Origin of the sequence: Oceanisphaera sediminis (assembly GCF_039539745.1) — a bacterium.
Classification (GTDB): Bacteria; Pseudomonadota; Gammaproteobacteria; order Enterobacterales; family Aeromonadaceae; genus Oceanimonas; species Oceanimonas sediminis.
The window spans coordinates 1-114680 of record NZ_BAABDS010000002.1 but is presented as its reverse complement, the minus strand read 5'-3'; the positions used below and the strand labels follow the sequence as shown (position 1 = coordinate 114680).

106 protein-coding genes (1 of these 106 running past the window's edge) are annotated in these 114680 nt (G+C 58.7%); 57 read left to right on the top strand and 49 right to left on the bottom strand.

All coding sequences use genetic code 11. The features are described 5' to 3' along the window. The 4 genes from ABD827_RS01095 to ABD827_RS01080 all read right to left on the bottom strand — a co-directional run. On the bottom strand, positions 1–43 hold the start of the coding sequence (locus ABD827_RS01095) for an AzlD family protein (RefSeq protein ID WP_344961559.1). 275 nt of this gene lie to the left of the window's left edge; 43 of the gene's 318 nt are visible here — the first part of the coding sequence; it begins with the start codon at positions 41–43; its stop codon lies beyond the left edge, outside the window. Then, complete coding sequence (locus ABD827_RS01090) at positions 40–750, bottom strand: AzlC family ABC transporter permease (RefSeq protein ID WP_344961557.1); 711 nt, start codon at positions 748–750, stop codon at positions 40–42. The genes ABD827_RS01095 and ABD827_RS01090 overlap by 4 nt, the downstream gene beginning before the upstream one ends. A gap of 92 nt (positions 751–842) precedes the next feature. Next, positions 843–1202 carry a lysozyme inhibitor LprI family protein gene (locus tag ABD827_RS01085; protein ID WP_344961555.1) on the bottom strand — a complete coding sequence of 120 codons (360 nt, stop codon included), beginning with the start codon at positions 1200–1202 and terminating at the stop codon, positions 843–845. Positions 1203–1312: 110 nt separating this feature from the next. After that, on the bottom strand, positions 1313–1753 hold the full coding sequence (locus ABD827_RS01080; protein WP_344961553.1) for a globin: 441 nt from the start codon (positions 1751–1753) through the stop codon (positions 1313–1315). Positions 1754–1809: 56 nt separating this feature from the next. On the opposite strand from ABD827_RS01080, the gene ABD827_RS01075 reads away from it, so the two are divergent. Further along, a complete protein-coding gene (locus ABD827_RS01075) occupies positions 1810–1980 on the top strand; it encodes a hypothetical protein (RefSeq protein ID WP_344961551.1) in 171 nt (56 codons plus the stop codon). 6 nt (positions 1981–1986) lie between these two features. On the opposite strand, the gene ettA is transcribed toward ABD827_RS01075, so the two are convergent. Beyond that, complete coding sequence (gene ettA, locus ABD827_RS01070; RefSeq protein ID WP_298715734.1) at positions 1987–3654, bottom strand: energy-dependent translational throttle protein EttA; 1668 nt, start codon at positions 3652–3654, stop codon at positions 1987–1989. 498 nt (positions 3655–4152) lie between these two features. Next, positions 4153–5208 (bottom strand): BMP family protein, encoded by a 1056-nt coding sequence (locus tag ABD827_RS01065; protein WP_344961548.1) that lies wholly within the window; start codon positions 5206–5208, stop codon positions 4153–4155. Between the two features lie 652 nt (positions 5209–5860). Between ABD827_RS01065 and ABD827_RS01060 the strand changes: the two genes are divergently transcribed. Next, positions 5861–7492, top strand: coding sequence for a methyl-accepting chemotaxis protein (locus ABD827_RS01060; protein ID WP_344961546.1), 1632 nt, complete (start codon positions 5861–5863; stop codon positions 7490–7492). A 113-nt stretch (positions 7493–7605) separates the two neighbouring features. On the opposite strand, the gene ABD827_RS01055 is transcribed toward ABD827_RS01060, so the two are convergent. Genes ABD827_RS01055 through ABD827_RS01045 form a run of 3 tightly spaced genes read right to left on the bottom strand, consistent with a single transcriptional unit; the run spans position 7606 to position 9362 of the window. Beyond that, positions 7606–8031: an ExbD/TolR family protein gene (locus ABD827_RS01055; protein ID WP_344961544.1), complete on the bottom strand. Its 426-nt coding sequence runs from the start codon at positions 8029–8031 to the stop codon at positions 7606–7608. Continuing rightward, complete coding sequence (locus ABD827_RS01050; RefSeq protein ID WP_344961542.1) at positions 8028–8651, bottom strand: MotA/TolQ/ExbB proton channel family protein; 624 nt, start codon at positions 8649–8651, stop codon at positions 8028–8030. Before ABD827_RS01050 ends, ABD827_RS01055 begins: the two co-directional genes overlap by 4 nt. Before the next feature lie 3 nt (positions 8652–8654). Continuing rightward, positions 8655–9362 (bottom strand): energy transducer TonB, encoded by a 708-nt coding sequence (locus ABD827_RS01045; RefSeq protein ID WP_344961540.1) that lies wholly within the window; start codon positions 9360–9362, stop codon positions 8655–8657. 302 nt (positions 9363–9664) lie between these two features. Between ABD827_RS01045 and hutZ the strand changes: the two genes are divergently transcribed. Both hutZ and ABD827_RS01035 read left to right on the top strand, forming a co-directional pair. Next, entirely contained in the window at positions 9665–10192 is a 528-nt protein-coding gene (gene hutZ, locus ABD827_RS01040) for a heme utilization protein HutZ (protein ID WP_344961538.1), read from the top strand. A gap of 146 nt (positions 10193–10338) precedes the next feature. Continuing rightward, positions 10339–10776 (top strand): CBS domain-containing protein, encoded by a 438-nt coding sequence (locus ABD827_RS01035; RefSeq protein ID WP_344961536.1) that lies wholly within the window; start codon positions 10339–10341, stop codon positions 10774–10776. 265 nt (positions 10777–11041) lie between these two features. Here the strand turns inward: ABD827_RS01035 and ABD827_RS01030 are convergent, their stop codons facing one another. Continuing rightward, positions 11042–11605: a helix-turn-helix domain-containing protein gene (locus tag ABD827_RS01030; RefSeq protein WP_344961533.1), complete on the bottom strand. Its 564-nt coding sequence runs from the start codon at positions 11603–11605 to the stop codon at positions 11042–11044. A gap of 108 nt (positions 11606–11713) precedes the next feature. On the opposite strand from ABD827_RS01030, the gene ABD827_RS01025 reads away from it, so the two are divergent. Beyond that, positions 11714–12874 (top strand): benzoate/H(+) symporter BenE family transporter, encoded by a 1161-nt coding sequence (locus tag ABD827_RS01025; RefSeq protein ID WP_344961531.1) that lies wholly within the window; start codon positions 11714–11716, stop codon positions 12872–12874. Between the two features lie 54 nt (positions 12875–12928). On the opposite strand, the gene ABD827_RS01020 is transcribed toward ABD827_RS01025, so the two are convergent. The 5 genes from ABD827_RS01020 to ABD827_RS01000 form a co-directional block, all read right to left on the bottom strand. Beyond that, on the bottom strand, positions 12929–13429 hold the full coding sequence (locus tag ABD827_RS01020) for a fasciclin domain-containing protein (protein WP_344961529.1): 501 nt from the start codon (positions 13427–13429) through the stop codon (positions 12929–12931). A 192-nt stretch (positions 13430–13621) separates the two neighbouring features. Next, positions 13622–14938: a DEAD/DEAH box helicase gene (locus tag ABD827_RS01015; protein WP_344961527.1), complete on the bottom strand. Its 1317-nt coding sequence runs from the start codon at positions 14936–14938 to the stop codon at positions 13622–13624. A 140-nt stretch (positions 14939–15078) separates the two neighbouring features. Further along, positions 15079–15810 carry a glycerophosphoryl diester phosphodiesterase gene (locus ABD827_RS01010; RefSeq protein WP_344961525.1) on the bottom strand — a complete coding sequence of 244 codons (732 nt, stop codon included), beginning with the start codon at positions 15808–15810 and terminating at the stop codon, positions 15079–15081. A gap of 31 nt (positions 15811–15841) precedes the next feature. Then, on the bottom strand, positions 15842–16174 hold the full coding sequence (locus ABD827_RS01005) for an SMR family transporter (RefSeq protein ID WP_344961523.1): 333 nt from the start codon (positions 16172–16174) through the stop codon (positions 15842–15844). A gap of 113 nt (positions 16175–16287) precedes the next feature. Further along, positions 16288–17187 carry a ChaN family lipoprotein gene (locus ABD827_RS01000; RefSeq protein WP_344961521.1) on the bottom strand — a complete coding sequence of 300 codons (900 nt, stop codon included), beginning with the start codon at positions 17185–17187 and terminating at the stop codon, positions 16288–16290. An 86-nt stretch (positions 17188–17273) separates the two neighbouring features. Here ABD827_RS01000 and ABD827_RS00995 point away from each other — a divergent pair, with 86 nt between their 5' ends. Then, positions 17274–18419: a 3-phenylpropionate MFS transporter gene (locus tag ABD827_RS00995; RefSeq protein ID WP_344961519.1), complete on the top strand. Its 1146-nt coding sequence runs from the start codon at positions 17274–17276 to the stop codon at positions 18417–18419. Next, positions 18416–21910 carry a NahK/ErcS family hybrid sensor histidine kinase/response regulator gene (locus ABD827_RS00990; protein WP_344961565.1) on the top strand — a complete coding sequence of 1165 codons (3495 nt, stop codon included), beginning with the start codon at positions 18416–18418 and terminating at the stop codon, positions 21908–21910. Before ABD827_RS00995 ends, ABD827_RS00990 begins: the two co-directional genes overlap by 4 nt. A gap of 41 nt (positions 21911–21951) precedes the next feature. Here the strand turns inward: ABD827_RS00990 and ABD827_RS00985 are convergent, their stop codons facing one another. After that, on the bottom strand, positions 21952–22590 hold the full coding sequence (locus ABD827_RS00985; RefSeq protein ID WP_344961517.1) for a response regulator: 639 nt from the start codon (positions 22588–22590) through the stop codon (positions 21952–21954). A 270-nt stretch (positions 22591–22860) separates the two neighbouring features. Between ABD827_RS00985 and ABD827_RS00980 the strand changes: the two genes are divergently transcribed. Next, entirely contained in the window at positions 22861–23589 is a 729-nt protein-coding gene (locus tag ABD827_RS00980) for a DUF3108 domain-containing protein (RefSeq protein WP_344961516.1), read from the top strand. Position 23590: 1 nt separating this feature from the next. Here the strand turns inward: ABD827_RS00980 and ABD827_RS00975 are convergent, their stop codons facing one another. The 6 genes from ABD827_RS00975 to ABD827_RS00950 all read right to left on the bottom strand — a co-directional run bounded on the left by ABD827_RS00975 (position 23591) and on the right by ABD827_RS00950 (position 31804). Next, the gene (locus ABD827_RS00975; protein ID WP_344961514.1) at positions 23591–25111 is read right to left on the bottom strand and encodes a GGDEF domain-containing protein; all 1521 of its coding nucleotides are present in this window, start codon (positions 25109–25111) and stop codon (positions 23591–23593) included. A 151-nt stretch (positions 25112–25262) separates the two neighbouring features. Next, a complete protein-coding gene (locus ABD827_RS00970) occupies positions 25263–26582 on the bottom strand; it encodes a sigma-54-dependent transcriptional regulator (protein ID WP_344961513.1) in 1320 nt (439 codons plus the stop codon). Continuing rightward, a complete protein-coding gene (locus ABD827_RS00965; RefSeq protein ID WP_344961511.1) occupies positions 26575–28272 on the bottom strand; it encodes an ATP-binding protein in 1698 nt (565 codons plus the stop codon). Before ABD827_RS00965 ends, ABD827_RS00970 begins: the two co-directional genes overlap by 8 nt. A gap of 59 nt (positions 28273–28331) precedes the next feature. Next, positions 28332–28706: a DUF1850 domain-containing protein gene (locus ABD827_RS00960; RefSeq protein ID WP_344961509.1), complete on the bottom strand. Its 375-nt coding sequence runs from the start codon at positions 28704–28706 to the stop codon at positions 28332–28334. Between the two features lies 1 nt (position 28707). Next, entirely contained in the window at positions 28708–30720 is a 2013-nt protein-coding gene (locus ABD827_RS00955; RefSeq protein ID WP_344961507.1) for a TRAP transporter permease, read from the bottom strand. A gap of 136 nt (positions 30721–30856) precedes the next feature. Further along, the gene (locus tag ABD827_RS00950) at positions 30857–31804 is read right to left on the bottom strand and encodes a TAXI family TRAP transporter solute-binding subunit (RefSeq protein WP_344961505.1); all 948 of its coding nucleotides are present in this window, start codon (positions 31802–31804) and stop codon (positions 30857–30859) included. 277 nt (positions 31805–32081) lie between these two features. On the opposite strand from ABD827_RS00950, the gene ABD827_RS00945 reads away from it, so the two are divergent. Both ABD827_RS00945 and ABD827_RS00940 read left to right on the top strand, forming a co-directional pair. Next, positions 32082–32705: an energy-coupling factor ABC transporter permease gene (locus ABD827_RS00945; protein ID WP_344961503.1), complete on the top strand. Its 624-nt coding sequence runs from the start codon at positions 32082–32084 to the stop codon at positions 32703–32705. Positions 32706–32771: 66 nt separating this feature from the next. Next, positions 32772–33506 carry a DsbA family protein gene (locus tag ABD827_RS00940; protein ID WP_344961501.1) on the top strand — a complete coding sequence of 245 codons (735 nt, stop codon included), beginning with the start codon at positions 32772–32774 and terminating at the stop codon, positions 33504–33506. Positions 33507–33581: 75 nt separating this feature from the next. Here the strand turns inward: ABD827_RS00940 and ycaO are convergent, their stop codons facing one another. The 3 genes from ycaO to ABD827_RS00925 all read right to left on the bottom strand — a co-directional run bounded on the left by ycaO (position 33582) and on the right by ABD827_RS00925 (position 38299). After that, positions 33582–35339 (bottom strand): 30S ribosomal protein S12 methylthiotransferase accessory factor YcaO, encoded by a 1758-nt coding sequence (ycaO, locus tag ABD827_RS00935; protein WP_344961499.1) that lies wholly within the window; start codon positions 35337–35339, stop codon positions 33582–33584. A gap of 578 nt (positions 35340–35917) precedes the next feature. Further along, positions 35918–37021, bottom strand: a complete 1104-nt coding sequence (gene asd, locus ABD827_RS00930; protein ID WP_344961563.1) for an aspartate-semialdehyde dehydrogenase — start codon at positions 37019–37021, stop codon at positions 35918–35920. A 369-nt stretch (positions 37022–37390) separates the two neighbouring features. After that, the gene (locus tag ABD827_RS00925; RefSeq protein WP_344961497.1) at positions 37391–38299 is read right to left on the bottom strand and encodes a LysO family transporter; all 909 of its coding nucleotides are present in this window, start codon (positions 38297–38299) and stop codon (positions 37391–37393) included. 397 nt (positions 38300–38696) lie between these two features. Here ABD827_RS00925 and ABD827_RS00920 point away from each other — a divergent pair, with 397 nt between their 5' ends. The 4 genes from ABD827_RS00920 to ABD827_RS00905 are packed head-to-tail and all read left to right on the top strand — an operon-like array spanning position 38697 to position 41779. Then, complete coding sequence (locus tag ABD827_RS00920; protein ID WP_344961496.1) at positions 38697–39464, top strand: ABC transporter ATP-binding protein; 768 nt, start codon at positions 38697–38699, stop codon at positions 39462–39464. Between the two features lie 53 nt (positions 39465–39517). Next, positions 39518–40294: an ABC transporter substrate-binding protein gene (locus ABD827_RS00915; RefSeq protein ID WP_298715659.1), complete on the top strand. Its 777-nt coding sequence runs from the start codon at positions 39518–39520 to the stop codon at positions 40292–40294. 48 nt (positions 40295–40342) lie between these two features. Beyond that, on the top strand, positions 40343–41083 hold the full coding sequence (locus ABD827_RS00910) for an ABC transporter permease (protein WP_344961493.1): 741 nt from the start codon (positions 40343–40345) through the stop codon (positions 41081–41083). Between the two features lie 3 nt (positions 41084–41086). Beyond that, positions 41087–41779, top strand: a complete 693-nt coding sequence (locus tag ABD827_RS00905) for an ABC transporter permease (protein ID WP_298715655.1) — start codon at positions 41087–41089, stop codon at positions 41777–41779. A 577-nt stretch (positions 41780–42356) separates the two neighbouring features. Here ABD827_RS00905 and ABD827_RS00900 read toward each other — a convergent pair. Both ABD827_RS00900 and arsC read right to left on the bottom strand, forming a co-directional pair. Then, on the bottom strand, positions 42357–42734 hold the full coding sequence (locus ABD827_RS00900) for a DUF2069 domain-containing protein (RefSeq protein WP_344961491.1): 378 nt from the start codon (positions 42732–42734) through the stop codon (positions 42357–42359). Beyond that, positions 42734–43081, bottom strand: coding sequence for an arsenate reductase (glutaredoxin) (arsC, locus tag ABD827_RS00895; RefSeq protein ID WP_344961489.1), 348 nt, complete (start codon positions 43079–43081; stop codon positions 42734–42736). The genes ABD827_RS00900 and arsC overlap by 1 nt, the downstream gene beginning before the upstream one ends. A 96-nt stretch (positions 43082–43177) precedes the next feature. Between arsC and ABD827_RS00890 the strand changes: the two genes are divergently transcribed. Further along, complete coding sequence (locus ABD827_RS00890) at positions 43178–43666, top strand: TlpA family protein disulfide reductase (protein ID WP_344961487.1); 489 nt, start codon at positions 43178–43180, stop codon at positions 43664–43666. Positions 43667–43722: 56 nt separating this feature from the next. Here ABD827_RS00890 and bepA read toward each other — a convergent pair whose 3' ends face one another. Beyond that, on the bottom strand, positions 43723–45165 hold the full coding sequence (gene bepA, locus ABD827_RS00885; RefSeq protein ID WP_344961485.1) for a beta-barrel assembly-enhancing protease: 1443 nt from the start codon (positions 45163–45165) through the stop codon (positions 43723–43725). 119 nt (positions 45166–45284) lie between these two features. Between bepA and ABD827_RS00880 the strand changes: the two genes are divergently transcribed. The 3 genes from ABD827_RS00880 to ABD827_RS00870 are packed head-to-tail and all read left to right on the top strand — an operon-like array spanning position 45285 to position 47954. Beyond that, positions 45285–45506, top strand: a complete 222-nt coding sequence (locus ABD827_RS00880) for a sulfurtransferase TusA family protein (RefSeq protein ID WP_298715645.1) — start codon at positions 45285–45287, stop codon at positions 45504–45506. Between the two features lie 12 nt (positions 45507–45518). Continuing rightward, on the top strand, positions 45519–46592 hold the full coding sequence (locus tag ABD827_RS00875) for an AI-2E family transporter (RefSeq protein ID WP_344961482.1): 1074 nt from the start codon (positions 45519–45521) through the stop codon (positions 46590–46592). A 24-nt stretch (positions 46593–46616) separates the two neighbouring features. Further along, positions 46617–47954, top strand: coding sequence for a sodium-dependent transporter (locus ABD827_RS00870; RefSeq protein WP_344961481.1), 1338 nt, complete (start codon positions 46617–46619; stop codon positions 47952–47954). Between the two features lie 255 nt (positions 47955–48209). Here the strand turns inward: ABD827_RS00870 and ABD827_RS00865 are convergent, their stop codons facing one another. Next, positions 48210–49046, bottom strand: coding sequence for a tetratricopeptide repeat protein (locus ABD827_RS00865; RefSeq protein ID WP_344961479.1), 837 nt, complete (start codon positions 49044–49046; stop codon positions 48210–48212). Between the two features lie 14 nt (positions 49047–49060). Continuing rightward, on the bottom strand, positions 49061–49816 hold the full coding sequence (locus ABD827_RS00860) for a 4'-phosphopantetheinyl transferase family protein (RefSeq protein ID WP_344961477.1): 756 nt from the start codon (positions 49814–49816) through the stop codon (positions 49061–49063). Positions 49817–50021: 205 nt separating this feature from the next. Here ABD827_RS00860 and ABD827_RS00855 point away from each other — a divergent pair, with 205 nt between their 5' ends. Continuing rightward, on the top strand, positions 50022–50408 hold the full coding sequence (locus ABD827_RS00855) for an NlpC/P60 family protein (protein WP_344961476.1): 387 nt from the start codon (positions 50022–50024) through the stop codon (positions 50406–50408). Positions 50409–50484: 76 nt separating this feature from the next. Here the strand turns inward: ABD827_RS00855 and ABD827_RS00850 are convergent, their stop codons facing one another. After that, positions 50485–52341: a DUF3413 domain-containing protein gene (locus tag ABD827_RS00850; protein WP_344961475.1), complete on the bottom strand. Its 1857-nt coding sequence runs from the start codon at positions 52339–52341 to the stop codon at positions 50485–50487. A 31-nt stretch (positions 52342–52372) separates the two neighbouring features. Then, positions 52373–52600, bottom strand: a complete 228-nt coding sequence (locus ABD827_RS00845; protein WP_298715631.1) for a YejL family protein — start codon at positions 52598–52600, stop codon at positions 52373–52375. Between the two features lie 77 nt (positions 52601–52677). Here ABD827_RS00845 and yejK point away from each other — a divergent pair, with 77 nt between their 5' ends. Further along, positions 52678–53673, top strand: coding sequence for a nucleoid-associated protein YejK (yejK, locus tag ABD827_RS00840; RefSeq protein ID WP_344961472.1), 996 nt, complete (start codon positions 52678–52680; stop codon positions 53671–53673). 81 nt (positions 53674–53754) lie between these two features. On the opposite strand, the gene ahpF is transcribed toward yejK, so the two are convergent. The 3 genes from ahpF to ABD827_RS00825 form a co-directional block, all read right to left on the bottom strand. Further along, the gene (ahpF, locus tag ABD827_RS00835; protein WP_344961470.1) at positions 53755–55296 is read right to left on the bottom strand and encodes an alkyl hydroperoxide reductase subunit F; all 1542 of its coding nucleotides are present in this window, start codon (positions 55294–55296) and stop codon (positions 53755–53757) included. 78 nt (positions 55297–55374) lie between these two features. Continuing rightward, positions 55375–55941, bottom strand: coding sequence for an alkyl hydroperoxide reductase subunit C (gene ahpC, locus ABD827_RS00830; protein WP_298715625.1), 567 nt, complete (start codon positions 55939–55941; stop codon positions 55375–55377). Between the two features lie 88 nt (positions 55942–56029). After that, complete coding sequence (locus ABD827_RS00825) at positions 56030–56242, bottom strand: hypothetical protein (protein ID WP_344961467.1); 213 nt, start codon at positions 56240–56242, stop codon at positions 56030–56032. Between the two features lie 518 nt (positions 56243–56760). On the opposite strand from ABD827_RS00825, the gene ABD827_RS00820 reads away from it, so the two are divergent. From ABD827_RS00820 to ABD827_RS00800, 5 genes are all read left to right on the top strand, one after another. Further along, positions 56761–58359, top strand: a complete 1599-nt coding sequence (locus tag ABD827_RS00820; protein WP_344961465.1) for an isocitrate lyase — start codon at positions 56761–56763, stop codon at positions 58357–58359. Positions 58360–58573: 214 nt separating this feature from the next. Beyond that, on the top strand, positions 58574–59758 hold the full coding sequence (locus tag ABD827_RS00815; RefSeq protein WP_344961463.1) for a thiamine pyrophosphate-dependent dehydrogenase E1 component subunit alpha: 1185 nt from the start codon (positions 58574–58576) through the stop codon (positions 59756–59758). After that, complete coding sequence (locus ABD827_RS00810; RefSeq protein ID WP_344961461.1) at positions 59758–60735, top strand: alpha-ketoacid dehydrogenase subunit beta; 978 nt, start codon at positions 59758–59760, stop codon at positions 60733–60735. Before ABD827_RS00815 ends, ABD827_RS00810 begins: the two co-directional genes overlap by 1 nt. A 9-nt stretch (positions 60736–60744) precedes the next feature. Continuing rightward, positions 60745–62058 carry a 2-oxo acid dehydrogenase subunit E2 gene (locus ABD827_RS00805; protein WP_344961459.1) on the top strand — a complete coding sequence of 438 codons (1314 nt, stop codon included), beginning with the start codon at positions 60745–60747 and terminating at the stop codon, positions 62056–62058. Between the two features lie 36 nt (positions 62059–62094). Next, positions 62095–63927 (top strand): protein kinase domain-containing protein, encoded by a 1833-nt coding sequence (locus ABD827_RS00800; protein ID WP_344961457.1) that lies wholly within the window; start codon positions 62095–62097, stop codon positions 63925–63927. Here ABD827_RS00800 and ABD827_RS00795 read toward each other — a convergent pair. Next, positions 63888–64490: an acyl carrier protein phosphodiesterase gene (locus tag ABD827_RS00795; RefSeq protein WP_344961455.1), complete on the bottom strand. Its 603-nt coding sequence runs from the start codon at positions 64488–64490 to the stop codon at positions 63888–63890. The genes ABD827_RS00800 and ABD827_RS00795 overlap by 40 nt on opposite strands. Then, positions 64487–64996, bottom strand: coding sequence for a CBS domain-containing protein (locus ABD827_RS00790; protein ID WP_344961453.1), 510 nt, complete (start codon positions 64994–64996; stop codon positions 64487–64489). The genes ABD827_RS00795 and ABD827_RS00790 overlap by 4 nt, the downstream gene beginning before the upstream one ends. Positions 64997–65172: 176 nt before the next feature. Here ABD827_RS00790 and queA point away from each other — a divergent pair, with 176 nt between their 5' ends. The 6 genes from queA to nlpI all read left to right on the top strand — a co-directional run bounded on the left by queA (position 65173) and on the right by nlpI (position 71787). Continuing rightward, positions 65173–66234 (top strand): tRNA preQ1(34) S-adenosylmethionine ribosyltransferase-isomerase QueA, encoded by a 1062-nt coding sequence (queA, locus tag ABD827_RS00785; protein ID WP_344961451.1) that lies wholly within the window; start codon positions 65173–65175, stop codon positions 66232–66234. An 86-nt stretch (positions 66235–66320) separates the two neighbouring features. Beyond that, positions 66321–67466: a tRNA guanosine(34) transglycosylase Tgt gene (gene tgt / locus ABD827_RS00780; RefSeq protein ID WP_344961449.1), complete on the top strand. Its 1146-nt coding sequence runs from the start codon at positions 66321–66323 to the stop codon at positions 67464–67466. A 169-nt stretch (positions 67467–67635) separates the two neighbouring features. After that, positions 67636–67962 (top strand): preprotein translocase subunit YajC, encoded by a 327-nt coding sequence (gene yajC, locus ABD827_RS00775; RefSeq protein WP_298715603.1) that lies wholly within the window; start codon positions 67636–67638, stop codon positions 67960–67962. Between the two features lie 21 nt (positions 67963–67983). After that, complete coding sequence (gene secD / locus ABD827_RS00770) at positions 67984–69837, top strand: protein translocase subunit SecD (protein ID WP_344961447.1); 1854 nt, start codon at positions 67984–67986, stop codon at positions 69835–69837. A gap of 11 nt (positions 69838–69848) precedes the next feature. Then, positions 69849–70793, top strand: coding sequence for a protein translocase subunit SecF (secF, locus tag ABD827_RS00765; RefSeq protein WP_298715599.1), 945 nt, complete (start codon positions 69849–69851; stop codon positions 70791–70793). A gap of 118 nt (positions 70794–70911) precedes the next feature. After that, positions 70912–71787: a lipoprotein NlpI gene (nlpI, locus tag ABD827_RS00760; protein WP_344961445.1), complete on the top strand. Its 876-nt coding sequence runs from the start codon at positions 70912–70914 to the stop codon at positions 71785–71787. A 386-nt stretch (positions 71788–72173) separates the two neighbouring features. Here the strand turns inward: nlpI and ABD827_RS00755 are convergent, their stop codons facing one another. Continuing rightward, positions 72174–73073, bottom strand: a complete 900-nt coding sequence (locus ABD827_RS00755; RefSeq protein ID WP_344961443.1) for a U32 family peptidase — start codon at positions 73071–73073, stop codon at positions 72174–72176. 8 nt (positions 73074–73081) lie between these two features. After that, positions 73082–74077: a ubiquinone anaerobic biosynthesis protein UbiU gene (gene ubiU / locus ABD827_RS00750; protein ID WP_344961441.1), complete on the bottom strand. Its 996-nt coding sequence runs from the start codon at positions 74075–74077 to the stop codon at positions 73082–73084. 148 nt (positions 74078–74225) lie between these two features. Here ubiU and ubiT point away from each other — a divergent pair, with 148 nt between their 5' ends. From ubiT to ABD827_RS00640, 22 genes are all read left to right on the top strand, one after another. Beyond that, positions 74226–74747, top strand: a complete 522-nt coding sequence (gene ubiT / locus ABD827_RS00745; protein WP_344961439.1) for a ubiquinone anaerobic biosynthesis accessory factor UbiT — start codon at positions 74226–74228, stop codon at positions 74745–74747. A gap of 58 nt (positions 74748–74805) precedes the next feature. Then, positions 74806–75543, top strand: coding sequence for a tRNA (cytosine(32)/uridine(32)-2'-O)-methyltransferase TrmJ (gene trmJ / locus ABD827_RS00740; protein ID WP_298715587.1), 738 nt, complete (start codon positions 74806–74808; stop codon positions 75541–75543). Between the two features lie 97 nt (positions 75544–75640). Then, a complete protein-coding gene (gene iscR, locus ABD827_RS00735; protein ID WP_298715585.1) occupies positions 75641–76099 on the top strand; it encodes a Fe-S cluster assembly transcriptional regulator IscR in 459 nt (152 codons plus the stop codon). A gap of 89 nt (positions 76100–76188) precedes the next feature. Then, positions 76189–77403 carry an IscS subfamily cysteine desulfurase gene (locus tag ABD827_RS00730; RefSeq protein WP_298715583.1) on the top strand — a complete coding sequence of 405 codons (1215 nt, stop codon included), beginning with the start codon at positions 76189–76191 and terminating at the stop codon, positions 77401–77403. 39 nt (positions 77404–77442) lie between these two features. Next, the gene (gene iscU, locus ABD827_RS00725; protein ID WP_298715581.1) at positions 77443–77829 is read left to right on the top strand and encodes a Fe-S cluster assembly scaffold IscU; all 387 of its coding nucleotides are present in this window, start codon (positions 77443–77445) and stop codon (positions 77827–77829) included. A gap of 12 nt (positions 77830–77841) precedes the next feature. Next, positions 77842–78165, top strand: coding sequence for an iron-sulfur cluster assembly protein IscA (iscA, locus tag ABD827_RS00720; RefSeq protein WP_104485303.1), 324 nt, complete (start codon positions 77842–77844; stop codon positions 78163–78165). 10 nt (positions 78166–78175) lie between these two features. Then, entirely contained in the window at positions 78176–78694 is a 519-nt protein-coding gene (hscB, locus tag ABD827_RS00715; protein WP_298715577.1) for a co-chaperone HscB, read from the top strand. Positions 78695–78699: 5 nt separating this feature from the next. Next, positions 78700–80544, top strand: coding sequence for a Fe-S protein assembly chaperone HscA (hscA, locus tag ABD827_RS00710; protein ID WP_344961435.1), 1845 nt, complete (start codon positions 78700–78702; stop codon positions 80542–80544). A 2-nt stretch (positions 80545–80546) separates the two neighbouring features. Then, complete coding sequence (gene fdx / locus ABD827_RS00705; protein ID WP_104485300.1) at positions 80547–80885, top strand: ISC system 2Fe-2S type ferredoxin; 339 nt, start codon at positions 80547–80549, stop codon at positions 80883–80885. Positions 80886–80898: 13 nt separating this feature from the next. Beyond that, positions 80899–81099, top strand: a complete 201-nt coding sequence (gene iscX, locus ABD827_RS00700) for a Fe-S cluster assembly protein IscX (protein WP_071471226.1) — start codon at positions 80899–80901, stop codon at positions 81097–81099. A 168-nt stretch (positions 81100–81267) separates the two neighbouring features. Further along, positions 81268–82572: an aminopeptidase PepB gene (pepB, locus tag ABD827_RS00695; protein ID WP_344961428.1), complete on the top strand. Its 1305-nt coding sequence runs from the start codon at positions 81268–81270 to the stop codon at positions 82570–82572. Between the two features lie 470 nt (positions 82573–83042). After that, positions 83043–83474: a nucleoside-diphosphate kinase gene (gene ndk, locus ABD827_RS00690; protein ID WP_298715563.1), complete on the top strand. Its 432-nt coding sequence runs from the start codon at positions 83043–83045 to the stop codon at positions 83472–83474. 185 nt (positions 83475–83659) lie between these two features. Further along, complete coding sequence (locus tag ABD827_RS00685; protein ID WP_344961427.1) at positions 83660–85180, top strand: nucleobase:cation symporter-2 family protein; 1521 nt, start codon at positions 83660–83662, stop codon at positions 85178–85180. Positions 85181–85383: 203 nt separating this feature from the next. After that, positions 85384–86502: a dual-specificity RNA methyltransferase RlmN gene (rlmN, locus tag ABD827_RS00680; protein ID WP_298715560.1), complete on the top strand. Its 1119-nt coding sequence runs from the start codon at positions 85384–85386 to the stop codon at positions 86500–86502. A gap of 25 nt (positions 86503–86527) precedes the next feature. Then, positions 86528–87307 (top strand): type IV pilus biogenesis/stability protein PilW, encoded by a 780-nt coding sequence (gene pilW / locus ABD827_RS00675; RefSeq protein ID WP_344961425.1) that lies wholly within the window; start codon positions 86528–86530, stop codon positions 87305–87307. Further along, positions 87297–88244 (top strand): RodZ domain-containing protein, encoded by a 948-nt coding sequence (locus tag ABD827_RS00670; RefSeq protein ID WP_344961423.1) that lies wholly within the window; start codon positions 87297–87299, stop codon positions 88242–88244. Before pilW ends, ABD827_RS00670 begins: the two co-directional genes overlap by 11 nt. An 18-nt stretch (positions 88245–88262) precedes the next feature. Continuing rightward, positions 88263–89381 carry a flavodoxin-dependent (E)-4-hydroxy-3-methylbut-2-enyl-diphosphate synthase gene (gene ispG / locus ABD827_RS00665; RefSeq protein ID WP_344961561.1) on the top strand — a complete coding sequence of 373 codons (1119 nt, stop codon included), beginning with the start codon at positions 88263–88265 and terminating at the stop codon, positions 89379–89381. A gap of 225 nt (positions 89382–89606) precedes the next feature. Next, entirely contained in the window at positions 89607–90881 is a 1275-nt protein-coding gene (gene hisS / locus ABD827_RS00660; protein ID WP_344961422.1) for a histidine--tRNA ligase, read from the top strand. Then, complete coding sequence (locus ABD827_RS00655) at positions 90882–91526, top strand: YfgM family protein (RefSeq protein WP_344961420.1); 645 nt, start codon at positions 90882–90884, stop codon at positions 91524–91526. A gap of 2 nt (positions 91527–91528) precedes the next feature. Next, complete coding sequence (bamB, locus tag ABD827_RS00650; protein ID WP_344961419.1) at positions 91529–92701, top strand: outer membrane protein assembly factor BamB; 1173 nt, start codon at positions 91529–91531, stop codon at positions 92699–92701. Positions 92702–92773: 72 nt separating this feature from the next. After that, positions 92774–94315, top strand: a complete 1542-nt coding sequence (gene der, locus ABD827_RS00645) for a ribosome biogenesis GTPase Der (protein WP_344961417.1) — start codon at positions 92774–92776, stop codon at positions 94313–94315. Between the two features lie 643 nt (positions 94316–94958). Further along, positions 94959–95399, top strand: a complete 441-nt coding sequence (locus ABD827_RS00640; RefSeq protein WP_344961416.1) for a universal stress protein — start codon at positions 94959–94961, stop codon at positions 95397–95399. A 65-nt stretch (positions 95400–95464) separates the two neighbouring features. Here ABD827_RS00640 and ABD827_RS00635 read toward each other — a convergent pair whose 3' ends face one another. Then, a complete protein-coding gene (locus tag ABD827_RS00635; RefSeq protein ID WP_298715543.1) occupies positions 95465–95617 on the bottom strand; it encodes a hypothetical protein in 153 nt (50 codons plus the stop codon). 124 nt (positions 95618–95741) lie between these two features. Next, on the bottom strand, positions 95742–97154 hold the full coding sequence (gene mltF / locus ABD827_RS00630; RefSeq protein WP_344961413.1) for a membrane-bound lytic murein transglycosylase MltF: 1413 nt from the start codon (positions 97152–97154) through the stop codon (positions 95742–95744). Between the two features lie 190 nt (positions 97155–97344). On the opposite strand from mltF, the gene purL reads away from it, so the two are divergent. Both purL and ABD827_RS00620 read left to right on the top strand, forming a co-directional pair. Next, a complete protein-coding gene (purL, locus tag ABD827_RS00625) occupies positions 97345–101235 on the top strand; it encodes a phosphoribosylformylglycinamidine synthase (RefSeq protein ID WP_344961412.1) in 3891 nt (1296 codons plus the stop codon). 181 nt (positions 101236–101416) lie between these two features. Then, positions 101417–103198, top strand: coding sequence for a putative bifunctional diguanylate cyclase/phosphodiesterase (locus ABD827_RS00620; RefSeq protein WP_344961410.1), 1782 nt, complete (start codon positions 101417–101419; stop codon positions 103196–103198). Here ABD827_RS00620 and ABD827_RS00615 read toward each other — a convergent pair. Beyond that, complete coding sequence (locus ABD827_RS00615; RefSeq protein ID WP_344961409.1) at positions 103171–103716, bottom strand: YceB family lipoprotein; 546 nt, start codon at positions 103714–103716, stop codon at positions 103171–103173. The genes ABD827_RS00620 and ABD827_RS00615 overlap by 28 nt on opposite strands. 85 nt (positions 103717–103801) lie before the next feature. Here ABD827_RS00615 and cls point away from each other — a divergent pair, with 85 nt between their 5' ends. After that, entirely contained in the window at positions 103802–105259 is a 1458-nt protein-coding gene (gene cls / locus ABD827_RS00610; RefSeq protein WP_344961408.1) for a cardiolipin synthase, read from the top strand. A gap of 87 nt (positions 105260–105346) precedes the next feature. Here the strand turns inward: cls and ABD827_RS00605 are convergent, their stop codons facing one another. The 4 genes from ABD827_RS00605 to radD all read right to left on the bottom strand — a co-directional run bounded on the left by ABD827_RS00605 (position 105347) and on the right by radD (position 110535). Further along, entirely contained in the window at positions 105347–106561 is a 1215-nt protein-coding gene (locus tag ABD827_RS00605) for a pyridoxal phosphate-dependent aminotransferase (protein WP_344961407.1), read from the bottom strand. A gap of 401 nt (positions 106562–106962) precedes the next feature. Further along, complete coding sequence (locus ABD827_RS00600) at positions 106963–107226, bottom strand: GrxA family glutaredoxin (protein WP_344961405.1); 264 nt, start codon at positions 107224–107226, stop codon at positions 106963–106965. A 79-nt stretch (positions 107227–107305) separates the two neighbouring features. Then, a complete protein-coding gene (dacB, locus tag ABD827_RS00595; protein WP_344961403.1) occupies positions 107306–108748 on the bottom strand; it encodes a D-alanyl-D-alanine carboxypeptidase/D-alanyl-D-alanine endopeptidase in 1443 nt (480 codons plus the stop codon). A gap of 41 nt (positions 108749–108789) precedes the next feature. Then, positions 108790–110535 (bottom strand): DNA repair helicase RadD, encoded by a 1746-nt coding sequence (radD, locus tag ABD827_RS00590; RefSeq protein WP_344961401.1) that lies wholly within the window; start codon positions 110533–110535, stop codon positions 108790–108792. Between the two features lie 573 nt (positions 110536–111108). Here radD and fabV point away from each other — a divergent pair. Next, positions 111109–112308 (top strand): enoyl-ACP reductase FabV, encoded by a 1200-nt coding sequence (fabV, locus tag ABD827_RS00585; protein WP_344961399.1) that lies wholly within the window; start codon positions 111109–111111, stop codon positions 112306–112308. Between the two features lie 131 nt (positions 112309–112439). On the opposite strand, the gene ABD827_RS00580 is transcribed toward fabV, so the two are convergent. The 3 genes from ABD827_RS00580 to ABD827_RS00570 form a co-directional block, all read right to left on the bottom strand. Continuing rightward, positions 112440–113393 carry a GGDEF domain-containing protein gene (locus ABD827_RS00580; RefSeq protein WP_344961397.1) on the bottom strand — a complete coding sequence of 318 codons (954 nt, stop codon included), beginning with the start codon at positions 113391–113393 and terminating at the stop codon, positions 112440–112442. A gap of 3 nt (positions 113394–113396) precedes the next feature. Then, positions 113397–114401 carry a response regulator gene (locus ABD827_RS00575; RefSeq protein ID WP_344961395.1) on the bottom strand — a complete coding sequence of 335 codons (1005 nt, stop codon included), beginning with the start codon at positions 114399–114401 and terminating at the stop codon, positions 113397–113399. After that, a partial coding sequence (locus ABD827_RS00570; RefSeq protein WP_344961393.1) for a hypothetical protein occupies positions 114376–114680 on the bottom strand: 305 nt, incomplete at its 5' end. The genes ABD827_RS00570 and ABD827_RS00575, both read right to left, overlap by 26 nt.

Here is a 114680-nt window from a genome sequence, read left to right as displayed (position 1 = left end):
CGATAATCAGCAGGGTGCCTGAACCGGCGGTTTCCAGTGTCATTTTGGTTTTTTCTCCATCCACAGGGCGCCGAGCAAACCACCCGACAGGGCACCCACCACCACATGACTGTTGGCGGGCAGCCACCAGTAGGCCATCATCGCCGACGCGCCCGCCACGACCCAGATAATGAAGGTACGCAGATCCTTGCGTCCGCCCAGGGTCATGGCCAGCAGAAAGCAGCCCAGCACCATGTCCAGCCCGATGCTGAACGGGTCTTCGATGGCGCTGCCGAAATAGAGGCCGAGCCAGGTACCGATCATCCAGAACGACCAGATGGCCAGGCCGCCGCCAAACAGAATGCCCAATGCCCGCTCGCCCTTGTGAAAGCCCTGCATCGCCATGGCCCAGTTGGCATCGGAGGCAAACAGCATGATGCCGTAGCGCTTGGGTAAAGACAGATGGCGTAGCCAGGGGTAGAGACTGGCGCCCATCAGCAGATGACGGGCGTTGATGGCAAAGGTGGTGATGATCAGCGGCACCAGCGGCACCTGGGTGCCCCAGATGTCCAGCGCGGCAAACTGGGAGGTACCGGCAAACACCAGCGCGCTCATCAACACTATGCTGCCTTCGCTCAAGCCTTCCTGCGCTGCGGCTAGGCCAAAGGCCAGCCCGAAGGCGGCCACAAAAAAGGAGAGTGGTAACAGCTGCTTGAAGCCAAACCAGGCATCGGCTGGCTCCAGTCGCGCCTGTTCGGCGTAAGTGTCCATAACGGTCTCGGGGCTCATGCGTTACAAAGCCGACAAGAATACCATCATGCAGGGTGAGGGGCGAGGCGGCAGGCTCACAGTTCGGTGCCGATTCAGAGGCTTTCGTCCTGCAGTTGTTGTTCCAGCTCCTTGGTTCTGTTTTCGGTCAGGCGTTTGAGCTCCTCGCTGTGGGATAGCGGTTGTATGGAGCCGCCTTCATACGCCGATGACACCAGCTCGGCCTGGGCATCGCGAAACTTGAGCCAGGCGCGCTGGGCGGTTTTGAGTTTTTGCTTGCGTGCGGGGTCCAGCTTGTTCATTAACCGGCCGTAGGCCTGGTTCAGCGCCTGGTCGGCGGTTTGATAGTGTTGCCGGGATTGCTCGTTTAGTTCCACCTGAGTTGCATTCTGGCCATACCCCGGTGGCATGAACCAAAAGCATGTTAGCGTGAACAGGATAAGGATGGTTTTCATGTCGGCCTCCAGAGCGATGGGGTGCGGTTACTCAGTTGTTCGCATTGATTCAACCGTGCGAACGGAAAATGGCGCCGACCTTGGCGGCAGGCCGGAATACGAGCTGCAGTTTACCGTTCCCCGGACGGCGTCGGGCATGGCTTGTCGTATTTGAATTTCATATAGGTAATGCCGGGAGCCATCACCAGACGCCAGGCTAATTCCACGTCTTCCGAAAACTCATCGTCAAACCGCTTTACGCTACTGATCAAACATTCAAGCCAGCGATCATAAAATTCTGGATGAATGTCCAGATGATCACGGTTATGCCTTTCTGCGATGCGGCGAATCGCATCGTCAGCCTGGCCACTGGCATAAAAAGCAAACAGGCTGTAGAAGGACTTTTTCAACATGCTTTGCTGAACCGCCATGTCGGTATTTGCAAAACGTTGGGCGATTCTTTCGTCATCATGCAGAAATCGATGATAGAAGGCGCCGAAAAAATCGGTTCCATCCTTGCGGGTGCGTAAAACGCGTTCGTAACTGTCATCAAAGATTTGTTCAAAACTCATATCACGCCCTTGTCACTCTACCCTATGTTTTACCTTGCCTGAAAAAGGCGCGAAATATGACCCAAACAAATGGAGTCTTGCTCGGTGGCAAGCATGCGGGCGCGCCGTTGCCGAATCTCCAGCTGGATTTGAACATTATTATAGCTGGTTCGATGGCCCTCGATACAGTTGGTATCACTCAACAAAAAGCCCGCATCATGCGGGCTTTGGTATTGTTCATCGGGTAAAAAGTCTTACTTGGTGACTTTCTTGTACTTGATGCGCTTGGGCTGCACCGACTCGGCGCCGTAGGTTTTCTTCTTCCAGTCTTCGTATTCGGTGAAGTTGCCTTCGAAGAATTCCACCTTGCCCTCGTCCTGGTAATCCAGGATGTGGGTGGCGATGCGGTCGAGGAACCAGCGATCGTGCGAAATCACCATGGCGCAACCGGGGAATTCCAGCAGGGCGTTTTCCAGCGCGCGCAGGGTTTCGATGTCCAGATCGTTGGTCGGTTCATCCAGCAGCAGCACGTTGCCGCCGGTCTGCAGCAGCTTGGCCATGTGCAGACGACCGCGTTCACCACCGGACAGCTCGCCGACCCGCTTCTGCTGGTCGATGCCCTTGAAGTTGAACCGGCCCAGGTAGGCACGACTGGGGATTTCCAGGTTGCCGATGCGCAGCATGTCCTGGCCGTTGGCCACTTCTTCCCACACGGTTTTGCTGTCGTCCATGCTGTCACGGAACTGCTCGACCGAGGCCAGCTGTACCGACTCACCCAGGGTGATGCTGCCGGAATCCGGCTGCTCGGCGCCGGTCATCATGCGGAACAGGGTCGATTTACCGGCGCCGTTGGGGCCGATAATGCCGACGATGGCACCCTTGGGAATGCTGAACGACAGATCGTCGATCAGCACCCGGTCGCCGTAGGACTTGGTCAGATGCTCGACTTCGATCACCTGATCGCCCAGGCGCGGACCGGGCGGAATGAACAGCTCGTTGGTTTCGTTACGCTTCTGGAAGTCCTGATTCTGCAGTTCTTCAAAGCGGGCCATACGGGCCTTGGACTTGGCCTGACGACCTTTGGGGTTCTGACGAACCCACTCCAGTTCTTTCTGGATCGACTTCTGGCGGGCGGCCTCTGAAGACTGCTCCTGGGACAGACGCGCGTCTTTCTGCTCCAGCCAGGAAGAATAGTTACCTTCCCACGGAATACCCTCGCCGCGGTCCAGCTCCAGGATCCAGCCGGCGACGTTGTCGAGGAAATAACGGTCGTGGGTAATGGCCACGACGGTGCCTTCGTAGTCGTGCAGGAAGCGTTCCAGCCAGGCCACGGACTCGGCGTCCAGGTGGTTGGTGGGTTCGTCGAGCAGCAGCATGTCCGGTTTTTCCAGCAGCAGCTGACACATGGCGACCCGGCGGCGTTCACCACCGGACAGCTTGTCGATGGTGGCTTCCCAGGGCGGCAGGCGCAGGGCGTCGGCGGCGCGTTCCAGCTGGTTGTCCAGGTTGTGGCCGTCGTGGGCCTGAATGATGGCTTCCAGCTGGCCCTGACGCTTGGCCAGCTTGTCGAAGTCGGCGTCCGGATCGGCGTAGGCGGTGTAGACCTCGTCCAGCTCTTTCAGCGCGCCGGCCACTTCGGACACCGCTTCTTCAATGGCTTCGCGTACCGTCTGCTCCGGCTTGAGTTTGGGCTCCTGGGGCAGGTAACCGATATTGATGCCGGGCTGGGGGCGGGCTTCGCCTTCGATTTCGGTATCCAGGCCGGCCATGATGCGCAGCAGCGTGGATTTACCGGCGCCGTTCAGACCCAGTACGCCGATCTTGGCGCCGGGGAAAAACGACAGGGAGATATTCTTCAGAATATGACGCTTGGGCGGAACTACCTTGCCCACGCGATTCATGCTGTAAACAAATTGAGCCATTTATGATTGTCCTGATAAATCAGTGAGTTGACAGGCCGTCTTGACAGGTGATGGTGGCAGGCTGTGCCAGGTATGCCAAACCTGCGGCCAACGCAGGGCCATGGCGCTATATGGTACTTGGCTGGGCGGGGAATGCCAGTGTCCGAAAGCGGAGAAGCGGGAATTTCACGAGGGTGCGGTACTTTGAATGTTCATGCAAGTCGGGCAAAGGGCCAGCTCCGCCGACTCGCCGTAATAGAAGGTCGGCAGAGCAGATCCCTTTGCTCCTCTTATCGGCTCCGATGCAGCCGGCAGACGACTCGGGAATCAAGAAGAGGCAACAGGGATAGCCTCAGCCGACCGTCATATGACAGGGCCGAAAAATGCTCCTGCTATTTCGGCATTTCCGCCGTCCCTGGCGGTCAGATGTCATGTGCCGAGCGTCACAGGGATGTGCCCGAAGCGTGTCGGGAGAGGCAACCCTGCTGCCTCTTAATGCAGCAAGCTAATTTGTGGCTATCAGGACTTGGTCTTCAGGGTTTCCTTGAACGACTGATCCACAAACTCGCCGCTGGCCGGATTGAACTCCTGGCCATCAAAGGTGGTTTTCATGGTGATCTCGCCGTTGATCAGTTGTTGCGCCAGCGCATCCAGCTTCGCTTTCACCTCGGGTGATACATCGTCGGCCAGGGTCAGCTTGACTACATCACCCTGGCCCAGGCCGATTTCGGTGATCTGGTTGGGCTGCCATTCGCCGGTGGTGTAGTCGCGGGCGGCATTGAGAATGGCCACGCTGGCATCGGCCACCGCCGAGCCGACAAAGCTCGGGTCAACCCGGGTCCAGTCGGACACGTTGCCGATGTGGCGCACCTTGCCGTCATGCGACTTGATCTCGTCAATCACCCCCTGGCGACCGGCGTTGAGCATGGTGTAGATGACGTCGGCACCCTTGGCGATTTCGGCGGCGGCGGCCTCACCGTTGATGCTGGTGTTATCCAGATCACCGGTAAACCAGGTCAGGAACCGGGCATCGGGATTGACGTGCTTCACGCCGTCATAAAAGGCGGCGCGGCCGATCAGACCCGGCGTGGGCCAGGCACCGGAAATATGGCCCACCACGTCGGACTCGGTCGTCAGGCCGGCCAGGGCACCGGCCAGCCAGGCGGAGTCTTCCTGGCGCACCACATAGCTGGACAGGTTGGGGCCCTGCACATGGCCCTGAATGACCACAAACTTGATGTCGGGAAACTCCTGGCTCACGGTTTGGGCCGGGCCGTTGCACTGGCCGCCGTGGGCGATGATCATGTCGGGGTCTTCCTGGGCCAGTTTGCGCATGGCATCGGTCAGCAGTACCGGATCCGAAGTGGCGGAGATATTGGATACATAACTGGCGTTAACATCCAGCTCGGCCTGGATCTTCTCATAGCCCCGATAGGCGGCCTGCATAAAGCCGTTGTCGTTGTGTTTACCGGGGATCAGCACGGCGATGTCGGCCTTGTCGGCGGCCATGGCCTGAGCCAGGGGAGCCAGGGTCAGACCGGCGGCGATCAGCAGAGTACTTCCAAATTTGTACATGATGTTGTCCTTCATTTGTCTCGGCGTGTGTGCGTTTTGTGAGTTTTTTTTGTATGCATTTACCTCAGGTCGTGAAGTTACCTAATGGTTTCGCATTTGTTAACGATAATGGTGTTCAATTGCGAGTGCGGTCACAGAAAAGGGGAGTAACGGGGAGGGCTGAAATAAACGAAGAGAAAAAAGAGGGTAGAAAGCGGCAAGATCGCGTCCCTGCGATCGGGTTATTCGTCGTCGCGTTTACTGCTCCAGCGGGTGAGGCTGGCGGAGATAACGGTATTGCCGAAGAAGCCCCAGTCCATCCAGAAGGGTTTGTCGGCATGCCTGCCGTCTTCACTCCACTGTGTTTACCGCTGCTCCGTACACGAGGACCTTGCAGGCCGTGTCATTGCACTTTGTTAGGCTGAGGCTTGCGTCTTTCAGGGTGGCCGGCATTTTCAAAAAGAATGTTGTACAAGTAAATGTTGTTTGTATAAGATTTCCCTCTGGTTGTACAAGCTTTGGTTTTTTGTATAAGAATCTCCTCGGTTTGATTATTTCCTGCCCATTCTTTTTTACAGCATTTTGAAAGTAAGGTTTTTTACTGTGCTTGCTGTGTGACGGCGTCGCCGTGTCGAATGGTGGCCTTCCAACCTGATGCCCCTAATGGAGCCTGATGATGATGATGTTGCGTAAGTGGTCGATTAAAACACGTTTGCTGGTTCTGACAGGGTTATTGCTGCTGGGCTGTCTGTTGATGGCACTCAGCGGACTGACGGCGCTGCAGCGCAGCGTGGCGGGTCTTGATACCGTGTATCAGGACAGGGTGGTGCCGCTGCAGGATCTCAAGGTGATTGCCGATATGTATGCGGTCAATATTGTGGGCAGCAGCCAGAAGGTGCGCAGTGGCGATCAGTCCCATGCTCAGGCGCTGAACGAACTGAAGGAAGCGGGTCGCCAGATAGATGAACACTGGCGTCTTTACAGTGCTACCCGGATGATACCGGAAGAGGCGCGGCTGGTGGAGGAGCTGGCGCCGCTGATGAAGGCGGCCGAAGCGCCCTTGTCCCGCCTTGCCGACATACTTCGCCGGCAGGATGAGGTCAGCCTTAACCGGTTTATTCGGCAGGAGCTGTATCAGCTGATCGATCCTCTGAGCGAACGCTTCAACCGGCTGATGGAAATTCAGCTGGAGCAGTCCCGGCAGGAGTACAACCATGCCCACACCGCCTTTGAACAAACCCGCAATGGTGTGATTGGCCGGCTGCTGGTGATGCTGGTGCTGGGGGGCGGTCTGGCGCTGTGGTTGATCCGCAGCATCACTCAGCCACTGGACACGCTTAAAGCGGCGGCGGCTCAGGTGGCAGAGGGCGATCTGCGCCATGCCGTGGAGTGCAGCGGTAATGATGAAATTGCTCAGGTGCAGCAGTCGGTGCGGGATATGCAGCTGGCCCTGAATAGCACCCTGCGGGAAATTCAGGGCTCGTCCACCCAATTGGCGGCGGCGGCGGAAGAGCTGCATGTGGTGACCGGGGAAACCACCAGAGGCATTAATCAGCAAAATGAAGAGGTGCAGATGGCCGCCACGGCGGTCACCGAAATGTCGGCGGCGGTGGAAGAAGTGGCCGGTAACGCCAATCGCACTTCATCGGCTTCGAGTGAAACATCACGGGTGGCAGAAGAAGGACGGCAACAGGTCACGGCGACCCGTGGCGTGATCGATCAACTGGCGGATCAGCTGGACAGCACCTCCGGCACCGTGGAACGACTGGCCACCGAAGCGACCAATATCGGTCAGATACTGGATGTGATTCAGGCCATTGCCGAGCAGACCAACCTGCTGGCGCTGAACGCGGCCATTGAAGCGGCCCGGGCCGGTGAAGCGGGTCGCGGTTTTGCGGTGGTGGCCGATGAGGTGCGCAATCTGGCCCAGCGCACCCAGAGTTCCACCGCCGAAATTGAACGCATTATTTCCACCATTCAGCGGGCCACCGGCGAATCGGTGAGTGAAATGCAGCAAAGTGCGGATTATGCTGGACGCAGCAGAGCCATGGCCGGTGACGCGGAGCAGGCGCTGAATCGCATCGCCGAGCGGGTGGGAGAGATTAACGACATGAATCTGGTGATTGCCAGCGCGGCGGAAGAGCAGGCCCAGGTGGCCCGGGAGATAGATCGCAATCTGGTCACCATCAGCAGCATTGCCGAGCAAAGCGCCACCGGTGTGACCCAGACCTCGTCGGCCAGCGACGAGCTGGCGCAACTGGCAGGACAGATGAGTCAGCTGGTGGGGCGTTTTCGCCTGTCGTAATTCCGGTCGGTGCTACACCGGCACGGGATGACTGCCGGTGCTGCGCAGGCGGGGAGTCTCGGCCGATGCTGCCGCGCAGACCAGCAGTAACAAGGTCATCGTTCAGCGCGTCGTTATTGCCCTTCCTCCATCAGGATCTGGGTGGCCTGAATCTGGTGTTCCTGTAAAAAGGCCAGCAGCTTCAGCATGTTGTCGACGGTGACTTCCTTGTCGGAGGCCAGCACCAGCTCGGCGTCCTTCAGCGTCTCTATCTGGCCAAGCAGCACGGGCCTGAACTGTTCCCAGTCTGGGTATTGTTCTCCCTGCAGCGCCCAGGCGGGACTGCCGGCCAGCAAATTGATGGTAACCGTTTTGTTGTCCTGCACACGGCTCAGCGCTTCGCTGTCGGTTTTGGGCAGATCGACGTCCAGTGTTTGCAGCGGAATATTGGCGGTGAGCAGCAGAAATACCAGCACGATAAAGATGATATCGAGTAACGGGGTTATATCCGGTGTCAGCGCACGCCAGCCGGCGTGGGCGGGTTCGGGGCGACCGATCATGTAGCGCGGCCTCCGAGTCTTACTCCTTCCAGATACAGGTTGCACTGGTTCAGCTCATCGGTCAGCTTGTCGAGCAGACGATCGGCCCACAGCCCGAACAGCTGGGCGCCGGCAATGGCGGGCAGGGCAATCAGCAGACCGGCGGCGGTGGTGCTCATGGCCAGACCCAGGCCATCGGCCAGCAGTGCCGGGGTGACGGGATCGCCATTTTCCCCGATGCTCCTGAACATTTCGATCAGCCCCAGTACGGTACCAAGCAACCCCAGCAGCGGGCTGATAACCCCCACCAGGGTCAGTACCCGCAAACCGCCATGCAGGCGTCGGCGCTGTTGTTGCAGCCAGACCGAGGCCAGGTCTTCCCGCGTGGTTTTGTCACAGTCCCGGTGGCGCACCAGCAGGCTGCACCCTTGCAGGATCTGCGATTTTGGGGCGGCAATGTCTGCCTCCGGGTAGGCGTTGCCATGCAGCCGCAGGCGACGTTTTTCCTGTTCGCCGCTAAGGCTGATCCACAGCAGAGACAGGCTCCGCTCCAGCCAGAGCGCCAGCGTAAGCACAGAGCACAGGATTAACGGCCAGCTCATCAGGCCCAGTTGTTGATGCAGTTGATTCAAAAATGACATGAGTTAGTCCAGTTTAAAGCGAATGGGAATATGAACGCGGTGAGCGATGCTTCTGCCGTTTTCGACGTAGGCGGAAAAACGCCATTTGGCGATGGCTTTCAGCGCGGTTTTATCGAGCGAATGCACGCCGGAAGAGCGGGCCAGTATCCGTTTGGTTTGTTTACCGTTTTCATCCAGCCACACCTCGATCAACACGGTGCCTTCCTGGCCTCGACGGCGCGCCCGGGACGGATAGGGAATCGGTGCCGGCCGGGTTTTGAAGCTGGGCTTTTCGATACGTCTGGGTGTACTGTCTTTGGCGGAGACAGGCTGTGGCTTGGGCTCCACGCGGGTTGCCGGTGCTGCAGGCGGTGGTGACTCGGCCGCGGGCTGAACCGCTGGCGGAGGCTTTGGCGTTGGCTGCGGCTTGGGTTGTGGTGTGGGTTTCGGCGCAGGCCTGGGCTTTGGCTTGGGTTTTGGCACCGGTGCCGGTTTGGGCTCAGGTTTGGGCGTCGGTTTGACCATCGGTTCGGGGGTTACCACGGGCTCGGGCTTTACCACAGGCTCGGGCTTTTTTTGCATCACGGTTGGCAGCATTTGCACGCTGATTGGACCTGGGGCGGTGTCGGATGACATGGAGATGGTCTGATCTTCCTGCTCCATGGCCTGAACCAGCAGTCCATGCAGCAAAAGAGAGGCCAGTACAAACAGCGTGTAGCGTCGAACGTTCAAGCTCAAACCCCGGATATAAAAAGAGAATAATTAGGTTTTGTCGCCACAGGATACGGATTTTAAATACGATGTCTATTGCAAATGGTAATGAGTTGTATTTGTCTGTGGTGAGATTCAGAAGTAAAAGTGTGCCGCTATTCGCCACGATCGTTGCCGACGCCCACGTAGCCGGGTCTGCGTTATCCTGAAGAGTCGCGTGAAGGTCGCATTTGGCCGGGTTATCGGGTTAATGCCGGTTAGCGAGTGGCCGATAACCCGACCTGGCGTTACTATTCGCGCAAACGCACTGAAGGAATAACCACATGGTTGATAAAGCAGAAAAGCAGGCACGCCTGCAGGGCCGGCTGGAACCTGAAATTCGCGAGTTTCGCGATCGAATGCGTACCCTGGTGCTGGCCACCGTGGATGACGAGGGCACACCGAATGTCAGCTATGCGCCCTTCGCCCTGCGTGAAGACGGCTATTACATTCTGATCAGCGAGCTGGCCCGGCATACCCGTAACCTGCTGGCCAACCCGAAAATATCGCTGATGATGGTGGAAGACGAGCAGGGCTGCCACCAGCTGTTTGCCCGCAAGCGGCTGACCTTTGATGCTCGCCCGGAACGGGTGACCCGCGACACGCCCGAATGGCAGGCCGGCATAGCGGCGCTGACCGCGCGCCTGGGTGACACCGTGTCCGGACTGGGCGATTTTCATCTGTTTCGGCTGGTGCCGCTCAAGGGGCTGTTCGTCAAGGGCTTCGGTCAGGCCTTCGCCGTCAGTGGCGACGATCTGGTGGATGTACTGCACCTGACCGACGGGCACAAGCCGGTTGCAACCGCCGAGTAATGACATGGAATAATACCCATCAAAAGCCCGTGAGTGCCTGAATTCACCGGGCTTTTTCTTTTTTGTTTGCAACCGAATCGGCTCTGTGCCACAACATGACGCATACTGTTAAATGATTGAACCGAACAAACAAGGAAGGACGACCCATGGCTGCAAACTCTGTTGGCGATATCATGGCCCGCGATTTACTGACTCTGGATCAGAGTGCCACCCTCAAGGATGCCCATGATTTGATGCGGGAAAAAAGCATTCGTCATATTCCGGTGGTCGACAGGCTCACCGGCAAACTGCTGGGAGTGCTGACGCAGAAACGCATGATTGCCACCGTCATGAGCCTGCTGTCCGATTATGGCGTCAGTGCGCTGGAGCGGCGCGAACGCCAGTGCCGGGTGGTAGAGATTATCGATCCCGACGTTGAAAGTGTCGACGTCAAGGCGCCCCTGAGCGAAGTGGTGCCGTTTTTTCTCAGCAACAAGCATGGCTGCCTGACGGTGGTGGATGACGAACAGCGTCTGACCGGCATTGTGACCTCTTCCGACTTCGTGCGGTTGTGCGCCGAGCTTCTCAAGGAACGCAAGGCTTAGCCATGTCCCATGACTGATGTGGATTCTGGGCTTGGTTACTTTTGTCGTCACCCTCGCGAAGGAACGTCATCCTCGCGAAGGCGGGGACGGGGGGCCAGTGTTTTTCAGGTGACTCGCAGTCTGAACGTTCTGTGTTACAAGCCCTGGATTCCCGTCTTCACGGGAATGACAAGATAGGACTCGTGGTCATGTCGACAGAGCCCATCTGCTATTCAGTAATCAGAACCAAGTCTGTTATGCCCCCATGCTTAGCGACCAGCCGAGCTTATGGAGCGGGGTAATGGATCAGGTTGTAAAACACCGCCGGCGCCTTGCCCGGGTTGCGATAACCGTGGGGCCGGTCGGCGTTAAAGCGCACCGCCGTGCCCGGCGCCAGCGGCTGCCAGTGTCCTTCCAGTAACAGCTCCAGTTCGCCTTTTTGCACGATGACGTGTTCGATTACGCCGCTTTCGTGCGGCTCCGACCGGCGTTCATAGCCGGGTAGCAGCGTCAGCTCCAGCATCTCGAAACCAAACCTGGCTTCAAAGGGAAACAGCGGCGCCACCAGCATGCCGTCACCGGCCGGTTGCCGGCGCAGAGTGTCCGGCTGCCGGTAGAGCGGGCCGGTATCTGGCTCGGGCGTCGGCTCCAGAAAGGTCGACAACGAGGTGTTGAACCCGCCGGCGATCTTCCACAGGGTGGCAACGGTCGGGCTGGACTCGCCCCGTTCAATCTGACCCAGCATGGCCTTGCTGACGCCGGTTTCGGCGGCGCAGCGGTCCAGGCTCCAGCCCCGTTGTTGACGCTGTGCTCGCAGGCTGATGGCAAGATATTGATTGGGCTCCAGCATGAGACGCTTCCTGACTGAATTTGGTGGTTGTGCGTTATAGCATACCTTTGCTAGCATGAATTTTCTGTGCGTTATAACGTACAAACTCATCAACTCAGGGTACTCCACATGCGTGCGGCCATCAGTCTTTCTCATTTTTCCGCCGGTTTTATCGCCGTGCTGGTGGGCTATAGCAGCTCGGCGGCCATTATTTTTCAGGCAGCGGCGTCAGCCGGGGCCAGCCAGGCCGAAATCAGTTCCTGGATGTGGGCGCTGGGGCTGGGGGCGGGGGTGACCAGTATCTGGTTTTCTCTGCGCTACCGGGAGCCGATACTCACCGCCTGGTCGACGCCGGGGGCGGCACTGCTGGTCACCGCCCTGGCCGGGGTGCCGATGAGCGAGGCCATCGGCGCCTTTCTGTTCAGCTCGGGCCTGATCCTGCTGTGCGGCGTGACCGGCTGGTTCGATAAAATCATGCGACTGATGCCGGCGGGGCTGGCGGCGGCCATGCTGGGTGGCGTCTTGTTGAACTTTGGCTTGGACTTGTTTGCCTCGGCCGAGACCCAGCCCTGGCTGGTGGGGACCATGCTGGTGACCTATCTGGCGCTGCGCCGGCGTTGGCCGCGCTATGTGATTCCGCTCAGCCTGCTGGTCGGGCTGGCGGTGGCCGGCGGCGCCGGTTTGCTGCGCTTCGACGATTTCGAGTGGCAGCTGGCTCAACCGGTGCTGATGCTGCCGAGCTTCTCCCTTGCCACACTGCTCGGTGTCGGCATTCCGCTGTTTATGGTGACCATGGCTTCGCAAAACGTGCCGGGGGTGGCGGTGCTGCGTGCCCACGGCTATCACACCCCGGCATCACCGCTAATCGGCTGGACCGGCGTTACCGGCCTGTTGCTGGCGCCCTTCGGCGGCTTCGCCCTTAATCTGGCGGCCATCAGTGCGGCAATTTGCATGGGCAAGGAAGTGGATGCCAGTCCGGGCCAGCGCTACAAGGCGGCGGTGTGGGCCGGGATCTTTTACCTGTTGATGGGCTTGTTTGGTGCCACCGTGGTGGGGCTGTTTGCCGCCCTGCCGACGGAGCTGGTGATGGCCATCGCCGGCCTGGCCTTGCTTGGCACCATCGGCAACAGCCTGACGGTCGCCATGGCCAACGAGCAGGAGCGGGATGCGGCGCTGCTGACCTTCATGATCACCGCCTCGGGCCTGGCGCTGTTTGGTATTGGCAGTGCCTTCTGGGGGCTGGTGATCGGTGGCGGCGTGCACTGGCTGAACCGGCGGCATCGGCATTAAAAAGCCGCCTCGAAAGGCGGCCAAGGATGTTGGCTTGCGTGGAGATACCGCCAATCAGGGCATGATAACGGTATCAATCACGTGAATCACCCCGTTGCTGGCTTCAATATCGTCCTGAGTCACGGTGGCGTCATCCACCATCACCTTGCCGTCCATGGTTTTGATGGTGATGTCGCCGCCCTGTACCGTGGTGGCGCTATCTGCCTTCATGGCGTCGGCGGCCATGACCTTGCCGGGAACCACATGATAGGTCAGTACCGCAGTCAGCTTGTCCTTGTTCTCGGGCTTGAGCAGATCCTCAACGGTACCGGCCGGCAGTTTGGCAAAGGCATCATCGGTGGGGGCAAAGACGGTAAAGGGGCCTTCTCCCTTGAGGGTGTCCACCAAATCCGCCGCTTTTACCGCGGTGACCAGGGTAGAAAAGCTGCCCGCCTCGACGGCGGTATCGACGATGTCTTTCTTTTCTTCATGGTGGGCGGCGAGGGCGACGCCTGCACTCAGCAGCAGGGCCAGGGCGGTCAGGGTTTTACTCATGCGAATTGCCAGCGTATTCATACTTCCTCCAGACAAATGTCGTTGATTCAGGGTGACGCTTAACAAACGATTGACCATCGTGACACGCAAGTATGGCGCATATTGCTCACGACGGAGCAGTAAACCCGGGGGAGGGAAAAGAACTTTCGCAAGTGAGGGTAAAAATGAGACCCAGCCAGAAAAAATAACCCCGGCGAGTGCCGGGATTGTTGTTTAGTCGTCGTGGCGACCGTGACGCTGGGGCTGGTTGGGCCGGTTATTGCGTGGTGCCTTGTTATTGGCGCCGCGCGGGTTCTGGCCGCGGCCACCACCGTTGCCGCGACCGCCATTGCCCCGGCCACGGTTGTTGGCGGCGGGCTTGGCAGGAGGCGGCTGCTGGCTGTCGGGCAGCGGCTCGTAACCGGGCATGATTTCCAGCTCGACCGTCTGCTTGGTCAGCCGTTCGATGGCCTTGAGCAACGGCTTTTCTTCAAAGCAGATCAGCGACATGGCTTCGCCCTGGCTGCCGGCACGACCGGTACGGCCGATGCGGTGCACATAGTCTTCCGCTACATGGGGCAGCTCGTAGTTGACCACGTGGGGCAACTCGCTGATGTCGATGCCGCGAGCGGCGATATCGGTCGCCACCAGCACGCGCAGCTTGCCTTCCTTGAACTGGCTCAGGGCGCGGGTACGGGCACCCTGGCTCTTGTCGCCATGAATGGCCATGGCCGGCAGGCCGTCTTTGTCGAGCTGCATCGCCAGGCGGTTGGCGCCGTGCTTGGTGCGGGTAAACACCAGTACCTGACGCCAGTTGTTGTGGCCAATCAGGTAGCTGAGCAGGGCGCGCTTTTTATTTTTGTCCACGCCGTAAAAACGCTGGGCAATGGTATCGGCGGTGGCATTGCGGGTGGCCACTTCGATATGTTCCGGCTCGTTGAGCAGGTCTTCGGCCAGTTGCTTGATCTCGTTGGAGAAGGTGGCAGAGAACAGCAGGTTCTGCCGTTTTACCGGCATCTTGGCAATAATACGACGAATATCGCGAATAAAGCCCATGTCGAGCATGCGGTCCGCTTCGTCCAGTACCAGCATTTCCACCTGAGACAGGTCGATGGAGCGCTGGGAAACGTGATCCAGCAGGCGACCCGGAGTGGCGACCACGATATCGACCTTGCGGCCCAGAGCCTTCATCTGCGGGTTGATGCTGACGCCGCCAAACATGGCCAGAGTACGCAGGTCGCTGTGTTTGGCGTAGGCACGCAGGTTTTCTTCCACCTGGGCGGCCAACTCACGAGTGGGGGTCAGCACCAGAGCACGAACCGGCGCGCGGCCATTGGCCAGCGGCTTGGCCTTGGTTTCACTCAGGCGTTGCAGCATGGGCAGACCGAAGCCGGCGGTTTTACCGGTGCCGGTCTGGGCGCCGGCCAGCAGATCGCCGCCTTTGAGCACCAGCGGAATGGCCTGGCGCTGGATAGGGGTCGGCTCTGTGTAACCACATTCATTGATGGCTTGAACGAGCTGGGCGTTCAGGCCGAGGGAAGCAAAAGACATGAGACTCCGAACAAATAAGGTCCTGGCGGACGATTGAGAGGCATTGCCGGTGGGCAAACTGCCACCATGATAACAGAAAAGCGCGGCAGGCTATAACAAAGGCGTATGCAGGCGAGGGGCTTGATTCATCGGCCTGTCACTCAGCGCGGCCGCCACCCTGCTGCCAGGTAATGCTGTGGCGTGTCGGTGAAGATCATGTCCACGCCCCAGTCGGCAAGGGTGGTGGCCTTGTCCAGGTGGTTGACGGTATAGCAATTCAGCCGGTAACCGGCCGCCTTTATCTCCCGGGCGCGAGTGCGGGTCAGGTGGCGATGGTGGCAGTGCAGGGCGGTGCCGTTCAGCCGTTGCAGCCGAGTTTGCCAGTCGCCGGGAATGCGCTCCACCAGCAGGGCGCGGGCAATATCGGGCGCTAATGCCTGCATATGATGCAGGCAATCGGGCTCGAAGCTGGAAAACAGCAGGCTGCCGGGATCGAAAGCATGCTGTCTTATTACCTCGCTGACCCGACGGCACAGCCGTGCCGCATCATCCTGCGGGTAGAGCTTGAGTTCGACATTGACCTGAATACCAAGTTTGGCGGCGAGGGCGAGATAATCCTGCAACTGCGGAATGTGCTCGCCGGCGAAGGCGGGCGAGAACCAGCTGCCCGCATCGAGCCGGGCGAGTTCATGCCAGTCGTACTGGCGCAGCCAGCCGGTGCCGTCGGTGCAGCGCCTGAGCTTTTCGTCGTGAAACACCACCACCTGGCCGTCTTTGCTCAGCTGAGCATCGATCTCCACCCACTCAAGGCCCAGCTGATGCGCCGCCTGCAATCCGGCCAGGGTATTTTCCGGGGCCAGGCTGGCCACGCCTCTGTGTCCGCACAAGATCATGACGCTCTCCTCTCCTTTTCTTTATTCCCTTTTAATGGCCGCCGCTGCGGGACCATAGCTGGATGACCGCCACCCCGGCGATAATCAGCCCCATGCCGAGCAGGGCGGGCAGATCCGGAATCTGCCGATAAAACAGCACCGCCAGCAGGGTCACCAGCACGATACCGGCACCGGACCAGATGGCGTAGGCAATGCCCACCGGCACCGTATTCATTACCAGCCCCAGCAGCCAGAAGGCGGTGCCATAGCCGGTAATCACCAGCAGGCTTGGCCCAAGCCTGCTGAAGCCGTGTGATGCCTTGAGGGCGGTGGTGGCGATGACCTCGGCGATGATGGCCAGGGTCAGTAACAGATAGGCGTTCAATGGTGGCTCCCTTGCAGATACGGCAGGCAATGTGCCCGATTCAGGCCGGGAGATCAAAGCAAGATCACCAGAGCCTCCTTTGCTGTGGCTAAAGTGTTGCTAACCTCCCTCATTCAGCAACCGGGATCGCCGAGACGGAAGGGCGGCAAGGGCTCATCATTCAGCCGGGCGATGGGCAGGGCGCCGACCTTCAGCGACCAGAGCGGCGCGGCGGCGGGCGCTTCATTCGGAGTGACCGGATAAATAAGCGCAATCTTGAGTTGGGGCGCCCGTAGTTGCAGCCGCTGGGCGGTGCCCAGGCCGTCACCGATATGAAAACGGCCCACGGTCAGCATCACCCGGTGGCCGGGGTGGGCCTGCAGGTAGCGGTCTATGCTCTCGGCCATGGTGTCATCCCAACTGGTCTGGGCGGCAAACTGAAACTCGCTGGGGGCCTGACCGTGATGGCGGGCCGCCATGAATCGGGCCTTGTAGCTGTCATCGGTCAGCGTCAGGCGTTCGGCCACCCAGGCGCGGTGGTCGGCGGGAAGCCTGTTCAGGTAATCGGGGCCCTTGCGTCCGATGCAGCGCACAATATGGCGCGGCGCATTGGCGGCCAGCACCTCGATGCCCGCCTGGCGAGCCAGCTCAATCAGTGGCCGGTAGTCGCTGCGATAACCGGGCCAGGCCTTGCTCTGTTCGATAAAGGCATCTTCACCCAGTTTTCCCGCCAGATAGACGTTCAGCGTGGCTTGTTTATCCCGGCTGAACTGCTCCATGGCCAGGGCCATCGGCCGGGGCTGGTTCAGTAAGCGGGCCAGCAACTCGGCCTGAAAACGATGCACGGCCTGGTGACCGTGCAGTTCGCCCACCATCACCACGTCGGCGCCGGCGAGCCGGCGGGCGGCCTGGTCGAGCGGCAAGGGTTGCCCTTGCGGGTCGTGCAGCTGATAGTCGAACAGGGTGGCCGGAGGGCGTGCTTCGGCCTGACAGCCGGCCAGCAGAAAAAGGGTAAACAGCATGAGCAGACGCATGAAACCACCTTGTGTCATTAGAGAACAGCAATTAAGTCATAAAGTTATTATCATAGGGCGCATTATTCTATAACTCCGTATCTGACATGGCGCCTGCATTCTGGCTTTCATCCTTTTTTGCCATCTATTACTTCGGTTACGGCATCTTTCTGCCCTATTGGTCATTGTGGCTCGATCACGTTGGTGCCGAGGCCGGTTTTATCGGCGTGCTGCTGGGTGTTGGTATGGCCGCGCGTTGCGTGGGAAACCTGGTGGTCATGAGTCGGGTTCGCGCCGCCGCTCACCTGTTGCCGGCGGTGCGCTGGCTCGGTTTGTTGAGTCTGCTGTGCTTTGCCGGCTTTTATGGCAGTCAGTCCAGTGTGGCATTGTTGCTGCTGATGGTGCTGGTGAATCTGATCTACCCGGCCATCATGCCGGTAGGCGAGGCCATTGCCAGCCGGTTGATTGTGCAGGTGCACCTGGATTACGGCAAATCCCGGTTGTGGGGGGCGGTGGCCTTTATCGTCGCCAATATCGTGGTGGGGGCACTAAGCGGTAATCTGGGGCCGCAGTGGGTGCTGCACAGCATGGTGCTGGCGCTGGTGTTGCTGCAGTTACTCAGCCTGGTGCCGATGAATCCGGGCCCGGTTGACAGCCATATCGGCCGGCCGGGCGACTCCATTTTGCAGGTGTGGCGACGTCCCGGCGTGCCGCGCTTTCTGTTGATCGTGGGACTGTTGCAGGGCAGCCATGCCTTTTACTATGGTTTCAGCGCCCTGTACTGGCAGCAGCAGGGGTACAGCACCACCATGATCGGTTATCTGTGGGGGCTGGGCGTGGTGGCCGAAATTGTGGTGCTGGCGATGAACAAACGGTGGTTCGAGCGCTTCAATGCCCGTCAGTTGTTGCTGGCCGGAGCCGCTTGTGCCCTGTTACGCTGGGGGCTGCTGGGCAGTACCACCACGCTTGGCTGGCTGATGTTTGCCCAGCTGCTGCACGCCGGCAGCTTTTGTTTGAGCCACCTGGGGGCGATGCGTTATATCAGCCGGGATCTGGACGGCGAGGCGGTCTTCGGTGCCCAGGCCTTGTATGCGGCGCTGGCGATGGGGCTGACCGTGGCCCTGTTGCTGGTGCTGTGTGGCCAGTTGTACCCGTTGATCGGTGGGCGAACGTTCTGGTTGATGGCGTTGGCGGTGCTGCCGGCATTCTGGGCGCTGCGACGTTCTCTGATACCCCATTCACAGGAGGCCTGATGCAGGGCTGGACCGTCATTAATATTGCGCTGGCTTATCTGGCGCTGCTGTTTCTGTGTGCCTGGCTGGGCGACAAGTTGCGGATGGGCGGGGGCGTCAAGCGCCTGCGCCCGCTGCTGTACAGCTTTTCACTGGCGGTGTATTGCTCTTCCTGGAGCTTCTTCGGCACCGTTGGCCAGGCCAGCACCGATACCTGGTCTTACTTCTCGATTTATCTCGGCCCCATTCTGATGTTTACCCTGGCCGGCCCGCTGATTGCGCGGCTGATCGAGGTGGCCAAACGCGAGCACATTACCTCCATCGCCGACTTTATCGCGGCCCGTTACGGCAAATCCCAGCGCCTGGCGGTGTACGTGACCCTGATTGCCATTGTAGGGGTATTGCCCTACATAGCGCTGCAGCTCAAGGCCATCGTGATGGCGCTGAACCTGATGGCGCCGGATGTGGTGGGCGGTAAAGGCAATGATGCCAGTGAAGTGGCCCTGATGGTCACCTTGCTGTTTGCCCTGTTCATTCTGCTGTTTGGCACCCGTCATATCGACGCCACCGAGCATCAGCGCGGCGTCATGATGGCGATTGCGGTCGAGTCGCTGGTCAAACTGGTGGCCTTTATCGTGGTCGGCGGCTTCGCCCTCTGGTTGATTCTGGTTTACCCCAATCAGCAACGGATGATGATCGCCGAGGATTTCATCGGTAACTTCACCAATGTTACCGGCGCCAATCTGCTCGACATGGGGGTATACACCCTGCTGTCGATGAGTGCGGTAATCTGCTTGCCGCGCCAGTTTCATGTCACCGTGGTGGAACATCACGACCCGGCGGATTTACGCTGGGCCCGGCGGCTGTTCCCGGTTTATCTGCTGCTGATGGGACTGTTTGTGTTGCCGCTGGCGCTGGCCGGTCAGCAGTGGCTGGCGGCCGACACTTCGCCCGATACCTATGTTATCAGTCTGCCGCTGGCATTGGATCATCCGGGGCTGGCGGTGCTGGCCTTTATCGGCGGCGCCTCGGCCGCCACCGGCATGATGATTATCTCGACCATAGCGCTGGCAATCATGGTCAGCAACGATCTGGTGTTGCCGATGATATTGCGTCGTCGTCAGTTTCAGGGCGCCGGTTTCGAGGATTTTTCCCAACTGCTGCTGAACGTGCGCCGTACCGCCATCATCGTGATCATGGCCACCGCCTGGCTGGTGTTTCTGTGGCTGGGAGATATCAGCAGCCTGTCGCGCATCGGCTATCTTAGCTTCGCCGCCATCGCCCAGTTTATGCCGGCGCTGGTGCTGGGCTTGCTATGGCGTGGCGGCAACCGACGCGGTGCCTACTGGGGCCTGAGCCTGGGTATGGTGATGTGGCTGCTGAACCTGATGGCCGAAACCGGCCTGTTTGCCGGTGATGCCGACAGCAACGTGCTGCTGTGGGTGCTGACGCCACCGGCGTGGGGCATGGTCGGCGGAATGAACTCGGTCACCTGGGGCATTCTGCTCAGCCTGCTGTTCAATCTGGCCGGTTACCTGCTGGGGTCCTGGCTGTCGGTGCCCTCGGTCAGCGAGCGCTTTCAGGCGGCGGCCTTTGTCGGCCGGCAGAGTCGGGATGACGGTGATGTATACCGGGCCAAGGTGTCGGTGCAGGAGCTGGAACAACTGGCCTCCCGCTTCGTGGGCGAGGCGAGAGTCGTTCGGGCCTTTTCTCGCTATGCCGGTGAGCAGGGCACCCTGGAAGGCAGCATGCAGGCACCGGCCAGTTTAATCCGTCATACCGAGCGGGTGTTGGCCGGGGTGTTTGGCGCCTCTTCGGCCCGGTTGGTGCTGTCATCGGCGTTGCAGGGCCGTTCCATGGAGCTGGAAGAGCTGGCGGCCATTGTCGATGAAGCCGGCGATGTGTTTCGCTTTAACCGCGGCTTGCTGCAGGGGGCCATCGAGCACATAGGCCAGGGCATCTCGGTGGTGGACAAGGAGCTGAACCTGGTGGCCTGGAATCGACGCTACATCGAGCTGTTTGCCTATCCGCCCGGCTTGATTCGGGCGGGACGGCCGATCGCCGACATCATTCGTTACAACGCGGAAAAAGGGCTGTGCGGCCCCGGCCCGGTGGCCGAGCACGTGGCCCGGCGGGTGAATCACATGAAAGCCGGCAGCGCCCATGTGTCGGCCCGAACCCGGCCCGATGGCCGGGTTATCGAAATGCAGGGCAACCCCATGCCTGGCGGCGGTTTCGTGATGACCTTCAACGACATCACCACCTTTCGTCAGGCGGAGCAATTGCTCAAAGACGCCAACGTGGTGCTGGAGGCCCGGGTGGCAGAGCGTACCCGTGAGCTGTCGACGGTTAACGAGCAGTTGCTGGCGGCGACCCACAAGGCCGAACGGCTCAGTGCCTCCAAGAGCCGTTTTCTGGCGGCGGTGAGCCATGATCTGATGCAGCCGTTGAATGCGGCCAAGCTGTTTACCTCGTCCTGGCTGGAAACCTCGGGCGACGATGAAAGCCGTCGGCTGGCCGGCCACATCGACCGCTCGCTGGCGGCGGCCGAAGACCTGATTGGCGATCTGCTCGATATGTCGCGGCTGGAGTCGGGCAAGCTGACGGCCAAGCCCGGAGACTTTGCGCTCAATAACCTGTTCGATACCCTCAAGGCGGAGTTTGGCGTGCTGGCCGAGCAGGATGGCGGCCGCTTCGATGTGGTGGCGACTAATCTTGGCGTGCACAGCGATGCGCGGCTGTTGCGCCGTATTCTGCAGAACTTTCTTACCAATGCGCTGCGCTATAACCCGGGTGGGCGTATTGTTCTGGGCCTGCGCCGCTGCCATGACGCAGAAAAAGGCGACGCGCTGCGCATTGAAGTGTGGGACAACGGTCCGGGTATCGCCCCCGATAAACAGGAAGTGATATTTGACGAATTCATGCGCCTGGAACATGGTCAGCGCCATCATCAGCAGGGACTGGGGCTGGGGCTGGCCATCGCCCAGGGGCTGGCGGTGATGCTGGGCCACCGGCTGGCGGTACGCTCAACGGAAGGCAAGGGCTCGGTGTTCAGCGTAACCGTGCCACGGGCGATACCCGGAGCCGAGCAGGAAAATCCGCTGCCTGCGCCGCTACCGGCCAGCAGCAACAGTCAGCTGGCGGGGCTACGGGTGTTGTGTATCGACAACGACACCGACATTCTCACCGCCATGTCGGGCCTGTTGACCCGCTGGGGCTGCCAGGTGCAACTGGCATTGAATGGCGTAGAGGCACTCCGGCACTGCCATAACGGTTTTGAACCGCAGGTAATACTGTCGGATTATCATCTGGATGAAGGAGAAACCGGGGTGGCGCTGATAGAGATGCTGCGCCGGGAATTCGACCCCGTGCCCACCGTGATGATCAGCGCCGACCGCCAGCCGGAGTTGCAGGCCCGGTGTCGGGAGCTGGGGCTGAGTTACCTCAGCAAACCGGTGAAGCCACTGAAACTGCGGGCGCTGCTGCAGCATCTGGCGAAGAGCGGGGATTAGGGATTAGGGATCCATTCCCCATTCCCCATTCCCGGCTGTTATTAAAATTCGCTCCCTTCCTGCTGAGACAGCGCGATCACCGCCTGGGTGCGATTCTTGACATTCAGCTTGCGGAAAATGGCGGTCACGTGGGCCTTGATGGTGGCCTCCGATACCGCCAGTTCGTAGGCGATCTGCTTGTTGAGCATGCCTTCGGACAGCATGGTCAGTACCTTGAATTGCTGCGGCGTCAGGCTGGCCAGGCGCTCGGCAATATCGTTTTCGGGGGCATTGTCGAGGCTGATTCCCTCGGGAAACCAGGGCTCGCCTTCGAGAATGGTGTTGAGGGCGCTGACCAGGGTGCGCATGGGGGCGGATTTGGGAATAAAACCCATCGCACCGAAGCGCATGGCCTGCTGCACCACCGCCGGCTCTTCGCTGGCCGAGACCACCACCACCGGCAGATCCGGATACTGGTTGCGCAGCAGCGCCAGGCCGGAAAAACCGCTGGCGCCGGGCATCTTGAGATCCAGCAACAGCAGATCGACGTCGTCGACGTCGCCCAGCAGCCGCATCAGGTTATCGATACTGTCGACTTCCAGCAGTTCGGCTCCGGTAATGGCCAGTTCAACGGCCTGGTGCAGGGCGTTGCGAAACAGGGGGTGATCATCGGCAATAATTATGCGGTAGTCCGTTTCCATGTCGTATCCAAATCCTGTGTCTGTGAGTAGGTAATGGAAACCGATTCCATCGTTTTCCCTGTTATGATAGGGCTTCGGCTTTGGTCTGAGAACTGCCTATGCTTATTTTCGTGATGCGGAAGGTAAACGAAGCCGGAAGTGGCGCTTGCGGCCGGCTGGGTAATCCGGGCTGGCGATGATGTTGGTGTTTTCTCTGCCGGGCTTGATTGGTGTATGGTTGGCGCAGATATTGCCGCCTGTTCAGGCAGAACATTGTATGAGGAAAGCCAAATGCTTAAAAAAGTCCTACTGAGTCTGTTTGGTCTGATGGTAACCGGGGCGGCTGCGGCCAAGGATATTGACCATCTGAAGGCCGAGTTTTCCGTGTTGCTGAACGGCGATCCGACCCGGGGGGTAAATACCCTGACCATAGATCGCAACAAGGATCGCTACCATGTGCATTTTTCACTGGCGCACTGGCTGCTGGATGTGGAGCAGAAGGCCAGTTTCAACTGGCAGGACTGCTCTGCCCGCCCGGATACCTTCAGCTATAAGGCCAAGGCGCTGGGGATTCGGCGTGAAGAGCGACTGGTGTTCGATCCTCAGACCAGCATGGTGCTCTATCAGGGCAGGGAAGGCGACAAGCTGCTGTCGACCGACGGCGGTGCCTTTGACTCGGTCAGCTTTTTCTTCGAGGCACGTTGCGATCTGATGGCCGGCAAAACGACCCTGAGCTACCCGGTGGTGCGGGACGGCGAAATCAAGCAGACCGCCTTCAAGGTAGTGGGCAGGGAAGCGGTCAAAACCGGTGTGGGCACCTTCGACAGCCTGATCGTCGAGCGGGACAGAGGCAACAGCAAACGCAAGACCCGGTTCTGGGTAGCACCGGAGCTGGATTATCAGCTGGTGCAGATCAGCCACGAAGAAAACCGCCAGCTGGCGGTGACGGTCACGCTGGACAAGCTCAGTTATACCCTGCGAGACACGCCTGCAACGCTTGCCGAACACCAGGGCCAGTGACTCAGCCGGCGGCGGCCGAGGTGACCGCGAGTGCCGTATCGCAGCAAATTCGGCAGCGACCGGTTTCCTTGGCCTGATACAGGCATTGGTCGGCGCGGATCAGCAGCTGGCTGATGTCGTCTTCGGGGGTGGCTTCGGTCAGGCCGCCGCTGAAGGTAAAGCCGATGGTTCTGTCGGTAAGGTAAAGTGGTGTTTGTGCAATGCTGTCCAGCAGTCGCTGGGCCAGTTGCATACCCTGTTGATGTTGGGTTTGTGGCAGTATCAGTAAAAACTCCTCGCCGCCGATACGGGCCAGTATGTCTGTATCTCGTATGGCTTTTCGGCCGGTAACGGCAAAATGACGCAGCACCTTGTCGCCAATGTCATGACCATGCTGGTCGTTGACGTGCTTGAAGTGATCGATATCGATCATCACGATGCAGAAGGGATGATGATAACGCTGCAGATTGGCCAGCTCATAGCGCATCAGTGCCTCGGCGGCCCGCCGGTTCGGACATTGGGTCAGGGCATCGGTGGTGGCCTGTTGTTTTAACTGCTGGTTAAGACGCAATAATTCATCATTGGCCCGGCTCATGGCCAGGCCGTGCCGCCGGTTGCGCTTCAGCGTCAGTATGGTCAGTAACCCGCCCCAAAAAGAGCCGGTGCCCGCCAGGGTGATGATGGCCGCCAGGTTGTCTTTGTCCCGGGTTTGACGGTAAATGGACTCGGCATCGGCGAGAGCGTGTACCTGATAGTATTCATCTTCGCTGGCGTAGCTGACCAGCAGTACCGGTTGACGTTCGGAGCCGAGCAGCAGCACTTCGGAGTGCAGCGGGCTGATGCGAGTCGGCAGGGGGCTGGGAGGCGGCTCCGACTCTGTCGTAACCATCGGCTCCTTGCCGAGGGAGTGGCGCAGCCAGTCGGGGTTATTCGCCAGTACAATAATGCCGTTGGCATCGGTCACCAGCAGCTCGAGGCGATACGCGCTGAGACTGACCGGTGTGGCGTTGGCACAGATCAACAGTGTTACCGAGCCATTTTTGGTGACCGGTGTGGCGTGATAAATCCTGGCCTGTTGCTGTTCGGGATCGAAAATCAGACGAGACAAAGGACGGTTGCCATCGGTATAGCGATTGAAATCCGGTGGTGACGGGCTGGCGGTACTCTGTGCCAGTACTTTGCCCCGCCGGTCGAGCAGCCAGATACCGGCGAGATCGAAAGTGGTGCCGAACTGGTTCATATCTGCCAGCAGGGCCGCGCTGTTGCGGGAGTTTTTCAGAAACAGCCGCAAACTGGATAACGATGACAGAGATTGGGCAATCTCCCCGGTCTGCCTGCGATCCTGTTGCAGGCGCTCGAGGGTGCTGGCGGCAACCTGGGTGCTCTGCAGCTTCAGTTCCTGTAACTGGTTTTGAATGCGCAGCTCAATCCAGTGTCGGCTGATAAACCAGCTCGACAGCGCCAGTGCCACCAGCAGCAAGCTAGTGGCCACAAACGAATAGTGATCCTGTGGTAGCCAACGAGATAGTCGGGGCAGTTTCATCCATGTTCCTGCATTGTCTCTGGGGCTGATGGGTATTGTCATTCTAGTCAAGAAAGCCCGGGAGCCGGCGGTTTTTACTGAATTGTTACCGGCATTACATTATCCGAAACAGGTCACCAGTAAAAAGACGCGGAAGGGGGGAGACAACCTGCTAGTCCATGCCATTGCCGTGTTTGTATCTGGCCAGTTTGTCGTACAGCGTTTTACGGGGGATACCGAGGCGTTCGGCGGCCAGTGCGACACTGTTATCGGCTTGCTTCATGGCGGTCAGGATTAACTGCTGTTCCAGCCTGGATAGTTGCTGTGGCAGGGTCAGATCGGGCTCGGCCGTGGCGTCCGGCAGTACTCCCAGCACATATTGTTCTGCATGATGACGTAACTCGCGCACATTGCCGGGCCAGTCCCGGTTGAGCAACTGCTGCATCAGGGAGGCGGCTGGCGGTGGCACGTCACGGTTGTAATGTTCTCTGGCCTGCTCGACAAAATGCAGGAACAACAGGGGAATGTCTTCGCGCCGTTCTCGCAGGGGCGGCAGAGACAGAGTGACCACATTGAGGCGAAAGTAGAGATCGGCCCTGAACAATCCGGCATCGCTGGCGGTTTTCAGGTCTATCTTGGTGGCGGCGACCAGCCGGGCATCCACCGGGATCAGTTTATTGCCTCCCAGCCGTTCCAGCACCGACTCCTGCAAGACCCGTAGCATCTTGGCCTGCAGATTGAGGGGCATGCCTTCTATTTCGTCGAGAAACAGGGTACCGCCGTCGGCGTGTTCTACCTTGCCGATGCGGCGTTTGTTCACACCGGTGTAGGCGCCGGGTTCGGCCCCGAACATCTCGCTTTCAAAAATGGACTCGGGCAGGGCGGTACAGTTGACTGCGACCAGATTACCCTTGCGCCCGCTGCCCTGATGCAGGCTGCGGGCCACCATTTCCTTGCCGGTGCCGGTTTCACCCAGGATCAGCACCGAGGCCGAAGTATCGGCGATGTTGTCTATCTGGCGGCGAAGCAGTTCTATCTGCGGAGCCTGCCCCAGCAGCAGAGGCTGTCCTGTGCCTTCTGCCAGCTGGCGGCGCAGCCGGCGGTTTTCCAGTACCAGGGCGCGTTTGTCGATAGCCCGGCGCAGGCTGTGCAGCAGTTGCTCCGGCTCGAAGGGTTTCTCGAAAAAATCCTGGGCTCCCTGATGTATTGCGGCCACCGCCATGGGGATGTCGCCATGACCTGTTAGCAGCAGAACCGGCAGCTCGGCGTCCCGCCGTTGCAGTTGCTGCAGCAGCGCAATGCCATCCATGCCCGGCATGCGCACGTCGGACAGCACCACCACCGGGGCTTCCTGAGGCAGGGCTTGTAGTGCCTGTTCGGCACGGGCAAAGCCGCGCGCGGTCAGGTCCGAGAGTTGCAGGGTTTGCAGCAGGCTCTGGCGAACATCGTCGTCGTCTTCGACCAGCCAGACTTCAATGCCAGTGTTATTCATTTTGGCTCCAGTTAAGGGTAAAACGGGCACCGCCCGACGTTGAGCCGGTGATTTCCAGCCGTCCGTCGCTGGCTTCCACCAGATCCCGGACGATGGCGAGCCCTAATCCGAGTCCCTGGCCCGCCTCTTTGGTTGAAAAAAACGGCTCTGTCACCTTGTCCAGCAGTGATGGGGCAATACCGGGACCATTGTCCCACAGACAAAGAAAGTCATCGCCTGCTTCCAGGGTGATACGAGCCTCTTCCCGGCCGGCCAGGGCATCCAGGCTGTTACCGAGCAGGTTGGCCAGTACCTGTTCCAGGGCGTGCAGCTCCATGGGCAGCACTTGATCTGTCGCCGGTGTTCTTACCAGCCGGATCTGCTGCTCGTGTAGCCGGGGTGACAGCCAGCTCAGTACATTGTCCAGCGCCTCGTCGAGCCGGCAGAGGCCGCGGGTCTTGCGCCGGGTGGCGGCAAACAACTTGAGTTGTGAGGTCAGCCGGGCGATACGGTCGACCAGTCGAACCATAGTACTCAGGCTTTCTTCCACCTGAGGGTACATGCCCCTTTGAGCCAGCATCAGGGTATTGGCCGATTGATTTTTCAGGGCGGTGAGTGGCTGATTCACCTCGTGGGCCACGCTGGCGGCCATTTGTCCCAGCGCCGCCAGTCGGTTGATGTGGATTAGTTCATGCTGCATGGATCTGAGCCGGGCTTCGGCCTGAAAGCGTTCTTCCACCTGACGTTCCAACTGCCGGTTGGAGACGGCCAGGGCCGAGGTGCGTTCCATGACCTTGTACTCCAGCTCGTTTTTGGCCTTGAGCTGAACCTGTATGTAGCGTCGCCGCTGGCGCCAGTAGAGCAGCAACAGGGTCATGGCGACAATACTGAACCCCGCTACTGCCGTCACCAGGGTGGCATTCACCATCAGCGGCCGGCTTGGCCACCACAGTTGCAATCGCCATTGCCGCCGGGGTAGCTCAAGCTGGCTTACCCGATACTGTTTGCCCTGCCAGGTTGGATGACCGTTCCTGCTGTCGACCGCCAGAGCTGTCAGCGGCATGGGCGCATACTGGCGGGTGCGGTCCAGGCGTTGCCGGGCCTGGGGGCTGAGTGGCGTCAGGGTTTTGAACTTGAGTTCGGTACGGGAGGCAAGGGCGATGACCTGATCCGGATCCACCACCATCACCAGATCCCTGGTTGGTTGCCAGCTTGTTTCCAGTTCCAGCAGGGTAATCTTGGCGGCCAGTACCCCTTGGTCACTGCCTTCATGATTCAGTTGCAGGCCGAAAAAATAACCGGGAACACGGGTGGTGGCACCGACCCCGTAAAATTCGCCGAAGCTGCCCTGCAGGGCATCGTGAAAATAGGGCCGGAAGCGGTAATTCTGGCCGATAAAAGAATGAGACTGGCGCCAGTTGCTGGCCGCCAGCACAGTGCCCTGAGCGTTCATCAGGTAAAGCGCTTCCACTCCGGTGTCGTTGGCCAGCTGTTCCAGCAACCGGTTGGCCCGGGTGATAACGTCGGTATTATCGGGATTCACCAGCACCTGAGTCAGTACCGGATGGGATTGCAGGGCGCGGGGTATGTTTTCGAAGCGGGCTATTTCCGACACGAGTGTGGCCCGGTACACCTGCAGTTGCTGCTGGGCCCGGAGTTCCTGTTCGGCAATCTGCCGCTGCCAGCTGCCAAGCCAGATCCAGATCAGCAACAGGCTGAACAGCAGGAGGCCGAACAGCCATAGCAGCCGTTTCTTGATCGATGGAAACTTCAGTGGACCTCCGGTGCATCACAGGGAGTGAGGGTAACGCTGTGCCCGGGCGGCAGCCAGTGTTGAAGCGGTCGGCACTGGCCCGAGTCCAGGCACAGGGTATAATCTCCGGTAAACTCGGAGCTGGCAAGGGTGAGCTGTTCCAGCCACAGATCCGGTTGCCAACGCCATGCGCCCCGTTCCAGTCGTGCACCGGGGGGCGGCTCCATGCCGGCCCCCGAGCCTTGCACGCTGGCGGCCACCAGGTGCAACTGGTTGTTGGTTACCTGGTACTGTTCCTGCCAGCGCGTTTTTTCCACCGAGTGGTCCCAGCTCAGGGTAATGCTGCCGGTCAGCAGCATTACTGTGGTGGTGGCGGACGCCAGACACAGCATATCAGGCTACCGCCAGCTGCCGCTGGCGCCGGAACTGCAGCCAGTGGCGGCCAAGCAGCAGGGCGGCAAGAGCCAGACCGATTTCATCGGTAAAGGGCAGCGAGAACACCAGCAGCGCGGCGGCGGCGATGGCAAGCAGACGTTCCGTCCAGCCGAAGGGTCGCAGCCAGAAGCCGATAGCACCCATTCCCCATAGCGACACCGCCAGCAGTGCCTTGAACACCACGAAGACGGTCGCCACCAGGCCCGCATCGCCCTGCAACATCAATTCGGGGGCATAAACCGCCATGTAGGGCACCACGAAGCCGGCGATGGCGATTTGCAGTGAGCGCATGCCGATCCGCAGGCCCGAGGCCTTGGCGATGGGGGAAGCGGCGAAGGCGGCCAGCGCCACCGGCGGTGTCAGATCGGCCATGATGCCGAAATAGAACACGAACATGTGCGACACGATCAAGGGCACACCGAGTTCCAGCAAGGCGGGGGCGGCGATGGAGCTGGTGATGATGTAGTTGGGAATGGTGGGGATGCCCATGCCCAGCACCAGACAGGTGAACATGGTCAGCACCAGCGACAGCAGCAGGCTGTGCTCGCCCAGCTGAATAATGAAACCGGCGACTATGGTGGCGGCACCGGTCAGCGAGATAACCCCTATGATGACCCCGACCAGGGCACAGGCCACACCGACCGGCAGGGCATGCAGGGCACCCTGATAGAGGGCGTTGACCACGGTACTGAGAATGGTCTGTTCACGCTTGACCAGCAGCAGCACTGTCAGGATGGCGACGATCACGAAAATGGCGATGATGCCGAAATGGTTGAAGCTGGCACAGGCCAGGCCCAGCCCCACCCAGAAGGCGTAGCGCAGGCCTCTGGCGCCCAGGTGTCTGGCGATGCCGTTACCCATGATTAACACCACCGTCAGGGCCAGTCCCATCATGCCTGCAAACAGCGGGGTAAAACCGGAGAACAGCATGACCACCAGCGCCACCAGCGGCAGCAGCAGATACCAGCGTTGTTTGAGGGCGGCCAGCGGATTGGGGCATTCGGCCTTGGGCAGGCCGTTGAGGCCGGCCCGACCCGCTTCCAGATGCACCATCAGGAACACGGTAAAGAAATAGAGCACGGCGGGGATCAAGGCGGCCTTGGTGATGTCCACATAGGGTACGTTGATGGTTTCAGCCATGATGAAGGCGACGGCACCCATTACCGGCGGCATGATCTGGCCGCCCATGGAGCTGGTGGCTTCCACCGCACCGGCGAAGTCGGACTTGTAGCCGAATTTCTTCATCAGTGGGATGGTGAACTGACCGGTGCTGACCACGTTGGCCACACCGGATCCGTTGATGGTGCCCATCATGCCTGAAGACAATACCGACACCTTGGCCGGACCACCACGGGTATGGCCAACAGAGCCGATGGCCACGTCGTTGAACAGTTTGAGCATGCCGGCCTGTTCGAGAAAGGCGCCGAACAGGATAAACAGGAAGATGTAGCTGGACGAAACATAGGTCGGAGTGCCGTAGATGCCCTCGGTACTGAAGGCCAGTTGCGACACCACTTGATCCAGACCGTAGCCTCGGTGCATCAGTACATCGGGTAGATGCTGGCCGAGCAGGGCATAGGCGACGAAGCTCAGACAAATCATGGGCAACGCCCAGCCCATCAGTCGGCGGGCGGCGTCGAACACCATCAACAGGGTGACGCTGCCTATGATCCAGTCGGTCTGGTTCATGTCTCCGGCGCGATAAATGAGGTCCGCCTCGAACCACCAGTGGTAGAAGGCGAACAGCAGGGCTGTAGCTCCCAGCAGCAGGCTCCAGACCGAGGGGCGAGACAGACGCTGGCCGCGAGCACCGTAAAGCTGGTAAACCAGAAACAGCAGAAAGCCGACATGCACGGCCCGTACCACAGTGGTGGACAGGGGGCTGAAGGCGGCGGTGACAATTTGGAAAATTGAAAAAGCCAGGGCACCATAAAACACAAGCGCCTGAGGTCGGGTTTGGGGTTCGCTCATTATCACTCCTCAGCCCGTCCGCCGATATTCGGTCGGGCTGTAGTTTATACGATTGCCGTCGATAACGGACTCGATATAGGTTCTGGTTACTCGTGATGGGGGCCACAGTCCGAAAATAACCGATGGCCCCGATCTGTCAGTTCAACAGACCTTTTTCCTTGTAGTAACGTTCTGCGCCCGGGTGCAGCGGCAGGGGGAGGCCCTGCACGGCGCCTTCTGCGGTAATGCCTTCGGCTGCACTATGGGCATTGCGCAGAGCAGACAGGTTCTCATAGACCTGTTTGGCCATTTCATAGGCGGTGTCGTCGGATACTTTTTCATGAGTGATCAGCAGGTTGCTGATAGCCACGGTAGGCACATCGCTGTTCTGGCCGGTATAGGTACCTGCGGGAATCATGCTGGGACGATAGGCATCGTTGCCGATATTGGTGACCAGCTCGGCGGGAATGGACACGAATACCACGGGAGCATGGGAAGCCAGATCGCGAAAGGCAGCCATACCGAGACCGGCAGATTGCAGGGTGGCGTCCAGCTGGCGGTTTTTCATCAGCTCGACCGATTCACCGAAGGGCAGGTATTCGGTGCGGGAAAAGTCGTCGTAGCTCATGCCGGCGGCCTTGAAGATGGCGCGGGCATTCAGCTCGGTGCCGGAGCGCGGCGCGCCGACCGAAATGCGCTTGCCCTTCAGATCTTCCAGACTGGTGATGCCACTGTCGGCCCGCGCCACGATCTGGATGTAGTTGGAATAGGTGGCGCCCACGGCACGCAGTTTTGACAGTGGCGCCTTGAAACCGGCTTCTTCTACGCCGTTCCAGGCATCACCCACGCTGTCGGCCAGGGCAAAGCCGATTTCACCGCGGCCACGTTCGAGCAGGGTCAGGTTTTCTACCGAGGCGCGGGTGGCTTGCACCTGTACCTTGGCATCGGGAATCTGCTTGCCGTACAACTGGGAAATGGCGACGCCCAGCGGGTAATAGACGCCGCTGGTCCCGCCGGTAAGCACGTTGATGAATTCGGTGGCCTGGGTGGCGGTAATCGATAACGCCAGGGTGGCGCCGAGCACACAGTGTTTGATGACCTTCATTGGTTGGCTTCCTTGTTGGTTATGATATTGCAGCAATAATGTTGCAGTTTTGATGCCATTTTTCAGAAGCTGATTTTGTTTTTAAGTGTTTGATTTTTATGGGTTAATTAAATGGCTATTCTGTATTCTCAGAATGTCATGTCTAAAGTGTTCTGATTCTTCGGAAACTCATGGACTCTATGGGGCGAGGGCATCACGATGCAGTTTGGGGCGGGCATGTAGTATTATTGGATGCAGTTCTGTCTCTGAGATACCCGGATCCGGAAAGGAGTCTTCTTTGATTTTACCGAGCATGCTGGCGCTGTTACTGGCCGCCTGGAACCTTGACTGGCGAGCCTGGCTGGCGGACAAGACCCGTCAGCATTTGAGTTTTGGCGCGGCCATCGCCCTGGTGCCGCTGTGGATGCTGCAGGCCGGCGTCAAGGACGGGCTGGAGGTGCACTTTCTCGGCCTGACCACCATGGTGCTGATGCTGGGCTGGCGAATGGGCATCTTGATGGGCAGCCTGAGCCTGCTGCTGATCACCCTGTTCGGTTTTGAACCCTGGCCGGATTTTGGCGCCAATTGGCTGCTGGGAGTGATAGTGCCGCTGTCGTTCAGCTATTTCGTGTTTCTGCTGACCTATAGCTATCTGTATCGGCACCTGTTCGTCTACATCTTCGTTGCCGGCTTCTTCAATGCGGCCCTGACCATAGCGCTCAAGATGCTGACCTTTGCCGGTTATATGGTGTGGTCCGGACAATACAGCGGGCAGGTGGTGATGGATAACTATGTCGGCATTATGCCGCTGCTGCTGTTTCCCGAAGCCCTGCTCAACGGCATGGCCATTACCCTGCTGGTGGTGTTCAAACCCCGATGGATGAATACTTTTTTCGATCGCGACTATCTGATTAACAAGTAGGGCTCTTCTGATGGCGGTGTCTGTCTGGTAGTCTGCTCCGATAACTCAATCTGAAGTGAGAAACTGATGACCCCTCGAGTATTGAAACCACTTGCCTCCATACTGGCGCTGGGCCTGCTGGCCGCCACCCCGGCCCAGGCGGACATGAGCCGTGAAGAGTTCCAGAAACTGGTGCGCGAAACCTTGCTGGAGCAGCCGGAAATCCTGCGCGAAGCCATTATCAAGCTGGAAGAAAAAGACAAGATGGCCCAGCAGCAGGAGTTTGCCAAGCAACTGAAGCAGCAGTCGGCCCAGCTGTTTGCCAATCGCACCGACGGCATCATGGGCAACCCCAGGGGCAAGATAGAAATGGTGTACTTCACCGACTATAACTGCCCCTATTGCCGCCGCATGAACAAGAGCCTGAACGAAGTGATTGCCGACGAGCCGGAGCTGAAGGTGATCGTCAAGGATATCGGTATTCTGGGGCCCGACTCGGTACAGGCGGCACGACTGGCACTGGCCGCCGCCCAGGAGGCGCCTCGTCAGTATGAAGAGCTGCATCAGGCGTTGATGAGCCAGCAACGCGTGCAGACCGCCGCCCTGGCCACCATTGCCGACAAGGCCGGGCTGGATGCCAAGACACTGCAGCAGACCGCCGACAGCAAGGACATTGCCGACAAGCTGAGCCAGAACCTGAGCCTGTTCCGCAGCCTGGGCCTGAACGGCACGCCGGCACTGGTGTTCCCCGACGGCACCCTTATCCCGGGCGCCATCGATGCCGCCGCCCTGAAGGACCTGCTGAAAGATAAGAAATCGTAGGGATTAGGGATTAGGGATTGGGGAGTACAATTCCCCAGTCCCCATTCCCCATTCCCCATTCCCCAGTTCCGGCTCTTACTTCCAGCTGGCTTTACGCTTGGCGTTTTGCAGCTTCTCGTAGGTGGCCAGCAGTGCCTGATGGGCGGCAAAGTCCTGCAGGCTTTCGTCGGCCAGGGTCAGACCGTGGAAACGGGCGCTGCCATCGATTTGCTGCCATACCTGTTCCACGGTGTCGGCACCGAACATGCTTTCGAAAGCCGAACGGTATTGGGCCGGTTCGCGCTCTTCCGACAGGTGCAGTTCCAGTGCCGCTTTCAGGCAGCGGTAGTAGCGGTGGCGCTCGTCGGTAAAGACAGATGCGTTGAAGCTTAGGGTCCAGTCGGCGTATTCCAGTGCGGTTTCCTGCTCACCGGCGGCCAGTGCCAGCATGCACTTGAGCTCGCCTACCCGCAGGGTATGCCAGGCGGTGCCCTTGTTCGGTGCTATGCCGATCAGCTCGCGCACCCGGGTAAAGTCGTCCAGCCCTTCTTCTTCCAGCAGTTCGTACAGGCCCATCAGTTGCTCGGCGTCCGCATCGCTGGCGGGCAGGCTGAGCAGGGTGGCGCGCAGGCCGGCGCCCATGCTGTTGTTGGCCAGTTGCAAATCTTCTACCGGGTAGATATCGGACATGCCGGGCACCAGAATACGACAGGCATACACGCCCAGATGCTCGTAATCGGCGATGTACACCGGCTGCTCCAGCTGGTTGAAGATGGCCATCAGGTGATTGAATTCCTGCTCCGAGCTGCCGCTGAAATCCCAGTCGGCAAATTCATAGTCGGCCTCATCCTTGAACATGTCCCAGCTGATCAAGCCGGAAGAGTCGATGAAGTGGGTTTCCAGGTTGTGATGATCCGCAATTTCGTCATCTTCGAAAGACGGCGGTACGAACACGTCCAGATCCTTCAGGCTGCGGCCCTGCAGCAGCTCGGTCACGGTACGCTCCAGCGCCACTTCGAAGCGCGGGTGAGCGCCGAAGGAAGCAAAGCAGGTGCTGTTGCTCGGGTTGAACAGCACCACGCAGATCACCGGATAGGCGCCGCCCAGCGAGGCGTCAAAGGCGTGAATGGGAAAGCCTTCCGCCTCCAGTGCCGCGATGGGCTCCTGAATATGCGGGTAGCGGGCCATTACCTCGGCCGGAATGGTCGGCAGGCTGATACGCTCGGCAATGATGCGGTTTTTGATATGGCGCTCGAACACCTCGGACAACCCTTGAGTGCGGGCTTCGGTGCGGGTGTTGCCGGCGCTCATGCCGTTGGAGACATAGAGGTTGCCGACGATGTTCATCGGAATATACACGGTCTGGTTGTCGCCCTGGCGCTCGAAGGGCAGGGCGCAGATGCCACGTTCTTCGTTGCCGGACTGCAGATCGATCAGCATATCGGCGGTCAGCTCGCCGTCGGGGTCGTAGAAACCACGGGTATAGTCGTCGAGCACACCTGCGGGCAGGCCGTTGTCGGCCGGCAGTGCAAACCACTTTTCGTTGGGGTAGTGCACGAAGTCGCCGTTGGCGATGTCCTGGCCGAGGTAGAAATCGGCAAAGAAGTAGTTGGTAGCCAGACGCTCGAAGTATTCACCCAGTGCCGAGGCCAGCGCCGCTTTTTTGCTGGCGCCCTTGCCGTTGGTAAAGCACAGCGGGCAGTCTTTGTCGCGAATATGTACCGACCACACATTGGGTACCGGGTTAAGCCAGGAGGCTTCCTCGATATCAAAGCCCAGGGTACTTAGCTGCTGCTGAAAATAGCTGATGGAATCCTCTAGCGCGGCGTCTTTGCTGGGGATAAAGGTTTTCATGGGGGAGTCCTTGGGTGTGATCGGCAAAAATGGGGGCAGATCCTAACCCGCGCGCAGAAATTGAACAAGCGAGATCATCAATGGCCGTTGGGCCAGCAAATACCGGACAAAGGGCCCGCTCCGCCGACTCGCTATGAATACCTCCGTGTACGCTCTCTGTTTCATCCCTGAAACAGAAGGTCGGCGGAGCAGATCCCTTTGTCCTCCTTGATGCACCTGAGCTGTCGGTGGGTGCTGTCGGCAGATAACTCGATGTTCAAGAAGAGGCAACAGAGATCGACTACCACGACCGTGAAATGCCATGGACGGCATTTCCGAGCCCTCAGGGGGCAGCTTGCTGCCTGCATCAAGTTTGGTGATGGACTAAACATCCAGTGAATGTTTGCAGCCATCGCCAAACGCAGATGTCCTTAGCCCATGGCGTGTCGTGGGAGTCGGCTGTGTTGCCTATGAGCACAGGTTTAAAAATATCAGGTCTTTATTCAAGCCGGGTATTCATCACGTTTTTGATATTGGCCAATCACCATGAAAAAGCCCGCCGGGTGGCGGGCTTTTGAACACCAAAACCAAGACGTCGCTTACGGCAGCAGGTGCAGCATGCGGCGCAGGGGCTCGGCGGCACCCCACAGCAGCTGGTCGCCAACCGAGAAGGCAGACAGGTATTGCGGGCCCATGTTCAGCTTGCGCAGACGGCCAACCGGTACACTCAGGGTACCGGTCACGGCGGCGGGGGTCAGTTCTTCCATCGACAGCTGACGGTCGTTGGGAATCACCTTGACCCAGTCGTTGTGGCTGGCCAGCAGCTTCTCGACTTCGGCAATGGAGATGTCTTCTTTCAGCTTGATGGTAAACGACTGGCTGTGGCAGCGAAGGGCGCCGACGCGCACGCACAGGCCGTCAACCGGAATGGCCTGCTCGATACCGAGGATCTTGTTGGTTTCGGCCTGACCTTTCCATTCTTCGCGGCTCTGACCGTTTTCCAGTTGGGAGTCGATCCAGGGGATCAGGCTGCCGGCCAGTGGCACACCGAAGTTGTCGACCGGCAAATCGCCGCTGCGGGTCTTCTCGGTGACTTTGCGTTCCAGCTCGAGAATGGCAGAGGCGGGATCGGCCAGCTCGTCGGCCACTTCGTCACGCAGCATGCCCATCTGGGTGATCAGCTCGCGCATGTGACGGGCACCGCCGCCGGAGGCCGCCTGATAGGTGGAGACTGCCACCCATTCGACCAGATCTTTTTCGAACAGGCCGCCCAGCGCCATCAGCATCAGGCTGACGGTGCAGTTGCCGCCGACGAAGGTTTTGGCGCCATTGTCCAGTGCTTGTTGAATCTGCTTGCCGTTGACCGGATCCAGCACGATCAGCGCTTCATCGTCCATGCGCAGGGCAGAGGCGGCGTCAATCCAGTAGCCGTTCCAGCCGGCGGCACGCAGCTTGGGGTAGACTTCCTTGGTGTAATCGCCGCCCTGGCAGGTCAGTACCACATCCAGCGCCTTGAGGGCCTCGATGTCGTAGGCGTTCTGCAGGGTACCGGCATCGGTGCCGAAGTCGGGGGCAGGCTGACCCGCCTGAGAGGTGGTGAAAAAAACCGGTTTAATACGCGAAAAATCACCTTCTTCCACCATACGGCTCATCAATACCGAGCCCACCATACCGCGCCAACCGACCAGACCTACCGTTTTCATCATCAAATGTCCTTCCCTTGGAAGTGAATAAACCAAAATACCCTAGGGTCTGTTGACCTTTCGCGGTGAAATTTTGTTCGAGTTAAACGCGCTTTTATCGCGGCGAGAGGGGAGTAGCCTAGCATTCTAAGCAAAGCCCTCTCAACAAAGAGAAAAGCGCGTTTAGCCGAACCCGCAGGGCAGCGCTTGTGGGGGCTTGCTACTGCGTTATCGCTTATTTATGTAGAGTGACTACACGGCATAAGCGCTGCCTTGTATCAAGCCCCCACAAACTGCTGCAAAAATCATCTCGAAAGGTCAACAGACCCTATTCACCATACTGATTGAGCAAAAAGGTGCAAGAAATAAAGGAAAGACGGCGGTAGCGACTCAGCCGCCGAGCGACAGAAAGGCGAGGATGAAAACCGGCGCCGCCAGGCTTAAAATGAAGCCGGAGACGATGGCCACCGGCACTATGGCCACGCCGCCGGAGCGCTGCAACACCGGCAGGGTAAAGTCCATGGCGGTGGCCCCGCCGTAGCCGATGGCGCAGGACGGATGTCGGCGCATCAGCGCCGGAATCATCATGATGGCGACCAGCTCGCGGGCCAGATCGTTGAGGAAGGCGGCGCTGCCCATCACCGGCCCCAGCTGGTCGCTGATCAGGATGCCCGACAGCGAATACCAGCCATAGCCGGACGAAAAGGCCAGGCCATGACTCAGCGGCATGTTCAGCAGCCAGGCTCCGGCCAGGCCGCCGCCCCAGGAGCTGACCATGACCACCAGCGCTATGGTCAGGCCCCAGGGATTGAGCAATATCTGCCGCAGTTTCATGCCGGAATTACGCAACTGAATGCCGATCAGCAACAACAGCAACATCAGCGCCCACTCGCTCAGGGTGTCGACGGCAAACCACTCCGGGTCGAGAAATTGCCCCAGCACCACACCGGCGAGAATGACCAGGCACAGCCAGACCGAGTCCAGCAGCAGCGACCATTTGCTGATAACGGGCGCGCCGCGTTCGCCACTGACCCGGCCGCGGCGTACATCCAGCAGCCAGAGTCCGGTCAGGTTGGCGAGGGTCGTACAGAAAAGAAACACCACACAGACGGTAAAAATGGTGCCCAGGTGGGCGGTCAGGTTATCGACGAAAGCCAGGCTGATGCCCATCAGGAACAGGATCAGATAGACCATACGTGCCACCGACACATTGATAACATGCAGGATCGACTGGGAACGGCAGGGGACACAATAGCCCAGCGCCAGAGGCAACAACACGATAAGTAAGCCGGAGTACATAGGGTTTATCTTCCAATTTGTTGATTCAGCGGGTTTTTTAACCGCTATATTCCATTGACGACAGGATACGTGAGCCGAAATGGAAAAAAAAGCCGAAATATGTGCGGTGTGACCTTGTGCTCGGTGTCGAGAGCTCGCGCAACAATCGTGAAGTTGCCGACGGCAGTTAATGCAGCAAAAACATTCCTGCTTGATAATTTATTCGATATTTTTGCATAATATTATACTGCCAGTGAGGGTTTATTGTGTATAAAAAACCAACTTGCAGGCTTTTGAAAAGTAGATTCTGTTGTTATTAGGGCAAACAGATGGTAGTTTTCTTCACAGCGGTTAACAAGCTGTTAACCATGAACGCAACTATGCCGCCTTGTCGGCATCGGGAACAAGGGTCTAACGGATGAGTAAAGCTGCCCTGGAAGTGTCGGGACTGCACAAACACTACGGCTCCCTGGAAGTGCTGAAAGGCATCGATTTAAAAGCCGACAACGGCGACGTTATTTCCATTATCGGTTCTTCCGGATCCGGTAAGTCCACCTTTTTACGCTGTATCAATCTGCTGGAAACCCCATCGGCCGGTGAAGTACGGCTGCATGGCGAGTTGATCGAAATGCGCACCAACAAGGCCGGCGAACGTGAGCCGGTCAGTATGCGTCAGGTCGAGCGCATTCGCTCCCGGCTGGCCATGGTGTTCCAGAGTTTCAATTTATGGTCCCATATGACTATATTGGAGAACATCATCGAAGTGCCGGTGCATGTGCTCAAGGTGCCGAAGAAAGAGGCCATCGAAAAGGCCGAGGCGCTGCTGCAAAAGGTCGGGCTCTATGAACGGCGGGAATATTACCCCAGCCACTTGTCGGGCGGTCAGCAGCAGCGGGCGGCGATTGCCCGGGCGCTGGCGGTGGATCCCGAGGTGATGTTGTTCGATGAACCCACGTCGGCGCTGGATCCCGAGCTGGTCGGCGAGGTACTGGGCGTCATGCGGGGGCTGGCCGAAGAAGGCCGCACCATGCTGGTGGTGACCCACGAAATGAGTTTTGCCCGGGAAGTCTCCAACAAACTGATATTTTTGCATCAGGGTCTGGTGGAAGAGCAGGGCGATCCCAAGCAGGTGTTTGCCAACCCCAGCTCGGAGCGATTCAAGCAGTTTATATCGTCGTCCTATTGAAACCGGCGAATAATAAACCATTGATACAAGGCGTAATACAAGGAGCAAGACTTATGAAAAAACTGTTGGTAGCAGGCGCCATCATGGCCAGCCTGGCGGCAGGCGCGGTTCAGGCAAAGGAATGGAAAACCGTACGTTTTGGTATTGAAGGCGCTTATCCTCCGTTCTCCTGGACCGATGAAAGCGGCGAGCTGCAGGGCTTTGACGTGGACATGGCCAATGCATTGTGCGAGCAGATGCAGGTGAAGTGCGAGCTGGTGGCACAGGACTGGGATGGCATTATTCCGGCACTGCTGGCGCGTAAATACGACGCCATTATTGCCGCCATGTCGATCACTGAAGAGCGCAAGCGTACCGTGGACTTTACCGGTAAATACGCGCTGGTCCCCAACAAGTTCGTGACCAAAAAAGGCACCACGCTCGATCTGAGCAAGGAAGGCCTCAAGGGCAAGAAGGTGGGGGTACAAATCGCCACCACTCACGACAAGTACCTGACCGACAACTTCGGCCGTGATGTATCGCTGGTGCGCTACGGTAACGCCGATGAAGCCTATCTGGATCTGAAGTCCGGCCGTATCGATTATGTGTTCCTGGATGCGACGGCGATCGAGGAAGGCCTGCTCAACAAGGAAGGTGGCGATAAGTTCGAATTTGTCGGCCCTTCGGTCACCGATGAGCAATGGTTCGGCGAAGGCTTCGGTATTGCGGTACGCAAGCAGGATCAGCAGCTGAAAAACATGCTCAATCAGGCCATTCAGGATCTGCGTGAAAACGGCAAATACGAAGAAGTGAACAACAAGTACTTTGAATACGACGTTTACGGCGGTTAATCAGCGTTTATCGGCCCCGTTTCGGGGCCGATATGATAGGACATCGTTATGCTGGATCTGAAAGGATACGAAGGCGCCCTGATGGAAGGGGCGGCAGTCACCATACAGGTGGCCCTGTTATCATTACTGCTGGCGGTTACCCTGGGATTGCTGGGGGCACTGGCCAAACTCTCCTCATTCAAACCTGCCCGTTGGCTCGCCACCGGTTACACCACGGTGATTCGGGGCATTCCCGATCTGGTGCTGATGATGCTGATTTTCTTCGGCGGTCAGGTACTACTCAATAATTCACTCTATTCGCTCAACGAGAAGCTGAACGACTGGATCGGCGGCGGCGATCCCGGCCATGAATGGGTCAGTTATTTGCCCGACTATGTGGAAATCAGCCCCTTCATGGCCGGCATCGTTACCATTGGCTTTATCTTCGGCGCCTACATGACCGAAACCTTTCGCGGCGCCATTCTGGCGGTAGACAAGGGCGAGCTGGAAGCAGCCCGGGCCTATGGCATGCGCTCGACCCTGGTGTTTCGCCGCATTCTGTTTCCGCAGATGATGCGCCACGCCCTGCCCGGGCTGGGTAACAACTGGCTGGTATTGCTCAAGACCACGGCATTGGTGTCGATCATCGGTCTGGACGACATGGTGCGCAAGGCCTCGCTGGCGGCGGGCGCTACTCAGCTGCCCTTTACCTTTTACATGGCGGTGGCGGTGATCTTCCTGCTGTTTACCACCCTGTCTACCTCCATGCTCAAATGGGCAGAACGTCACTACGCCATTCAGACGAGGTAAGAAATGGATTTTTCAATCATCATCAATGAATGGACCGTCTACTGGCAGGGGCTTTATACCACCCTGTTTCTGGTGGCCATCTCGCTGTTGCTGGGGCTGCTGATTGCGGTGCCGCTGGGCATATTGCGCAACAGTGCCAACTGGCTGCTCAAGGGACCGGCCTGGGCCTATATCTACTTCTTTCGCGGCACGCCGCTGCTGGTACAGCTGTTTCTGATTTATTACGGCGCCGGGCAGTGGGTCTGGTTGCGGGAGTCCGCCGCCTGGGAGCTGTTCAGTCAGGCCTGGTTCTGCGCCATTCTGGCCTTCACGCTCAATACCAGCGCCTATACCGCCGAGATTATTCGTGGCTCGATCAATGCGATGCCCAAGGGGCAGATTGAAGCGGCCTATGCCTATGGCATGAACCGCATGACCACCTTGCGACGCATCATACTGCCCAACTCGTTTCGTCGGGCCCTGCCGGCCTACAGTAACGAGGTGATATTCATGCTGCACGGCTCGGCGGTGGCGGGGGTGATCACCATAGTGGATCTCACCGGCGCGGCGCGGATCGTCAATTCGCGCTACTACTCGCCCTTCGAAGCCTTTCTGGCGGCGGGTCTGGTATACATGTGCCTGACCTTCCTGCTGGTCTGGGGCTTTCGTCGGCTTGAAAACCGCTGGTCTCGGCACCTTCAGCCCAGAACGAACTAAAAGTGCCAAGAGCAGTTGTCAGCTTTAAGCTGTCAACGATCAGCCAAAGATAAAAACAGTGCCAAGCCAAATAAAAAAACCGAGCCAGTGTAGGCTCGGTTTTTTCTTTTCTTACGGCTGACAGCCTGTCTCTTAGCCACAAGTTTTTGTTGTTCTTAATGAGGCCATCAGGCAAAGCGCACTGCTCAGCCGACACGCCGTAAACCCCTCCCTGGGGGCTCAAACCGAGCCATCCCTGGCGCGGATGGTCGGTTGAGCAGACACCCTTTGCTCTCCCATCGGTAACGGAGTGGTCTGTCAGTGGTGCTCACCGACGACTCGGAGCCTGAAAAGAGGCGGCTGGGATAGACTCTGTCGACCATCACATGACAGGACGTCATGTGCTGAGCGTCGCAGGGATGCGGTTTAGCGTGTCGGAAGAGGCTACCCAGTTGCCTCTGAGCGTATCTTATGGGCTGACAGAGTTGTGACCAAGAGACAGGCTATAGCTGTAAGCGGTCAAAAAAACCGAGTCTTCGGCAGACTCGGTTTTTTTGTCTTTTCTTACGGCTGATAGCTTAAAGCTGATCGCTGCCTGTTAAGTTTTTTTCTTCTTGCGAATACTCAGCCCCAGCTCGCGACCGCGCAACTTGGCGTAGTAGGTATTGCCGATGAACATGGTGCTGGCCAGCAGCAGTTCGACCAGCGCCAGCCAGCGCTCGCCTTCATCCACCCACAGCAGGGTGGCCGAGTGCAGAAAATACGGCATCAGCAGGTAAACGGCCCAGGCATGGGTATAGGGGTTGCCCTTGATCATGCCTTTCATGGGAATAAACAGCCAGGGCAGCCACATCACCAGCATGAAACCGACGCCGAGATCCGGGTGCGGGGAGAGCAGGCTGTGCCAGAGGGCAACCCAGATGATCAGGCCAAGGTAGCCGGTCAGTGCCAGCAAACGTGCCAGTTTGATGTTCATTACAGAATGTCCAGTACCTGCTCGGGCGGACGACCCAGGGCAGCTTGGTTGTTGTTGACCACGATGGGGCGCTCGAGCAGCCGGGGATGAGCGGTCATGGCGGCGAGCAGCGCGTCTTCATCCTGCACATCGGCCAGCCCCAGATCCTTGTATTCCTGCTCCTTGGTCCGCATCAGCTCCCGGGCCGAACTCATGCCCAGCTGGGTCAGCAGGGTCTTGAGTTGATCTGCGCCGGGTGGGGTATCGAGATATTTGATAATCTCGGGGTTCAGCCCTTTTTGTTCCAGCAGGGCGAGGGTTTCCCGACTCTTGGAACAGCGGGGGTTATGATAGATTGTCAGGCTCATTCTGAACTCCTGTGACCATGTGGTCGCTATGTTTCGGGTGATATGCGGGTGATAACTAGGATGATTGTATAAAAGCTGGTGCGGAGGGTACAGCATATGGGCAGACAGCAGGCTTTGTTTTTGGCGGTGTCGCTGTTGGCGACCTCGTTGGTGGGGTGTGGTGATGCGGCCACCCTGACTTTGTCGAATGGTGAACGTCGCGAGTTGAGCGATTATCGAGGTCAGTGGCTGGTGGTGAACTATTTTGCCGAGTGGTGCGCCCCCTGCCTGCGGGAAATGCCCTTATTGAATGAGCTTAATGAGCGGAACGAACTCAGCGACGCCGAGGGTCCGGCAGTATTGGCGGTGAGCTTCGATGCTCTGCCTCCTGCCGAGCTGGAGCGTTTGAAAACGGACTATCGAATGACGATGCCGGTGGCCGCCAGCCTGGAAGGCCCCTGGCCGTTTGAAACACCGCGGGCACTGCCGACCACCCTGGTGATCAACCCGCGCGGCAAGCTGGTCGACAGCCATCAGGGCGAACTAAAGGCGGAAGATCTGGCCCGCTGGCAGGCCCGGTACTGGCCGAAAAACAACGGCTTGTGAGGTGTGAGGCGTAAATTCCTCACCCCTCACCCCTCACCCCTCACAGGGTTTGTCAGTTAGTTTCTCAACGCATCCCAGTCTTTTTGCTGCTGGCGTAGTTGTTCCAGCCGGGCGCCGAGGCGGGCGCGCTGCATGGCGTCTTTGGACAGGTTGGCGGCAATTTCCATCTGATCTACCGCCAGATCGTATTGACCTTTCAGCGCCGCCACTTCGGCCTGAGCCCGACGGAAGGAAGACTCGTCACTCAGCGGCCGGTAGGCCTGAGCGATCAGCTCCCAGGCCAACAGGTTTTCCGGATGGCGGCGCAGATAATTGTCGAGCAGGGTGGCGGCGTCCTGATGACGACCCGCCTGCATCAGGCTGTCGGCCAGGTTGATGATCACCACCTGATTATCGGGGCGTTGTTTCCGGGCTTGCTGTAACCGGGCAATGGCGCTATCGAAGCGATCCTGTGCGTTATCCAGGTCGGTCAGCGCATCGAGAATAAAGATGTTGTTGGCGTGGCGGCTTGCTAAAGCTTCCAGCAGGGGGCGCGCCTTGTCGTATTCATTAACCTGCAACAGCGCCAGCGCCTGACCATAACGGGCGGCATCGGCTTGCCAGTTGCCGCCCTCAACGGCGGCCTGTTCAAAGAAACGCTGTAAATCAACGGCACCGGATTGCTGAAAACGCACCATGATCCTGGCCTTGGCCAACTGAAACTCCAGGCTGGCCGGGTAGTTTTTGGCCGGATAGTCCTGAGCCCGGCTGCGGGCTTCGGCAATGCGGCTGGTGGGCAGCGGGTGGGTCAGCAGCATGGGCGGCGGCGTGCTGGCAAACTGATATTTGTCGGCCAGTTTCTGAAAAAAACCGGCCATGGCATTGGGATCGAAGCCGGCGTTGTAGAGCAGACGCAGGCCGATGCGATCCGCCTCGAATTCATTGTCCCGGGTATAGTTGATGGCCGACTGCATCTTCAGGCCCAGGGTGGTCTGCAGTGCGGCCATACCCGCCTGTGGGTTGACCACCGCCAGCGCCACCGAGCCCACCAGTCCGGCGATGGTCAGCGGGGTACTGCGCGACTGGGATTCCAGATAGCGGGCGATATGGCGCTGGGTAACGTGGGTAATTTCGTGGGCGATAACCGAGGCCAGTTCGCTTTCGTTTTCTGCATACAGGAACAAGCCGGTATGCAGCTGCAGCACGCCACCGAGAAAGGCGCTGGCGTTGATGCTGTCGTCACGGATCAACAGAAACCGGAATGGAAACCGGACCGAGTCGGCCTGAGACAATAGTTTGAGACCCAGATCGGTGACGTATTCGTTGAGCACGGGATCGTTGCTTACCGGCTGATTGGAACGGGCAAAGCGGATAAACGCCTGACCAAAGCGGGCTTCCCGCTCCACCGACATGGCGCTGACGCCGGCGGTGCCGATATCGGGCAGACTGTTGGCGGCCTGTAGCGGCGTCAGTGTCAGCAGAGAAAAAGCCAACGCCAGCCTGGTGGCATGAAAACCCATTCTTGTTACCTGGTTGATGGTGCACTCCCTGCAGAATACTCGCCCCAATAAGGGGGAACAAGCATTGTTTGGTAGCCATAACAAAGGGATAATGCCTTTCTTTTTTGGCCGGAGGAACGGTGGAAATACTGGATGCGAGTGCCTGGCGCTGTCCGCTGCCGTTGCTTCGGGTAAAGCTTTGGCTGAAAGCGGCCGAGGCCGGGCAGCAGTTACGGCTGTTACTGAGAGACTCGGGCTCTCGTCAGGATATACCCGCTTATGTTTCGCGTATGGGCCACGCCGTTGAGGTGCTGGCCGACGATGGCGAAATGCTGATATTGATGATTACCAAGGCATCATGAGGAAGTTATTACATGCTGGATATTCTTAAGCATTGGTATCGACAGCGGTTTTCCGACCCCGGTGCCGTTGCGTTGTTCCTGAGCCTGCTGTTCGGCTTTGTGGTGGTGTATTTCATGGGCCATATATTGGCGCCTTTTTTCGCCGCCGTGGTCATTGCCTATCTGTTGGACTGGCCGGTCAGCCGAATGGAGCGACTGGGGCTGATGCGCTGGCTGGCTGCCGCCGTGGTGCAGCTGCTGTTTGCCATGATGGTGATATTGTCGCTGATCAGCATAGTACCCACCTTTTTGTCGCAGACGGCCAATCTGGCCCGGGAAATCCCCGCCATGATCGGCCGTTCCCAAGAGCTGCTGCTGACGCTGCCGGAGCGGTATCCGGAGTTGGTGGACGTGACCCTGATCCAGAATGTGCTGGATGACTTGCGCGCTCGCCTGCTGGGCTCGGCAGACGCCATTCTCAGCGTATCACTCAGCTCGCTGACCAATGCGGCGGTGTTGATGGTGTACCTGATCCTGGTGTCGGTGCTGGTGTTTTTCATGCTCAAGGACAAGCGGGCCTTGTTACAGAGCACCAACCGTTTTCTGCCTGAAAACCGGGAGCTGGTATCGCGGGTGTGGCACGAAATGAACGTGCAGATCGCCAACTATGTACGCGGCAAGGTGATTGAAATCCTCATCGTGGGATCGGTCAGTTATCTGACCTTTATCCTGCTGGATCTGCGCTACCCGCTGCTGCTGGCGGTACTGGTGGGTTTTTCGGTGCTCATTCCCTACATCGGCGCGGCGGCGGCCACGGTGCCGGTGGCCATGGTGGGGCTGTTTCAGTGGGGCTTTACGCCGCCCTTCTTTTACCTGATTGTCGCCTACGGCATCATTCAGGCGCTGGATGGCAACGTGCTGGTGCCGATCCTGTTTTCGGAGGCGGTCAACCTGCACCCCATCGCCATTATCGTGGCGGTGCTGGTGTTTGGTGGCCTCTGGGGATTCTGGGGGGTGTTCTTTGCCATTCCTCTGGCCACCCTGGTCAAGGCGGTGATCAACGCCTGGCCCAGGCAGGATGATCTACCGGCCAACATAAATAATTAATGCAAAAGCAATAAGGAAAATACAGTGAGAGAACACTTTGGCTCGCGCTTCGGCTTCATCATGGCCGCCGCCGGGGCGGCCGTCGGGCTGGGCAATATCTGGGGCTTTCCGACACAGGCGGCCAGCAATGGCGGTGGCGCCTTTCTGATCGCCTATCTGGTGCTGGTGATGATGCTGGCCTTCCCGATGCTGGTGATGGAAGTGGCCATCGGTCGTTACGGCCAGGCCAATCCGGTGGACTCGGTGCGCAAGCTGGGTCGTACTCCGCTGCAAAAGGCCATGTCCTCGCTGGTGGGCTATGCGGGCATGCTGGTGCCGAGCCTGGTGCTGTCGTTCTATGCCATTGTGGCCGGTTGGCTGCTGGCCTTTCTGGCGGCGGCGGTGACTCGCATTCTGGGCTGGGATAGCGCCACCGAATGGCTGCAGGCCTTTGGTCTGGGGCGCAACATCGTCTGGACCCTGGTGTTCTATCTGCTCACCATTCTGGTGGTGCAGGCCGGGGTACGTCGGGGCATAGAGCGCTGGTCGGCGCGGCTGATGCCGGCGCTGTTTGTGCTGTTTCTGTTGCTGTTCTTCTACATACTGACCCAGGACGGCGCCATGACCGGCCTGAGGCACTATCTGGTGCCGGACTTCAGCAAGGTTTTCGAACCGGGACTGCTGATCAGCGCCATGGGCCAGGCCTTTTTCTCGCTGACCATCGGCGGTTGCTCCATGCTGATGTACGGCTCTTATCTGAACAAGCACGAGAACATACCGCGCACGGCCTTTCAGGTGACGCTGCTCGATACCGGCGTGGCCTTTCTGGCCGGACTGGTGATACTGCCGGCGATGTTTGTGGCCATGAACAACGGCGTTACCATCTTCGCGGAAGATGGCAGTCTGCTCAGCTCCGATACCCTGGTGTTTGTGGTGCTGCCGGCGCTGTTTGATACCATGGGGCCGATAGGGCTGGTGATGGCACTGGTGTTCTTCGTGCTGATGGGCATCGCCGCGCTGACCTCGTCCATTTCCATGCTGGAAGTGCCGGTGTCTTACAGTATCGAACGCTTCAAGACCTCACGTCCCTTGATGACCTGGCTGCTGGGCGGTGCGCTGGCGCTGTTCAGCGTGGTCATCTGCCTGAATTTCGATGCCCTGTTCGGCTTTGTGATCCGGCTGTCGACCCAGAATATTCAGCCGCTGGTCGGCCTGGGCTTCTGTGTGCTGGGTGGCTGGATGTGGGGGCGGGCCAAGTTGTTTGAAGAGTTGGTACAGGGCTCGCCCGAACTGGCATCCAGTGTGTTCTGGCGCATCTGGCCCTGGTACGTGCGCATCGTCTGCCCGCTGCTGGTGCTGCTGGTCATCGGTTCCAGCTGGTAAGTTAATGCGGGGACTGGGGACTGGGGAATAAAACCGGAGTTCGGGGTTGATGCCCCGAGTCTGCAGATGTCATTCCTGCGCAGGCAGGAATCCATTGTGCAGACTCGTATGTCGTTTATTGGTGTGGCGCATCATGTGATGGACTCCGGCCTTCGCCGGAGTGACGATGTTACGAACCCCGAACCCCGAACCCCGAACCCCGAACCCCGAACCCCGAACCCCGAACCCCGAACCCCGAACCCCGAATCCCGGAATTTAATAAAGCATGCTGTACAGCTTGCGACGGTAGCGGGAGGCAACCGGGTCGGCGCCCATGGTGGTGAGCATGTCCAGAAAATGCTTTCTGGCTTCGCCAAAGGCCAGATCTTTTTGCAGTACCTCGGTCAGTAACTGCAGGGCTTCTTCCTGTCGGCCGGCCTGAAAATACAGTACCGCCAGCTCTTCTTTCAGTGCCAGTGACTCCGGCTCGGCGGCCAGTTTCTGCTCCAGCTCACGCAGCTCGGGGCTGTCGGCGGCTTCTTCGGCCAACTCCAGACGAGCCAGAATATGCTGATACTGACCATCCTGATCCGCCATGCCGATGGTGGCCAGCAGCTGCTTGGTTTCTTCCAGCTTGTTGAGCGCCAGCGCCGCTTCGGCCAGACAGAGGCGAATGGTGGCCGTGTCTTCCAGCGCCCGGGCCTGTTGCAGCAGACCATAGGCGGCTTGCGGATCCATGCCCAGCATCTGCTTGGCCTGATCCAGCAGCAGCTCGGCTTCGTTGGGCTGATAGGACTGCAGAAACTGCTTGATGCCGTTTTCATCCTGCGGCCCTTCCAGCACATCGACCGGCTGACCGTCCTTGAAAGCCACCATGGCGGGCAGCCCACGCAGACCCAGCTGTGAGGCCAGACTCTGCAATTGCGGATCTTCCACGTCAACCTTGGCCAGATCGATATGACTGTTGTCGGCGCCGATAAGGCGCTCCAGCAGCGGCGTCATGGGCTGGCATTCGGGCACCGCCTGGGCGTGAAAATAAATCACCACCGTCTTGTTCATGGAGGCTTCGATAAGCGCTTGCTGAAAATTCTGCACATTGATGTCAACGATCATAAACAGGGTCTCACTCAGGAGTTATGAATTTGGGAGTCTAGGGATAAATTGGGTTGCGGTCCGGTTATTTCAAGCTCACAAGGTAAATCGCTCAGGCGGAGCAGGGTGGGTTCCGGCCCTGCCACAGCGTCACTGGTCTCGTTATGCTCGTCGATGGCCAGGGTCAGCCAGCTGTGCCCCAGCGCATATTGATGCAGCCGGTAACGATGTTGCTCCAGGGTGGCGCATCTTGTGTCCGGTTGCCAGTGTACCCGCTGCAGATTGTTGGCGATGCCGCCGCCGTGGGCCTTGAGTACCGCCTCCTTGACCGTCCACAGGCGGGTGAAGTCGGCGGATGCGGTCTGGCTCAGGCTCAGCCATTGCTGCTCCTGCTCGGTCAGGTAACGACGAGCCAGGCGGGTTATTTGCGCCGGTGACAGCTGTCGGCCTTCAACATCGACCCCCAGGCTGTTTTGATTGCCGATGGTCAGCGCCAGGGTATCGCCACTGTGGCTGATATTGAAATGCCAGCCGGGCTGTTCCAGCAGCGGTTTCCCTCTGGCATCGATATGAATGGCGATACGCTCCGGTGGCTCGGATAGCCGGTCGGCAAGCAACTGGCGCAGCAGGTAACGGCCCAGTAAAAACAGCCTCGCCTGGCGCGGGTGCCGAATGCCGTCGAGCCGGGTGAGCTCGGCATGAGAGAGTGTTTTTTGGGCATTAATGGGCAGGCTGACACCGAGACTGTTGCAAATTAATAATTCGGTAAAAATATCTTTGTTTTTGCTCATATTATTTTTGCCAAACCCCCGAGATCTGCACTAGTATCTTTGAGATTGATAGCTGATTGCCATGACTCATATGAAAAAGGTAATTGTTCTTAGCAGTTTATTGCTGCTTGCCGGTTGCAGCAGCACTCCCCAATCTGAGTCAGGAAAAAAGACAGCTGGAAAAAAACCGTCTTCTTCCCTGACTTACAGTATCAGCACCGGTTCGATGAAGACCAGGCAGGCCTCGGTTCGAAATCTGCATCAGGTCTATCAGCGCTGGCGTGGTGTGCCATATCGTTTTGGCGGCGTTGATGCCGAAGGTATCGACTGTTCGGCCTTTACTCGTACCCTGTATCAGGAAGTATACGGGATGGAGCTACCCAGAAGTACCTACGAGCAGGTCACCCTGGGGCGCCCGGTAAGCAAGAAGGAATTGCAACCGGGCGATCTGGTGTTTTTCCGTACCGGTCGAACCCGGCATAACGGTGTTTATGTGGGAGATGGCAAGTTTGCCCACGCCTCATCCAGTGTCGGGGTCACCATTTCCCGGCTGGATAATGTGTACTGGCGCAGTCGCTACTGGCAGGCCCGACGTTTGCTCGACGAACAGTAAAACCGGGATTAGGGATCTGGGATTCGAGTCCCTAATCCCTAATCCCCAATCCCTTGAACCCCGATCCCGGTCTTAATCACTCACCCTGAAAACGATTCAGATCGTCCATCACCTGCAACAGCAATGACAGTTCCGGGTTGGCGTTCGGCTCGGTTTTATAGTCTCTTGCCCGCAACAACTGAACGTCGCCCTGACGGTTAAACAGCGTAATGTCATCCTGTTGATAGATAACATATTCTTCTTCATCCGACGCCAGTCGCCAGCGATTGGCATCGGCCTTGAACAAGGATTGGCCGGTACTGTAACTACGCAGCGGACTCTGTACGCCCAGCGCCTGGCGCAGCAGGGTGGGCACCAGATCCAGCTGGCTGGTCGGGTGATCGTAGCGGGCCGGCTGGCGTTCACCCGGCCAGTCGACAACCAGAGGCACCTGCAGCTGATAAGGCGAGTAGGCGTTACCGAACCCCCAGGTGTTATTGTCGTTATCGTTGAACTCCATGCCGTGGCCGGAGGTGACGATGATCAGGGTGTCGCGCTCATCAACCTGTCTGACTTTTGACAGTAACTGTCCCAGCAGGCGATCGGTATAGAATACCGAATTGCGATAGCGGTTGAACAGGGCCTCGCGTTGCTCGTCTCGATAGGCCTGAGCCGGGTTCAGTTGCTGCAGCGAAGGCTGGAAGGGTCCTTTAATACCGGCGGGCAGGTCCAGCGAGTTGAGTGCATCCAGGTAGACGAAAGAAAACCAGGGCCGTTCGTTATCCTGTTGTTCCAGCCAGTGGCCAAAGTCGTTGACGGCCTGGCGATCACCTTCGGCACCGGCGGCAGCCGTGTCGAATGACTGATTGCGCAGGGTCGAAAAAATGGCATTGCGGTACAGTGTTTTATCCAGGCCGCCGCTGGCAAAGAGGCCGAAACGATAATCCTGACGCTGCAGTTCATCGATCAACACCGGGGCTATGCCTTCCTGCTCGGTATCGCGCTGGTAATGAGACGGCAGACTGTAAAACAGGCTGAACAGGGACGAGCGGGGCTGATTACCGGCACTCAGATGATTATCGAAACGCAGATGACGATGGGCGAAACGATTCAGATTGGGCATGGTAATGGCATCGAGCTGATCGGCGCGCAAGCCATCCGCCACCACCAGTAGAATGTTGGGCGAGGTATCCGGTGCCTGTACCGACAGCGGGCGCAGCGGGTAATTCAATCGTCGCCGGGGTTGCTCTGCCACCTGTTGCGACAACTGGCGATATTGATCTTCATCCAGCCAGCCCTGCTTGATGAGGAAGCTCTTGGCCGTCATCGGGTAAGACAGTGGGAAATTGGCTTTCTGATTGGTGATCGGGGTGTATACCAGCGCATCGGCCCAGATATGGACGCTGTGGGTAAGAAAAAAACTCACCAGCAGAGGGAGCGCCAGGGGCAGAGCCAGCGAACGACGTCGGCGTTGGCTCCAGCGCCAGAGCCAGCCGGCCAGCCACAGTTCAAACAGAAACAGCACCGGCACCCACACAAACAGCCAGCCCCAGCCGGACGCTTCTTCGGCCTGAGCTTGTTCCAGCAGCAGTTGCCAGACGGTCGGGTTAAGATGAAACCTGAACAGGCTGAATACCTGGGTGTCTACCAGCAGCAGGGTCAGCGCCCCGGTGGCAATGGCGGCCCCCAATAACTGTACGGCGCGTACTTTCGGGAACAGAAAGGTCAGCGGAAACAGCGTCAGCAGATAGGTAAAAAAGCTCAGAAAGGCGAAGTGCCCGATCCAGCTGACCAGCATATAGCCGCTACCCAGCAGGGTATCGGGCCAGCCGGCAAGCAGCAGATAACGACTCGACACCGCCAGCGCCAGCAGGATATTGAAAAGCACCATCCAGTGGCCCCACCCAATCAGGCGAGAGACATTGTCGCGATAGAGATTACCGGTATCGAGCATCGTTCAGCCGTTTCTGTTGGCAAAAGGGCGCTTAGTGAGCCCCTTTCTGGGTGTCAACCGAGCTGGTGAGGACCTTGGCAAACTTGTCGGCAATGGCCTTGCGTTGTCCCGGGTTTATCTGGGTATTGATGATGTGGGTAGCCAGGTTACCCAGCACCATCAACCGCAGGTCGGCGGGGGCCAGATGTTTGTCCATCACGGCTTCCAGCTCGCTCAGAAGTTGATCAAATTGTTTGTCGTACTTGGAAATAACAGGCATGGGCGTTCAATCATGTAACTTGGTAACAGGACGACTATAATACCCCACCCCTTCTGGCAACTCTATGGCAATCTGTTATGAGCCTGGACATCGAACACATCATAGTACACTCCCTGTTTCTGGATGAGCAGGGCCAAACTCAACTGGCCACCCGGGAGCAGGAGCTGGCCACCGGGCCGGCGGTTAACCACTTGATGGGCGAGCTGCATCACATCTACAACACCAAGGCCGGCAAGGTGTTTGGCTATTTCAATGAAGAAGACAGCGGCTTTCGCGATCTGGTGCGACGGGTCGAAGATCAAAGCCTGACCTTTGCCGCCTTTACCCATCAGGCGGCCGAGCGGCTGCTGGCCGAGCTGAAGCGGCTGGACATGAGCGAGCAGGGGGTTCTGCTGTTCGTGCGTTATCAGTGGCTGGGCGCGCACTATCTGCTGATTGCGCTGCTGGATAACAAGGACAGCGTCACCGTGACCGAAAAGCTGGAAGTCAGCCAGGCCAGCTATCTGGATCTGGGCAAGATGCAACTGGCGGCCCGGCTGGATTTGACCGAGCTGCAGAGCCGCCCCGACTCGCACCGTTATTTCTCCTTTATCAAGGGGCGGGCGGGACGCAAGGTGTCGGACTTCTTCCTGAACTTTCTTTCTTGCGTCGAAGGCATGGATCCCAAGGCCCAGAGTCAGGGCTTGCTGAAGGCGGTGGACGAATTCTGTGAGTCCCGCCAGCTCAGCAAGGAAGAAAAGCAGGAGAGCAAGGCGCTGGTCAGCAAATACTGCCGCGAGCAATTGAAGGAAGGTGAAGAGCTGGAGCTGCGCGAGCTGTCGGCAGAGCTGGGTACCGACGACGATCTGGACTTCTACCAGTTTGTGAGCGAAGAGTACCAGCTGGAAGACAAGTTTCCGGTCGACCGCTCCGCGCTCAAGGGGCTGACCAAATACGTCGGATCCGGTGGCGGCCTGACCATCAGCTTCGATCAAAAATTGCTTGGCGAGCGTATTCAGTACGACGCGGCCACCGACACATTGGTGATTCAAGGCGTACCGCCCAACCTGAAATCCCAGCTGCAGGGCAGCTGAACGCGGGGATTAGGGATTAGGGATTATCCGTTATCTCGATAAATCGGTACAACTACCATTCCCCATTCCCCATTCCCGGTTTTACGAGCGGATCAGGTGATCGAAGGCCCCGAGGGCGGCGGTGGCACCGGCGCCCATCGAGATCACTATCTGCTTGTAGGGCACGGTAGTGGCATCGCCGGCGGCGAACACGCCGGTCATGGAGGTGGCGCCTTTGGCGTCGATCATCACCTCGCCAAAGCGGGTCAGCTCGACTTCCGATCCCTGAAGGAATTCGGTATTGGGCACCAGCCCTATCTGCACGAAGATGCCGGCCACTTCCAGCTGTTTGCTTTCGCCACTTACTCGGTCGATATAGTGCATGCCGGTCACCTTGTTGCCGTCACCCACTACCTTTGTGGTCTGGGCGTTGGTGATGATGTCGATATTGCCCATGGCGCGCGCCTTGCGCTGTAATACCTCATCGGCACGCAGGGTATCGGCAAACTCCACCACGGTGACATGCTCGACCAGCCCGGCCAGATCGATGGCCGCTTCAATGCCCGAGTTACCGCCACCGACCACCGCCACCCGCTTGCCCTTGAAGAAGGGCCCGTCGCAGTGGGGGCAGTAGGCCACGCCCTTGTTACGGTATTCCGTTTCTCCGGGTACATTCAGCTCGCGCCAGCGGGCGCCGGTCGCCAAAATCACCGAACGGCTCTTTAGGGTGGCACCACTGGGCAGCGGGATTTCGATGAGTTCGCCCCGAGTAATACCGGCGGCGCGCTGATCGGTGATCAGTTCTACCCCGTATTCCCTGACGTGCTGCTCCAGGCTGGCGGCCAGCCTGGGGCCTTCGGTATAGGGGATCGAGATAAAGTTTTCGATACCGACGGTATCCATGACCTGACCGCCGAAGCGTTCGGCCACCAGGCCGGTACGAATACCCTTGCGGGCGGCATAAATGGCGGCCGCGGCACCGGCGGGCCCGCCGCCTACTACCAGTACGTCAAAGGGGGCCTGATCATCGAGCTCGGCGGCCTTGCGGCTGGCGGCGCCGGTATCGAGCTTGCCGACGATCTCTTCCAGGCTCATGCGGCCCTGACCAAAATGCTCACCGTTCAGATAGACCGAGGGTACCGCCATGATCTGGCGCTGATTGACTTCGTCCTGGAACAGGGCGCCGTCGATCATCTCGTGGGTGATGTTCGGGTTCAGGGTGGCCATCAGGTTCAATGCCTGCACCACATCCGGGCAGTTCTGACAGGACAGGGAAATATAGGTCTCAAAATGGTACTCGCCTTCGAGGTTGCGGATTTGTTGCTGTAACTCGGGGGCGGCCTTGGACGGATGACCGCCGGCTTGCAGCAGGGCCAGTACCAGTGACGTAAATTCGTGCCCCATGGGAATACCGGCAAAGCTGACGCGGGGTGCCTGATTGGCCGCGGCAATGCTCATGCTGGGCGTGCGCCGGGCGGCGGTTTCCCGCAGGCTGATATGGGGGGAGAGCTGGCTGATTTCATTCGCCAACGCTTTCAATTCGGTTGATTTTGCTGTGTTGCCACCGGACACGCTGATCTCGATGGGAGAGACGATGTTCTGCAGGTAAGTGTCCAGCTGTTGCTTGAGATTGGCATCTAACATGTTCGTGTCCTGTGCTGAATGAAGGGGGCATCATCCCCGGCCACCGGTGTTATGCGGTGGCCGGGTTTTACGCAGATCTTAGATCTTGCCGACCAGATCCAGAGACGGAGCCAGCGTGGCGTCGCCTTCCTGCCATTTGGCGGGGCAAACCTCGCCCGGATGGGCGGCAACATACTGGGCAGCCTTGATCTTGCGCACCAGATCGGAGGCATCACGGCCTATGCCTTCGGCGGTCACTTCGATGGCCTGGATCACGCCCTGCGGGTCGATGATAAAGGTGGCGCGATCCGCCAGGCCTTGGCCTTCACGCATGACGCCAAAGTTGTTGGTGATGGTGCCGGTCTGATCGCCCACCATGTAGTACTGGATTTTGCCGATGGTGTCGGAGCTGTCGTGCCATGCCTTGTGAGTGAAGTGGGTATCGGTAGAAACCGAGAATACTTCTACGCCCATGCGCTGCAGCTCGGCGTAATGATCGGCCAGATCACCCAGCTCGGTGGGGCAGACGAAGGTGAAATCGGCCGGGTAGAAGAACACCACGGACCACTTGTCTTTCAGATGGGCTTCGGTCACTTCCACAAAGTTGCCCTTGTGATAGGCCTGAGCGGTGAAGGGTTTGATTTCGGTGTTGATAGCAACGGACATGTTAGCTCCTTGAGTTTCATTATTGGGTGTGTGTTGCGAACGATGTCCATAGTAGAAGGCGTGCATTGATTTGTTAATGCACTTATTTCTATTTTATTAATAGTCCATGGCTATTGATTGAGGTGTTTACTTTCGTGGTCAGGCTCTGCTCCTTTTCGAATGGAAGTGCATCAACCCCGTTGTTTTTACCTGCCGAATCACTCTTGATGAAAATGATAAAACAACGACAAGTCGATGTGCTCTTGTCTTCGGGAAGGGTTATTGCTGTTTTTTGTGCAGTTGCAAAATTTGAAATTTTCATTAGCCATGCCTTGCATGACGCCTTGGTTTAATCGGGCTTGATCCGTCTTTTTTACCGAGTCAGCTCGACACTCATAACCTTGGAGTAATATCGGGAAAATTTATTTCATATGAATTTTAATTTCGTAAATAAATTACAGTGTGGGGTGTCTTGGTCCAATCCTTGCTCTTGTTAAGGCCAGTACTTACGGGCGTTGTGGCCATCATACTTTAGTTTTAAGTGTGATGGATTATGTGATTAATGTTGTATTTTTGTGAAATCATAACTTGATCTTCCGTTGTTTTTTAAGCAAGTTAATAGTCGTACCGCAACGCAGAACAAACGGAAACGACAAACCAGGCTGACAGCACGGACTCGAGCTGCATCGCCAATAAAATAAAAAAGGTTGCGGAGCAAAAAGACGAAGACCACTGCACCATACCGGTCATCCGGATCCTGGTTATCCGATGTGCCGGTGTGACAGGGAAGTGAACAGGCTCTGAAAAAGAACCTTAACCCGACAGAACAGGAACGAGACCATGCCATACGCAAGCGAAATTGATGCACTCACCTCTTTGATCAAGCAAAACCCGACCTGGAGCGCCATTAAGCCGGAACATGCCGCCCGTATGCGTGCCCAGAACAAATTCAAGACCGGGCTGGATATTGCCAAGTACACCGCAAAAATCATGCGTGAAGACATGGCGAACTACGATAATGACAGTTCCCAGTACACCCAGTCGCTCGGCTGCTGGCATGGCTTTATCGGTCAGCAGAAGATGATTTCCATCAAGAAACATTTCGGCAGCACCAAGCGTCGTTACCTGTATCTGTCCGGCTGGATGGTCGCGGCCCTGCGTTCCGAATTCGGTCCGCTGCCGGATCAGTCCATGCACGAGAAAACGGCGGTGTCCGGGCTGATCGAAGAGCTGTACACCTTTTTGCGTCAGGCCGATTCCTGGGAGCTGAACCACCTGTTCCGTGCACTGGAAGATGCTCAGCAGGCCGGTGATCACGCCAAGGTAAAAGAGATTCAGTCGGACATCGATAATCACGAAACCCACATAGTACCGATAGTGGCGGATATCGACGCCGGCTTTGGTAACGCAGAAGCCACCTATCTGCTGGCCAAGCAGATGATTGAAGCGGGCGCCTGCTGTATTCAGATTGAAAACCAGGTGTCCGACGAGAAGCAATGTGGCCACCAGGATGGCAAGGTGACCGTGCCGCACGCCGACTTCCTCGCCAAGATCAACGCCGTGCGCCTGGCGTTTCTGGAGCTGGGTGTCGACGATGGCGTTATCGTGGCGCGTACCGACTCCCTCGGTGCCGGTCTGACCAAGCAGATTGCGGTGACCAACGAGCCGGGCGATCTGGGCGACCAGTACAACAGCTTTATCGACGGTGACGAGATAACCAGTGCCGACGACATCAATAACGGTGACGTGGTCATCAAGCAGAACGGCAAGCTGGTCAAGCCCAAGCGTCTGGCTTCCGGTCTGTTCCAGTTCAAGGAGGGCTCGGGTGAAGACCGGGTGGTGATGGACTGTATCGCCAGCCTGCAGAACGGTGCCGACTTGCTGTGGATTGAAACCGAAAAGCCGCACGTCGGCCAGATTGCCAACATGGTGAATCGCATTCGTGAAGTGGTGCCCAATGCCAAGCTGGTTTACAACAACAGCCCATCCTTCAACTGGACCCTGAACTTCCGTCAGCAGGTGTTCGATGCCTGGGCTGCCGAAGGCAAGGATGTATCCGGTTATGACCGTGCCAGACTGATGAGTGCCGATTATGACACCACCGATCTGGCCAAGCAGGCCGATGAGTGGACTGCCAACTTCCAGCGCGATTCTGCCCGCGAAGCCGGTATCTTCCATCACCTGATTACGCTGCCGACTTACCACACGGCGGCACTGTCGACCGACAATCTGGCCAAGGGCTACTTCGGAGACGAAGGCATGCTGGCCTATGTAGCCGGTGTTCAGCGCCAGGAAATTCGTCAGGGCATTGCTACCGTCAAGCATCAGGACATGGCCGGCTCCAACATCGGCGACGATCACAAGGAATTCTTCGCCGGTGAAGCGGCGCTGAAGGCCGGTGGTAAAGACAACACCATGGGTCAGTTCGAAAACATCTGATGATGGTCATCAGCAAAAAATAACACCAACTAAGTCTATCTCGTTTTTGGCAGCCATCAGGCTGCCTTTTTTATGTGTACCACTCTTCACTCCCACCCGTGGCGCTCCCGGCAAACTGTTAATCAGGTGTTATAATTGGCGGCATATCAAGCGGGTAGCAGAGCGCAGGCTTGCGCCCGTTCAGACTCGCCCGGCCAATGATGGGAGTGACGTCATGACCAACCCGAGCAATACCTCCGGCTCCATGGTGCATCAGGCCCGGTTTACCGATGCCCAGGCGCTCAATATTCCCACCCTCGGCATTTTGCAGGAAGACGGCACCCTGTTTGCCGGTGCCTCGTCGCCGGTACTGGACCGAGACACGGCACTGAAAATATACGAGAGCATGGTGTTTATTCGTATTCTGGATGAACGCATGCTGGCGGCCCAGCGTCAGGGCCGGATCAGCTTCTATATGCAGTGCCTGGGCGAAGAAGCCACCACCGTTGCCAGTGCCGCTGCGTTAAATAAAAAAGACATGATCATGGCCCAGTATCGGGAGCAGGGCGCATTGCATTATCGCGGCTTCAGCCTGACCCAGTTCATGAACCAGCTGCTGTCGAACGAGCGGGATCTGGGCAAGGGGCGGCAGATGCCGGTGCATTACGGCAGCCGTGAACTGCATTTCATGACCATCTCCTCGCCGCTGGGTACCCAGATCCCCCAGGCCAGCGGTTATGCCTATGCTCAAAAGCTGCGGGGAGAAAGCAACGTCACCCTTTGCTATTTTGGCGAAGGGGCGGCGTCGGAAGGGGACTTTCATGCGGGCCTGAACATGGCGGCCGTGCTGCAGGCGCCGGTGATATTTTTCTGTCGCAACAACGGTTATGCCATTTCCACTCCCGCCAACGAGCAGTTTATCGGTGACGGCATTGCCTGCCGGGCCGTGGGCTACGGCATGCAGGCCATTCGGGTCGACGGCGCCGATGTGCTGGCGGTCTACGAGGCGACGCGGCTGGCCCGCAAGCTGGCGCTGGAGCAGCAGGAGCCGGTGCTGGTAGAAGCCATTGCCTACCGACTGGGAGCCCATTCGTCTTCCGACGATCCCAGCGGCTACCGCTCGCGGGAAGAAGAGGAGCGCTGGCGCAGGCAGGATCCCATCGCCCGTTACCGCCTGTGGTTGCAGCATCAGGATTGGCTGGACGAAGCGGCGGATCAGATTGCCACCGACGCCCTGCGCCAGGAAGTGCTGGAAGAGCTGAAAGCCGCCGAGCAATTGGCCAAGCCACATATCGATACTCTGGTCAGCGATGTCTATGCCACGCCCACCCTGATGCTGAAGGAGCAGCTCGAACAATTGAAAGCGCATGTTCGACAATATCCGGATGCCTATCCGCTGAGTGCGGGGAGGTTTGAATAATGGCACAGATGAACATGCTGCAGGCCATCAACCAGGCACTGGATCTGGCGATGGCCAGAGACCAGGATGTGCTTTGTTTCGGTGAAGATGTCGGCCATTTCGGCGGCGTTTTCCGGGCGACCAGCAAGCTGCAGGACAAATACGGCGCCCGGCGGTGTTTCAATACTCCGCTCACCGAGCAGGGCATTATCGGCTTTGCCAACGGCATGGCGGCGCGAGGACTGAAGCCGGTGGCCGAAATCCAGTTTGCCGATTATATCTATCCGGCATTTGACCAAATCATCAATGAAACCGCCAAATACCGCTACCGCTCCGGCAATCAGTTCGACGTGGGCGGGCTGGTGATCCGCACGCCCTACGGTGGCGGCATTGCCGGTGGTCACTATCACAGCCAGTCACCGGAAGCCTACTTTGCCCACACGGCAGGCCTGAGGGTGGTGATACCGCGGGATCCGGCCCAGGCCAAGGGACTTCTGCTGGCGGCCATTGCCAGCCCGGATCCGGTGCTGTTCATGGAGCCCAAGCGACTGTACCGGGCCGCGGTGGGCGAAGTGGACGAAGACTACTATGAAGTACCGCTGGGTGAGGCCGAGGTGGTGCAGCAGGGAGCGGATGTCACCGTGCTGGCCTGGGGAGCCCAGATGGAGGTGGCGGGCAAGGCGGTGGCACTGGCCGAGCAGGAGGGCATTTCCTGCGAGCTGATTGATCTGCGCAGCATACTGCCGTGGGATGCGGATAAGGTGGCCGAGTCGGTGAATAAAACCGGGCGGCTGGTGATCACCCACGAGGCGCCGCTCACCGGTGGTTTTGCCGGTGAAATTGCCGCCACCATACAGCAGCGCTGCTTTCTGTATCTGGAAAGTCCCATCGCCCGGGTGTGCGGTCTGGATACCCCTTATCCGCTGGCGCTGGAAAAGGAATACATGGCGGATCATCTCAAGATCCATGCCGCCATTGTGCGCACATTCAATTTTTGAGGGGGCAGCATGAAGCAGGACTTTTATCTGCCGGATATCGGTGAAGGCATAGTGGAATGCGAGCTGGTGGAGTGGCTGGTCGAAGAAGGAGATCGGGTGGCCGAGGATCAGGCTATTTGTGATGTAATGACCGACAAGGCGCTGGTGCAGATACCGGCGATGCACAGCGGTACCGTGACGCACTTGTATGTGGCGAAGGGAGAGATGGCCCGGGTGCATGCGCCCTTGTTTGAAATGGAAGTCGCGGGGCGTGCGAATGACGAGTCGGCGCCCGAAGCGTCTGAGCCGGCCAAAAAGTCTGAGTCGGTCACCGAGCCTGAAGCGGCCCCCGAGCCTGAACGGGTACTCGAGTCGAAGCCAGAGCCCACACCCGAATCTGTCCCTGATTCTAATCATGGCGATCGCGAATCGGGGCAGTTGCCTGCGGGGGGCAAGGTGTTGGCCAGTCCGGCGGTACGGCGTCTGGCGCGCGAGCAGGAGCTGGATTTGAAGCGGGTTGTCGGCTCCGGCGACAAGGGCCGCATCTACAAGGAAGACATCGAGGCTTATCTGGCGGAGAGAGAGCAACCGCAGGCCGCCGGCTCCCGGTCGGTCGAGCCGACGCGCGGCGACGATACTGCTCCCTCGCACAGCGAGCCGCTCACCGGCATTGCGGCGGCCATGGCCCGGCAGATGACGGCCTCGCTGACCATTCCGCAATTTACCTTCTGTGACGAGCTGGAGCTGAGCGAGTTGCTGCGCTTGAAGCAGCGGCTGGTGCCGGTATTGGCCGGGCAGGACATCAAGCTCACCCTGCTGCCGTTTTTTATCAAGGCGCTGTCACTGACGTTGCACGAGTTTCCGTTGCTCAACAGCCAGCTCAACGAGGAGGCGACCGAAGTCAGTTATCTGCCGAGTCATCATATCGGGGTGGCGGTGGACACCGACGCCGGCTTGCTGGTGCCGGTGCTGCGTGACTGCCAGCGGCGCTCCCTGCTGGAAATTGCGGTCGAGCTGGAACGGCTGACCACGGCGGCGCGGGCCGGTCGACTGGCGCCGGCCGAGCTGCAGGGCGCCAGCATTACTCTGTCCAATATCGGCGCCCTCGGCGGTGTGGTGTCCAGCCCTATCGTCAGCCCGCCGCAGGTGGCCATTGCCGCCCTGGGCCGGTTGCAGCAGTTGCCGCGCTTCAACGAGGCCGGTGAAGTGGTCAGCCTGAATCTGATGATGGTGTGCTGGTCGGCGGATCATCGACTCATCGACGGCGCCACCATGGCTCGCTTCAACCGCCGCTGGTACCAATATCTGGAGCAACCGGAACGCATGCTGGTGCAATTGAGCTAGCGTGCGGGCCCCATCAAGCGAATGGCTGGGGAGATCATGAGCCTGCATCGGCTGCGTAATTTCTATATTCCCGAAGAGCAGTCCATTTACCTGCTCAATGCCAACGACGCCAGAAAACTGAAAGACTGGATTGCCCTGTGCGTCAGCCAGCTGGAAAAGCTGGGCTATCGTCATATCAGCCTGGTCGGCCACGGTGCCTACGGTTTCACCTTTGCCGGTACCGCCGAGCCGGGTGAGGAATATGCCTTCAAGTTTTCGCGTATCACGCTGCCCGAAGCCATTCGGGAACGGCTGGCCGATGAGGCCTACATGCTGTCGCAGATACAACACCCGCGGGTGCCTCGTTACATCACCTATCAGCGCTTGAAAAAACAGGGCATTCTGATGATGACCCGGGCCGAAGGGCTGGATCTCGAGCAATACAGTCTGCAGCAGGGTCGTTTGCCGGCCCGCTTGCTGATCGACATCGCCGCCCAGCTGGCCGATATTCTGCAAGCCCTGCGTGAGCACCGCAAGGACGGTCAGTCCGCCCCCATAGTGCATGGCGATATCAAGCCGTCCAATATCGTGTTTGATACCGCCAGTGGTCACATCTGTCTGGTCGACTGGGGCTCGTCGGTGTTTGCCCAGCTCGACCGGGAAGGGCAGTTTGTCTCTACCAACGTGATGCAACTGATGTCGGCGGATCTGCAGTACAGCAATGCCCGGCTGGGCGATGTTTATTTCATCGGGCCCGAGCAGCGAGACGGGGCCCAGTCCAGTCCGCGTTTTGACGAGCAGGGCGTGGCGGCCACCCTGTATGCGCTGGCCTCGGGTCAGTCCTGCCGTTTTGGCAGCCAGGCCATACCGGCGACCAGCCTGGGATTGCCGAAGGAGTTCGCGCTGATGCTGGATGGCCTGTTTGGCGAAGATGCGGGATTGCGGCAGCTGGCGGGCGATCACTTCATTGCCGCCATGCCGCGATTGAAACGACTGGTGCTGCCCGAGCTGCCACTGTTTGACGACAGCCCCCTGTTGCCGGTGTGGAGCAGCCCCGAGCGCCACGAGATGGATACGGTAGTGTATTCGTCACGCAAGTCGTTTTTGCGCGAACGCAGCGAAGAAGCCGACATCCATTATGTGGACGATGCGCAGCTGGAGCGTTACTACAAAAACTACCTGGTGGGCATGGGCGACACCGAAAAGGCCTTTGTGGCGGCGGTCAGCCGCCTGGGGCGTTATCCGGTGGTGGGCGGGCTGGCGTTGCACTGGCAGGAAGAGGGGCTGTATATCGACTCCAGCCTCAATCTGTACGATGAGCAGATGCGGCCTGCCTTTGCGCTGGCGGTCAACAACGTGGTGATGTTGGCGCGAAGCATCGATAAAGTCGGTTTGTTCAAGGCCTGCCTGTTCAACGCGCGCAATACCCTTCATTTGAGCCGAAAAACGCCGGATCTGCCGTTCGTACCACCGGCGGAGACTCGCATTCCCTATCGGTTGGCGGCCATTCCCAGTACCGACGATGCCAGCCGTCAGCATTCCTATTTTGAAGATGGCCGGGATCCGGACGAACAGCTGGTGTTGCCCGCCGCCATCATGGCGGTGCTCGCCCGGTTGAACGGGATTCACCATACCGGCTGCATCATCTTCGAGGTGACGCCGCTGTACATGAAACTGCACAGCTATTATCGGCTGCTGGATGCCGGCGCCGAGCCGGAGTTTGCCGATTTGTTGCGCCAGATAGTGGCGCTGATACCGCAGATAGACGATCAGGGAGTGGGCGGCTTCATGAAGTTGCCGCACAAGAATACCCGGTTGTTCAGCCACCAGCCGGTGCAGCCGACGCTTTTCTACCCGGCCAACCCCAAGGCCCAGGGTTGTCTGGACTGATCTAGTACAAAAGACTGCAATTCGGGATAAAAGCCGAGAAACGCCTGCTCCATGGCGGCATAGTGTTGCTCCAGCAGCGGCGCGCATAGGGGCAGGGGCGTGGGGTGGCGAAAACGATGATCGATGCGACCGATGGCGAGGGTAATGCCTTCCAGGCTTTGATAGCTGGCCAGCAACTGATGTTGTTTGAGGCGATCCACCAGGGTAACCATGGCGTCCGGCCAGTGTGTGTCCGGATGCAGCTGAAGATGGCTGTAGGCGATGAAATCAGCCAGTGGCCAGTCATGATAGCGAGGCCAGTGCCGGGCGAGAAAGTGGTCGAACATCATGTCCATGATGATGCCGCCATAGCGGCGAAAGGGGCTGGGCAGGGCGCGCACCGCCCCCGCATGCAGCGGATGAGCGTCGGTGAAACTGTCGATGCGTCGGTGCAGCCGAATACCCAGTTGCAGGGAGCAAGGTAATCGAGGGTCGATACTGCCCCGGGCATATTCACCGAGCAGGGCACCGGGCAGGCTGGTATTGCTGATATGTGCCAGATGCAGATGAGCCAGGTAATTCACCGGGCTTCCTGCTCGTCTTCGCCTTCCTGAGTCATCGCCAGATCCAGATCGTCGTCATCAGGCTCGTCGAACGGTTGTTCGGCCAGCTGGGTATCCAGCACCTCCAGCAGGTGGATGGCCACAGTCACAAAATCACTGTCGGTCACTATGCCCACCAGCTTGCCCTTGTCGACCACCGGCAAACAACCGTACTTGCATTTTTGCAGGTAAAGGGCCGCTTCGCGGACACCGGCGCGGGGGCTGACGGTGGTGACCCCTTTTATCATGACCTCGCTAAGCTGATGCTGCTGCAGAAAGGCGCCGTTGTTGCCTTTTTCCAGGCTCGACTCCTGCGCGGCCAGAATGTCTCGCTGGCTGACCAGCCCCATCAGCTTATCTCCTTCCTGCACCGTCAGGTGGCGGATATGATGACGCTGCATCAGGGTGCGGGCCTCGGCCAGCGTAGCCGATGGCGGCAGGCCGATGACATTGTGTGACATAATTTCAGAGACGATCGCGGGCATCATCTTTCTCCTCTCTTTTATATCAAGATAGCTCAACCGGACGGCCGGGGAAGCGTAGCCTCCTGCGGCACCGGCATGGCCGGTCAGTAATGTCCATTATGCTCCAACCCCGGCCGAATTGCCTTGATCCCGTGGGGCGCCCTCACTAGACTAGCGCCCGTTATGACAAGAGGTTGTGTATGCTGGTCCGCGATTTTTCCTTTGAGCTCCCCGACGAACTGATAGCCCGCCATCCGATGCCGGAACGTTCCGCCAGTAGGCTGTTGCAGCTGAACGGTAACAGTGGTGACATCACCCACGGTCACTTCGCCGAGATCCTGAATCTGGTCAACCCCGGCGATCTGCTGGTGTTCAACAACACTCGGGTGATTCCGGCTCGCCTGTTTGGCCACAAGGCCAGCGGCGGCAAGTTGGAAGTGCTGGTCGAGCGGGTACTGGACGACAAGCGGGTACTGGCGCATGTGCGTGCCTCCAAGGCGCCCAAACCGGGCACGGTCCTGATCCTGGAACCAAACGTGCAGGCCACCATGCTGGCCCGCCACGACGCCCTGTTCGAGATCGAATTCCATGATGAAAGACCTGTGCTGGAGATCCTCGAAGCGGTCGGCCACATGCCGCTGCCACCCTATATCGACCGGCCCGACACCGACGCCGACAAAGAGCGTTATCAGACCGTTTACAACGAAAAGCCCGGTGCCGTGGCCGCACCCACTGCCGGCCTGCACTTCGACCAGCCGCTGTTGGACGAGCTGACCGCAAAGGGCGTTGCTCAGGCGTTCGTTACCCTGCACGTAGGCGCCGGTACCTTTCAGCCGGTGCGGGTCGAACAGGTACTCGATCACAAGATGCATGCGGAATATATCGAGGTACCGCCACAAGTGGTGGCACAGATAGAAGCTACTCGTGCCCGGGGCGGCCGGGTCATTGCCGTGGGCACCACTTCGGTGCGCTCGCTGGAAAGTGCGGCCCAGGCCACCATGGCCAAGGGCGAGCCGCTGGCGCCTTTTTATGGTGACACCGATATCTTTATCTATCCCGGCTACCGATTTCAGCTGGTGGATGCCATGGTCACCAATTTCCACCTGCCCGAGTCGACCCTGCTCATGTTGGTCAGCGCCTTTGCCGGCTACGATCACATCATGGAAGCCTACCGGCAGGCGGTGGCCGAGCGTTATCGTTTTTTCAGCTACGGTGACGCCATGTTTATAACCAAAAATCAGGGATTGGGGAATAGGGACTAGTCAATCCCCATTCCCTAATCCCCATTCCCAAATCCCCAATCCCGGAAACGAAGGTCGGACTGTTTCTCCGGCCAGTGAGGTAACCGATGAAATTTGAACTGCAAACCACCGATGGCGGCGCCCGCCGTGGCCGCCTGATTTTCGACCGTGGCGTGGTTGAAACCCCGGCCTTCATGCCCGTGGGCACCTATGGCACCGTCAAGGGCATGACCCCGGAAGAAGTTGCCGATACCGGCGCCCAGATCCTGCTCGGCAACACCTTCCACCTCTGGGTTCGCCCGGGTCAGGAGGTGATGAAGATGCACGGCGATCTGCATGACTTCATGAACTGGCAGGGGCCCATTCTCACCGACTCCGGCGGTTTTCAGGTGTTCAGCCTCGGTGACATTCGCAAGATCACCGAAGAAGGCGTTCATTTCCGCAACCCGGTCAACGGCGACAAGATTTTTCTGTCACCCGAAGTGTCGATGGAAATCCAGTACGATCTGGGCTCCGATGTGGTGATGATCATGGATGAATGCACCCCCTATCCGGCAACCTGGGAAGCAGCCAAAAAGTCGATGGAAATGTCTCTGCGCTGGGCAAAACGTTCGCGTGATCATTTCGACAAGCAGGGCAACAAGAACGCCCTGTTCGGCATCATTCAGGGCGGTGTTTACGAAGACCTGCGTGACGAGTCGCTGGCCGGTCTGCTCGACATCGGCTTCGACGGCTATGCGGTCGGCGGCCTGGCGGTAGGCGAGCCCAAGCACGAAATGCACAAGGTGCTGGAGCATACCTGCCCGAACATTCCGGCCGACAAGCCCCGTTACCTGATGGGCGTGGGCAAGCCGGAAGATCTGGTGGAAGGGGTACGCCGGGGCATCGACATGTTCGACTGCGTCATGCCGACCCGCAATGCCCGTAATGGCCATCTGTTTACCAGCGAAGGGGTGGTGAAAATCCGTAACGCCAAGCACAAGACCGACACCGGCCCGCTGGATACGGACTGCGATTGCTATACCTGCAAGAATTATTCGCGCTCTTATCTGCATCATCTGGACAAGTGCAACGAGATCCTGGGTGCACGTTTAAACACCATTCATAATCTCAGATTCTATCAAAGAGTTATGGAAGGTTTACGTGGAGCCATAGAGCAGGGTAAATTAGACGACTTTGTAGCTGACTTCTATGCGCGCCAGGGTAAACCCGTGCCGCCACTGGGCCAGACTGCAGGTGAAAACGGCGAATGACGAACGGGTGAGGGAAGGTGTCTGCTAAGTCGACCGTGACATGCCATGGATGGCATGTCCGAGCCCCCAGGGATGGGTTTATGGCGTGTCGACGTGCTGTACCTTCCCTCACCGGTGCATAACACCGATGTAACAGCTTTTAACCATCAATAACGAGGAACTGAAAAGAATGGATATTATCTCTAACGCTTACGCCCAGGACGGAGCCGCCGGTGGCGGTATGGAAATGATCATCATGCTGGTGGTATTCGGCCTGATCTTCTATTTCATGATTTTCCGCCCCCAGTCCAAGCGGGTCAAAGAGCACAAGAGCCTGATGTCTTCCCTGAGCAAGGGTGACGAAGTGCTGACCAACGGTGGCCTGGTAGGCAAGATTGCCAAGATCTCCGCAGAAAACGACTACGTATTGCTGAACCTGAGCGAGCAGAGCCAGGTCACCATCAAGAAGGACTTCATCACCGCTGTTCTTCCCAAGGGCTCTATCCAGTCCCTTTAATTCTCTGTCGAGGAGCACAGCGTGTTAAATCGATATCCGCTGTGGAAATACTTGGTGGTGATCGCCGTGATCACCATCAGTTTTCTGTATGCAGCACCCAATCTATTTGGTGAAGACCCTGCCTTGCAGGTGTCTGGCTCCCGTGGCACTGAAGTGACCCCTGCCGTCCTGACTCAGGCTCAGCAGACGTTAAGCAAGGCCGGCATCGCAGTGAAAAGCGCGGCTTTGGCCGATGATCAGTTACTTATCCGTTTCCGCAATACCGACGATCAGCTCAAGGGCAAGGATCTGGTGGCGGACACGCTGGGTGATGGTTACATCACCGCCCTCAACCTGGCCCCTTCCACTCCTTCCTGGCTTGAAGCCATCGGTGCCGGCCCGCTCAAACTGGGCCTCGATTTACGTGGTGGCGTGCACTTCCTGATGGAAGTGGACATGGACGAAGCACTGAGCCGGGTGCAGGAGCAAACGGTGCAGGACTTCCGTACCGACTTGCGTGAACAGCGGCTGCGTTATTCCGGTGTACTGGCCAAAGACGGTGGCACCCTGGTGGTATTCCGTGATGCGGACACCCGTGACCAGGCGCTCAGTCATCTGCGCGGCCGCTATCCGGGCCTGATGTTCTCCGATCGTGATAATGGCGAGAGCTTCGGGTTGTTCGCGGTGATGAGCGAGCAACGGCTGAAAGAAGTGAAAGAATACGCCCTGCAGCAAAATATCACCATCATTCGCAACCGGGTCAACGAGCTGGGTGTGGCCGAGCCGCTGGTGCAGCGTCAGGGTGCCGAGCGCATCGTGGTACAGCTGCCGGGTATTCAGGACACCGCCCGCGCCAAGGAAATTCTCGGCGCTACCGCGACCCTGGAATTCCGCCTGGTGGATGAAAATGCCGATGTGGCCGCCGCCAACGCGGGTCGGGTTCCGCCCAACAGCGAGCTGCTGCGTGACCGTGACGGTCGCCCCGTGGTGTTGAAAAAGCGCATCATCCTGACCGGTGAGCATATCGTCGATGCCAGCTCCGGCATGGATGAATTCAGCCGTCCCCAGGTGAATATCAGCCTGGATGCCCCCGGTGGCAGCCGCATGGCCGATTTTACCAAGGATAACGTCGGTCGCCCCATGGCGACGGTGTTTACCGAGTACAAAACCGGCGATGAGCTGAATGAAGATGGCACGCGACAGTTCCGCAAGCAGCAGGAAGTGATCAACGTCGCCACCATTCAGTCGCGACTGGGCCGTAGTTTCCGTATCACCGGCATCGATTCCATGGCGGAAGCCCAGAATCTGGCGCTGTTGTTGCGGGCCGGTGCCCTGATTGCGCCCATCCAGATAGTGGAAGAGCGCACCATAGGCCCGAGTCTGGGCAAGCAGAACGTGGAAAACGGCCTGCTGGCCATGGTCTACGGCATGCTGGCGGTGGTGTTGTTCATGACCATCTATTACCGCAAGTTCGGCCTGGTGGCCAATGCGGCGCTGCTGGCCAACCTGGTGATCATCATCGGGGTAATGTCGATGGTGCCGGGGGCAACCATGACGCTGCCGGGCATTGCCGGTATCGTGCTGACCATCGGCATGTCGGTGGATGCCAATGTGCTTATCTTCGAGCGTATCCGTGAGGAACTGCGCGACGGGCGCGGGGTGCAACAGGCGATTCATATCGGCTACGACAAGGCGCTCGGCACCATTGCCGATGCCAACATCACCACGCTTATCACCGCCATCATACTGTTTGCGGTGGGCACCGGCCCCATCAAGGGCTTCGCTGTGACCCTGATGATCGGTATTCTCGCCTCCATGTTTACCGCCATTGTCGGTACCCGGGCCCTGGTCAACCTGCTCTGGGGCGGCAAGCGTCTCAGCAAACTGTCGATATGAGGAAATAACCGATGTTTGAGATCCTCAAAACCCGGGCGCCCATTCGCTTCATGCACTATTCAAAGGCGGCGACTGCATTGTCGCTGGCCTTGATAGCGCTGTGCTTTTTCAGCCTCTTTACTCGAGGCCTGAACTGGGGCCTGGACTTCACCGGCGGTACCGTGGTTGAAGCCGCTTTCGAGCAGGCGGTCGAGCTGGACCAGGTGCGTAACAGCCTGGAACAGGTCGGCTTGCCGGGGGCCACCGTGCAGAACTTCGGCACCAGCCGGGATGTGTTGATTAGGCTGGCCCCGCAGGAAGGCGTGGATGTGCAGCAGCAGGGCGAGTCGGTCATGGCTGCCATGGCGCAGGTGTCCGAATCCGTCGAGATGAAGCGGCTGGAGTTTGTCGGCCCCGCCATCGGTGCCGAGCTGGCCGAGCAGGGTGGCCTGGCCATTCTGGTCGCCTTGCTCTGTATCCTGATGTATGTCGGCATGCGTTTCGAGTGGCGTCTGGCTTCCGGTGCCGTGCTGTCGCTGGCCCACGATGTGATCATTACGCTGGGCGTATTCTCCTGGATGCAAATCGAGGTGGATCTGACCATAGTGGCGGCCTTGCTGACGGTGGTGGGCTATTCGCTCAACGACACCATAGTGGTGTTTGACCGGGTGCGGGAAAACTTTCGCCGGGTGCGCAACACCACGACCGCCGAGGTGTTTAACGAGGCCATTACCGAAACCCTGAGCCGAACCCTGATCACCTCGGCCACCACCCTGGTGGTAGTGGTGGCGCTGTTCCTTAAGGGCGGGGCGCTGATCCACGGTTTTGCCACCGCGCTTTTGCTGGGCATCGGCTTCGGTACCTATTCTTCCATCTATATCGCCAGTGCCTGGGCCATGTTGCTCGGGGTACAACGGGAGCATATGCTGCCGCCACAGGTAGAGAAGGAAGGGGCGGATCAAGAGCCGTTAGCCTGACAGCATGAAACCCAAGGGGCCCGGCGGGCCCCTTTTTGTTATGAAATGCATTTGCAACATGACAAATGTCGTGGAGCTGCATAACATGTGGTCATAATAAGACAAGTTCGGAGCCGTCTTGAACGACAGATTATTGCTTGCTCCCCTGGCGCTTCTGGGCCTGGTGCTGGTTGGCTGCAGCGCACCCCGGGTGGTGACTCCCACCCTGGTGCTGCCGGTACCCATGCAGGTTTCCTATGAAAGCGAGCTGGGGATTGCCCGCCTGGGGCAGATGCTGAATTCACCGGGACTGACGCCCGAGCAACGTGCCGAGCTGTTTTTTCAGCGCGGCGTGGTATTCGACCGGGTCGGCCTGCGGGCCATGGCCCGTCTGGACTTTAACCGCGCCCTGCGGGAAAGGCCCGATTTTGCCGATGCCTACAACCTCAACGGTGTCTATCTGACCCAGAATCAGGAGTTCGACGAAGCCTATGAAGCCTTCGACTCGGCCCTGGAGCTGGCGCCGGAATACGCCTACGCCAACCTGAACCGGGGCATTGCCCTTTATTACGGCAGTCGACCTACGCTGGCGGCACGGGATCTGAAAACCTTTCTGGACGAAGATCCCGCCGACCCGTACCGCTTGCTGTGGTGGTATCTGGCATTGGAGCAGACCGATCGCGATGCGGCGCTGGAGGCGCTACGCAGCCATCAGCAGGCTCATGGTTCCGACGAGTGGGCCTGGGATATCGTCAATGTCTATCTGGGCACCATGAGTGATGAACAGTTGCTCAACCGTATCACGGAAGAAAGTGAAGACAATCAGGAGCTGGCCGAGCGGCTGTGCGAGGCCTATTTCTATCTGGCCAAGCAGGCCCAGCGCAACGAGCAGCCGGAGCAGGCCATGGTGTATTTCAAGCTGGCCCTGGCCACCAACATCTACGACTTTGTCGAACACCGCTACTCACTGCTGGAGCTGGATCTCATCGGCGAGCAGGCCCGGCTGAAACGCTGATCGGCGGGACTTGCTCCTACGTTATACCAGTTATATTAAAGATCTGATCAGATATTGGGCCGGAGCGTCAGAGGTAACACAGCCGCCTCCCACGACACGCCATGAACCCTCCATGGGGGCTCGGGAAATGACGTCCCTGTCATTTCATGGTCGTGGGAGGCCATCTCTGTTACCTCTCATGGTACACCGAGTTGCCCGCAGATGGCCCCTACAGGCAATGCCGGAGCTTCAAGGAGGGCGAAGGGATCTGCTTCACCGACCATCACATGACAGGGAGGTCATGTGTTGAGCGTCACATGGATGTGCTTGAGCGAGTCGGAGAAGCGGGCCCTTTGTCCGACGTTTACACAGAAATGCAATAGATCATTTGTTTATTCAAATTGCTATTATTCCTGCACCATGTTTGCCGGTGACGGCAGCCATTCCATGCCCGGCAACTGGTTCCAGTAGCCGTTGCAGTAGCGGGAGTTCAGCGGGTATCGCTCCGGCCGGCGTTGCTGCTGCTCAAAACGACCAATCCATTGCAGACATTCCCGGCTGTGGGCGCTGATGCGTACCGCATCCACCCAGTCGGTCATGGTCGGCACCTCGTTGATCAGGTTATAGCAATAGCCTGACTGGGTCTGAATGCCATTGAGGTTAAAGGCCGCTTGCCCTTCCTGGGTCAGAGCCTGACGGCCGCCGGGATAATCAATGCAGACCAGCTCGCAGTCATCCTTGAGCCGATTCTCGGCCCGGGCGGTAAAACAGCGGGCAGAATAGGCCAGTGGCAGGTAACCATAGCCGAACACTTCCAGCTTGAAACGCTCCCTTATGCCGTCTGCTTCGGCCGCCCGATGAATGCCCAGCAGCCAGTCTCGCGACAGCTCGACCGGTGGCACCCAGGTGGTCATGCCCTTGTTCAGCAGCAGGCGCAGGGTATCCAGGTTGTAGACGTTGAGTGCCGGACCCGCGACAAAGGGCAAGCCATGCTCATGGGCCAGCTGAACCGCGCCCAGATCATTGGCTTCGATGGTCAGCTCGCCGTTATCACACAGTTTCTTGATGGCCAGCAACTCGGCCGGTGACTGGATCAGCGCCAGGGTGGAGTACACCACCTCCTTGCCTGCTCGCTGTAATTCCCGGCCCAGGGTCAGCCAGTCGGCCGACTTGAATTCACGGCGTTTGGGACAGACGGTTTCTCCCAGGTAAATACGCCTACAGGGCTGGCTTAGCGCCTGTTGATAAAATGATTCCAGCTCGGCTTTGGGCCAGAAAAACAGCATGGGCCCGAGATGAATATGCATGATGTCTCCTATTGCCATTTTCGATGGTAGGCACCCAGGGTGGTCTGGCTGCCTTCGGACAGGGTGGCGAGTTGCTCATGCCAGGCCGCCTTGACCGCGTAGCCGTCGGGGGTGGCCAGATAGCTGTCCAGCGCCTGGCGCCATACTCGAGTGACCTGGGTGGTATAGGCCGGGCTGCGCTGGCGTCCTTCTATCTTGACCGACTTGATGCCGAGTTTGGCCAGGCTGGGGATCAGACTCAGGGTGTTCAGGCTGGTGGGCTCTTCCAGAGTATGAAAACGCTTGCCGTCTACCTCGAAACGGCCTTTGCACAGGGTGGGGTAGCCGGCCTGCTCGTCAGGACCGAAGCTGTCGATCAAGACCCCGTTGAGGCGGGATTCAAGCTGTTCTCCTTTTTCCTCCCAGCGTACATAACGGGCCGGTGAACAGGCGCCCACCGTATTGGGACTTTCGCCGGTCAGGTAGGAAGAGAGATAACAACGTCCTTCCGCCATGATGCACAGGCTGCCGAAGGCAAAGACTTCCAGCTCGGCGTCCGTCTCTTTGGCAATTTGACGTACCTGCTGGATAGACAGCACCCGGGGCAGCACCACGCGTTTGACGCCGTAATTCTGCTGAAAAAAGCGGATGGCGGCGGCATTGGTCGCACTGGCCTGCACCGACAGGTGCAGCTCGGTGTCCGGATATTGACTGGCGGCATAGGCGAGTACCGCATGATCGGCAATGATCAGCGCATCGGCACCCAGTGCCACCGCCTGATCCACCGCGCCCTGCCAGAGCCGCTCCTTGCCCTGATGGGCGAAGGTATTGATGGCGACATGCAGCTTGCGTCTGTGCCGCCCGAGATAATCCACACCGTCACGCAAATCCCGTTCACTGAAGTTCAGTCCGGCGAAATGGCGGGCATTGGTCTGATCTTTAAAACCGATGTAAACCGCATCGGCACCCTGGTCGACGGCGGCTTTCAGGGCCGGCAGGCTGCCGGCGGGGCATAGTAGTTCCATCTTGTTCACTCCGGGTCAGAAGCGGGCAGTCTAGAGAGGAACGGATAACGAGTATTTGATTTGAGACAAAAAGGGGTATTTGATTTGGCGCAGTATTAACAGCATGAGTTTGTGTTGTGATAGTGCTTTTACGGAAGAGGAATCATCTATGCTGGCGCTTGTTTGTCGAGATATTTGTCAACATGCCCCGTCGCTGCTGAAAATTCCCCTGCACCGACTGCCTCATCGTCTGCAGGGGCCGCTGCTCGAGCAGTTGCTCAACCGGGTGCTGGCCGAGCCGTTGCAACGAGGGCAGCTGGATTTTCTGGCCGGCGCCCGATTGCAGGTGCTGGTGCCGGATCTGGATTATCGGCTCACCCTGACACTGGAGCAGGGGCGCTTGCGCAGCCTGGCCACGCACGAGGCCGATGTGGTTATTCGAAGCGAATTGCAGGATTTGATCCGTCTCAGTACCGGAGAGCTGGATCCGGATACACTGTTTTTTCGACGTCGTTTGCTGATCACCGGCGATACCGAACTGGGTCTGGCATGCAAGAACATGCTGGATAGTCTGGATCCGGATGGTCAGCCGGCCTGGTTCCGCCGTTTGCTGGGGGTGATGTCCGCCGTGGTGCGCCAGGCCGATATGGCGGCGCAGACAAAAGCCGGAAGAGGTGAGGATAACACCTGAATCCGGACGGTGGCTGTGCTAATATCCTGCGCCTTAAGCACCCTTGGATCTCATGAATATGCTTGAGCAAATTCGCGTTGTGTTGGTCAACACCTCACATACCGGCAATATCGGCTCTGCCGCCCGCGCCATGAAAACCATGGGCCTGGGCGACTTGTGGCTGGTCGATCCGGTCAGCTCCCCGGACAGCCAGGCCGTTTCCCTCGCCGCCGGCGCCAGCGACGTACTGGGCAGAGCCCGCATCGTGCCGACGCTGGCCGAGGCGGTGGCCGACTGTGGTCTGGTCATCGGTGCCAGCGCCCGTTCGCGCACCTTGTCCTGGCCCATGCTGGATGCCCGGGAAGCGGGCGAAAAAGCCATGATTGAAGCCCCTCGGCACAAGGTGGCGCTGGTGTTTGGCCGGGAGCGAACCGGACTCAGCAATGAAGAGCTGCAGCTGTGCCATTTTCACATGGCCATTCCGGCCAATCCGGAATACAGCTCGCTTAACCTGGCGATGGCGGTGCAGACCCTGAGTTATGAAGTACGCATGGCCTGGCTGGCCCGCGAGCAGGCCGCGACGGGCCAGATAAAAGGTGACACCGATGCCGAGCCGGAGTATCCGTTGTCCGAAGATCTGGAACGTTTCTATCAGCATCTGGAGCAAACCCTGCTGAACACCGGCTTTATCATCAAGCCTCATCCGGGACAGGTGATGACCAAGTTGCGGCGGCTGTTCAACCGGGCGCGGCCGGAAGATCACGAGCTGAACATACTGCGCGGCATCCTGACATCGGTGGATAAAAAAGGCCGCTGACCGGGGCCGAATAGCCGAGTGCTTTGGTAGGACTTATACTTGACTGAAACACTCGGGTATGACACCCTGAGCCCATGTCTGAAAACGGTTTAATCACATGAGACTGACATCAAAAGGTCGTTATGCGGTAACAGCCATGCTGGATGTGGCGTTGCACGGAGAATCCGGCCCGGTGTCCCTGGCCCATATCTCCGAGCGACAGGGTATTTCCCTGTCCTATCTCGAGCAGCTGTTTGCCCGTTTGCGCAAGCAGGGGCTGGTCAGCAGTGTGCGGGGTCCCGGTGGTGGTTATCTGCTGGGTATGAAACCGGCCGCCATTTCCGTCGGGGCGGTTATCGCCGCCGTCGATGAGTCGGTGGATGCCACCAAGTGTCAGGGTAAGGGCGATTGTCTGAGTGGCAATCAGTGTCTGACCCATTCGCTCTGGTGTGCACTCAGTGATCGCATCAGCAACTTCCTCGATGGCATCAGTCTGGCCGAGCTGGTTAACCAGCAAGATGTCCGGCTGATTTCCGAGCAGCAAGACAGTAATCTGAATCTGTTGACTCTGGACTAGCCCGAGTAGCAGCAAGTGAGCCTGAAACATTCAATTTTAAATGTCGATGACAAGACTGCCGAACAGGGCAGCGTTGAACGGAGAATATGATGAAACTGCCCATTTATCTCGACTATGCGGCTACCTGCCCGGTAGACCCTCGCGTCGCCGAAAAAATGATGCAATGCCTGACCCAAGACGGTGTTTTCGGTAACCCGGCTTCTCGCTCGCACCGCTTCGGTTGGCAGGCGGAAGAGCTGGTCGATATTGCCCGTAACCAGATTGCGGATTTGATCAATGCCGACCCGCGCGAAATCGTGTTCACCTCCGGTGCCACCGAGTCCGATAACCTGGCCATCAAGGGCATTGCCAATTTTTATGGCAAGAAAGGCAAGCACATCATTACCTCCAAGACCGAGCATAAAGCGGTGCTGGATCCCTGCCGCCAGCTGGAGCGTGAAGGTTTCGAAGTCACTTATCTCGAGCCTCAGCCCAACGGTCTGTTCACCCTGGCACAAATCGAAAATGCCCTGCGCGATGACACCATTCTGGTGAGCATCATGCACGTGAACAACGAAACCGGCGTGATCCAGGACGTGAAAGCCATCGGCGAGCTGTGCCGCAGCCGCAAGATCATGTTCCATGTGGATGCCGCCCAGAGTGCCGGCAAGACCGACATCGACGTGCAGGACATGAACATCGATTTGCTGTCGCTGTCTGCCCACAAGATTTACGGCCCCAAGGGTATCGGCGCGCTGTACGTTTGCCGTAAACCGCGGGTTCGTCTGGAAGCGCAGATGCACGGTGGCGGTCACGAGCGCGGCATGCGCTCCGGTACCCTGGCCACCCACCAGATTGTCGGCATGGGTGAAGCCTTCCGCATCGCCAAGGAAGAAATGCACGCCGAAGGCGAGCGGATTCTGGCGCTGCGCAACCGTCTGTATGACGGCATCAAAGACATCGAAGAAGTCTATGTCAACGGCGACCTGGAACAGCGGGTACCGGGCATTTTCAACATCAGCTTCGCCTATGTCGAAGGTGAGTCACTGATCATGGCGCTGAAAGACCTGGCGGTCTCTTCCGGTTCGGCCTGTACCTCTGCCAGCCTGGAGCCGTCTTATGTACTGCGTGCCCTGGGTCTGAACGATGAGCTGGCACACAGCTCCATCCGCTTCAGCATCGGTCGCTTTACCACCGAAGAACAGATTGACTATGCCGTGCGCCTGGTCAATGAGGCCATCGGTCGTCTGCGTGACATGTCTCCGTTGTGGGAAATGTTCAAGGACGGGATAGATCTGGATCAAGTTGAATGGGCACACCACTAAGGTGTCCGAATCATTGAAGCATGGGTGAGGAACTAAATCATGGCTTACAGCGAAAAAGTAATAGATCACTATGAAAACCCCCGCAACGTCGGTGGTTTCGACAAGAACGATCCTAGCATCGCAACCGGCATGGTCGGTGCGCCGGCCTGTGGCGACGTGATGAAGCTGCAACTGAAGATCAGCGACGCAGGCATCATCGAAGACGCCAAGTTCAAGACTTACGGCTGTGGCTCTGCCATCGCCTCCAGCTCGCTGATCACCGAATGGGTGAAAGGCAAGAATCTGGACGAAGCGGCCAGCATCAAGAATACCCAGATTGCGGAAGAACTGGCCCTGCCACCGGTGAAAATCCACTGCTCCATTCTCGCAGAGGATGCCATCAAGGCAGCGATTGACGATTACAAGAAGAAGAAAAACCTGGCGTAAGACGGAGACACCATGGCGATCACCATTACCGATGCAGCTGCACAACGGGTGCAGACTTTTCTGAACAACAGAGGCAAGGGCCTGGGACTGCGGTTGGGGGTCAAGACTTCCGGTTGCTCCGGCCTGGCCTATGTGCTGGAATTCGTCGACGAATTGTCCGAAGGCGACCAGGTGTTCGAGCATGGCGAGGTCAAGGTGATCGTCGACAGCAAAAGCCTGGTGTATCTGGACGGCACCGAACTCGACTTCGCGAAGGAAGGCCTGAACGAGGGCTTTAAATTCAACAACCCCAATATCGACGGGGAATGTGGTTGCGGCGAAAGCTTTAACGTTTAAGGACCCCGGCATGAACTACTTCGAGCTGTTTGGCTTACCGGCAGAGTTTGCCCTCGACAGCCAGACACTGGCCGACACCTATCGCCAGCTGCAGATGCAGTTTCATCCCGACAAGTTTGCCTCCCGCCCCGAGCGGGAGCGCCTTCAGGCGGTACAACGTGCCGCCCAGATCAATGATGCGTTCACCACCCTCAAGCAGCCCCTTAGCCGTGCCGAATATCTGCTGTCCCTGCAGGGATTCGATATCCGTGCCGAACAACAGACCCTGAAGGATCCGTTGTTTCTGATGCAACAGATGGAATGGCGCGAGCAACTGGAAGACATTGCCGGTGCTGAGGATGTGTTTGGCGCCATCATGGCGTTTGATCGGGAGCTGCAACAGGCGTCTGCCGATTTCTATGCCGAGCTGGAGCAACAGCTTGTCTCGTCACGCTGGCCGGATGCTGCCGATACGGTACGCAAACTTAAATTCATGACCAAGCTGCATGCCGAACTCGAACGTTTGGAAGATGCGCAGCAGGAATTCTGAACCTCATGGCATTATTACAAATTTCCGAGCCGGGCCAGAGCGCGGCTCCGCATGAACACAAGTGGGCGATCGGTATCGATCTTGGTACCACCAACTCCCTGGTGGCCGTGGTACGCAGCGGCCTGCCCGAGACCCTGACCGATGATCAGGGGCGCGACCTGTTGCCTTCGGTGGTGCACTACACCCAGGACGGTCTGCGGGTTGGTCATGACGCCAAGCACGAAGCCGAGTTTGATCCTGAGCACACCATCGCCTCGGTAAAACGGCTGATGGGCAAGGCATTGGCGGATATTCCCCGTCAGCGGCTGCCTTATTCGTTCAGGGAAACCGGCACCGGCGTCATCGAGTTGAACACCCCTCTGGGAGCGGTCAACCCGGTGCAGGTGTCGGCCGAGATCCTGAAAACGCTGGCACAAAGAGCCGAGCACAGCCTGGGCAACCCGGTTCAGGGCGCCGTAATTACCGTGCCGGCCTATTTCGATGATGCCCAGCGCCAGGGCACCAAGGATGCGGCCCGTCTGGCCGGTCTGGAAGTGTTGCGGTTGCTCAACGAGCCCACCGCCGCCGCCATCGCCTATGGCCTGGACTCCGGTCAGGAAGGGGTGATTGCGGTTTATGATCTGGGCGGCGGTACCTTCGATATCTCCATTCTGCGTCTGCACAAGGGCGTGTTCGAGGTGCTGGCCACCGGCGGCGACTCCTCCCTGGGCGGCGATGACTTCGATCATGCGCTGGCCGACTGGATTCAGCAGCAGGCCAACATCAGCGACATGACCCCCACCCAGCAGCGCAATCTGCTGGACGCGGCCTGTGCCGCCAAGCAGGCACTCACCGACAGCGACAGCGTCTCGGTGAGCTGGGCCGGCTGGCAGGGCACCCTGACTCGCGCCGACTTCGATGCGTTGATCCTGCCCTGGGTCAACAAGACGCTGATGGCGTGCCGTCGGGCCCTGAAAGACGCCGGCGTCACCGCCGATGAAGTACGGGAAGTGGTGATGGTTGGCGGCTCTACCCGGGTGCCGCTGGTACGCAGTCGGGTTGGCGAGTTTTTTGCGCGCGACCCCCTGACCAGCTTGGATCCGGACAAGGTGGTGGCCATCGGCGCCGCCATTCAGGCCGATGTGCTGATCGGCAACAAGCCGGACAGCGACATGCTGCTGCTGGACGTGATTCCGCTGTCGCTGGGGCTGGAAACCATGGGTGGCCTGGTGGAGAAAATCATTCCGCGCAACACCACCATACCGGTGGCCCGGGCGCAGGAATTCACCACCTTCAAGGACGGTCAGACCGCCATGGCCATTCATGTGGTGCAGGGCGAACGCGAGCTGGTGGCCGATTGCCGCTCGCTGGCCCGTTTCAACCTGACCGACATTCCGCCGATGGCGGCCGGTGCCGCCCACATTCGGGTCACTTTTCAGGTGGATGCAGACGGTTTGCTGTCGGTCAGCGCCATGGAAAAGTCTTCCGGGGTGCAGGCCGCCATCGAGGTGAAGCCGTCGTACGGGCTGAACGAAGCGGACATCGCCACCATGCTGAGCGCGTCTTTTGAACATGCCAAAGAAGACATAGACGCGCGCATGCTGGCCGAACAGAAAGTGGAAGCGGCGCGAGTGATTGAAAATATCGTCAGCGCGTTGGCTACCGATGGTGACGAACTGCTCAGCGAGCAGGAACGCGCCGAGATCCTGGCGTCTGTCGAGTCGCTGCAGCGAAGCGCCGAAGGACAGGATCTGGACGCCATCAAGGTGGCGATAGAAGAAACCGACAAGCAAACGGCCGATTTTGCTGCCCGCCGAATGGATGCTTCCATTCGCCGCGCGCTGGCCGGCCAACGAGTGGATAAGGTGTAACGATGCCGAAGATTGTTTTTCTGCCCCATGCCGAGCTGTGTCCCGAAGGGGCCGCGCTCGAGGCCAAGCTGGGTGAAACCGTACTGGATGTGGCCCTGCGCAATGGTATCGACATTGAGCACGCCTGCGAAAAGTCCTGTGCCTGTACTACCTGTCATGTCATAGTGCGGGAAGGCTTTGATTCGTTGGAAGAAAGCTGCGAACTGGAAGATGATATGCTGGACAAGGCCTGGGGTCTCGAACCCGAGTCGCGTCTGGGATGTCAGGCCCGGGTCAGCGAAGAGGATCTGGTAGTAGAGATCCCCAAATATACCGTGAACATGGTATCCGAAGGTCATTGACCGGGGAGGGCGTATGAGTCTTAAATGGACCGACAGTCGCGAAATAGCACTGGAGTTGCTGGATGCCTATCCGGAGACGGACCCCAAAACGGTGCGCTTTACCGACCTGCACCAGTGGATCTGCGAGCTGGAAGACTTTGATGACGATCCCGCTCACTCCAGCGAACGCATCCTCGAGGCCATCATCATGGTCTGGATGGATGAATACGAATAAAGCGGCAAGCAGCAAGGGTGAGGAGTGAATCGTAAGGCGAGAGGTGTTTAACCCCTAACTCCTCACCCTTTACCCTTACCGTTTTTGACTCAATGCTTATAGCTGCTCTTAAGCCACAGTCCTTCTGTGGCTTTTTCCGTTTTTCAGTCAACAGAACAAGGAATGATCATGCCTGCAATGATGAAGGTCGTACTCTGTGCCGAAGCCGCTCCTGCGCAATGGGGCGACAAGGCACTGTTGAGTTTTAAGGACGACGAAGCCCGGGTTCATGTACCCAATGCCGCCGAGCAGGAGCGCAAGGCGCAGCAGGCCGGGCGCAAGCTTGATGCCATGGGTATCAAGGCGGTACAACTGAGCGGCGATGGCTGGCAGCTGGAAAGCCGCTGGGCCTTTGCCCAGGGTTTCTATAATGCCCGTGGCGGTCAGCAACTGGAGTGGGGCGAGATGTCCGCCGATGAGCTGGTCGAGCTGGAAGCCCGCAACCGCTCTTCCCGCTGGGTGCGCAAGATGATCAACGGCACCCCGGAAGAGGTTTACCCGGCCTTTCTCGCCGCCGAGGCGGGCAAGTTCATTCAGTCGCTGGCCCCCGATGCGGTCAGCTATCGCACTTACAGCGGCGAGCAGCTAAAGGATCTGGGCTACGTGGGTATCTATGAAGTCGGCCGGGGCAGCGAGCGTCCGCCCACCCTGCTGGAGCTGGACTTCAACCCGACGGGCAACGCCGATGCGCCGGTTGCCGCGGCGCTGGTGGGCAAGGGCATTACCTTCGACTCCGGCGGTTACAGCCTCAAGTCGTCCGACGGTATGGCGGTGATGAAGTCCGACATGGGCGGCGCCGCTACCGTGACCGGCGCCCTGGCATTGGCCATTCAGCGCGGCCTGCAGCAGCGGGTCAAGCTGTTCCTGTGCTGTGCCGAAAACCTGGTCTCCGGCCATGCTTTCAAGCTGGGTGACATTCTCACCTACAAGAACGGCATCACGGTTGAAATCCTCAACACCGATGCGGAAGGCCGCCTGGTACTGGCCGATGGTCTGCTGGCCGCCGGCGCCACCGGTGCGCCCTTTATCCTGGATGCGGCTACGCTGACCGGCGCCGCCAAGATGGCCCTGGGCCGGGATTACAACGCCGTGTTCAGCATGAACGAGGCGCTTGCCCAGAGTACGGTACAGGCGGCTCGCGCCGAATCCGAGAAAGCCTGGCATCTGCCGCTGGAGCCGTTCCACGTGGGCCAGCTGACCTCGTCGTTTGCCGACATGGCCAACATTCACGGTGGCGAAGGCATGGCCGGTGCCTCTACCGCCGCCGCTTTCCTGTCGCGCTTCGTGCCGGAAAATGGCTGCCAGTGGGTGCACATGGACTTGTCCGGTTCTTACCAGAAGTCGGCCAACGATCTGTGGGCGGCCGGTGGCAAGGGCCACGGCGTGCGGACCATCGCCGCCATGCTGGCCCAGGTGTGCGAAGGGAAACACTAAGCGTTTGTAAGTATCTCTGGTCACCATTCGAAGCGTCTGCTTACCGTGATAACGAGGTAGCAGGGCCGCCTCCTCCGACACGCTACAAGTACATCCTTGTAGGCTCGCACATGCCATCCCTGGCATGTGACGGTCGGCTGAGGCAATCCCTGTTACCTCGTCTTGATGCCGAGTGGCTGCGGATAATACAAACAGGCGACGCCGAAGCTTAAAGGAGGACAAAGGGATCTGCTCCGCCGACCTTCTGTTTCAGGGATGAAACAGAGAGCCCCCATGGATGGGTCTACGGCGAGTCGGCGGAGCGGGCCCTTTGTCCGGGATTGGTATGACAGCCTTTGTCCGATCTATGTACCGGCTTTTGTCCAACGACAGGTGCAATTAAATTATCCGGCAATGGTGTTAACTTGAGCCGGCTTTACGTATAATTCCGCGCGTTTTATTCTGTCCTATTTATCATTTAAGGAACAAACATGGCTATCGAACGTACTTTTTCCATCATCAAGCCTGATGCCGTAGCAAAGAACCTGATCGGTGCCATCTATCACCGTTTTGAAACTGCCGGCCTGAAAATCGTTGCCGCCAAAATGGTACACCTGAGCCAGGAACAGGCTGAAGGTTTCTACGCCGAGCACAGCGAGCGTCCTTTCTTCAAGGCTCTGGTCAGCTTCATGACTTCCGGCCCGGTAATGGTTCAGGTTCTGGAAGGCGAAAACGCCGTACTGCGTCACCGTGAAATCATGGGCGCCACCAACCCGGCCGACGCCCTGGCCGGTACCCTGCGTGCCGACTACGCCGACAGCATCGACGAAAACGCCGTGCACGGCTCCGATGCCGCCGCTTCTGCCGCGCGCGAAATCGCTTATTTCTTCAGCGACGAAGAACTGTGCCCGCGTACCCGCTAAGGGATAAGGTTCGGTGAATAAAAAAGGAGCTTCGGCTCCTTTTTTTGTGTCCGATATCCTGCTGTTATGAATTTTTTGTTAATTGTGTACGATTTATCTGTGAAAGATGTTTACATTATTTTTTACATAAATCATTATATTGATGTGGTTATCGTATACACAATATGAACATGCAGGGAGCAATAATGACTACAAAATCATCGGCCCGTCCTTCACAGGCCCGTCCAGAAGATGAAAACCTCGGTGTTGGTGCCAATATCGCTTACGGTTTTCAGCACGTACTGACCATGTACGGCGGCATTATTGCCGTGCCGCTTATCGTGGGGCAGGCCGCCGGCCTGGGCTCGGCGGAAATCGGCATGTTGATCGCCGCCTCATTGTTTATCGGTGGCATCGCCACCTTGCTGCAAACCATGGGCTTGCCCTTCTTCGGTTGTCAGTTGCCGTTGGTACAGGGTGTGTCCTTCGCCAGTGTGGCGACTATAGTGGCCATCGTGACCTCGGGCGGGGGCCTGCCATCGGTGTTTGGCGCCGTGATTGCCGCTTCGGTGATTGGCTTTCTGATCACCCCCATCTTTTCCAAAATCATCAAATTCTTTCCGCCACTGGTAACCGGGGCCGTGATCACCACCATAGGTCTGACGCTGATGCCGGTGGCGGCACGCTGGGCCATGGGTGGCAACAGCCGGGCCGAAGATTTCGGCAGTATGACCAACATCGGTCTGGCTGCCATGACGCTGGCGATGGTGCTGGTGTTGAGCAAACTGGGTAATGCGGCCATCAGCCGTCTGTCCATTCTGCTGGCCATGGTGTTCGGTACCCTGGGTGCCTGGGCCATGGGGCTGGTTGATTTCTCCCGCGTACTGGACGGCCCGGTGTTTGCCTTTCCGACCCCGTTCCACTTCGGTGCACCGGTGTTTGAAGTGGCGGCCATTATCTCCATGCTGATCGTGGTACTGGTAATTCTGGTGGAAACCTCCGCCGATATTCTGGCGGTGGGTGACATCATCGACACCAAGGTCGACTCTCGCCGTCTGGGGGATGGTCTGCGCGCCGACATGATTTCCAGTGCCGTGGCGCCGCTGTTTGGCTCTTTCACCCAGAGCGCCTTCGCCCAGAACGTGGGGCTGGTGGCGGTAACCGGCGTCAAGAGCCGTTACGTGGTGGCCTTTGCCGGTCTGATCCTGATGACCCTGGGTCTGATGCCCATCATGGGCCGGGTGATTGCCACCGTACCGACTTCCGTCCTGGGTGGCGCCGGTATCGTGTTGTTCGGCACCGTGGCCGCCAGTGGTATTCGCACCCTGGCCAAGGTGAACTATCACAACAACATGAACCTGATTATCGTGGCTACCTCTATCGGTTTCGGCATGCTGCCCATCGCGGCACCTTCTTTCTATCATCACTTCCCGGACTGGTTTGCCACCATCTTCCACTCCGGCATCAGCTCTACCGCCATCATGGCCATACTGTTGAACCTGCTGTTCAACCACGTGAAAGTGGGTAACTCGGACAAACAGTCGGTCTTCTCCGCCGGTACCGAGCGCACCATTCGTCAGGAAGACATTTCCTGCCTGAGCGAAGGGGATTACTTCACCGATGGCAAGCTGTTCGATGCCGACGGTAATGAAGTGACCATCGAGGGCAGCAAGAAAACCCGCTCTTCGGCCAGGATCGACATCAATAAACCGCTCACCGATCACTAAGCCCGGAACGACTCTCTTCCGCCACTCGAAGGAGGAGAGACGACAGGGGTGAAAGAATCGGTCAGCCACGCCGCCTCGTTATGAGGCGGCGTTTTATTTTGCGGGCTTTCGCAGCGGTCGAAGTGCCACTACTGGCAACCCCATGCTAAATTCTGTACAATTTCGCGCCCTGTGGGCCCTGGTCAGAAAGCGAGAGGCAACCGATGAGTGAAACAAAAATAAACCTGCTGGATCTGGATCGTGATGGCATGCGTGCGTTCTTCAGTGAACTGGGCGAGAAGCCGTTCCGGGCCGATCAGGTGATGAAATGGATTTATCACTTCGGTTGTGACGATTTCGAGCAGATGACCAATATCAACAAGGTGCTGCGCGCCAAGCTGCAGCAGCGGGCCGAGATCCGCGCGCCGGAAATCAGCGTCGAGAAAAAATCCGCCGACGGCACCATCAAGTGGGCCATGCTGGTGGGCGGTCAGGAAGTGGAAACCGTCTATATACCCGATGGCGACCGCGCCACCCTGTGCGTGTCTTCCCAGGTGGGTTGTGCGCTGGATTGCAAATTCTGCTCCACCGCTCAGCAGGGCTTCAACCGTAACCTCAAGGTGTCCGAGATCATCGGCCAGGTATGGCGTGCCGCCAGCCGGGTGGGCTTTGTGCGCGACTCGGGTCGCAAGCCGATCACCAATGTGGTGATGATGGGCATGGGCGAGCCGCTGCTCAACCTGAACAACGTGGTACCGGCGATGAAACTGATGCTGGAAGACTACGGTTTCGGTCTGTCCAAGCGCCGGGTCACCCTGTCTACTTCCGGTGTGGTACCGGCGCTGGACAAGATGGCCGACATGATTGATGTGGCGCTGGCGGTGTCTTTGCACGCCCCCAACGACAAGCTGCGCTCCGAGATCATGCCGATTAACGACAAGTACAATATTGCCGAGTTGATCGCCAGCATTCGTCGTTACCTTGCGGTATCCAACGCCAATCATGGCAAGGTGACCATCGAATACGTGCTGCTTGATCACGTCAACGACGACATGCAGCATGCCCACGAGCTTGCCGAGCTGTTGAAAGACCTGCCCTGCAAGATCAACCTGATTCCGTTCAATCCCTTCCCGGGCAATGATTACGGCAAGCCGAGCAACAGCCGTATCGATCGCTTCAACAAGGTGCTGATGCAATACGGTAACACCGTGACCATTCGCAAGACCCGCGGCGACGATATCGATGCCGCCTGTGGCCAGCTGGTCGGCGATGTGATCGATCGTACCAAGCGCACCATGAAAAAACGGATGCAGGAACAAAGTATATCCGTCACAATGGTTTAAGAAAAAAACCATTGGTGTAAAGGGAATGCGAACGCTTATTCTGTTGCCCGCGCTGCTGATGGGATCCATCTTGAGTGGTTGTGTTCATGAAACCACTTATTTGTCTGATGGACGTCAGTCCCGGGAAGTGATGTTCGCGCCGTCGGAAGCGGCGTTAACTCGAATGAATCTTGGTTTGGCCTACTTGCGGCGCGGAGATACGGAGCAGGCCAAGTTTAATCTTGACCGGGCCCTGGCTCAGGATCCGCAGAATGCCGACGTTCACCTTGCTCGCGCCTGGTTTTATCAGTCGGTATCGGATGTTGAACAGGCTGAACACAGTTACCGCCAGGTGCTGAAGCTGGACCCCAACCATGGCGATGGCCTGAACAATTACGGCGTTTTTCTGTGTGGACGGGAACGTTTCGATGACGCGGATGTCATGTTCAGAAGGGCGATAGTGTCACCTGGCTATGTACAGGTGGCAGACAGCTACGAAAATGCGGCCATGTGCGCCATTCGAGGTGGTAAACCAGCGGTTGCTCTCGACTATTTCAGGCTGGCGCTGGAGTACAGTCCGGCCAGATCGAAGGCCCTGCTGGGGATGGCCGAACTGCTGGCAGAGCAGGGGGATAACGGGGATGCACTCGACTATCTTGCCCGCTATCGCAACGAGCATCAGCCCAGTGCACAGAGCTTATGGTTAACAGTGCGTACCGCAGAGGCACAAGGCAGTGTGGCGCAAGCCCAGTTGGCCGGTGCCGAGCTGGTACGGTTATTTCCGGATTCAGAACAGGCCAGGCGATTCTTATCAAATGACTATTAACGAAGCAGATCCGCAGCCTCAGGCTGAAGTAGAATCAGAACCAGTAGTAACAGCCGGTCCCGGCGCCCTGTTGCGTGAAGCGCGAGAAGCCAAGGGGTGGACCCAGGCTGAAGTGGCCCGTCGCCTTAACCTGAGGCTGGCGGTCATCGAGTCTATCGACGGCGATCAATACAAGGCCGGGGTTGCACTTACCTTTTTGCGTGGCTACGTCAAAGCCTATGCCAAGGTGGTGGGGGTCAGTGAACAACAGGCGCTGGCCGCCTTCGATAGCATGAGTGGCATCGAACAGATCAAGGCCTCAGCCCCCATGCAGAGCTTTTCCAGAAAAACCCGGCAGCAGGCCAGCGACAACTGGCTCAAACGGATCAGCTGGCTGGTGCTGCTAGGCTTGATTGGTTCCTTGTTTTACTGGTGGTGGCAGGACAGCGGCTCCAGCTACATGGTACCCAGCTTTGAGCCTGCAACCGAGCAACAGGAGGTGTCGACACCCGAGGCGGATATTCCGGTGGTTGCTCCCCAATTGACGCTTCCTCCCGCCCCGGCGAGTGAAATGGATACCACGGCGGAGGTGACGCCGCCTTCTTCGGCGCCGGTTGCGGCAACCGAGAACCAGCCGGCAGACGTTAGCACGCCGGTCGTAGCAGAGACCCTTGAGGCGACTGTCGAGCCGGAAGTCGACACGCCGGCGGCCAATCCCCGCCTGCTGACCATGCGCTTTACCGACGATTGCTGGATCAAGGTGACCGACAGCCAAGGACGGGTGTTGTCCGAAGGGGTACAAAAAGCCAGCCAGTCGTTGAACCTGGAAGGGGAGCCGCCGTTTCGTCTGACGCTGGGTGCGCCGCAGGCGGCCAGCATCGAGTATTTGAACCAGGCGGTGGATATGTCCGCCTTCCGCGCCGGCCGGGTAGCCCGCCTGACCGTACCGAAACCCTGATTAATGCAAGAGTAAATGATGTCCCTACATGAAACCCCCATCGTTCGTCGCCTGTCCAAACAAATTCGCGTTGGCTCTGTGCTGGTGGGGGGAGATGCCCCCATCAGCGTTCAGACCATGACCAATACCCTGACCACGGATGTCGCGGCGACCCTGGCCCAGATTCGGGCGGTAGAAAAGGCCGGTGCCGACATAGTGCGGATCTCGGTACCGACCATGGAGGCGGCCGAGGCTTTCAAGTTGATCCGTGCCGGCACCAGCATGCCGCTGGTGGCCGATATTCACTTCGATTACCGTATCGCCCTGCAAGTGGCCGAATATGGCGCCGACTGTCTGAGGATCAATCCGGGTAACATCGGCCGCGAAGACCGGATTCGGGCGGTGGTGGACTGCGCGCGGGACAAGGGCATTCCCATTCGCATCGGCGTCAACGGTGGCTCGCTGGAAAAGGATCTGCAGGAAAAATACGGCGAACCCACTCCGGCGGCGCTGGTGGAGTCGGCGCTGCGCCATGTGGAGATTCTGGACAGGCTCAACTTCGATCAGTTCAAGGTCAGCGTCAAGGCCTCCGATGTTTTCCTGGCGGTCGGCGCCTATCGGGAGCTGGCGCGTCAGATAGAGCAGCCGTTGCACCTGGGCATCACCGAAGCCGGTGGTTTTCGCAGCGGCGCGGTCAAGTCCGCCATCGGTCTGGGCATGCTGCTGGCCGAAGGCATCGGCGACACCCTGCGCATCTCGCTGGCGGCCGATCCGGTAGAAGAAATCAAGGTCGGTTTTGATATTCTCAAGTCCCTGCGCATTCGCTCCCGGGGCATCAACTTCATCGCCTGTCCGTCCTGCTCCCGTCAGGAATTTGATGTGATCAGCACCGTCAACGAGCTGGAAAGCCGGCTGGAAGACATAGTGGTACCGATGGACGTGTCCATTATCGGCTGCGTGGTCAATGGTCCCGGCGAGGCGCTGATTTCCGATCTCGGTCTGGCCGGTGCCCAGCGCAAGAGCGCCCTCTACGATGGCGGCGAGCGGGTGGGGCGGCTCGACAACACCCGGCTGGTGGACGAGCTGGAAAGCCGCATTCGGGCCAAGGTGGCGATGATGGATCCGGCCGCCCGTATTCCGGTGCAGGGCAAAGACTGAGGCTTGGGGTCAACCGAGTGCCGGCCGAACGCCGGTAGCAGGGTGGCTCAGCCGACCGTGACATGCTAGGGATGGCATGTCCGAGCCCCCACGGAGGGGTTTACGGCGTGTCGGTGTGCCTCCTGCTGCTGGCGTGCTTCACCTCTTCAGACCACTGACACTCTTTTGATTCCAGACCGATTAGCATTCAATTTATTTTAAGCCGTCAACCATAGAGATATTTTCGTGGCCAAACAGATTCAAGCAATTCGTGGAATGAACGACTGCCTGCCGGAACAGACACCGGCATGGCAACAGGCAGAAGCGGTACTGCGTGACCTTATGCGTGCCTATGGTTACGCCGAAGTGCGCATGCCGATCATGGAAGTCACCGGCCTGTTCAAGCGGGCCATCGGTGAAGTGACCGACGTGGTCGAAAAGGAAATGTATACCTTTGACGATCGCAACGGCGACAGCATGACTCTGCGACCCGAAGGCACCGCCGGCTGTGTGCGTGCCGGTATCGAGCATGGCCTGCTTTACAACCAGGAACGCCGCATGTGGTACATGGGCCCCATGTTCCGCTACGAGCGTCCCCAGAAGGGCCGTTATCGCCAGTTTCATCAGTTCGGGGTGGAAGTATTCGGGCTGCAGGGTCCTGACATCGACGCCGAGCTGATCATGCTCACCGCCCGGCTGTGGAAAACGCTTGGCGTCAGCGAGCATCTGGTACTGCAACTGAACAGCCTGGGCCAGCCCGAAGAGCGGGCCGAATACCGTCAGGCGCTGGTGGCGTATCTGGAGCAGCATAAAGACCAGCTGGATGAAGACAGCCAGCGCCGTCTGTACACCAATCCTCTGCGGGTGCTGGACAGCAAGAACCCGCAGGTTCAGGCGCTGCTGCAGGACGCACCGGTATTAAGCGACTACTTCGGCGAGCAGACTCAGGCCCACTTTGAGGGACTGAAGGCGCTGTTGACGTCCGCCGGTATCGGCTTCGAGATCAACCCGCGCCTGGTGCGGGGTCTGGACTATTACAACCTGACCGTTTTTGAATGGGTAACCGAGAGCCTGGGGGCTCAGGGTACCGTTTGTGGCGGTGGCCGCTACGACGGTCTGGTGGAGCAGCTGGGTGGTCAGGCCACGCCGGCGGTGGGCTTTGCCATGGGCATGGAGCGGCTGGTGCTGCTGCTGGACACCCTCAACCAGGTTGACGCACAGCCGGCGCTGGCCGATGTGTATCTGGCGATGATGGGCGACAACAGTCAGGTGGCCGGCTTTGCTCTGGCCGAGCAGTTGCGTGATCAACTGCCGGGTCTGCGGGTGATGAGTCACTGTGGCGGCGGCAACTTCAAAAAGCAGCTGAAACGGGCCGACAAGAGCGGAGCGGGCATCGCGCTGATCCTGGGAGAAGACGAGATTGCCAGAGGCGAAGTGACGGTCAAGTATCTGCGCGGCCAGGGCGAGCAACAGACACTGGCGGTGAACGACATGATTGAACAGCTCAAGAAGGGGATCTAAGTGGATATTAACAGCACGGAAGAGCAGCAACTCGAGACCCTTAAACAGTGGTGGCAGGAGTATGGCAAGTCCATTATTCTGGGCGCGGTCATTGGCCTGGGTGGCTTGTTTGGCTGGCGTTATTACCAGAGTCATCAGATTGAGACACGCGCCGCCGGCGCCGATGCCTTTGCACAGATAAGCGAGCAACTGGCCAGCAAGGGCCCGGCGGCATTCGACGATGCCGCGGCTTTTGTCGAGCAGAACCGAGGCAACAGTTACGGCGAGCTGGCGGCCCTGCTGCTGGCGGCCGAAGCGGTCAAGGCCAACAAGCTGGATCTGGCGCAACAACAGCTGGAACTGGCCCTGGCCGGCACCGAAGATGCGGCGCTGTCTGACACCATTCGTTTGCGTCTGGCCCGGGTGTTACTGGCACAGAATCAGCTGGCCGAAGCCCAGTCTACCCTTGACGCCATTACGGCCGATGCCTTCGCCGCCCAGCGCAGCGAAGTGCAGGGCGATATTCTGATGGCCGAAGGCAAGGCCGACGACGCCCGTGACGCCTATCGTGCGGCGCGGGATGCGGGTGGCCTGAATGATAATCCGGGTCTGCAGCTGAAGCTGGATAACCTGGCGGTCTCTGCCGAGCTGGGTGACGAGGAATGATCATGCATAAACGGTTGACCATGATGTTGCCGCTGGTATTCGGGTTGGGCCTGAGCGCCTGTTCCAGCCAGCCGGAAGTGGCTCCGGCAAGTCCTCTGCCCGACATCAGCAATACCCTGGATACCGACACACGCTGGTCGACCTCGGTCGGCAACGGCGTTGGCGACTTCTATTCCCAGCTCAGCCCGGTGGTTGACGGCGAGCGGGTATTTGCCGCCTCCCGCGACGGCGTGCTGGCCGCCTATGCGCGTGACAGCGGTGATCGCGCGTGGCAGCTGCGGCTGGACAAGCTGGACATCAACGATAACCAGCGCAGTCCGCGTATTTCCGGCGGCCTGACCGCCGCCTACGGCAACCTGTACTTTGGCTCCGAAAACGGCATCGTCTATGCCGTTTCCCAGTCGGACGGCAAGCTGCTGTGGACCCGTGAGGTGCCCGGCGAGGTACTGGCGGCCCCGGCGGTAGATGAAGGCAAGGTGGTGGTGCACACCAGCGCCGGTAATCTGGTGGCGCTGGATGCGGTCAGCGGCGAGCAGCAGTGGCAGTTGCGTAACGAGCAGCCCAGCCTGACCCTGCGCAGCATGGCCACCCCGGTCACCACCGGCGGCGCCGTGCTCTACGGCCGGGCCGATGGCCGGCTGGGGATAGCCCTGCTGGCCAATGGTCAGCCGGTGCGCGATACCCGCATTGCCAGCCCGCGTGGCGCCACCGAGCTGGAGCGCATGGTCGACGTGGCGGCAAAACCGGTGATTCTGGGCGATATCCTGTTCACTATCGCTTATAATGGCCAATTGACCGCCCATCAGCTGATTTCGGGCCAGGAATTGTGGAAGCGCCAGTACCAGGGCTCTCAGGATCTGAGCACCGATGGTCGCCAGCTCTATATCAGTGACAGCCGCAGCCATCTGTTTGCGGTGGATGCGCGCAGTGGCATGGAGCTGTGGTCGAATACCGAGCTGGAAAATCGCCAGCTGACGGCCTCGGTGGTGTTCGGTGATTATCTGGTAGCAGGTGACGCCGAAGGTTATCTGTACTGGTTTGATCGTCAAAGTGGCGTGCTCAAGTCCTTGCAGCGCATCGACAGCGAGGGGCTGTATGTGGCACCTGTGGTGGCCGGCGATACCCTTTATGTGCAAAGCCGCGGCGGCGATCTGGTGGCCATCGGCCAGCCTTGATCCCGGCACAAGTGACACACCGGCTCCTGATCTCGGATCAGGAGCCGTTATTGTTTTTTGGAGACTGATTTTATGATGCCAGTAGTGGCTCTGGTGGGCCGCCCCAATGTGGGCAAATCCACCCTGTTTAACCGACTGACCCGTACTCGTGATGCGCTGGTGGCGAACTTTCCCGGTCTGACCCGGGACCGTAAATATGGCCAGGCCAAGATTGGCGAGCTGGAATTTATCGTGGTCGACACCGGTGGTATCGACGGCACCGAAGAAGGCATAGAGCTGAAAATGGCCGCGCAGTCGCTGGCCGCCATCGACGAAGCGGATGTGGTGCTGTTCATGGTCGATGCCCGCGCCGGCCTGACCTCGGCCGATGAAGCCATTGCCGCCCACCTGCGCCGCTGCCAGAAAGACACCCTGCTGGTGGTGAACAAAACGGACGGTATCGATGCCGACTCTGCCGTCAGCGAATTTTATCAGCTGGGCCTGGGCGAGCTTTATCCCATCGCCGCGACCCATGGCCGGGGCGTGCTGAGCCTGCTGGAAACAGCACTGGCTCCCCAGCTGGAAGAGCGGGCGGCCAAAGAGGAAGCCGAAGCACAGGCCTTGGCCGAAGCGCAAGCCGAAGACGACACCGCCGAAACCGGTGAATTCGATTTCGAGCAGGTGGACTTCGACGGCGACGATATCGACAGCGTTATCGCGGCGATGGACAAGATTGACGAAGCACAGGAGGTGCCGTTCGACGATCTGCCCATCAAGCTGGCCATCGTCGGTCGGCCCAATGTGGGCAAGTCGACCCTGACCAACCGTATTCTCGGTGAAGACCGGGTAGTGGTGTACGACATGCCGGGCACCACCCGCGATTCCGTTTACATTCCGATGAAGCGGGACGAGCAGGACTATATACTGATCGATACCGCCGGGGTACGCCGTCGGGGCAGAGTCCATGAAACCGTCGAAAAATTTTCGGTGATCAAAACCCTGAAGGCGATTGAAGACGCCAACGTGGTGTTGCTGGTGCTGGATGCCCGTGAAGGCATTTCCGATCAGGATCTCAGCCTGCTGGGCTTCGTGCTCAACGCCGGTCGCAGTATCGTGCTGGCAGTGAACAAGTGGGATGGCCTGAATGAGGACGTGAAGGACGATATCAAGCGTGAGCTGGATCGCCGCCTCGGCTTTATCGACTTTGCCCGTCTGCACTTCATTTCGGCGCTGCACGGCAGTGGCGTGGGCAACTTGTTCGGATCCGTGATAGAGGCGTATCAATCGGCTACCAAGCGGGTCAACACCTCCATGCTGACCCGCATCATGATGATGGCGCAGGAAGATCACCAGCCGCCGCTGGTACGCGGTCGCCGGGTCAAGCTCAAGTACGCCCATGCCGGTGGCTACAACCCGCCGCGTATCATAGTGCACGGCAACCAGGTCAAGGATTTGCCGGAGTCCTACAAGCGTTACCTGATCAACTATTTCCGTCGTTCGTTGCAGGTGATGGGCACGCCGATTCGGGTCGAATTCAATGAAGGTGCCAACCCGTACGAGGGCATCAAGAACAAGCTGACCGAAACCCAGATGCGCAAACGTAAACGCATGATGCGTTTCAACAAGAAAAAATAATCACTCAAACGCCGGCTCAGCCGGCGTTTTTTATTAGAAAAAGTGAGGGGATAGGGGGAATAGCAATCTGATTCCCACTAAACAAATGATCTATTTAATCTTTGTATAAAAGTCGAACAAAGGGCCCGCTCCCCCGACTCGCCGTGAATCCCTCCTTGGAGGCTCAGCCGCGCCATCCGTGGCGCGGATGGTCGGCTGAGCAGATCCCTTCGTCCTCCTTGAAGCTCCGGCGTTGCCTGTAGATACCATCTGTCGGCAACTCGGTATTCCTGAAGAGGCAACAGAGATCGACTACCACGGCCGTGAAATGCCATGGCCGTAAAATGCTCCTGCCATTCCGGCATTCCCGCCATCCATGGCGGTCAGACAGCATTTCCGAGCCCTCAGGGGGCGAGCTTGCCTCGCCGTGACGAACGGTTGCAGCCTGACCGAACATCCAGTGGATGTTCGTAGTAGGCTGCAACTGTGAGTGTCATTTATCAGTGGCGTGTCGTGGGAGGCGGCTGTGTTGCCTCTGAGCTCGAGTTTGAAAATGATCAGATGTTTATTCAAGTTGGTATTACTCCTCCCCCCTCACGTAAAGTTCTTGGTCTAGTATGGATAGCAGGGGTCAAGGGGCCCTGTATGGATAACAGGAGGTTTTATGTACAGTTCACTGTTGGTGGCCGTGGACGGCTCGGAACATAGCAGAAAGGCGCTGACGCTGGCATGCCATCTGGCGCGTCAGGACGATGCCACAGTACATATTCTGCATGTTCCCGAGGTCTTGCCCCATGAAGCGACCCTGATCTGGGGCATTGGTGCCGTAGCCATCGGAGATGAACTCAAGGAGATGGATGCGGCCGGCAAGAAAGTGCTCGCCGGTGCCGAAGCCGAGGCCCGAAAACTCGGTGTGAAACATCTTCAGACGCATACCGCGCGGGGTGAGCCGGCGCGTGCCATCATGCACGAGGCGAAGGCGCTGGATGTCGATGTGATCGTCATGGGCTGTCGCGGGCTGGGAGATCTGGCGGGCTTGATGATGGGCAGCGTATCTCACAAGGTGAACCACGGTGCCGAGTGCGGGGTGATTACGATACGTTAATGGCTGTTCTGTACTGATTTATGTTCAGGCAGGGCAGGGAGTTCATACAGGGAGTGACGGCGGCGTCAGGCCGCCGAGTCGACGTTTATCTGGGTCAGAAAATAGGCATTGTTACGGCGCAGTATTTTACGGCGAACATCCTGCAGCAGTATTTTACGGCGGTGTGACCAGTTGGCCGGCTTGCGCTGTTTAAGCAGGGCGCGTCTTCGTTTCAACATGGTGAATTCCTCTTTAAATCGATACGGGCCGCCGGCGAGGTTATCGGCGCTCGGCGGCATAATATAATGTGGCGTTACAGCACTAAATATCAGGTTGCTGGGCCCGGGTAAAGTGACATTACCGTTAACTTTCCGGTTCTGCCGATGGGCTCTCATGCTGGGCGGTCAGGCCCGGGTCTGTGCCCGGATTGTCCTGCCACAGCAGACTCTGGTAATACTGCCGGATATTGTTGACGAACTGCCGTGTTTCCCGGCCGCGGGCATAACCGTAGCGGGTTTTTTTGTACCATCTGGGTTGATGCAGCAACGGCAGACTCTCCTTCACCGCAGTCCAGGAATTCGGATCCTGCTTGCGCAGTCGGGTCAGTCTGCGGGCATCCAGCAAATGGCCCAGACCGATATTATAGGCGGCCATCGCAAACCAGACCCGTTCACTGTCGGGAATGGCATCCGGCAACCGCGCTATCAGCGAGGCAAGATAATGCGCGCCGCCACGAATGCTTTGCTCCGGATCCAGCCGGTCGGAGACACCCACCTGTCTGGCGGTGTCTTCGGTCAGCATCATCATGCCACGCACGCCGGTATAAGAGCGGGCTTCTGGGTCCCAGTGCGACTCCTGGTAGCTGATGGCCGCCAGTAGCCGCCAGTCCAGCTCCCCCGCATAACGTTCGAACAACGGCTGGTAGTTGGGCAGTATGGTTTCCGTTCGGCGCAAAAAAGTGCGGGTATCGACGTAATCGAAGCTCTGCACATGACCGAAATATTTTTCATTCAGTCGCGCCAGGGTGCCGCTTGTTTGTTGCTGGTTGAAAAAAGTCAGCATCTGGCCGAGCAGGCTGTCGTCTGCCCGTCGGTCCAGCACCCAGGCCACCGGTTGCGGCTCACCCAGAGTAAAGGCGGCCTCGATATTGGGATAATAACGCTGGGTGCGAGCCAGCAGAATATCGGCCACCAGGGTATGATCCGCCCCCCCTTCGGCGACCTGACGCAGTAGGTCTTCCGCATCCGTATCCCGGCGGGTTTCCCAGTGCAGTTCCGGTAACTCCCGTTGCAGCTGGTGCAACGATTCGGCCTGGCTGGAGCCTGCCAGTACCCGGACTTCTCCCTCAATCTGGCTGGGATCCTTCGGCCGGGCGCTGCCCTTGCGATACACCAGGGTCTGGGCGATGTCATAATAGCTGGGGCCAAAGCGATACTGGGATCGCCGCTGCGGCGTGCTGGTCAGGCCGGCGGCCAGCATGTCGACCTTGCCGGTGTCGAGCAGGCTAAACAGCTCGTCCAGGCTGTAGGCGGGGACCATGGTCAGCTCCACGTCCAGCGAGTCGGCAAACCCCTGTGCCAGTTCGTAGTCCAGCCCTTCTTGCTGACCATCGCGCAAAAAGTAATAGAGCGGATGATAGAGGGTACCGACCCGCAAGGTGCCTCGGGCCTGGATCTGTTGCTGCTGGGTCTGGTTTTTTGGGTGAAGGTCGCAGCCGCTCAGGGTGATTAACCCCAGCAGCAGTGTGGCGTTGAACAGCATCGGCAGTAGGCGCAAAACAAATCCTCATACAAGACGACTGGCATCTTATAGCAGAAGTTAACCCTCTCGTCAGGCAAGAGCTGTCTTTTCGGGCAAGGTTGCGGAACAAACGACGGGAAATGGGCGTCGACAGAGCAGGGGGGTAAACCTATAATACCGCCAATTTCTCAACCCCCCATTCACTCACGCTTTGAGAACTGCCACTATGGAAATACTGAGAGGCTCACCGGCCTTATCCGGTTTCAGAACCCGGGCCCTGGTTCGCCGCGCCCAGCAGCAGAAGCTGCCGCTGGCCGGCATTGAAACCGAGTATGTGCACTTTGTTGCGCTGAACGCCAACCTCGAGGCCGACAGTCGACAAACCCTGAGCCAGCTGCTCGACAGCCCCGCTCAGGGCATTACTCCTGCCGCCGGCAGCCTGCTGGTGGTGGTTACCCCCCGTCCCGGCACCCTGTCTCCCTGGTCTACCAAAGCCACCGATATTGCGCGTAACTGCGGCCTGACCCAGGTCAAGCGTATCGAGCGCGGCATCTGCTATTACCTGAGCTTCGAGCGCACTCCGAGTGCCGCCGAACTGACGGCGGTGTCGGCCATGCTGCACGATCGCATGACCGAAGTGACCCTGGATGCGCCGGAAGATGCCAGCTGCCTGTTTGCCGAAGCCGAGCCGGCACCGGTGACCGCGGTAGACATCCTGACCGGTGGTCGTGACGCCCTGGCCGAGGCCAACCTGCGATTGGGTCTGGCACTGGCCGAAGACGAAATCGATTATCTGTATGACGGCTTTACCGCCCTGGGCCGTAATCCCAACGATATCGAACTCTACATGTTCGCTCAGGCCAACTCGGAGCATTGTCGGCACAAGATTTTCAACGCCGACTGGACCATCGACGGCGTCGAACAGCCCAAGTCGCTGTTCAAGATGATCAAGAACACCTTCGAGCAGACGCCCGAGCATGTGCTGTCTGCCTATAAAGATAACGCCGCCGTGATGACCGGCTCACCCGCCGGGCGTTTCTTCGCCAGCGCCGAGTCTGGCGAATATCGCTACCATCAGGAAGACATTCATATTCTGATGAAGGTGGAAACCCACAACCACCCCACCGCCATTTCGCCTTACGCGGGTGCCGCCACCGGCTCCGGTGGCGAAATTCGCGACGAAGGCGCCACCGGTCGTGGCTCCAAGCCCAAGGCCGGCCTGGTCGGCTTCAGCGTGTCCAACCTCAAGATACCGGGCTATGCCCGTCCCTGGGAGCAGGACTTCGGCAAGCCCGAGCGTATCGTCAGCCCACTCGACATCATGATCGACGGCCCGCTGGGCGGCGCCGCCTTCAACAACGAATTCGGCCGTCCGGCTCTGCTCGGCTACTTCCGTACCTTTGAAGAGAAGGTGTCCAGCTTCAACGGCGAAGAAGTGCGCGGCTATCACAAGCCGATCATGCTGGCCGGTGGCCTGGGCAACATTCGTGGCGAACACGTACAGAAAGGCGAGATCACCGTCGGTGCCAAGCTGGTGGTGCTGGGTGGCCCGGCGATGAACATCGGCCTGGGCGGCGGTGCCGCTTCCTCCATGGCCTCCGGCCAGTCGTGCGAAAACCTGGACTTTGCCTCGGTACAGCGAGACAACCCGGAAATGGAACGCCGCTGTCAGGAAGTGATCGATCGTTGCTGGGGCATGGGCGAAAACAACCCCATTCAGTTTATCCACGATGTGGGCGCGGGCGGTTTGTCCAACGCCATGCCCGAGCTGGTTAACGACGGCGGCCGTGGCGGACGTTTCGATCTGCGCAGTGTTCCCAACGACGAGCCGGGCATGAGCCCGCTGCAAATCTGGTGTAACGAGTCCCAGGAACGTTACGTGATGTCGGTGGCGAACGATCGCATGGCCGAGTTTGAAGCCATCTGTCGCCGCGAGCGCGCGCCCTTTGCCGTGGTCGGTGAAGCCACTGCCGAGCCGCACCTGAGCCTGCACGACAGCCACTTCGACAATCAGCCTATCGACATGCCGCTGGAAGTGCTGCTGGGCAAGGCGCCCAAGATGCAGCGTGACGTAATCAAGGCCCAGCACCGAAGCCCGGCGCTGGAGCTGAGCGGTATCGAGCTCAAGGAAGCGGCCGAGCGGGTCATGACCCTGCCGACCGTGGCCGACAAGGGCTTCCTGATCACCATCGGCGACCGTACCGTGACCGGTCTGGTGGCGCGGGATCAGATGGTGGGCCCCTGGCAGGTGCCGGTCGCCGACTGTGCCGTGACCGCCGCCGCCTTCGACACCTACGCCGGTGAGGCCATGTCGATGGGCGAGCGGGCCCCGGTGGCCCTGCTCGACTACGCCGCCTCGGCCCGGCTGGCGGTGGCGGAAGCCATCACCAACATCGCCGCGACCGACATCGGCGAGCTCAAGCACATCAAACTGTCTGCCAACTGGATGTCTGCCGCCGGCCACCCCGGTGAAGACGCCGGCCTGTATGAAGCGGTCAAGGCGGTGGGCGAAGAGCTGTGCCCCGAGCTGGAGCTGACCATACCGGTGGGCAAAGACTCCATGTCGATGAAAACCGGCTGGCAGGAAAACGGCGAAGACAAGACGGTCACCTCGCCGCTGTCGCTGGTGATCACCGCCTTTGCCAAGGTCAACGACGTGCGTGCCACCGTCACCCCCTGGTTGCGTACCGATCTGGGCGACACCGATCTGATCCTGGTCGACCTGGGCAACGGCAAGAACCGTCTGGGTGCCTCGGCCCTGGCCCAGGTGTATCGTCAGTTGGGTGATCAGCCCGCCGATCTGGACAGCCCGGAAGCGCTGAAAGGATTCTTCTACGCCATTCAGGCGCTGCTGGCCGAAAGCAAGCTGCTGGCCTACCACGACAAGGGCGATGGCGGCTTGTTCGCGACCCTGGCGGAAATGGCCTTTGCCGGTAACACCGGCCTGGATGTCGAGCTGGACCTGCTGGGCGCCGATCAGCTGGCGGCCCTGTTCAACGAAGAGCTGGGTGCCGTGCTGCAGGTGCGTCGCGAAGACAAGGAAGCGGTGCTGACCTGTCTGGCCGGTCATGGCCTGGCTGCCTGCAGCCACGTTATCGGTCAGCCGAATCAGGACGATCAGCTGCGCTTCTTCTTCGCCGGTGAAGAAGTCTATGCCGAGTCTCGCACCGAGCTGCGCCGCCTGTGGTCCGAAACCAGCTACCGCATGCAGTCGCTGCGTGACAACCCGGACTGCGCCCAGAGCGAGTTCGAGGCCAAGCTGGAAGCGGATAACCCCGGCCTGTCGGTGTCGCTCAGCTTCGATCCCAAAGATGATATCGCCGCGCCCTTTATCGCCAAGGGCGAGCATCCGCGCATGGCCATACTGCGCGAGCAGGGCGTCAACTCCCACGTGGAGATGGCAGCCGCCTTCGATCGTGCCGGCTTTGCCGCCGTCGACGTGCACATGAGCGACCTGCAAAGCGGTCGCTACCGTCTGGACGAGTTTGCCGGCATGGTCGCCTGTGGTGGCTTCTCTTACGGTGACGTGCTGGGCGCCGGCGGTGGCTGGGCCAAGTCGGTGTTGTTCAACGAGGCGTTGCGGGCGCAGTTTGAAGCCTTCTTCGCCCGTGAAGACAGCTTCGCCCTCGGCGTCTGTAACGGCTGTCAGATGCTGTCGCGACTGCGGGATCTGATCCCCGGTGCGGCCCACTGGCCGGACTTTGTGCGCAACACCTCCGAGCGCTTCGAAGCCCGCTTCAGCCTGGTGGAAGTGCAGGAGTCACCCAGCCTGTTCCTGTCCGGCATGGCCGGCTCTCGCCTGCCTATCGCCGTGTCTCATGGCGAAGGCCGGGTGCAGACCCTCAATGCCGACATCAACGCCATCGAGGCCAGCGGTACCGTGGCCCTGCGTTTCGTGGACCACCACGGCCAGGCCACCGAGCGTTATCCGTTCAACCCCAACGGCTCTGCCAACGGCATTACCGGTTTGACCAGTCAGGACGGCCGGGTCACCATCATGATGCCGCACCCGGAGCGGGTGTTCCGCACCGTGGCCAACTCCTGGCACCCGGATGGCTGGGGCGAAGACGGCGGCTGGATGCGCATTTTCCGCAATGCCCGTAAAAACCTCGGTTAAATTTGCAACTTGCTTCTAATAACGAAAAGCCCGCCGCGATGCGGGCTTTTTATTTCTCAAGTGAGTCTGTAGTATGACTGGACCCGAAAAACACTTCATACCACGCCTCGGAGTGCCAGTCATCGGGCAATGAACGGCAGAGGCCGTTTTCATTTACTCGTTCAATTATCTGAGTAGCGACATGGATGACACTTTGTTATTGACCACGCTGAACGCCGGAGTCCGGGCCGGCAGCGAAAGCGTGCAGGAACGGGCCGCGACCTCGCTGAATCTGACTCGGCAGATCATGCATCATACCCGTGAAGGCATAGTGCTGATGGACCCCCGCGGCCGGGTGCTGGAAGTGAATCCGGCCTTCTGTCGGCTCAGCGAGCTGGATGCGGCCGACATTGAAGGGTGCCATCTCACCCGGATTAACGAGGCGCTGCACGAGCGTCGCTACTACCGGGACATCTGGCTGCGGCTGCAACAGCAGGGAGACTGGCAGGGCGAGGTACAGCATCATAACCGTGACGGCCAGCTGGTGACCCACTGGCTGATACTGCGGCTGGTCAGGAATCATGACGGGCGGATCGTCTACATCATCGGCATTCTTGACGATATCAGCCGGCTCAGACAATCCGAAGACCAGCTCAGTTATCTGGCCCATCACGACGCCCTCACCGATACCGCCAACCGCACCTTTCTGCTGAGCTGGTTCGACGAGGTGACGGCGGCGATCGCGCCACCGGAACCGCTGTCATTGCTGTTTATCGATCTGGATCGCTTCAAGCCGATTAACGACAGCTTCGGCCATGGTGTAGGCGATGAGGTGCTCAAGGTGCTGGCGGCCCGGTTGCAAACCCGGATTGACGCCAATGACATGGTGGCCCGTATCGGCGGTGACGAGTTTGTGATGATCTGGCGCGGCACCCTGACCAGAACGGAACTGATGACCAGAGCGGCAGCCTTGCTGGAGCAGATCCAGCGGCCGGTGCTGGTGGGCGGTTATGAGCTGAGCGTGGGCGCCAGCATCGGCATCAGTTTTTATCCCGAGCACGGGCGCGATATCGATACCCTGCTGCGCTATGCGGATAACGCCATGTACCAGGCCAAACGCTGTGGCGGCACCAAGGTCTGCCTGTTTGACGGTGTTCAGCTCTCTTATCTGGAGCAACAGCAGCGGTTGACGACCGAGTTTCATCGGGCACTCGAGGAACATCAGTTATTTCTGGAATATCAGCCCACCCTGGCGGTCGATGATCAGCGACTGATCAGCGTGGAGGCGCTGTTGCGCTGGCGTCACCCCGAGCTGGGCGTTTTGTATCCGGATCAGTTTTTGTCGGCGGTCAAGGCGGCCGGGCTGCTGCTGCCGCTGGCCGAATGGGTCTTTACCGAAGCGGCTCGACAAGTTGGCCTTTGGCAGCAACAGCACCACTGGCAGGGGCGAGTCAGCATCAATCTGAGTGGCCTGGAGCTGGAACAACAAAAAGTCGGACGCTTGCTGGCGCTGCTGCAACGGCTCGGAGTAGCCCCCGAGCACTTTATACTGGAGTTGTGCGGCGATTTCATGATGCGCCGCAGCGAGTCGCTGACCGGCATGCTCAACGGATTGAGAGACGCGGGTATCAAGATGTTTCTGAATAATGTGGGCAGAGGACGCTTCAACTTCAATAAGCTCGGGCAGTTGCCGATTGATGGTATCAAGCTGGATCACAGCCTGCTGACGGCGCGTTTTGACGAGCTGGATCGCTCCATCATTCGCTCGTTGTTGTTACTGTCCCGGACCCTGGGCATCGGGGTGGTCGCCTGCGGCGTCGAGCATGAGGAGCAGATGCGGTTTCTGCGTCAATACGGCTGTGACGCGGTTCAGGGGCGACTGCTGGCGTCTCCGGTAGGCCCGCACGAACTGGACGCCGTTATCGCCGCCAGTGGCGCGGCCGATGCCGGTGGTGACTATTCTATTCCGTGCAATGACAGCTGACCCGGGGCTATCTCCAGGCTCAGCACCCTGTCTTTCAGTTGGCGCTGCAGGGGATCGGTATCATCCAGGGTGTAGACCGGGTACTGGGAAAGATAACTCGCGAGTCCCTGCAGCAGCAAGGGCAGCATCATGCTGGCCTGAGGCGAGCTGCTCTGCTGATTCAGCCGATAGCTCAGCAGCTGGAATTCATCCAGAAACAGGGCACCCTGCTCGCTGTCGTAGCGGGGGCGGGCACTGAAGTCACCCTCTATATCCCAGTGACTGCGTTGCTGACCCTGCTGCATCGACAGTATTCCCTGCCCCTGTACTCTGGCCTTGTCCGCTTCCTGGCGGCCCAGCTCGACACTGAGCTGTTTCAGCTCAATCCCCGCCGATAGCCAGGAGCCGAGAGAAACCGGAAACTCCTTGCCAAGCTGCTGGTTCAACTGCTGATTGAGTTGTTGCTCGGTCAGGATCAGACTTTGTGCCCAGGACAGGCCGCTGATGCCGAAGGCGATTAAAAAAACTATAATTTTCATCAGTCTGTATCCCTTTCTCGATTTTCTGTACCTTAGGTTCTGTTGATCAGTCTGCATCGTCCCGCTTTAGAGGAGCAAGGCATTTTTGAGTGATTATATCTATACCGCCCTGGGTTGGCTGCTGTTTGCGGCGCACACCAGCCTGGTAATAGGGGTGACGCTCAGGGTCATCATGAAGCGTCGTCCGGTCGGTGTCTCTCTGGCCTGGCTGGCGCTGATCTATGCCATTCCCATTCTGGGGGTGGCAACCTATATTCTGTTTGGCGAAGTACGGCTGGGTCGCAAGCGGGCAGACAGGGCCAAGGCCATGTATCGGCCCTATGCGGACTGGATCAACGTGCTGGTGGCGCGCTTTCCCGGCCAGAAATTCGAGGTAAGCGATCCGGCCCGGCCTATCTATGAGCTGGTCAAGGCGCGGCTGAACATGCCGATGCTGAGCGGCAATGGCATGACGCTGCTGCAGCAGCCGGATGAAATACTGTCGACCTTGCAGGCCGATATTCGGGCGGCGCGCAGTTCCTGTTATCTCGAATACTATATCTGGTATGCGGGGGGGCGAGCCGACGATATTGCCTTCGAGCTGATGAATGCGGCCCGTCGGGGGCTGGACTGCCGGCTGTTGCTGGACTCGGTCGGCAGCGCCGATTTTTTTCGAAGTTCCTGGCCGCGGCGATTGCGGGAAGCGGGCGTCAAGGTGATAGAGGTGCTGCCGGTGGGCACCTTCCGCTTGCTGTTCGAGCGCCAGGATCTGCGCATGCACCGCAAGCTGGTGGTGATTGATGACGATATCGCCTACACCGGCTCCATGAACCTGGTGGATCCGGCCTGCTTTAAACAACACGCGGGCGTGGGGCAATGGGTCGACATCATGCTGCGCATCCGTGGGCCCATTGTGCCCATCTTCTGGTCGCTGTTCGTGTGGGACTGGGAAATGGAAACCGGCGAACGTCTGCTGGAGCAGCTGGAATATCACCCTATCAGCTGTCTGGACAACCAGCTCAAGCTGCAGCTGCTGCCCTCGGGCCCCTTCATGGGCGGTGACGCCATTCAGCAGAGTCTGCTGACCGCCATCTATCAGGCCCGGCGGCGGCTGGTGCTGATTACCCCTTACTTCGTGCCCGACGATGCGCTGGTGGCGGCCCTGTGCTCGGCGGCGGATCGCGGGGTAGAAGTACAACTGGTATTGCCGGCCAGAAACGACTCGCGCATGGTCAACTATGCCTGCAACGCCTTCTTCAACGAGTTGCTGCAGGCGGGCGTGGAAATTCATCTGTACGGCGCCGGTTTGCTGCACACCAAGTGTGTGCTGGTGGATCATCAGTTTGCACTGGTCGGCACGGTGAACCTGGACAAGCGCAGCCTGTGGCTGAACTTCGAGATGACGCTATTGGTGGATGATGGTGCGGCCATGGGGGAGTTGCTGCAGTTGGCAGACAGTTATCTGAGCGATGCCCAGCCGGTCTCCTGGCTGGAATGGCGCAAGCGGCCGCTGCGCCGTCGGGTGGCGGAAAACCTGTTCTACCTGTTGAGCCCGCTGCTGTAAAAGCCGGGAATGGGGACCAGGGATTCGGGATTTGCAGTCCCCACTCCCCACTCCCTAATCCCTAATCCCTAATCCCGTGTCACGGGGTTACTGCCGGTAATGCTTGAGGAAGCGGGCGAGGCGGCCGATGGCATCTTCCAGCTCTTCTACCCGCGGCAGGGTGACCAGACGGAAGTGATCCGGGGTGGGCCAGTTGAAACCGGTGCCCTGCACCAGCAGCATCTTTTCCTGCAGCAGCAGGTCATACACCATCTTCTGATCGTCCTTGATGTTGTACATCTTGGGATCCAGCCGGGGGAACAGGTAGATGGCGCCCTTGGGCTTGACGCAGCTCACGCCCGGAATCTCGTTCAGCAGCTCCCAGGCCCGATCCCGCTGCTGGCGCAATCGGCCGCCGGGCAACACCAGCTCGTTGATGCTTTGATAGCCGCCCAGCGCCGCCTGAATGGAATGCTGCATGGGCACGTTGGCGCACAGTCGCATGGACGAGAGTATCTCCAGCCCTTCGATATAGCCCTTGGCCTGATGCTTGGGACCACTCAGCATCATCCAGCCCTGGCGGAAGCCGGCGGCACGATAGCTCTTCGACAAACCGTTGAAGGTGGCGACCAGCACGTCGTCACACAGGGTGCACACCGAATGGTGGGCTACATCGTCATAGAGGATCTTGTCGTAGATTTCATCGGCGAAGATGATGAGCTTGTTCTGGCGGGCGATCTCGATCACTTCCAGCAGAAACTCGCTGCCGTAAACCGCGCCGGTGGGGTTATTGGGGTTGATCAGCACTATGCCCCGGGTCCGCGGGGTGATTTTGGACTTGATGTCGTCCAGATCCGGGTACCAGTCGGCCTGCTCGTCACAGAGGTAGTGCACCGCCTTGCCGCCGGACAGGGTGACGGAGGCAGTCCACAGCGGATAGTCGGGCGAGGGCACCAGAATTTCGTCGCCGTTGTTCAGCAATGCCTGCATTGCCATCATGATCAGCTCCGACACCCCGTTGCCGATATAGATATCGTCCAGATCCGTGGTGCGCAGGCCTTTCTGCTGGTAATACTGCATCACCGCCTTGCGCGCCGAAAACAGCCCCTTGGAGTCGCAATAGCCCTGGCTGGTCGGCAGGTTGACGATGATGTCTTTCTGCAGCTCTTCCGGCGCATCGAAGCCGAAGGGAGCGGGGTTGCCGATATTGAGCTTGAGGATCCGATGGCCTTCGTCTTCCAGGCGACGGGCTTCTTTGTGAACGGGTCCGCGAATGTCGTAACAGACGTTGTCCAGCTTGTGCGATTTTTCTACGGAATACATGGGTACTGACGGCCTCGGATTACACATCGGCCCGGATTGTCACCGGCAAGCAAAATGCCACCCGGCGACATGATGTTCATGCGCAGTGGGCAAAATAAGCAATCCGGGAGACACCGGCCGATAAAGACTAGTGATATGTTCCATGATGAGACTTTGTAGCCGGGATGAAAAGAGTAATCAGCGACTTGTGACGAAAAAAGACAATAGGGCGTGAGGAGTGAGGGGGTAAGAAGTGAGGAGGACAAGCAAAAGAGTGGTTTTCTGGCCACTGTGTTTTCTGCCGTCATGGCGAGCTTGTTTCGGTATCTTCTCGAAGACAACATCGGAAGAAAAACACCGAGCTTGTAGATTCGGTGTTTTACCCCTTACCCCTCACGCCTCACCCCTCACAGCCTTTAAATTTACTGAAACAGTCCCAGGTGGGCCTTGGCGTGAGCTTCAAACTCGGTGTAACCGCCGATGTGCTGCTGGTCGATGAAGATCTGCGGTACGGTTTCTACCGGCTTGCCGACGGTTTTTTCCAGATCTTCCTTGGAAATGCCTTCGGCGTGAATGTCGATGTAACGGAAGCTGAAATCATCCCGTTCCTCGGTCAGTTTTTCTGCCAGCTCTTTGGCACGAACGCAAAAGGGGCAACCGGGACGACCGAAAATCACTGTAAACATGGGCTCTCTCCTGACTGATTAATTTATTCATTCATTTACCAGGCACAGTATAAAGACGGTGCTCTCGTTCTATAAATCGTTAGTTTGTTGCTGATTGATTGGTTTTAACAATGGAATCTGGCGTGACCACCGACTCCAGCCACCGGCGCTCGAAGCGCCGGGCGGGCCATTCACCCTGCCCGGCGGCAATGTTCTTTTCATGTTGCGGGCTGATGGACAAGCCATTCTGCAACAGCACGAACGCCTTGCGCCGGCCGCCATCGGTATCGATAAAGCCGACCAGATTCTGCACATGGGCTATGGTGCCGGTTTTGGCCATGATTTTGCCCTTGAGTGCCGGGCCGAGCACGCTGCGACGATAGCGCAGGGTGCCGCTTTCCCCGCTGACCGGCAACACACCCATCAGCCAGTTGGCGCGGGGATCCTGTGCCATCACCAGCAATACCGCCAGCAGATCTTCGGCGCGCAGCAGATTATGAGCAGAGAGTCCCGAGCCGTCTGCCAGCCAGGAAGGACCCAGATCGATGCCGGCCTCTTTCTTCAGGATCTCACGCACCGCCTGGGTACCGTTGCGAAAGCTGCCGGGCTGATTAAAGTGCTCGGCACCGAGAGTACGCAGCAGGCTGTCGGCATAAAGATTATCGGAATGTTCCAGGATCCGACGGCTCAGCTCCCGCAGCTCGGGCGAGTTGTGATGGGCCAGGGCGGGCCAGTCACCGGCCTCGATGCGGCTGGCCTTGATGCCGCCGGATACGCGAATGCCGGCCTGGCTCAGGGCCCAGCGCGTCAGTTGCTCGCCCCAGGCGTCCACATCCTGAATGGCAAAGCGCAGGGGCCAGGGATCCTTGCGTGGGCCGATACAACCGGTGAGGCGATACTGGTTGGGCGGGCTCATGTCCACTTCCAGTTCGCAGAAGCGTTGCTGCTGTTCGGCACGACTCAGCACCTCGACCTGGGCGCTGACCTTCACCGGCTGATGCGCCGGTACGGTGGCGCGGGCCGCCTGTCCGGTGCGGGCATAGAGGGCGCCCTGTACGCAGTTGCGATCCAGGATCAGCGCCGATACCGGCGAGGTATAGCAGACGCTCAGATCGTTCCACGACCAGCCGTTACCGCGATCGTAGCCGCCGAAACGTTGCTGATTGAGTAATACATTGCCGCTTACTTGACGCACACCGGTGCGTTTCAGCAAGTCGCGCAACTGCTCTCTGGTCAACGAGGGATCACCGACGAAATCGATCAGCAGATCGCCGACCAGCTTGCCGTTTTGCAGCTTGCCCCGGTAGTGAACGCGGGTCTGGTAACGCCAGTCCGGGCCCAGTGCCAGGGCGCCGGCCAATGTGGTAACCAGCTTTTGGGTCGAGGCCGGTTTCAGCAGCAGATTCGGATTATGGGCCGACTCTATCTGGCCGGTGGCGGCATCGGCCAGAATCCAGGCCGCCTGGCCGTGTTCTGGCGGCGTGACTGCCTGCACGGAAACACTGAAAATGATGGCGGCAAGGCCGGTTATATAACGATGCATACTTCTCTTTAAGGTCATGGGCCTTCACGGTAACGAGCATGTTAAAGGGAGTGGGCGGTACGAAACCGGCCCTGATAATCGAACAGGGTTTCCTTTATTCGCCAGCCGCGTTTATGGCTTCTGGCAATCACGAAGTCCGGGTGACGAAAGCGCGAGGCCGAGGCCACGACTTCTGCCAGCGAGGCAAACTCCGGCTCCAGTCCGGGGGCTGGCCAATGCGGGCGCACAAACTCCAGAAAAAAACGACCGCACCTGCCCTTTGTGTCGAAAGCATACCATTGCTGCAGCTCGGTGCCATCCTCGTCGTGGTAGGTGACCTTCAGTGCCGGCCCGAATTTGCCGCTGCTTTCTGCCAGGCTCAGGCCCGCACAGCGCAGCACCAGCGCGTCCTTCAGCGCCAGTGCCTCTTTCAGTTTCTTGTCCGGATCCACCAGCAGGTGACCACAGTCGTTGCACTCCCGGGCGGCGATGTCGTTTTCCGCCAGACACTGGGGGCAGGACTTGAAGCGAAAACGGTAACCGCAAGGCTCGCCGATTTCGCCCTCGTCATTATCAAACAGGCCCTGACAGCGGCGGCCGAAGTGTTCCAGTACCTGGCCGTCGCTGTCGGTCTTGCCCCAGAAGATATTGGCGAAGCCGCAGGCGGGGCACAACACCTGCACCTGGGTGGTGTCCGGGTGGGGGCGGGGCTCGCCCACATCGGGGGCGAAGATATCCATGTTGTTGCCCGCGTAATCCAGTACCAGACAGTCGGTTTTATCGGGGCTCAGGCGCAGGCCCCGGCCGATGATCTGCTGGTAAAGCGCCACCGACTGGGTGGGACGCAGCAGGGCAATCACATCCACGTGGGGGGCATCGAAGCCGGTGGTCAGTACCGAGACGTTGACCAGATACTTCAGCTCCCGCGCCTTGAAGCGGTGAATAATGGCATCCCGCTCCGGCCCGGGAGTGTCGCCGGTGATCAGCGCCGTTTCTTCTTTCGGCAGCAGGCCGGCCACCTCGGCGGCATGACGCACCGTGCTGGCAAACACCATGACCCCGACCCGGTCGGCGGCGTAGTCCTGAATTTGCTGCACTATGTGCGGGGTGACTCTGGGCTGGCGCGCCAGCTCCTTCTCCAGCTGTTGTTCGGTAAAGAGCCCCTGCTCATACAGGCGGGAAAAGTCATAGTGCACCACGGGGGCGTCAATCAGCTCGGGACGACACAGATAGCCCTGCTTGATCATCAGCCGCAGCGGCAGCTCGAAAAGGCAGTGTTTGAAGAAGCGGGGGGAGCGGCTGCGTACCATGCCGTGATAATGAGTCTGGTAAATCCAGCCCAGCCCCAGCCGATAGGGGGTGGCGGTCAGGCCCAGCACCTTGAGCCGAGGATTGGACTGGCGCAGATGCTGGATCACCTTAAGATACTGGCTGTCGTCGTCATCGGATACCCGGTGGCATTCGTCGATCACCACCAGGCTGAAGTTCGAGAAGTGCTCCAGATTGCGGGCCACCGACTGCACAGAGCCAAACACCACCTGGGTGTGGGCCTGCTTCCGGCCGAGACCGGCGGAGAAAATCGCCGCGGGCTGGCCGTAACTCTGGTATTTGGCGTGGTTCTGCTCTACCAGTTCCTTGACGTGCGCCAGCACCAGCACCCGGCCGCGGGCGAGGCGCGCCAGCTCGGCGATCACCAGGCTCTTGCCGGCGCCGGTGGGCAGCACCAGCACCGCCGGATCATCATGGCGACGAAAGTACTCAAGGGTGCGATTCACCGCATCCTGCTGATAGGGGCGAAGGGTAAACATATGTTCTCTCTGCGTTTTATTCGGCATTATCACGCTGAGCATGGAAAAGAGCAGCTGTAAGCCTGTTTTTTAGTCACAAATCATTGAGAATGACCGCCATGCGAAGCAGCAGCGCGGTTGCGCTCCGCCGACACGCTTCAAGCCCATCCATGGGGCGCTCGGCAAATGCCTTCCATGGCATTTGACGGTCGGCTCCGGCAATCCCCGCTGCCACTTCGTGAAGCTGCTGTGCTGCCTGTCAGATACTGACCGTCAACTCCTTGCCTCCCGTCGGCAGCGGAGTGGTCTGTCAGTGGTGCTCACCGACGACTCGAAGCCTCAAAAGAGGCGGCTGGGATAGACTCAGCCGACCATCACATGACAGGACGTCATGTGCTGAGCGTCGCAGGGATGCGGTTTAGCGTGTCGGAAGAGGCTACCCAGTTGCCTCTGAGCATATCTTATAGGCTGACAGAGTTGTGACTAAGAGACAGGCTCAACGCTTACAGCAATGAAACACGTCAGGCCTCACATTTGTCCCGGAATAGGGTATCTTTAGCGTCTATCCGAGAAATAACCGAGGCAAACATCTTTATGATCATCAAACCCAAGGTCCGTGGCTTTATCTGTACCACCACCCATCCGGTCGGTTGTGAGGCGAATGTACGCGAGCAGATCGCCTACGTCAAAGCCAAGGGCTCGCTTGAACAGGGTCCCAAAAAGGTACTGGTGATCGGCGCGTCCACCGGTTATGGTCTGGCTTCCCGCATCAACGCCGCCTTCGGCAGCGGTGCCGCCACCATTGGCGTTTTCTTTGAAAAGCCGGCCACCGAGAAAAAGACCGGCTCCGCCGGTTGGTATAACGCCGCCGCCTTCGACAAGGTCGCCAAGGAAGAAGGTCTGTACGCCAAGAGCATCAACGGCGATGCCTTTTCCAACGAATGCCGCGATCAGGTGATCGAGCTGATCAAACAGGATCTGGGTCAGATTGACCTGGTGGTGTATTCCCTGGCCTCGCCGGTACGCAAAATGCCCGACTCCGGCGAACTGGTGCGCTCCGCCCTCAAGCCGATTGGCGAACCCTACAAGTCCACCGCCCTGGACACCAACAAGGACGTGCTGGTAGAAGCCGTGGTCGAGCCGGCCAACGAGCAGGAAATTGCCGACACCATCAAGGTAATGGGCGGTCAGGATTGGGAACTGTGGATGAACGCGCTGAGTGATGCCGGTGTGCTGGCCGACGGCGCCAAGTCCGTCGCCTATTCCTACATCGGTACCGATCTGACCTGGCCGATTTACTGGCACGGCACCCTGGGCAAGGCCAAGGAAGATCTGGATCGCGCCGCCCACGCCATCGATGCCAAGCTCAAGGCCAAAGGCGGCAACGCCCATGTAGCGGTGTTGAAGTCGGTGGTGACTCAGGCCTCCGCCGCCATTCCGGTAATGCCGCTGTATATCTCCATGGCGTTCAAGATCATGAAAGAGCAGGGCATTCACGAAGGCTGTATCGAGCAGATTCAGCGCCTGTTTGAAACCCGTCTGTACAGCGGTGAGCAGGCGCCGGTCGACGAGCAGAACCGTCTGCGTCTGGACGACTGGGAATTGCGTGACGAAGTACAGAACGCCTGTCGCGAAATCTGGGCCCAGGTACAGGACGACAATATCTACCAGCTGACCGATTATCAGGGCTACAAGGACGAGTTTCTGCGTCTGTTCGGTTTCGGCCTGACCGGCGTGGATTACGATGCCGACGTCAGCCCCGAAGTCGAGTTCGAGGTGATCGAACTGGCCTGATGCCGCGTCGAACATCATCAAAAGCCCCGGCCGGATATGTCCCGCCGGGGCTTTTTATTGGGTTCGTTTGTTGCTCATGATGTTCAAGAGTACAGTGATAACAACGTCAACCGTATCGGGCGTTGCTTACGTCAGGCGACCTCGACCCGGTTTTTGCCGGCATGTTTGGCGGCATACAGCGCGGTGTCGGAGCGGCTTAGCCATTCGGCAGCATGAGGAATGGCGTTATTCAGCGTGGCAATTCCGGAACTGATGGTATAGCGAATCTCCATGTTCCGGGTCGTTATCACCGCGGCTTCGACGGCCCGTCGCAGACGTTCGACGATGACCACGGCGCCTTCGCTATCGGTTTCCGGCAATATAATGCCGAATTCCTCGCCGCCGTAGCGTCCCGATTGATCGGTACTGCGCAAGACGGCGCGAATGGTGGCGGCAAGGTGACGAATCACCTCATCACCGACCGGGTGACCATATTGATCGTTGATTGACTTGAAGTTGTCGATATCGATCAGCACCAGGCTGCAGGGATGGCCATAGCGCTGGTAACGGGAAAACTCGCTATCGAGCAGGTTTTCCCAGGCGCCCCGGTTCAACAGGCCGGTCAGGTTGTCGGTGATGCTCAGCCGGGCCAGCTTTTTGTTGGCCTGTTCCAGCGCCAGTCGGCTGCTGGCCACATCGGTGACATCGTAGATCATCAGGCAAACCCGCTTTACGCTGCCATCCGGCTCGGCCAGCGGGCTGATGGTCAGGTTCTGATACATGACGGGCTCGGTACCGGTGACCGGACGGGTGGTGCCAAAGCGAAACAGGTAGGGACGCAGCTCCCAGGAGGTGAAAGCCCGGGTTTTCAGGGTCACCACGGTGTCCACCTTGCGGCGCAGCCAGGTCTGGGGCAGATCGGGAAACAGGCTGAACAGGTTTTTATCCCGTACCGCGGTCGAGGTCAGGCCGCTGTGGTTTTCCATGAAGCCATTCCACAGCTGTACCTGGAAGTCCAGATCCAGTACCACCAGGCCGATTTCGACCGACTCCAGCATATCCACCAGAAAATGAAAGGCGTGTGCATCCAGTTTGTCGAGAGACATGGTTTACTCCGTCAGGTAAATCAACCGTTGCTCCAGCCGGTTGACCGAGTCTTCTGTCAGTAGCACCAGAAGGTTGCAGGAAATATGTTGCTGTTCCAGTTCGTAAGGAATTTCGATGCACAACAGTTGCTCGGCCTGCTGACGATGATGTTCGAGCAGAACCTCGAGCTGCTGGTGTTGCCCGAGTATGGTTGGCTGATCCAGCCCGAAGTGGATATCGAGCTGATCGCCCAGTCCCTTGAGAAAGGCACCAAACAGTATGCTCGACATGTCCATCAGAATTTCCATGTCCGGAGCCGGATTATCGGGTTCGTCATAATGCAGTAAACGCGCCATGGCCTCGATGCTGGAATCGGAGAACAACAGCAGGGCTTCGCCGGACACGCCGGCACCGACAAATCCCTGGCAAACGGCAGAGTACTGGCTGTTGCCTTCTACCGCCGAAATAGCCATGCTCAGTTCGCTGCGGGCGATCATCGCCACCTTGGGAACGGGTTGCAGAATAAACACATTCAGCAGCCGGGCCAGCAGGTTCGAGGCCTGTCCCATGGCGACATTGGCCAACTCCTGCAAGTAATCCTGCAACGACAGCGTGAGCGAGGGCAAGGCCTCGGGCGGCGTTTGGCGGGCGCCGGTATTGGGTTGATAAAGCCCGTATTCGGTCAGCAGCCGGGTCAGCTCGTCGGTATCGATGGGCTTCTTGATGAAACCGATGGCGCCCAGCGCCTTGACCCGCGACATTGCCTGAGGCTGGATATCACCGGAAACCACCACAGTGATGACCTGCAACTCCTGCTTCCTGATGGCCTCCAATACGCCGTAACCGTCCAGTACCGGCATGTTGAGATCGAGAAACAAGACATCGGCACCCTGATTATGCAGCAGCTCAAGGGCTTCACTCCCCTGGCTGGCAAACCGGATCTGTACGTCCCAGTCGGAAGGCAGCGTTCTTGCCATTTGCTTGCGCGCCAGGGCGGAGTCGTCACAAATCAGAATGCGGATTGTCATGCCATGGGACCTGCGCTGATAAAAAGAATAGATAGATGGTCTGAGCTGAAGAGAATGATTCAAACATACATCGAGTTCGCAGGACAGAAAATAACTGAAACTCTTTTCCATTTTTATGCGCCGGGTTCTTTTTACCAATAAAGCGGTGGAGCGAAATGGCGCTGACGGTAGGGTGATAAGTCATGCAGCATAACAGGCATGGTGCTGTCGTCATTCCCGCGAAGGCGCTGAGGGCTCCCCAGTTTTTATAGGTCATGCCGAAACACCCGGCGAGAGCAA

Excerpts from the sequence above, each read along its gene's own strand:
- ABD827_RS01090 (WP_344961557.1), bottom strand. The coding sequence starts at position 750 with ATGGACACTTACGCCGAACAGGCGCGACTGGAGCCAGCCGATGCCTGG.
- ABD827_RS01085 (WP_344961555.1), bottom strand. The coding sequence starts at position 1,202 with ATGAAAACCATCCTTATCCTGTTCACGCTAACATGCTTTTGGTTCATG.
- ABD827_RS01080 (WP_344961553.1), bottom strand. The coding sequence starts at position 1,753 with ATGAGTTTTGAACAAATCTTTGATGACAGTTACGAACGCGTTTTACGC.
- ABD827_RS01075 (WP_344961551.1), top strand. The coding sequence starts at position 1,810 with ATGACCCAAACAAATGGAGTCTTGCTCGGTGGCAAGCATGCGGGCGCG.
- ettA (WP_298715734.1), bottom strand. The coding sequence starts at position 3,654 with ATGGCTCAATTTGTTTACAGCATGAATCGCGTGGGCAAGGTAGTTCCG.
- ABD827_RS01065 (WP_344961548.1), bottom strand. The coding sequence starts at position 5,208 with ATGTACAAATTTGGAAGTACTCTGCTGATCGCCGCCGGTCTGACCCTG.
- ABD827_RS01060 (WP_344961546.1), top strand. The coding sequence starts at position 5,861 with ATGATGATGATGTTGCGTAAGTGGTCGATTAAAACACGTTTGCTGGTT.
- ABD827_RS01055 (WP_344961544.1), bottom strand. The coding sequence starts at position 8,031 with ATGATCGGTCGCCCCGAACCCGCCCACGCCGGCTGGCGTGCGCTGACA.
- ABD827_RS01050 (WP_344961542.1), bottom strand. The coding sequence starts at position 8,651 with ATGTCATTTTTGAATCAACTGCATCAACAACTGGGCCTGATGAGCTGG.
- hutZ (WP_344961538.1), top strand. The coding sequence starts at position 9,665 with ATGGTTGATAAAGCAGAAAAGCAGGCACGCCTGCAGGGCCGGCTGGAA.
- ABD827_RS01035 (WP_344961536.1), top strand. The coding sequence starts at position 10,339 with ATGGCTGCAAACTCTGTTGGCGATATCATGGCCCGCGATTTACTGACT.
- ABD827_RS01030 (WP_344961533.1), bottom strand. The coding sequence starts at position 11,605 with ATGCTGGAGCCCAATCAATATCTTGCCATCAGCCTGCGAGCACAGCGT.
- ABD827_RS01025 (WP_344961531.1), top strand. The coding sequence starts at position 11,714 with ATGCGTGCGGCCATCAGTCTTTCTCATTTTTCCGCCGGTTTTATCGCC.
- ABD827_RS01020 (WP_344961529.1), bottom strand. The coding sequence starts at position 13,429 with ATGAATACGCTGGCAATTCGCATGAGTAAAACCCTGACCGCCCTGGCC.
- ABD827_RS01015 (WP_344961527.1), bottom strand. The coding sequence starts at position 14,938 with ATGTCTTTTGCTTCCCTCGGCCTGAACGCCCAGCTCGTTCAAGCCATC.
- ABD827_RS01010 (WP_344961525.1), bottom strand. The coding sequence starts at position 15,810 with ATGATCTTGTGCGGACACAGAGGCGTGGCCAGCCTGGCCCCGGAAAAT.
- ABD827_RS01000 (WP_344961521.1), bottom strand. The coding sequence starts at position 17,187 with ATGCGTCTGCTCATGCTGTTTACCCTTTTTCTGCTGGCCGGCTGTCAG.
- ABD827_RS00995 (WP_344961519.1), top strand. The coding sequence starts at position 17,274 with ATGGCGCCTGCATTCTGGCTTTCATCCTTTTTTGCCATCTATTACTTC.
- ABD827_RS00985 (WP_344961517.1), bottom strand. The coding sequence starts at position 22,590 with ATGGAAACGGACTACCGCATAATTATTGCCGATGATCACCCCCTGTTT.
- ABD827_RS00980 (WP_344961516.1), top strand. The coding sequence starts at position 22,861 with ATGCTTAAAAAAGTCCTACTGAGTCTGTTTGGTCTGATGGTAACCGGG.
- ABD827_RS00975 (WP_344961514.1), bottom strand. The coding sequence starts at position 25,111 with ATGAAACTGCCCCGACTATCTCGTTGGCTACCACAGGATCACTATTCG.
- ABD827_RS00970 (WP_344961513.1), bottom strand. The coding sequence starts at position 26,582 with ATGAATAACACTGGCATTGAAGTCTGGCTGGTCGAAGACGACGACGAT.
- ABD827_RS00960 (WP_344961509.1), bottom strand. The coding sequence starts at position 28,706 with ATGCTGTGTCTGGCGTCCGCCACCACCACAGTAATGCTGCTGACCGGC.
- ABD827_RS00955 (WP_344961507.1), bottom strand. The coding sequence starts at position 30,720 with ATGAGCGAACCCCAAACCCGACCTCAGGCGCTTGTGTTTTATGGTGCC.
- ABD827_RS00950 (WP_344961505.1), bottom strand. The coding sequence starts at position 31,804 with ATGAAGGTCATCAAACACTGTGTGCTCGGCGCCACCCTGGCGTTATCG.
- ABD827_RS00940 (WP_344961501.1), top strand. The coding sequence starts at position 32,772 with ATGACCCCTCGAGTATTGAAACCACTTGCCTCCATACTGGCGCTGGGC.
- ycaO (WP_344961499.1), bottom strand. The coding sequence starts at position 35,339 with ATGAAAACCTTTATCCCCAGCAAAGACGCCGCGCTAGAGGATTCCATC.
- asd (WP_344961563.1), bottom strand. The coding sequence starts at position 37,021 with ATGAAAACGGTAGGTCTGGTCGGTTGGCGCGGTATGGTGGGCTCGGTA.
- ABD827_RS00925 (WP_344961497.1), bottom strand. The coding sequence starts at position 38,299 with ATGTACTCCGGCTTACTTATCGTGTTGTTGCCTCTGGCGCTGGGCTAT.
- ABD827_RS00920 (WP_344961496.1), top strand. The coding sequence starts at position 38,697 with ATGAGTAAAGCTGCCCTGGAAGTGTCGGGACTGCACAAACACTACGGC.
- ABD827_RS00915 (WP_298715659.1), top strand. The coding sequence starts at position 39,518 with ATGAAAAAACTGTTGGTAGCAGGCGCCATCATGGCCAGCCTGGCGGCA.
- ABD827_RS00910 (WP_344961493.1), top strand. The coding sequence starts at position 40,343 with ATGCTGGATCTGAAAGGATACGAAGGCGCCCTGATGGAAGGGGCGGCA.
- ABD827_RS00905 (WP_298715655.1), top strand. The coding sequence starts at position 41,087 with ATGGATTTTTCAATCATCATCAATGAATGGACCGTCTACTGGCAGGGG.
- ABD827_RS00900 (WP_344961491.1), bottom strand. The coding sequence starts at position 42,734 with ATGAACATCAAACTGGCACGTTTGCTGGCACTGACCGGCTACCTTGGC.
- arsC (WP_344961489.1), bottom strand. The coding sequence starts at position 43,081 with ATGAGCCTGACAATCTATCATAACCCCCGCTGTTCCAAGAGTCGGGAA.
- ABD827_RS00890 (WP_344961487.1), top strand. The coding sequence starts at position 43,178 with ATGGGCAGACAGCAGGCTTTGTTTTTGGCGGTGTCGCTGTTGGCGACC.
- bepA (WP_344961485.1), bottom strand. The coding sequence starts at position 45,165 with ATGGGTTTTCATGCCACCAGGCTGGCGTTGGCTTTTTCTCTGCTGACA.
- ABD827_RS00875 (WP_344961482.1), top strand. The coding sequence starts at position 45,519 with ATGCTGGATATTCTTAAGCATTGGTATCGACAGCGGTTTTCCGACCCC.
- ABD827_RS00865 (WP_344961479.1), bottom strand. The coding sequence starts at position 49,046 with ATGATCGTTGACATCAATGTGCAGAATTTTCAGCAAGCGCTTATCGAA.
- ABD827_RS00860 (WP_344961477.1), bottom strand. The coding sequence starts at position 49,816 with ATGAGCAAAAACAAAGATATTTTTACCGAATTATTAATTTGCAACAGT.
- ABD827_RS00855 (WP_344961476.1), top strand. The coding sequence starts at position 50,022 with ATGAAGACCAGGCAGGCCTCGGTTCGAAATCTGCATCAGGTCTATCAG.
- ABD827_RS00850 (WP_344961475.1), bottom strand. The coding sequence starts at position 52,341 with ATGCTCGATACCGGTAATCTCTATCGCGACAATGTCTCTCGCCTGATT.
- ABD827_RS00845 (WP_298715631.1), bottom strand. The coding sequence starts at position 52,600 with ATGCCTGTTATTTCCAAGTACGACAAACAATTTGATCAACTTCTGAGC.
- yejK (WP_344961472.1), top strand. The coding sequence starts at position 52,678 with ATGAGCCTGGACATCGAACACATCATAGTACACTCCCTGTTTCTGGAT.
- ahpF (WP_344961470.1), bottom strand. The coding sequence starts at position 55,296 with ATGTTAGATGCCAATCTCAAGCAACAGCTGGACACTTACCTGCAGAAC.
- ahpC (WP_298715625.1), bottom strand. The coding sequence starts at position 55,941 with ATGTCCGTTGCTATCAACACCGAAATCAAACCCTTCACCGCTCAGGCC.
- ABD827_RS00825 (WP_344961467.1), bottom strand. The coding sequence starts at position 56,242 with ATGAAAATTTCAAATTTTGCAACTGCACAAAAAACAGCAATAACCCTT.
- ABD827_RS00820 (WP_344961465.1), top strand. The coding sequence starts at position 56,761 with ATGCCATACGCAAGCGAAATTGATGCACTCACCTCTTTGATCAAGCAA.
- ABD827_RS00815 (WP_344961463.1), top strand. The coding sequence starts at position 58,574 with ATGACCAACCCGAGCAATACCTCCGGCTCCATGGTGCATCAGGCCCGG.
- ABD827_RS00810 (WP_344961461.1), top strand. The coding sequence starts at position 59,758 with ATGGCACAGATGAACATGCTGCAGGCCATCAACCAGGCACTGGATCTG.
- ABD827_RS00805 (WP_344961459.1), top strand. The coding sequence starts at position 60,745 with ATGAAGCAGGACTTTTATCTGCCGGATATCGGTGAAGGCATAGTGGAA.
- ABD827_RS00800 (WP_344961457.1), top strand. The coding sequence starts at position 62,095 with ATGAGCCTGCATCGGCTGCGTAATTTCTATATTCCCGAAGAGCAGTCC.
- ABD827_RS00790 (WP_344961453.1), bottom strand. The coding sequence starts at position 64,996 with ATGATGCCCGCGATCGTCTCTGAAATTATGTCACACAATGTCATCGGC.
- queA (WP_344961451.1), top strand. The coding sequence starts at position 65,173 with ATGCTGGTCCGCGATTTTTCCTTTGAGCTCCCCGACGAACTGATAGCC.
- tgt (WP_344961449.1), top strand. The coding sequence starts at position 66,321 with ATGAAATTTGAACTGCAAACCACCGATGGCGGCGCCCGCCGTGGCCGC.
- yajC (WP_298715603.1), top strand. The coding sequence starts at position 67,636 with ATGGATATTATCTCTAACGCTTACGCCCAGGACGGAGCCGCCGGTGGC.
- secF (WP_298715599.1), top strand. The coding sequence starts at position 69,849 with ATGTTTGAGATCCTCAAAACCCGGGCGCCCATTCGCTTCATGCACTAT.
- ABD827_RS00755 (WP_344961443.1), bottom strand. The coding sequence starts at position 73,073 with ATGCATATTCATCTCGGGCCCATGCTGTTTTTCTGGCCCAAAGCCGAG.
- ubiU (WP_344961441.1), bottom strand. The coding sequence starts at position 74,077 with ATGGAACTACTATGCCCCGCCGGCAGCCTGCCGGCCCTGAAAGCCGCC.
- ubiT (WP_344961439.1), top strand. The coding sequence starts at position 74,226 with ATGCTGGCGCTTGTTTGTCGAGATATTTGTCAACATGCCCCGTCGCTG.
- trmJ (WP_298715587.1), top strand. The coding sequence starts at position 74,806 with ATGCTTGAGCAAATTCGCGTTGTGTTGGTCAACACCTCACATACCGGC.
- iscR (WP_298715585.1), top strand. The coding sequence starts at position 75,641 with ATGAGACTGACATCAAAAGGTCGTTATGCGGTAACAGCCATGCTGGAT.
- ABD827_RS00730 (WP_298715583.1), top strand. The coding sequence starts at position 76,189 with ATGAAACTGCCCATTTATCTCGACTATGCGGCTACCTGCCCGGTAGAC.
- iscU (WP_298715581.1), top strand. The coding sequence starts at position 77,443 with ATGGCTTACAGCGAAAAAGTAATAGATCACTATGAAAACCCCCGCAAC.
- iscA (WP_104485303.1), top strand. The coding sequence starts at position 77,842 with ATGGCGATCACCATTACCGATGCAGCTGCACAACGGGTGCAGACTTTT.
- hscB (WP_298715577.1), top strand. The coding sequence starts at position 78,176 with ATGAACTACTTCGAGCTGTTTGGCTTACCGGCAGAGTTTGCCCTCGAC.
- hscA (WP_344961435.1), top strand. The coding sequence starts at position 78,700 with ATGGCATTATTACAAATTTCCGAGCCGGGCCAGAGCGCGGCTCCGCAT.
- fdx (WP_104485300.1), top strand. The coding sequence starts at position 80,547 with ATGCCGAAGATTGTTTTTCTGCCCCATGCCGAGCTGTGTCCCGAAGGG.
- iscX (WP_071471226.1), top strand. The coding sequence starts at position 80,899 with ATGAGTCTTAAATGGACCGACAGTCGCGAAATAGCACTGGAGTTGCTG.
- pepB (WP_344961428.1), top strand. The coding sequence starts at position 81,268 with ATGCCTGCAATGATGAAGGTCGTACTCTGTGCCGAAGCCGCTCCTGCG.
- ndk (WP_298715563.1), top strand. The coding sequence starts at position 83,043 with ATGGCTATCGAACGTACTTTTTCCATCATCAAGCCTGATGCCGTAGCA.
- ABD827_RS00685 (WP_344961427.1), top strand. The coding sequence starts at position 83,660 with ATGACTACAAAATCATCGGCCCGTCCTTCACAGGCCCGTCCAGAAGAT.
- rlmN (WP_298715560.1), top strand. The coding sequence starts at position 85,384 with ATGAGTGAAACAAAAATAAACCTGCTGGATCTGGATCGTGATGGCATG.
- pilW (WP_344961425.1), top strand. The coding sequence starts at position 86,528 with ATGCGAACGCTTATTCTGTTGCCCGCGCTGCTGATGGGATCCATCTTG.
- ABD827_RS00670 (WP_344961423.1), top strand. The coding sequence starts at position 87,297 with ATGACTATTAACGAAGCAGATCCGCAGCCTCAGGCTGAAGTAGAATCA.
- ispG (WP_344961561.1), top strand. The coding sequence starts at position 88,263 with ATGTCCCTACATGAAACCCCCATCGTTCGTCGCCTGTCCAAACAAATT.
- bamB (WP_344961419.1), top strand. The coding sequence starts at position 91,529 with ATGCATAAACGGTTGACCATGATGTTGCCGCTGGTATTCGGGTTGGGC.
- der (WP_344961417.1), top strand. The coding sequence starts at position 92,774 with ATGATGCCAGTAGTGGCTCTGGTGGGCCGCCCCAATGTGGGCAAATCC.
- ABD827_RS00640 (WP_344961416.1), top strand. The coding sequence starts at position 94,959 with ATGTACAGTTCACTGTTGGTGGCCGTGGACGGCTCGGAACATAGCAGA.
- ABD827_RS00635 (WP_298715543.1), bottom strand. The coding sequence starts at position 95,617 with ATGTTGAAACGAAGACGCGCCCTGCTTAAACAGCGCAAGCCGGCCAAC.
- purL (WP_344961412.1), top strand. The coding sequence starts at position 97,345 with ATGGAAATACTGAGAGGCTCACCGGCCTTATCCGGTTTCAGAACCCGG.
- ABD827_RS00620 (WP_344961410.1), top strand. The coding sequence starts at position 101,417 with ATGGATGACACTTTGTTATTGACCACGCTGAACGCCGGAGTCCGGGCC.
- ABD827_RS00615 (WP_344961409.1), bottom strand. The coding sequence starts at position 103,716 with ATGAAAATTATAGTTTTTTTAATCGCCTTCGGCATCAGCGGCCTGTCC.
- ABD827_RS00605 (WP_344961407.1), bottom strand. The coding sequence starts at position 106,561 with ATGTATTCCGTAGAAAAATCGCACAAGCTGGACAACGTCTGTTACGAC.
- ABD827_RS00600 (WP_344961405.1), bottom strand. The coding sequence starts at position 107,226 with ATGTTTACAGTGATTTTCGGTCGTCCCGGTTGCCCCTTTTGCGTTCGT.
- dacB (WP_344961403.1), bottom strand. The coding sequence starts at position 108,748 with ATGCATCGTTATATAACCGGCCTTGCCGCCATCATTTTCAGTGTTTCC.
- radD (WP_344961401.1), bottom strand. The coding sequence starts at position 110,535 with ATGTTTACCCTTCGCCCCTATCAGCAGGATGCGGTGAATCGCACCCTT.
- fabV (WP_344961399.1), top strand. The coding sequence starts at position 111,109 with ATGATCATCAAACCCAAGGTCCGTGGCTTTATCTGTACCACCACCCAT.
- ABD827_RS00580 (WP_344961397.1), bottom strand. The coding sequence starts at position 113,393 with ATGTCTCTCGACAAACTGGATGCACACGCCTTTCATTTTCTGGTGGAT.
- ABD827_RS00575 (WP_344961395.1), bottom strand. The coding sequence starts at position 114,401 with ATGACAATCCGCATTCTGATTTGTGACGACTCCGCCCTGGCGCGCAAG.